Source organism: Variovorax sp. 770b2 (assembly GCF_900115685.1).
Taxonomy (GTDB): domain Bacteria; phylum Pseudomonadota; class Gammaproteobacteria; order Burkholderiales; family Burkholderiaceae_C; genus Variovorax.
In genome coordinates this window covers 193,594-308,659 of record NZ_FOXJ01000005.1, presented here as the reverse complement: position 1 = coordinate 308,659, position 115,066 = coordinate 193,594, and the positions used below count along the sequence as shown (strand labels likewise).

Sequence of the window (115,066 nt, the reverse complement as noted above, 5' to 3'; positions counted from 1 at the left end):
TGCACGTACTCGAGCTCGATCTCGAACGGCGCATCGAGCTTCATCGAGCCCTGGACCCATTCGGTGCCCAGGTGCAGGTAGCGGATGTCGCCCCAGTCGGAAAAATTGACTTCGGGAAGAACGGGGGTGGTGCGCGTTGCCATCAGATGAGTGTGTGGGCGTCGAAGACCTCGCGCCAGGCCGCGAGCTTTCGCTCGAAGCTCCACGACGCATTGGCGGGGCTGGTGGAAGGCAGCTGGTAGACCGGCACGCCGAGGGTGCGCGTGTGGCGCGCATGCTTGAAGCTCTCGCCGCCGTTGTGCGCAATGGCGGCGAGCCTGGGCAGCTTGAGGCCGGCGATGTCGTTCGCGACGGGCGCGCGAATCGCCGAATCGAGGCTGCCTTCGCGTTCGCAGGCCGCGTACACGTCCCACACGCCCAGGCCGCGATCGAGCAGCCACGCCTTCTTTGCCGCGTAGCTGTCTGCGCCGGTCGGCAGCGGGTGGTCGGGCCAGACAGCTTGCAAGATCTTCCAGAACTGGTTTTGGGGATGCGCATAGTACTGCTGCTGCGCGAGCGAACGGACCCCGGGAAAGCTGCCCAGGATCAGCACGACGGTGCCCGGCGAGACGATGGGCGCGAGGCCGGTGAGCACCAGGCTGTCGGCTCCGGATGCGGCGGGTCGGTTCATGGACTGCATCTTGGCACTGTCGCCGTTCCACAAAAAAACCCGCCGAAGCGGGTTCTTTCGAGAGCGCGGACCGAAGCCCAGGCTTACTTCTTGGCGGCTTCGTTCTCGGCGGTGCCGGGGATCTTCTCGCCGATGGCGGCGCCCGTGCTGCGCATGCCGTCGGCCGTCTTGTGGCCGGCGGTTTCAACGGCGTCGCCGGTCTTCGTGGCGGCCTTCTTGGTGGCGTTGGTGGCCTTCTTGGTGGTGTTCTTGGTCGCGCTCCAGGCCTTCTTGGTGCCGCGCTCGGTGGCGTTGGCGGCCTTCTTGGTGGTGCTCTTGGTAGCGTCCCAGGCCTTCTCGGCGCCGTTTTCGGTGGCGTTCACGGCCTTCTTGGTGGTGCGCTTGGTGGCGTCCACCGCGTCGCTGCCGGCTTCCTTCACCTTCTCGGTGGTGGTGGGCTCGGCCGTTGCGGGGGCCGCGGTCTGCGCCACGGCGGACACACCGATGGAGGCGAGCGCCAGAGCGAGCACGACGGGCATGGTGCGAACGAAAGATGTGGTCATGGAAGACTCCTTTTTGAGTGAAGTGTTGGAGTGACGGACTTGCCACTGTGCAAGCAACGCCACTTCGAACTTCAAGGATGACAGCAAAAACTCGCCCCACGCCGCCCCCATCGCAACTCGGGACATTGGCCTACGCGGAGTGCGGCGCGCGTTCCGACAAGGCCATCAGACTTTCGAGCTTCGGCATCGTTTCGACCGCATTCCGGGTGGTGGCTTCGGCCAGCGCATCGATGCCGATGCCGCGCAATCCGGCCACCACTTCGGCGATGCGCGGCAGCTCGCCGGGCTCGTTGCGGCCCTGCGCCTGGCCCGCGTCGCGCTGCGCCTGCGTGCGGTAGAGCCAGTGCGGCTGGATGTCGGGCGCGTCCGTTTCCATCACGATCGCCTCGAGCGGCAACGTGGTGGCGAGCCGCCGCAACTGCAGCGCGCGCTCGAAGGTCACCGCGCCGCCGAAGCCCAGCCGAAGGCCCAATTCGATGCAGGCGTGCGCCTGCTGCTCGCTGCCGTTGAAGGCATGCGCGATGCCCTGCCATGGCCGCCCGCCCGCTGTCTGGCGCAGGTGCTTGAGCACCTTGTCCACCGAACGCCGCACGTGGATGAGCACGGGTAACCCGTGCTTGCGTGCCAGTTGCAACTGAGTGTGAAAAAAACGCTCCTGCCTGGGGCCGTCGAGGCCTTCGACGAAGTAGTCCAGGCCGATCTCGCCGACCGCCACAAGCCGCGGATCGCCCTGCCGCGCGGCCAATTCCGCATCGAGCACTTCGAGGTCGGCGTCCTCTGCCTGGCCCGTGCAAAGTGGGTGGATACCCAGCGCGTAGGCATCGCCCTGCCTGTGGGCGAGCTCCCGCACGGTGGCGAAGTTGAAGACGGCAACCGCCGGAATCACGCACAGGGAAACCCCCTGGGCCGCGGCGCGGGCGCGGATCCGAGGCATCTCCGCACCGAATTCGGGCGCGTCCAGGTGGCAGTGGGTATCGACAAACGAAGCCATCGCGCCATGATGCCCGAAGGGATGCGCAGGCGCGGAAAGCGTGCTACTGTGAACTCCTTCACGCGTCTTTTTTGCCGGAGGTTCTCCGATGCGCAGGCCCGCTTTCTATAGCCGTTCGCCCCGCACGCCGTCGCCGGCCGCAGAACAAGCGGCCGACGAGGCGGATGCCGCGGCATCCCCGGACACGGCAGGCGCAGGTGGCGCCTTACAGCCACCGAGAGCCCGCGCTGGCTGGCAGCCGGGACGCAAGAGCTTCGCCCTCCTCCTCGTGCTGTGCGCGGCGCTGGTCACCGGCGGCGCTGTGTGGTGGCCGCGCCAGGGCAAGGCGATCACGCAGAAAGACATCGATGCGGCCGTGCTGCGCACGATGCAGACCGCCACCCTCCCCTCACCGGCAGCCAGAGCAGCCGACATCATCCGGCCCTCGGTCGTTCGCGTGGTGAGCTACGGCCCCGAGAAGGCCACGCCCGAAGCCAAGACCCAGAAACGCGGCCGCAACATGGCCAAGGGCAAGCCGCCCGAAGCCCCGCTCGACGGCGCGGCGCCAGGCGAGGTCGAGCGCGGCGTGGGCACCGGCGTGGTGATCGTCGACAAGGGCGTGATCCTCACCAACCTGCACGTCGTGGCCGGCTCCGAGAAGATCAAGGTCACCTTCGCCGACGGGCTGGAGGCGGTGGCCGTCATCACCGGCGTGCAGCCCGAGAACGACCTCGCGGTGCTGCAGGCGCAGAAGATTCCCGACGACCTGATCCCCGCCGCGATGCGCTCCACCGCCGACCTGCGCCCCGGCGACCAGGTCGCGGCCGTGGGCTTTCCGTTCGGCATCGGGCCTTCGGTGTCGGCCGGCGTGGTGTCGGGCCTGAAGCGCTCGTTCCGCTCGCCCGAGGGCAAGCAGGAGCTGGGCAACCTCATCCAGTTCGACGCGGCCGCCAACCCCGGCAACTCGGGCGGCCCGCTCATCAACATGGACGGCGAGGTGCTGGGCATCGTCACCGCCATCCTCAACCCCACGCAGCAGCGCACCTTCATCGGCATCGGCTTCGCGGTGCCCATCGAGAACGCGGCCTCTGCGGCAGGTTCGCCGCCGTTCTGATTTCTTCGAAAGCCCTTCGCATGAGCACAGAGACCCCTCCCCTGTCGACCTTCTCCACCGCGCCCGCCACCGCCGAGCTGATGGAGCAGATCCTCTACGAGGTCAAGCGCGTGGTGGTGGGCCAGGACCGCTTTCTGGAGCGCGTGATGGTCGCAATGCTCGCGGGCGGCCACCTGCTGGTCGAAGGCGTGCCGGGGCTGGCGAAGACGCTCACCATCAAGACGCTGGCCGACACCGTGCGCGGCCATTTCAAGCGCATCCAGTTCACGCCCGACCTGGTGCCGGCCGACCTGGTGGGCACGCGCATCTACAACCAGAAGACGGGCGAATTCAGCACCTCGCTGGGCCCGGTGTTCGCCAACCTGCTCCTGGCCGACGAAATCAACCGTGCGCCGGCCAAGGTGCAGAGCGCGCTGCTCGAAGTGATGCAGGAGCGCCAGGTCACCATCGCCGGCGAAACCCACAAGGTGCCGCGGCCCTTCCTCGTGATGGCGACGCAGAACCCCATCGAGACCGAAGGCACCTACCCGCTGCCCGAGGCGCAGGTGGACCGCTTCATGATGAAGGTGCTGGTCGACTACCCGAGCGACGAGGAAGAGTTCGTGATCGTCCAGCGCGTGATCGGCCCGCCGGTGGAGGCCAGCCCGGTCGCCACCACCGAGCAGCTCGCGGCGCTGCAGGCGGAGGCGCGGCGCGTGTACGTCGACCCTTCGTTGATCCAGTACGCGGTGAAGCTCGTCTCGGCCACCCGCACCCCCGAGAAGCACGGCCTGAAGGACATGCGCCGCTTCATCACCTTCGGCGCGAGCCCGCGCGCCAGCATCAGCCTCACCGAGGGCGCGCGTGCGCTCGCGCTGCTGCGCGGGCGCAGCTATGCGCTGCCCGAGGACATGACCGCGCTGGTGCTCGACGTGCTGCGCCATCGCGTGACGCTTTCCTACGAAGGGTTGTCCGAAGGCCTGACGCCCGACAGCCTGATCGAGAAGATCATGCGGGCCATTCCCGCTCCACCCAAACCGCTCGAACATGAAAAGCTGGTGGCCTGAAATGAGCACACCCCCAGTCTTCGCGCACTTCGTGTCGCTGCGCCAACCCCCTTGCAGGGGACAACACCTGCGGCCCGGCAAAGCCGGTTCCGCGGTGTTCCCGAATCCATATGAAAAGCTGGTGGCGTAAGGCCCCTGCGGCCGCGAACGACGAACGGCTTGCAGCGGAAGCCGGCGGCGCCGAGCGCGCGCTGCGCCGGCTCGAATGGACGGTCATCCGTCGCCTCGACGGCCTGCTGCAGGGCGACTACCGCACGCTCATGCGCGGCAGCGGCCTCGATCTGGCGGACCTGCGCGAATACCAGCACCACGACGACGTGCGCCACATCGACTGGAACGTCACCGCCCGCCTGCAGACGCCGCACGTGCGCGTCTTCACCGAAGACCGCGAGATGGCCGCCTGGTTCGTGCTCGACCTGAGCCGCTCGGTGGACTTCGGCTCGGGCCTGAAGGCCAAGCGCGAGATCTCGGCCGGCTTCGTCGGCGTGCTCGCGCGACTGCTCACGCGCCACGGCAACCGGGTCGGCGCGCTGGTCTACGGCAACGACCTGGAAGCCGTGATCCCGCCGCGCAGCGGCCGGCGCCACGTGCTGCACCTGCTGCACGCGATGGAGCGCCGCGCCGACAAGGCGGACGGCCCCGCGCAGAAAGGAATGACCCGCCTGGACGACCTGCTGAAATCCGCCGCCACGCTGATGCCGCGCCGCTCCACCGTCTTCGTGGTGTCCGACTTCCTGAGCGAGCCCGGCTGGGAGCGCCCGCTCGGCCAATTGGTGCAACGGCACGAGGTGATCGCAGTGCGCCTCTTCGATCCGCTCGAGCTCGAACTGCCGGACCTGGGCCTCGTGCCGCTGCGGGATGCAGAGACCGGCGAGCAGCTGTGGGTCGACACCCACGATGCCGGTTTTCGCAAGCGCTTTGCGCGCCTGGCCACCGAGCGCGAGGCGACGCTGCGCGCCTCGCTCGCCAAAGCCGGCGTCGACGCCCTGGAGCTCTCGACCAGTGACGACCTGGTGGAAGCCATCGTTCGTTTTGCCGACCTGCGCAAGCGCCGCACACGCGTCGGTTCGGGCAATGTGAAGGCGGTGGCAGCATGACCTTTCTCTGGCCTCAATTCCTCTGGCTGCTGGCGGCGTTGCCGCTGCTGGTGTTGCTCTATGTTTGGCTGATCCGCCGCAAGAAGAAGCTGGCGGTGCGCTATGCGAGCCTCTCGATCGTTCGGGAGGCGATGGGCGCCGGGCAGAGCTTCAGAAGGCACATTCCGCCCTTGCTGTTCCTGCTGGCCATGGCCGCGATGCTGCTGGCCGCGGCGCGGCCGATGGCGGTGGTGATGCTGCCCTCGAACCAGCAGACCATCATCCTCGCGATGGACGTCTCGGGCAGCATGCGCGCGGCCGACGTGCTGCCCAACCGGCTGGTGGCGGCGCAGGAGGCCGCCAAGAGCTTCATCAAGGATCTTCCGCGCACCGTGAAGGTCGGCATCGTCGCCTTCGCGGGCAGCGCGCAGGTGGCGCAGTTGCCCACCACCAACCACGACGACCTGGTGACCGCCATCGACAGCTTCCAGCTGCAGCGCGCCACCGCCACCGGCAACGCCATCGTGGTGTCGCTCGCCACGCTGTTCCCCGATGCGGGCATCGACGTCGAGCAGTTCAGCGCACCGAGCCGCCAGCGCGGAACGCCGATCGACCAGACCGAGAAGAAGCTCAAGGACTTCACCCCCGTGGCGCCCGGCTCCTTCACCTCGGCCGCGATCATCATGCTGACCGACGGCCAGCGCACCACCGGCGTCGATCCGCTCGACGCGGCCAAGGCCGCGGCCGACCGCGGCGTGCGCATCTACACAGTGGGCGTGGGCACGGTCGATGGCGAGACCATCGGCTTCGAAGGCTGGTCGATGCGCGTGCGGCTGGACGAGGAGACGCTCAAGGCCGTGGCCAACAAGACCAATGCCGAGTACTTCTACGCGGGCACCGCGAACGACCTGAAGAAGGTCTACGAGACGCTCAGCTCCAAGCTCACCGTGGAGAAGAAGGAAACGGAAATCTCGGCGCTGTTCGCGCTCGGCGCGGCGGTGCTCACGCTGCTGTCGGCGGGGCTGTCGCTGCTCTGGTTCAACCGCATCCTCTAGGTCAGGCCTTCGGCGCCGACTGAAGGCCGGCCAGCACCTCGCGCAGGATTTCTTCCGACAGGGCCTCGTCGTCCACGGCGCGGGCCAGCACCACGCCGCCGTACATCGACGCGAGCATGCGGATCGCATCGCCCTTCGCGTTCTTCCTGGAACGCCATGGGAAGTTCCTCGCGAACCGGTCGATGACCGACTTCAGGTACGCCGTCAGCGGCGCGCCCACGCCCTGCTCGCTGCCCGGCTGGCCCGAGTGCGCCGCAAACGCCGCCACCAGACAGCCGTCGGCCCGGCCGTCGCGATGGTCCGGGCTCATGTACTGCCGCACATAGGCGCGCATGCCTTCGGGCGTTTCGCCGGCCGCATCGAGGTCGGCGAGCGCGGCGTCCCCGGAGTGCGTGATGCACTCTGCCATCAGCGCTTCCTTCGAATCGAAGTGGTTGTAGAAGGGCCCGTGCGTGAGGCCGGTGGCTTTCATGATCTCGCTCACGCTCACGCCGTCGAAGCCGCGCTCCTTGAACAGGCGCGAGGCCTCGGCAAGGATCTTCTGGTGCTTTTCGGCGGTTTCCGCTGCTGGGTATCGCATGTGACCTCTTTCTGTTCCGGGGTACTTCAGGACCTCGGTTGACGTTAAGCATGATACCCATCATGCTTCGCCACTTCAAACATGATGGTCATCATGCTTGTAGCCCCAACCACCTTCCAACCCCCTTTGAATGGATTTCCCCATGAGCGAACAAGCAACCCTCGGCACCGCCGTCGTCACAGGCGCCTCGGCCGGCCTCGGCAAGATCTATGCGGACCGCCTGGCCCGCCGCGGCCACGATCTGGTGCTGGTGGCGCGCCGCGCCGACCTGCTGGAAGAAGTCGCGACCGCTCTGCGCGCCGGGTACGGCGTGAAAGTGAAGACGCTCGCGGCCGACCTGGCCGTTGCCGACGACCTCGCGCGCGTGACCCAAGTCATCGCCACCGACGCATCGGTCACGCTGCTGGTCAACAACGCCGGCCTCTCGACGCTCGCGCCCGTCGCGCAGACCACGACCGCGCAGCTGCAAAGCATGCTGGACGTGAACATCAACGCCCTCGCGCACCTGAGCCACGCCGCGCTGGCCGCTTTCAAGGCGCGCGACCGCGGCACGCTGGTGAACATCGGCTCGGTGCTGGGCTTCCACACGCTGCCGATCAGCAGCATCTACAGCGGTACCAAGGCCTTCGTGGTCGCGTTCACGCGCGGGCTGCAGGATGAAGTGGCGGGCACCGGCGTGAAGGTGCAGCTGGTGCTGCCGGCCGCGACGGCCACCGATATCTGGGAGCTCTCGGGCGTGCCGATGTCGGCACTGGCCGAAGGCACGATCATGGCCGCCGAAGACTGCGTGGACGCGGCCCTGGCCGGCCTCGACCTGGGCGAGCCGATCACCCTGCCGTCGGTGAACGATGCAGCCCTGCTCGCGACTTTCGTCGATGCGGGCGCCAAGCTGTTCGGCGCGTCGCAGACCAGCAAGCCGGCGGCGCGCTACTTGAAGGCGGCCTGATCAGTCATCGCGGCCTGCGCGGCCGCGATCGCCGTAGTCCGGCGATTTCACCGCGCCGATGCCGCCGAGGAACAGATCGGCCACGATCGGCGCGATCGCCGCGTGGTCGAGCGTTCCGCCCGGCTTCATCCAGGTGAACATCCAGTTGATCATGCCGAACAGCAGCATGGTCAGCGGCTTGGCCAGGTCGTCGCTCGGAGCCCCTGGCCGCAGCGCCGACACCGCGCGCGCAAAGCCCGCGACCACCTCGCGCTCCTTGTCGAGCACGCGCTCGCGGTCTTCTGCTTCGAGAAAGCGCACGTCGTCGGTGAGCACGCGGTGCGCGTCCTGCGCGCCGGCGTATTCCTCGACGATGCGGTAGATGAAGCGGCGAAGGCGCTGTTCATCGGTGTGCGTGGACGCCTCTTCCTCGGCCACCAGCGCCGCCAGCTTGGAGACGTGCGTCTCTGCGATGCTGATGAGCAGGCTGCTCTTGTCCTTGTAGTAGTGATAGAGCGTGGCCTTCGAGAGGTTGCACGCCTCGGCCACCTGGTTCATCGACGTGGCGGGATAGCCCCGGCGCGCGAACAGCTGGGCGGCCTGCGCGAGGATCAGCTCGCGCTGGTCGTCGTAGGTGGCGGATCTTCCACGCGGCATCGGGTCTGGTTCCTTGGATTCAAGCGGTTGAGGGCAGCGCGCGATCTTGCATGAAGCGGGCGACGGGTTATCCGCGCCGCGTGGCGATGAGCGAACGCACGTCGATGGCCGGCAGACGCGGGCGCTCCGCCTCCATTTCGGCGAGCGGCGCCACCTCGCGCAGGCTCTCCAGGCTGCGCACCGTCAGCGCCTGGTAGACGTGCGTGCCTTCGAGCTTCCAGGCGATCTCCTCGTCGCTGAGCTCGCGTTTCACCTTCGCCGGAATGCCCGACACCAGCGAGCGCGCCGGCACCTTCATGCCGGCCGGCACGAAGGCGCAGGCCGCCACGATGGCCTTCTCGCCGATCTCGGCCTCGTCCATCACCACCGCATTCATGCCCACCAGCGCATCGCGCCGCACGATGCAGCTGTGCAGGATCGCGCCGTGGCCGATGTGGCCGTTGACCTCCACCACCGTGTCGTTGTCGGGAAAGCCGTGGATGCAGCAGTGGTCCTGCACGTTGGAGCCCTCCTGCAGCACGATGCGGCCGAAGTCGCCGCGCAGGCTCGCGCAGGGGCCGACATAACAGTTCGGGCCGACGATCACGTCGCCGATCAGCACCGCGCTGGGGTGCACGTAGGCGCTCGGGTCGACGACGGGAATCACGCCGTCGATGGAATAGCTGGGCATTCGGTCGGTCTCCTTTTTTTGGGGGACTCAGGGTTTGCCCTGAATCAACCCGCTTGTGTCGGGATTGAGCTCGATCCTAAAATCAACCGAACGGTCGGTCAATAGTGTTTGCGAGCCGATTCGTACCCCCACAAGGATGAGAGACACCCCATGTCAGAACCTTTAGTTCTCACCAGCAACGCCGGCGCGGTCCGCACGCTGAGCCTGAACCGCCCCGCGGCGCTCAACAGCTTCACGACGCAGATGCATGCCGAGTTGATGGCCGCGCTGGAACTCGCAGCCGGAGACGACGGCGTTCGATGCGTCGTTCTCACCGGCGCCGGCCGCGCCTTCTGTGCCGGGCAAGACCTCGCCGATCCCGCCGTTGCGCCCGACCCCACGCCCGGCGCCGCGCCCAAGGACCTGGGCCGCATGATCTCCACGTACTACGCCCCGCTCGTCGCGCGCCTGCGCTCGATGCCGGTGCCGGTCGTGGCCGCCGTGAACGGTGTTGCCGCGGGAGCGGGCGCCAACCTCGCGCTGTGCTGCGACCTCGTCGTGGCCGGCCGCTCGGCCAGCTTCATCCAGGCCTTCACCAAGATCGGCCTGGTGCCCGACACCGGCGGCACCTGGCTGCTGCCGCGCCTGGTGGGCTCGGCACGCGCGCTCGGCATCGCATTGCTGGGCGACAAGCTCCCCGCCGAAGAAGCCGCGCGCATCGGCCTCATCTGGCAGTGCGTGGACGACGCGGCACTGCCCGACGCGGCCGCCGCACTCGCCTCGAAACTGGCCGCCATGCCGACCCGCGCCCTCGTTGCGACCCGCCAGGCGATGGCCGCCGCGCAGGACATGGACCTCGAGGCCGCCCTCGCCGAAGAAGCGCGCCTGCAGCGCGAGATGGGCAATGCCGACGACTACCGCGAAGGCGTCGAAGCCTTCCGCGCCAAGCGCGCGCCCGTGTTCAAGGACCGCTGAGCCATGACCCACAGCGCCCCCGAATCCACCCGCACGCCCCAGCAGACGGCCGAGTACGTGCGCGACGGCATGCTCGCCAACGACAACGCCACCAAGGGCCTGGACATGCGCATCGTCGAGGTCGGCCCCGGCCAGGCCACCATCGAGATGCGCGTTCGCCCCGACATGCTCAACGGCCACGCCACCTGCCATGGCGGCTTCATGGCCACGCTGGCCGACTCGACCTTCGCCTTCGCCTGCAACTCGTACAACGAGCTGACCGTGGCCTCGGGCTTCTCGATCGACTTCATCGCCCCCGCGCGCGAGGGCGACATGCTCACCGCGCGCTGCCACGAGGTCTCCAAGGCCGGCCGCACCGGCGTGTACGACACCGAAATCACCAACCAGCGCGGCGAGCGCATCGCGATGTTCCGCGGCCGCTCCTACACCGCCAAGGGCCGACCCGCCGTTGCCGCCTGAAGAGACCGAAGAGACCGAAGAGACGAGACCCACCATGACCGCCCGACACCCCGCCCCCGGCGAATTCGACCCCATCGAAACCGCGAGCCGCGACGAGATCACCGCGCTGCAGCTCACCCGCCTGCGCGCCACGCTGCAGCGCGCCTACGACAACGTGCCGCACTACCGTCGTGCCTTCGATGCGAAGGGCGTGCACCCGAACGATCTGAAGTCGCTCGCCGACCTGTCGAAGTTCCCGTTCACGGTGAAGAGCGACCTGCGCGACAACTACCCCTTCGGCATGTTCGCGGTGCCGCGTGAAAACGTTGCGCGCATCCATGCCTCGTCGGGCACCACCGGCAAGCCGACCGTGGTCGGCTACACGCTCAAGGACATCGACACCTGGGCCGACCTTGTCGCCCGTTCCATCCGCGCGGCGGGCGGGCGGCCCGGCGACATGGTGCACGTGTCGTACGGCTACGGCCTCTTCACCGGCGGCCTCGGCGCGCACTACGGCGCCGAGCGCGCGGGCTGCACCGTCATCCCGATGTCGGGCGGCCAGACCGAGAAGCAGGTGCAGATCATCCAGGACTTCAAGCCGAACATCATCATGGTCACGCCCAGCTACATGCAGGTGATCATCGAGCAGTTCGAACGCCAGGGCCTCGACGCGAAAGACAGCTCGCTGAAGATCGGCATCTTCGGCGCCGAGCCGTGGACCGAGGCGATGCGCCGCGACATCGAGGCCAAGGCCGGCATCGACGCGGTCGACATCTACGGCCTCTCCGAGGTGATGGGCCCGGGCGTTGCGAGCGAATGCGTCGAAAGCAAGGACGGCCCGGTGATCTGGGAAGACCATTTCTACCCCGAGATCATCGACCCCGAGACCGGCGAGCTGAAGGCCGATGGCGAAGAAGGCGAACTGGTCTTCACCTCGCTGAGTAAAGAGGCGATGCCGATCGTTCGCTACCGCACGCGCGACCTCACGCGCCTCCTGCCGCCCACCTCGCGCGCGTTCCGCCGCATGGGCAAGATCGTCGGGCGCAGCGACGACATGATGATCATCCGCGGCGTCAACGTCTTCCCCACGCAGGTGGAGGAGATCGTGCTCGCGCACAAGAGCCTCTCGGGCCTCTACCAGGTGCACGTGAGCCGTGCCGACAAGCTCGACCAGGTCGAGGTGCACTGCGAACTCAACCCCGCCGACGCCGCCTCCGCGGACCGCACCGCCATCGGCGAATGGGTGCAGCACCGCGTGAAGACGCTCATCGGCATTTCCACGCGCGTGGTGGTCCACGCGCCCGACGAGATGGAACGCACCCAGACCGGCAAGGCACGCCGCGTGATCGACACGCGCCCGCGCTGAGCTGCCCCCCACACCCCACCGAAAGGACACGCACATGTACACCCAGGCCATGGACACCATGGGCAAGGACGCAGGCGACGGCAAGAAGGCCGTGCGCTCCGCCGAGGAGATGCAGCTCGAAGAACGCTTCGACGCCCACATCGACGCCGGCGACTTCATCGAGGCGAAAGACTGGATGCCCGAGCACTACCGCAAGACGCTGGTGCGCCAGATCAGCCAGCACGCGCATTCCGAGATCGTCGGCATGCTGCCCGAGGGCAACTGGATCAGCCGCGCGCCCACGTTGAAGCGCAAGGCCATCCTGCTGGCCAAGGTGCAGGACGAAGGCGGCCACGGCCTCTACCTGTATGCGGCCGCAGAAACGCTGGGCACCTCGCGCGACCAGATGTTCGACGCGCTGCACAGCGGCAAGGCCAAGTACAGCTCGATCTTCAACTACCCGACGCTCACCTGGGCCGACATGGGCACCATCGGCTGGCTGGTCGATGGCGCGGCCATCATGAACCAGGTGCCGATCTGCCGCTGCTCGTATGCGCCCTATGCGCGCGCCATGATCCGCATCTGCCGCGAGGAGAGCTTTCACCAGCGCCAGGGCTACGAGGCGCTGCTCACGATGATGACCCACGGCACCGACGCGCAGAAGGCGATGGTGCAGGACGCGGTCGACCGCTGGTGGTGGCCCTCGATCATGATGTTCGGCCCGCCCGACGACCAGTCGCCCAACTCGGCGCAGTCGATGCGCTGGGGCATCAAGCGCTTCAGCAACGACGAGCTGCGCCAGAAGTTCATCGATGCCGCCGTCGAGCAGGCCGCCATCCTCGGCGTGACCCTGCCCGACCCCGATCTCAAGTGGAACGAAGAACGCCAGGCGCACGACTTCGGCACCATCGACTGGAGCGAGTTCTGGCGCGTGGTGGGCGGCGACGGCCCCTGCAACCGCGAGCGCCTGCAGGCCCGCGTCGATGCGTGGGACGACGGCGAATGGGTCCGCGAAGCCGCGATGGCCCATGCCAACAAACAACCATTGAAGGAGGCCGCATGAGCGCCGATACGACCAAGCAAGAGTGGCCCCTGTGGGAAGTGTTCGTGCGCAGCAAGGCGGGCCTGGACCACAAGCACTGCGGCAGCCTTCACGCAGCCGATTCGAAGATGGCGATCCAGATGGCGCGCGACGTGTACACGCGCCGCCAGGAAGGCAGCAGCATCTGGGTGGTGCGCTCCGAGCAGATCGTGGCGAGCGATCCGGCGGACAAGGACATGTACTTCGATCCGGCCGAAGACAAGGTCTACCGCCATCCGACCTTCTACGCGCTGCCCAAGTCCGTGGACCACATGTGAGCGGCCATTGACGGGAACATCATGCAAGCATCGATCGAACTGAACCGCACGCCCGCCGTGCAATACCTGCTGCGCATCGGCGACACGTGTCTCGTGCTCGCGCAGCGCCTGGGCGAATGGTGCGGCCATGCGCCCGTGCTGGAAGAAGACATCGCGATGGCCAACATCGCGCTGGACCTGGTCGGCCAGGCGCGTGGCCTGCTCACGCATGCCGGTCACATCGAGGGCCGCGAACACGACGAAGACCAGCTCGCCTACCTGCGCAACGAGCGCGACTACTTCAACCTCACGCTGGTCGAGCTGCCGCGCGGCGACTTCGCCTTTGCCGTGCTGCGCAACACCATGGTCGCCACGCTGCTCAAGCTGCTGTGGCAACGGCTTGCCGCATCGAGCGATGCCGAAGTGGCCGCCATCGCCGGCAAGGCCGTGAAGGAAGCGCGCTACCACCAGCAGCACTCGGCCGACTGGGTCGTGCGCCTGGGTGACGGCACCGATGAATCGCGCCGCCGCACCGAGAAGGCGTTGAAGCAACTGTGGCTCTACGTGCCCGAGCTGTTCGAGAGCGATGCGGTGGATGCAGAAGCCAGCGCGAGTGGCCTCGGCCCCGCGTGGAGCGAACTGCGCGAACCGTGGCTCGCCGAGATGCAGCAGGTGCTCGACGCCGCCGGCCTCGCGATGCCCAAGGAAGCCGCCTTCCGCAGCACCGGAAAGCAAGGCGTGCACAGCGAGCACATGGGCTATATCCTCACCGAGATGCAGCACCTGCAGCGCAGCTTCCCCGGAGGCGTGTGGTGATGAACGCGCTGGCTTCTCGCGTCGATGCGGCGTGGACCGTGCTGCACACGGTGCTCGACCCCGAGGTGCCCGCTGTGTCGGTGTGCGACCTGGGCATCGTGCGTGAGGTGATCGCGCATGACGACGGCCTGGAGATCGTGCTCACGCCGACCTATTCCGGCTGCCCCGCGACCGAAGCCATCGAGCACGACGTGCTGGCCGCCATCGAAGCGGCGGGCCTCGGCCGCGCACGCGCCACGCTGCGCCGCGCGCCCGCCTGGAGCAGCGACTGGATCAGCGACGAAGGCCGCGCGAAGCTCAAGGCCTACGGCATCGCGCCGCCGGCCCACCTCACGCCCGAAGCCGCCGCCCACACCGCAATGCCGATCAAGCTCTTCGGCCGCATCGCCGGCGAACGCATCGCCTGCCCGCGCTGCGCGAGCGAGCGCACCGAACGCCTCTCCGCTTTCGGCTCCACGGCCTGCAAGGCCCTGTATCGCTGCGTGGCCTGCCGCGAACCCTTCGAACACTTCAAGCCAATCTGAGACGTTCCCCACGATGAGCACCCTTTTCCACCCCCTGCGCGTGAAGGCCATCGAGCCCGACACGCACGAGGCCGTCATCGTCTCGTTCGAGGTGCCCACCGACCTGCAGGAAGTCTTCGGCTTCACGCAGGGCCAGTACCTGACCCTCCGCCACGACATCGACGGCCAGGACCTGCGCCGCTCCTATTCGATCTGCGCGGGCCTGGACGACGGCGAGCTGCGCGTGGGCGTGCGCAAGGTGCGCGGCGGCGTGTTCTCCAACTGGATCAACGCGAACCTGCAGCCGGGCGACACGCTGCAGGTGATGGCGCCGCAGGGCCGCTTCTTCGTGCCGATCGAGCCGGCCTCGGCCCGACACCACGTCGGCATCGCAGGCGGCAGCGGCATCACGCCGATCCTCTCGATCATGAAGACGGTGCTGGCGCGCGAGCCCGCGAGCCGCTTCACGCTGATCTACGGCAACCGGCAATTGCAGTCCACGATGTTCAAGGAAGAGCTCGAGGACCTGAAGAACCGCTACATGACGCGCCTCGTGCTGCTGCACGTGTTCTCCGACGAGCACACCGATTCGCCGCTGGGCTTCGGCGTGATGAACCGCGAGAAGATCGGCGAATTCCTCGCATCGGTGGTGCCGGCCAGGCGCATCGACCACGTGTACGTCTGCGGCCCGTTCCAGATGAACGACGAGGCCGAGGCCGCGCTGCTGGCGGCCGGCGTGCCGGAAGACCGCATCCACATCGAGCGCTTCGGCGTGGCACTGCCCTCGGCCACACAGGTCGGCGCCGTGGTGCACGAGCCGCTGCCGGGCGACGCCAAGCAGGCCCGCATCACCATCGTGCGCGACGGCTTGCAGCGCGAGATCACCTTCACCGAAGGCCAGCCCAGCATCCTCGACGCGGCCTCGGCCGCGGGCCTGGAAGTGCCGTTCTCCTGCACCTCCGGCGTGTGCGGCACCTGCCGCGCCAAGTGCGTGGACGGGGAAGTCCGCATGGAACGCAACTTCGCGCTCGACAAGAATGAAGTGGCCGCAGGATTCGTGCTGACCTGCCAGGCGCACCCCCTCACCGAACGTGTCACCTTGTCCTTCGACGAGCGTTGATACTTCAGGCCTCAACGATTTTTCAACCCGGAGACAAGCCCAAATGAAATTCTTCCAGCCTCTTCTGATCGCAGCGCTGTGCGCCACCGCCGCCGCGGCGTGGGCCGACGTCACCGTCGGCGTGACGGTGTCGGCCACCGGCCCGGCCGCCTCGCTCGGCATTCCAGAGAAGAACACCATCGCGCTGATGCCCAAGACCATCGGCGGCCAGAAGATCAACTACATCGTGCTGGACGATGCCTCCGACACCACCGCCGCCGTGGCCAACACCCGCAAGCTGATCGCCGAGAACAAGGTCGACATCGTGCTGGGCTCCACCACCACGCCCAACTCGCTGGCCATGATCGACGTGGTGAGCGAAGCCAAGACGCCGATGATCTCCATCGCCGCCTCGGCCCGCATCATCGAGCCGATGGACGCCAAGAAGAAGTGGGTCTTCAAGACGCCGCAGAACGACATCATGATGTCGCTGGCCATCGCCGAGCACATGGCCGCCAACGGCGTGAAGACGGTCGCCTACATCGGCTTCTCCGACGCCTACGGCGAAGGCTGGTCGGAAGAATTCGCCAAGGCCGCGGCGCTCAAGAAGATCACCGTGGTCGCCAACGAGCGCTTCTCGCGCAGCGACACCTCGGTGACCGGCCAGGCGCTCAAGATCATGGCCTCCAAGGCCGACGCCGTGCTGGTCGGGGGCTCGGGCACGCCGGCCGCGCTGCCGCAAAAGACGCTCAAGGAGCGCGGCTACACCGGCAAGATGTACCAGACGCACGGCGTGGCGAACGCCGACTTCCTGCGCGTCGGCGGCAAGGACGTGGAAGGCACCTTCCTGCCCGCGGGCCCCGTGCTCGTGGCCGACCAGTTGCCTGCCAGCAACCCGGTGAAGAAGTCTGCGCTGGCTTACGTGTCGGCTTATGAAGCGGCCAATGGCAAGGGCACCGTGTCGACCTTCGGTGCGCACGCGTGGGATGCGGGTCTCCTGATGACGTCGGCCGTTCCGGTCGCGCTGAAGAAGGCACAGCCGGGCACGCCGGAATTCCGTGCGGCGCTGCGCGATGCGCTGGAGCAGGTCAAGGAAGTGTCGGGCGCGCATGGCGTGTTCAGCATGACCGAGAAGGACCACCTGGGCCTGGACCAACGCGCCCGCGTGATGGTCAAGATCGAAAACGGCGCCTGGAAATACCAGCCCTGAAGGATTCCTGCCTTGCTCTCTCCCCCTCCGGGGAGGGCCGGGGCGGGGGCATGACTGCATCGACCTCCGCGCAGCCGTGAAGGCGGCGGCGGCCCCCATCCCAACCTTCCCCAGAGGGGGAAGGCGCAATGCAGCGCTGTGGCCGGCATGTGCGGCAGACACTGATTCGATACACGGGCCGAGCCCAAAGGTTCTTTTATGGATTTGCAGATCGCCCTGTTGTTGGGGCAGGACGGCATCGTCAACGGTGCCGTCTATGGATTGATGGCGCTCGCCCTCGTGCTGGTGTTCTCGGTCACCCGCGTCATCTTCATTCCCCAGGGCGAATTCGTCGCCTTCGGGGCGCTCTCGATGGCGATGCTGCAGGCCGGCCGCGTGCCGGCCACGCTGTGGCTGCTGCTCGCGCTCGCTGTGATGGTGCTGGTGGTCGAACTCTGGCGCTGGAAGCGCGGCGCGGTGGTCGACTGGGCCTCGGCGCTCGCATGGTGCGTGGTGCTGCCGCTGGCCGCTGCCGCGCTGGTGCTGCTGCTCAAGCCGACCTCGATGGCGGGTCAGACGCTCACCACACTCCTGCTCATCATGCCGCTCGGCCCGCTGCTCTATCGCCTGGCCTACCGGCCGCTGGCGGATGCCAACGTGCTGATGCTGCTGATCGTCTCGGTCGCGCTGCATGGCGTGCTCGTCGGCCTGGGCCTGCTGTTCTTCGGCGCCGAAGGCTCGCGCACCACGGCCTTCTCGGACGCGCGCTTCGACATCGGCGGCATCGCGGTCAGCGGGCAATCGCTGGTCGTCGTCGGCGTCACGCTGCTGCTGGTGATCGCGATGTTCCTGTTCTTCGGACGCTCGATGGTCGGCAAGGCGCTGCGCGCCACCGCCATCAACCGTGTCGGGGCACGGCTCTCGGGCATTCCCACCGAACTCTCGGGCGACCTGAGCTTCGCGCTCGCGGCGCTCATCGGCGCGGTGTCGGGCCTGCTCATCGCACCGATCACCACCGTCTACTACGACACCGGCTTCCTGATCGGCCTGAAGGGCTTCGTCGCGGCCATCGTCGGCGGCCTGGCGAGCTATCCGCTGGCGCTCGTGGGCGCGCTGCTGGTCGGGCAGCTCGAAGCCTTCGCCTCTTTCTGGGCCAGCCCGTTCAAGGAAGTGCTGGTCTTCACCCTGATCATTCCCGTGCTGTGGTGGCGGTCGCTCCGCAGCCATCATGTGGAGGACGAGGAATGAACCCGTCTCCGAATTCCGCCGCTCCCGTTGCAGTGAACGCGCCGCCCGCCGGCAAGCCGCTGGTCACGCCGCGCCAGCTCACGCTGGTCTTCGTCGTCGCGCTCGCGCTGGCCTGGGGCTTCCTGCCCGAGTTCACAGTGTCCGTGCTGAGCAACATCGGGCTCTATGCGCTGGTCGCGGCGGGCCTCGTGATGCTCACCGGCGTGGGCGGCATGACCTCCTTCGGCCAGGCCGCGTTCGTCGGCATGGGTGCGTATGCCACCGCGTGGATCTGCACCTCGCCCACCGCCGCTGCGTGGATGGGCAACGCGGTGAGCCCCGCGCTGCTGCCATGGGCCGGCCTCGCGCTGGGCCTGGTCTTCACCTTCGCGCTCGCCTGGGCGCTGGGCGCGGTCACGCTCAAGCTGCAGGGCCACTACCTGCCGCTGTGCACCATCGCCTGGGGCCTTGGCCTTTACTACCTGTTCGGCAACATGGAGTTCCTGGGCGGGCAGACCGGCATCACCGGCGTGCCGCCGCTGGTGGTCGCGGGCTTTTCGCTCGCCACGCCGCGTGCGCTGGGCGTGGTGATCTGGGCCGTGCTGCTGCTCGCGCTGTGGGCCATGCACAACCTGCTCGACTCGCGCGAAGGCCGCGCCATCCGCGCGCTCAAGGGCGGGCGTCTCATGGCCGAGTCGATGGGCGTCGATACGGCGCGCCACCGCATCAAGCTCTTCGTGCTGGCCGCGCTGCTCGCGGCGGTGTCGGGCTGGCTCTATGCGCACCTGCAGCGCTTCGTGAACCCGACGCCCTTCAACCTGAACATCGGCATCGAGCTCCTGTTCATGGCGGTGGTCGGCGGTGCGGGGCACCTGTGGGGCGCGGTGCTCGGCGCGGCGCTCATCACGCTGCTGAAAGAGAAGCTGCAGGACGTGCTGCCCGCGCTGCTGGGCACCAGCGGCAACTTCGAAGTGATCGTGTTCGGTTTGCTCATGCTCTTCGTGCTGCAGCGCTTTGCGGACGGCCTCTGGCCCACGCTGGCACGGCTGGCGAGCCGCTGGGTGCGCGACGACACGCGCAAGGTTGCGCCTGCCGCGGTGCACCCCTCCACGGTGCAGCTCGCGCAGCGCGCGCTGCCCGCATCGGGCGAGCTGCTGCTCGAAGCCAGCGACGTGAGCAAGCGTTTCGGCGGCCTCGTCGCCAACAACGCGATCTCGATGACGTTGAAGGCCGGCGAGATCCACGCGCTGATCGGCCCGAACGGCGCCGGCAAGAGCACCTTCTTCAACATGATCTCGGGCGTGGACGATCCGACCTCGGGCGAGGTGCGGCTCTGCGGCCAATCGATGGCGACCCGGCCTTCGCGCGCCTTCGCCGCCCTGGGCCTGGGCCGCACCTTCCAGCACGTGCGCCTGCTCGGCCAGCGCAGCGTGGTCGAGAACGTCGCGCTCGGCGCCCACCTGCGTGCGAAGCGCGGCTGGCTCGCCGCGATGCTGCGATGGGACCGCGCCGAAGAAGCCGCGCTGATGGCCGAGGCCCGCCGGCAGATCGAACGCTGCGGCCTCGGCGCGCACGCCGACACGCCGGCCGCGTCGCTCTCGCTCGGCCAGCAGCGCGTCGTGGAAATCGCGCGCGCCCTGGCCGGCCAGCCCTCGGTGCTGCTGCTCGACGAGCCCGCCGCGGGCCTGCGCCACCTGGAAAAGCGCGCCCTCTCCGTGCTGCTGAGCCAGCTGCGCGCCGAGGGCCTGGGCATCCTGGTGGTGGAACACGACATGGAATTCGTGATGAACCTGGCCGACCGCATCACGGTGCTGGAGTTCGGCACCGTCATCGCCACCGGCACGCCCGCCGAAGTGCAGGCCAACCCGCGCGTGCTGGAGGCCTACCTCGGCGGCGCCGACGACGAACTGCTGGAAGACGCACGATGACCGCTCCCCTCCTCCAACTCCAGGACTTCTGCGTCGCCTACCGCACCGTGGAAGCGGTGCACAGCGTGCGCCTGCATGTGAACGAAGGCGAGATCGTCACCGTCATCGGCCCCAACGGCGCGGGCAAGACCACGCTCCTGTGCGCGGCGATGGGCCTCTTGCCTTCGACAGGCGCGCTCACGCTCTCGGGCCAACGCATCGCGCGTCCCGGTGTCGAGACCATGGTCGCGCGCGGCGTGGCGCTCGTGCCCGAGCGGCGCGAGCTGTTCGGCGAGATGTCGGTCGAAGACAACCTGCTGCTCGGCGGCTTCTACCAGTGGCGCAAGGGCAAGCGCGACCAGCGCGCGCGCATGGAGGAGGTGTTCGCCATCTTCCCGCGCCTGCGCGAGCGCAAGCCGCAGATGGCCTCCACGCTCTCGGGCGGCGAACGCCAGATGCTGGCCATCGGCCGCGCGCTGATGGCGCGGCCCCGCCTGCTGATGCTCGACGAGCCCTCGCTGGGCCTCGCGCCGCTGGTCGTGCGCGAGGTGCTGCGCGTGGTCTCGCAACTGCGAAGCCATGGCGTCTCGGTGCTGCTCGTGGAGCAGAACGCGCGCGCCGCGCTGCAGGTGGCCGACCGCGCCTACGTGCTGGAGATGGGCGCCGTGGCGCTCGAAGGCAATGCGCGCGAGCTGCTGCACGACCAGCGAATCATCGACACCTACCTGGGCATCGGCAACCGCAACGCGGAACCCGCCGTCGCCTGAACCCCAAGACGTTCAAGGACTTCCATGACCACCCTTCAAAGCTACATCGCCGGCCGCTGGATCGGCAAGGAAAGCGCGCAGCAGCTGCGCAGCGCCGTCAACGGCAAGCCCGTGGCCGCGACGCATGCCGAGGCGATCGACTTCGCCGAAGCGCTGCAGTACGCGCGCCGCACCGGCATCCCCGCGCTCATGAAGCTGGACTTCCAGCAGCGCGCCGAGCGCCTGAAGGCGCTGGCCAAGTACCTCGCCGCGAACAAGGAAACGCTCTACGCCGTCTCGGCCCACACGGGTGCCACGCGCGCCGACAGCTGGATCGACATCGAAGGCGGCGCCGGCACGCTGAGCGCCTATGCCGGCATCGGCTCCAACGAGCTGCCCTCGGGCAACCTCGTGCACGAAGGCCCGGCCTTTTCGCTCGGCAAGAAGGGCGGTTTCGCGGGCACGCACATCCTGGTGCCGCGCGGCGGCGTGGCGGTGCACATCAACGCCTTCAACTTTCCGGTCTGGGGCCTGCTCGAGAAATTCGCGCCCAGCTTCCTCGCCGGCATGCCGTGCATCGGCAAGCCGGCCTCGGCCACCAGCTACCTCACCGAGGCGGCCGTGCGGCTCATCGTGCAGTCGGGCATCCTGCCCGAGGGCAGCCTGCAGCTGGTGATCGGCGGCACGGGCGATTTGCTCGATCGCCTCGAAGGGCCGGACGTGGTCACCTTCACCGGCTCGGCCGACACCGCGGCCAAGCTGCGCGTGCATCCGAACATCGTGCGCCAGTCGATCCCGTTCAACGCCGAGGCCGACTCGCTCAACTGCGCGATCCTCGCGCCCGACGTGACGCCCGACGACGAGGAGTTCGATCTCTTCGTGAAGGAAGTGGCGCGCGAGATGACCACCAAGGCCGGCCAGAAGTGCACCGCGATCCGCCGCGCGATCGTGCCGCGCCAGCACCTGGATGCGGTGGCCGAGCGCCTGCGCGCGCGCCTGGCAAAGACGGTCATCGGCGATCCGTCGCGCGAAGAGGTGCGCATGGGCGCCCTCGCCTCGCACGCGCAGCAGGCCGACGTGGCCGAGCGCGTGGCCACGCTGCTGCAGGGCGCCGAACTGGTCTACGGCGAGCGCGACGGCTTCTCGCCAGTGGGCGATGGCGTGGCCGAAGGCGCCTTCTTCGCGCCCACGCTGCTCCTGAGCCGCAAGCCGCTGGAACACGACGCCGCGCACGACGTCGAGGCCTTCGGCCCCGTCAGCACGCTGATGCCCTATGACGGCATCGACGAAGCGCTGGCCCTGGCCGCACGCGGCCGCGGCAGCCTCGTCGGCACGCTGGTCACGCGCGACCCCGCCATCGCGGCCAAGGCCATTCCGGTGGCCGCCGCATGGCACGGCCGCCTGCTGGTGCTGGACCGCGAGGCCGCCGTCGAATCGACTGGCCACGGCTCGCCGCTGCCGCAGTTGAAGCACGGCGGCCCCGGCCGGGCGGGCGGCGGCGAAGAGCTCGGCGGCCTGCGCGCCGTCAAGCACTACCTGCAGCGCGCCGCGGTGCAGGGCTCGCCGACGATGCTGGCTGCGATCACCGGCGAACACGTGCGCGGCGCGGCCGTGCGCGAGAGCGACGTCCACCCGTTCCGCAGCTACTTCGAGGACCTGCGCATCGGCGACTCGCTGCTCACGCACCGCCGCACCGTCGGCGAGGCCGACATCGTGGCCTTCGGCGGCATCTCGGGCGACTATTTCTACATGCACTTCGACGAGGTCGCGGCCAAGGAATCGCCCTTCGGCAAGCGCATCGCGCACGGCTACTTCGTGCTGTCGGCGGCGGCGGGCCTGTTCGTCTCGCCCGCGCCGGGCCCGGTGCTCGCCAACTACGGCCTGGACACGCTGCGCTTCGTCAAGCCCGTGGGCATCGGCGACACCATCCGCGCGCGCCTCACTTGCAAGCGCAAGATCGACCGCAACAAGAAGGACGCGAGCGGCCAGGGCCAGGGCGTGGTGGCCTGGGATGTCGAGGTGACGAACCAGGAGGGCGAGGTGGTCGCCAGCTACGATATCCTGACCCTCGTCTCCAAGAAACCGGAAGCCACCTGATGTTCGATCTCACAGGCAAAGTCGCGCTCGTCACCGGCGGCAACGGCGGCATAGGCCTGGGCATGGCGCAAGGCCTTGCGAAGGCCGGCGCCCGCGTCATCGTTGCGGCACGCAATGCGCAAAAGTCGGCCGCTGCGGTCGAGGCGCTGAAGGCGTTGGGCAGCGACAGCTTCGCGCTCGAAGTCGATGTGAGCGACGAAGCCTCGGTGCAGAAGGCATTCGACGAAGCGGCCGCGCGCAGCGGCCGGCTCGACATCCTCGTGAACAACGCCGGCACCACGGTACGCAAACCCGTCGACCAGCTGTCCCTGGACGAGTGGAACAAGGTGCTGGGCACCAACCTCACGAGCGCCTTCCTGTGCAGCCGCGCCGCGCACCCGCACCTTCAGCGCGCGGGCGGCGGCAAGATCATCAACATCGGCTCGATGATGTCGATCTTCGGCGCACCCTACGCGCCGGCCTACGCCGCGAGCAAGGCGGGCATCGTGCAGCTGACCAAGTCGACCGCGCTCTCGTGGGCGGCCGACAACATCCAGGTCAACGCGATCCTGCCCGGCTGGTTCGAGACCGAACTGACCGATGGCGCGCGCAGCCAGATTCCGGGCCTGTACGACCGCGTGGTGGCCCGCGCCGCCGCCGGCCGCTGGGGCCAGCCGGCCGACATCGCCGGCACGGCGGTGTTTCTCGCGAGCCCCGCCTCGGACTACGTGACCGGCACCGCGATTCCGGTCGATGGCGGGTTTTCTATCTCTGGCTGAAGGCGGGCGGCGCGTGTAAATTCGGCCGCCATGCTCTTCTGGCTCCAGCTCCTTCTTCTCGTCGCCGGCACCGCCGCCCTGCTGTACGTCTCGCGCGGCCCGCTGCGGCAGCCCGGCTCGCACGGCTTCTACCGCTTCTTCGCGTGGGAATGCATGCTGGTGCTGATCGTGGTGAACCTGCCGGTGTGGCATGTCGATCCGTTCTCGGTGACGCAGATTCTTTCCTGCATATTCCTGGCGCTGTCGATCTGGCTGCCGATCCACGCGGTGCGGCTGCTCAAGGCCAAGGGCAAGCCGAGCGATGCGCGCAATGACGACCCCGCGCTCTACGGCTTCGAGAAGACCTCCTCGCTGGTGACCTCCGGCGCCTTCCGCTACATCCGCCACCCGATGTACACCGCGCTGATGCTGCTGGCCTGGGGCGCCTTCCTCAAGCAGTTCACCTGGCTCACGCTGGCGCTGGTGCTGGCCGCCACGCTGCTGCTGGTGCTCACCGCGCTCAGCGACGAGAAGGAATGCATCTCGCATTTCGGCGACACCTACCGCGACTACATGCGCCGCACGCGGCGCTTCATTCCGTTCGTGCTGTAGTTGGCCATTCGGGCGCGGGATGCGTCCGTTCTATGGCGGGGCGACGGTAATATGCGCGGCCTTCCCCGCCCCCACCCACCGCACACTCCGCGCCCACTTCATGCCCTCCCCGAAAAGCACGGCCTTTCCCTCCGCCGTGCAGGCCGTCCTGCTGTTCGTGGCGCTGTTTCTCTGCGAACTCGTCGTGGGTGCCGCGCTGCGCGACGCCAACGGCTGGCTCGGGCTGAACGGCATGCAGCTGGGCGTGCTCTCCACGGTGCTGGGCAACGGCTGCGTGTTCGCGGTGGTGATGCACTACCAGCAGCTCACGTACCGCCAGCTCTTCCACCCCTCGCCGATTTCCGTGCGAACCACGCTGACGACGGTCGTGCCACCGGCGCTGCTGCTCGTGCCGGCGCTGATGATGACGGTGATCGCGGCGCTCAACCTCCTGGTGCTGGTCGCGCCGCTCTCGCCGTGGGAAGAATCCCTGTTCAGCCGCATGGCCGACGGCAGCGTCGCCGCCACGCTGGCGGTGTGCGTCGTGGCACCGCTGCTCGAGGAGATGCTGTTTCGCGGCATCGTGCTGCGCGGCTTCCTGCAGCGCTATGCGCGCTGGCATGCCATCGTCGGCTCAGCCGTGCTGTTCGGGGCCGCGCACCTGAACATCTACCAGTTCCTCGTCGGGCTGGTGCTGGGCCTGGTGCTCGGCTGGCTCTACGAGCGCACCCGCTCGCTCATCCCGTGCATCGCGCTGCATGCCACCTACAACACCGGCACGTTGTTCGTCGGCGACTGGCCCACGGACGCGTCGAGGGCGGACACGGTGTGGACCGTGCTGCTGGTCGTGGTGGCGGCCGTCGTGGGCACGCTGGCCTTGCGGCGCATGCTGGTGGCGCCCAAGGCGCGCAAGCGCGGGCCCTGAACCGCCAGCGCCAGCGGCAAGGTGTGTTCGAGGCTCGGCGCATCGCGCGGCGCGATGGCGGCGCCGAATCCTGCGCGGCAGCAACGCGTCGAAGCGCTTGCCTTCCGCAACCGCAACGGTCAGGTGGCGCTACTGAAAATCGATGACAGGAAGCCCACACCCGCAAACCAAAGTCCTGGTACCCAGGCCGCCCCGGGAACTCGGTGTGGAACGCGAACGACAAGTCCCTCTGCGCAGCGACTTCATCGACCAGGATTTCACGATCTCGCAGGCCGGTGGGGCATACGCTGGCGCCTGGGGAAGCCATTCGGGGTGCGGAGGGTCCGCCGGCGATACGGGGTGTCGCGACGCATCGATGCGCCGATCCGGACGAAACCAGCGACCTGTCTTTCTTCGACCCGTCCATCCGTCGAAGAGCCCATCGTGGCAATCACAACTTTGGAAAGAAGGAATCCATGCCTCATCCCTTGCTGAAACGACTTTGGATCTCGCTGGCCTGCCTGCCCGGACTGGTCTTTGCGCCGGCCGGGCAGGCGGTGCCGCTCGGAGATCCCGTCATGGTGAACACCGACACGGCCGGCAATCAAACGTCCGGTTTGTTCGCCGCAGGATTCAACGGAGAAAAACTCCTCATCTGGAGAGATGGCGCAGCAAATGCCACGTACGCCCAAAGAATAAAGTCATCGGGATCGCCTTTTCTGACAAAACAGCAAATCCAACTTCCTCCAACATATTCGAAACTCTCCGTCGACCGCACCGGCAATTTCGTTCTGGCGGGTCAAACCGGAATATCCGGAATGGTCATGGCCTATGACAGGAGCGGAAATCTGCTGTCCAATTTCAGCCCGACCCCCGATTCATTGAATGCGGCTGCCAGCATGGATACGGATGGCAATATGACCGTAGCCTATTCGTACCCCAACGTATTCAATGTTCCCCGAAATCTTGCCATCAGGAGATTCAATACCAGCGGAACGCCAATCGGCCCTGAAATCATCGTTGCAACGGGTCCCGTGGATACGCTCTCCGGCCCCAATTCAATTGCCACGGACAGTGCCGGAAATATCGCATTGCTATGGACGAGCCGAGCCGGTTCTTCGGCACCGGCCTATAGCGTGATGCAGCGCTTCAGCCGCGCAGGTGTTGCGCTGACTCCGGTCATTGTCGCCAGCCATGCCTCGACAGGAGTGCATATGGCCGGCAGTATTGCCATGGAACCCGGAGGGAAATCCGTCGTCGTCTGGACCAATGCCTTTCCCAATGGGTCGAATTCCACTTATATCGTTTATGCCCGGGCCTTCGACGCGAATGGCAATCCCACCGGAAACGGAAGTACGCGAGTCAATCAAAGCCTTGTCGATTTTTATTCCGAGCCCACCGCGGCAATTGCGGAGAATGGCGATTTTGTCGTTTCGTGGGTCGCACCAAAAGGCGTGATCGGCGGTGGCCCGGACTCTGCATTGGCGGCCAGACAATTCCACGGCGATGGAACGCCGATCACCAACGAATCGAGAGTCGACCCGCCTCTGATTCAACCAGCATCCAGCCCGCATCTGGCAATGGACCCGGTGGGAAATTTTGCAGTGGCATGGACCAGCGGCTCGCCTGCCGACGGCCCCGGGACTGGATGGGACGCCATGGTGCGCACCTTCAAGATGGACACCCGGCCACCCATTACCCAGCTCGTGGACAACCGGGCCGTCCAAGGCCTGGCAGGCGACACCGGCAGCTGGAGCTACTACAGGCTCACAGTGCCCCCAGGCGTCAGGCAGTTGAACATCGACATGACCGGCCCCGTCGGCGGTGGCGATGGCGACATGTACGTCCGCTTCGGCGGACTCCCGTCGCTGACAGCTTGGGACCAGCGCCCCTACGTCAACGGCAGCAACGAATCCGTCGGGATCAGCAATCCCCCGCCCGGCGATGTCTACATCGGGATCCACGGACGCAGCGCGTACGCATCGATCGGACTGACCGCCGGCTATTACTACCCTTGAGACGGGTCAGGCATGGCCGGCACTTTCGCCACCCGCATGTGCGAACGCGGCCTCCTCTCCTGCCGATCGGCGCCGCCGTCCTGCTCGCCCCTGGGTGCCGGAAGCCACGCTGGCCTTGCCGACGCGCCAGCTAGCGCTGCACCGGCGGCAGTGGCCGCGCATCCACCGCCTCGCCATCGACGATGAAGTGCCCGCCTGCCACGTGGTGCAGCGTGCGCAGGTCGTCATGGCCGGTGAAGTTCCAGCGCCCGTCGGCGAACACGCGCACATCGGCCTGCGCGGCGATCACTTCGCCGAGGAAGAGGTCGTAGCGCTCCTGGATCGGCGGCTCGGGCAACAGACGGCATTCGAGCCAGGCCGCGCAGCCTTCGAGCAGCGGCGCATCGGTTGCCGTGCCGGCGAAAGTCTGAAGGCCATACGCGGCGAACTTGTCGCGCCCCGAGGTTTCGACGATCTCCCGGCCCGAGCTGTTGCCCAGTGCCTCCGTCAGGTCGAGTTGCGCGCGCGTGGGCACCTGCAGCGCGAAGGTGCCCGCGCCTTCGAGCAGCACGCGCGTCCAGGTGCTCTTGTCGAGCACCACGGCCACCTTGGGCGGATCGAAGTCCAGCGGCATCGCCCACGCGGCCGCCATGATGTTGCGCTGCCCGCCATGCGCGGCGCTCACGAGCACGGTGGGGCCGTGGTTCAGGAGGCGATAGGCCTTGGCGAGCGGAACGGGGCGGCGGTGGGAGGCGGTCATGAAGGTCGTCGTCGGAGAATGAAGTAGAACCCGCGGCAAGCGTCGCACAAAGCCCGCTGCCCGTCATCCCCAGCCCGGAGCCTCCCCATGGACCCATCCAAAGCCAGCTACACCGCCCTCGTCACCTCGCTGATGCGCGCGCTTCACACACGCGGCGATCCCGCGCCGCTGCTGGACGACCCGTGGGGCGACCGCCTCGTGCCGGAGTCCGTGCAGGCTGGCCTCCGCGAGCGGGCGATGGCGCGGCTGGACCCCGCGGTGCGCGCCGAGGCCGCGCCGGCCCAGGTGCTGGACGCCGCGATGCGCGCGAACGCGGCCTATCCCGGCGTCATCCTGCGCAGCCGCTACACCGAAGACATGCTGGAGGCCGCGGTCTCGCGCGGCATCACGCAGTACGTGCTCATCGGCGCGGGCTTCGACAGTTTTCTTTGCCGCCGCCCGGCGTGGGCCGAAGGGCTGCAGGTTTATGAAGTGGACCATCCCGCGACGCAGCAGTTGAAGCGCGAGCGCCTGCGGCACTGCGGCATCGCCGAATCCGACGACGTGCATTTCGTGGCGGCGGACCTGTCCGAGGAGACGCTGCAGTCGGCCCTTGCACGCTCTTCCTTCGATCCGGCGCAACCGGCCTTCTTCTCGTGGCTCGGCGTCACCGTGTACCTCACGCGCGAGGCCAATCTTGCGACGCTGCGCGCCATTGCCACGGTTGCGCCGGCGGGGAGCGAACTGGTCTTCACCTACATCGACGAAGCGGCGCTGCAGCCCGGCCATGCGGGCACCGAGGGGTTCCGGAAGCTCCGCAGCGATGTGTCTTCCGTCGGCGAGGCATTCCTTTCGGGCTTCGATCCGGCGACGCTCGATGCGCTGCTGCTGGAGACCGGCCTCGTGCTGACCGAGGACCTGGACGGCGACGAGACCGTGGCCCGGTACGACGCGGCGGGGGTCAACGGCCTGCAGCGGGCCGGCGCGGGGCACATCGCCCACGCGCGCGTGGCTGCGCGCATGGTCAGCACAGCCGCGCCTGCCGCCTGAACTCGCTCGGCTGCGCGGCTACAGCGCCGCGATCTCCTGCGTGACCCGCAGGAATTTCTCCATGTCGGCCATCGAGTGGCAATGCAGCGGCGAGACGCGCACCGTGCCTTCGAGCCCGAAGGACTCCAGCATCCGCTTCGAGTAGATGCTGGTCGCCACGCGCTCGTACACCGTGACGCCGCGCTTGCCGTACTCCACCACCGCCTGCGTGCAGTCGATGCGGTCGAAGCCGATGCCCAGGATCAGGTCGCGCCGGGTGAGGTCTTCGTGGTCGAGGAACACTTCGACGCCCCGCATCTCGCGCAGCCCGGTCGCGTTGCCGATGCCGTCGAGCAGCGCGGCGAGCAGCGCGCGCTCGTGCAGCTCGATGCGGCCGATGCCTTCGACGAACAGCGCGCGGCGCTCGGTGGCATCGGTGAACTGGCCGCCGATCCAGCACACGTAGTCGACGATCTCCGTGAGCGCGGCGAACTGCCACGGCGCCGAACTGCCCAGGTCCCAGAAGTCCGGCTTCTTGCCCGCGAGCTTGTGGTGCGGCAGCACGGCCGCGCGCTCGGACATCCACGAGAGCCCCGAGCCGCGGCAGCCGAAGAACTTGTAGGGCGCGAGGTTGATGCCGTCCACCGGCGTCTTCTGCAAATCGATGAGGCCGTGCGGCGCGTGCTGCACCGCGTCCACCAGGATGTACAGGTCGGGCTTTATTGCGCGCGCGCGGCGCACGATCTCGGCCATGTCTAGCTTGGCGCCCGAGATGTTCGAGGCGTAGATCACGTTCAGGAGGCACGTGTCCTTGTCCACGAGGCGCACGATCTCCTCGACATCGACGCCGCCCGTCACCGGGTTGCTCCTGGCCACGCGCAGCTCGCGGCCGAGCCGGCTCGCGTAGAGGCTCATCGCATCGAAGGCCGAGGGATGCTCCAGCACGGTCGTCACCATGTTCGTGCCCGGCACGTTCTCGGCCACCGCGCGCACCATGTCGAACATGGCGCCCGAGGCGGTGAGCGAGGCATAGACGCTGCCGCCCTGCGCATGGAGGATGGTGCGCAGGTCCTCGCCGGCCTTCGCCTGGATCTGCTGCAGCTCGACGGCGGTCGCGTGGATGCGCTCGGCGTTGTCGGGAATCGCATCGACCGCTGCGAAACGCTCGGCCGCAGCCTTGAGCCGGAACGAGCCGCCGGCGTTGTCGAAGTACAGGCGCTCACGGCCGTGGTGGTCGTGGTCCACGAGCAGGAAGCGCGCCTTCACCTCGCGCATCAGCGCATCGGAAAACGCGAGGCCGCGGGGGTGGTCCAAAAGTGTGGTCGCCATGTGCTCAGACGCCCTTGTTGTTCGGGTTCTTGTAGATGTCGCGCACCGCGTCGGACATCGGGAAATTCAGGTTCGCGTTCTTCGGCGGAATCGGCGACATGAACCACTTCGCGTAGAGCTGGTCGATGGCGCCCGACTTCATGAGGCCGCCGACCGTTTCATCGACCAGCGCCTTGAACTGCGGATCGTCCTTGCGCAGCATGATCCCGTAGGGCTCCTGGCGCAGCGACTCCTTCAGGAGCTTGTAGTCGCCCGGGTTGGTGGCGCTGGCGACCATGCCGGCGAGCTGCACGTCGTCCAGCACGTAGGCGTCGGCGCGGCCGGTCGAGAGCAGCAGGAAGCCGTCGGAGGTGTCCTTGCCCGCGATCTCGTTCACTTCGATCGTGCCGCTCTTGCGCGCGCCGCGCAGCAGCTGGATCGAGGTGCTGCCCGAGACGGTGGCGACGTTCTTGCCGTTGAGGTCGGCGAAGGTGTTGATGCCCGAGCTCTTGCGCACCGCGGCGGTGATGTTGGTCACGAAGTGGCTGGGCGCGAAATCGACCTGCGCCTGGCGCTGCGTGGTGTTGGTGGTGGTCGCGCAATCCAGGTCGACGGTGCCGTTCTGCAGGAGCGGAATGCGGTTGGTCGAGTTGAGCATCGTGTAGCGCACGTCGATCTTCGCGAGACCCAGCTTGGCCTTCACCGCATCGACGATCTTCAGGCAGATGTCGTTGGTGAAGCCGATGGGCGCGCTGTCGGCGCTCAGCTTGTAGGAGAACGGGATCTGGCTGTCGCGCGCGCCGATCTGGATCGTGCCGCTCTCCTTGATCTTCTGCAGGGTGCCGCCGTCCTGGGCGCTGGCGGGGGCGCAGGTGAAGGCGAGGGTGAGTCCCAGGGCGAGAGGCAGCAGTTTGAAGAAGTCCATGGCGTGTATTCCTTGGTTTGCAGTGACGGGTGGGCTGGGCGAATCTTCGGCGTCGCGATGAATTTCTAAAAGCGATTTTTTGTGATCGAATTGCATGAGCAAAAGCGTTCTTTCAGGCCGTTCCCAGAGGAGAGCCGCACCGTGATAACCTTCAAGCAACTCGAAGCCCTCTACTGGATCGGCCAGCTCGGCGGCTTCGCGCAGGCGGCGAACCAGCTGCACACCTCGCAGTCGGCCGTGTCCAAGCGGGTGCATGAACTGGAGCTGCTGTTCGACACCGAGCTCTTCGACCGCAGCCAGCGCACCGCGCGCCTCACCGAAAAGGGCGAGGAGATGTTCGTGCTCGCCAAGAAGCTGCTGGAACAGCGCGATGCCGCGGTCGAGCAGTTCGGCAAGCCCGGCGTGGTGGAGCGGCGCATCCGCATCGGCGTGACCGAGCTCACCGCGATGACGTGGCTGCCGCGCCTGGTCGGGCTGATCCAGCAGCACTACCCCAAGGTGATCCTGGAGCCCGACGTGGACGACAGCCTGCAGCTGCGCGACAAGCTGCTGGTCGATGCGCTCGACGTGGTCATCGTGCCCGACACCTTCGCCGACTCGCGCATGCAGAGCAAGGTCATCGGCAAGGTCAAGAGCGCGTGGATGTGCAAGCCCGGTGTCGTGCAGACGACGGGCACCGTGCGGCTGCACGACCTGGCGCGCCACCGCATGCTGGTGCAAGGCAACAACTCGGGCACCGGGCGCGCCTACGACGCGTGGATGAAGGACCAGGGCGTGCAGCCTTCCAACGTGATCGTGGTGAGCAACCTCGTGGCGCTCACCGGGCTCACCGTGTCGGGGCTGGGCGTGAGCTACCTGCCGCGCGAATGCCTCGCGCCGCTGGTGGCGGCCGGCATGCTCGCGGTGATCGAGGTCACGCCGCCGCTGCCGGTGGTGCGCTACGTGGCGATGCACAAGGGCGAGCACCGCAGCGCGCTCACCTCTTCGATCGTGATGCTGGCGCAGGAGTGCTGCGAATTCACGCGCATGTTCCAGGCGCAGGCGGAAGACGAAGAGGCCGCGGCGCGCTGAGTTCGCGAGCGCCGTCCCCGGCCCTTTGTTGCGCAGCGAACGCCGTGTTCGCTACGGGAAAAGCACATGCCTTGCGGGCGCAGTGCGCCTGAAAATCTATTTCAATATTCCCGGAATTGACGGCAATATGAGCGCCATCTCGCGATATTCAGTTCGATTCGGCAGAAATAAGAAAAAACCTTTCACTTTTCAGCCGAACCGGCAAATGAATACCCGCGCATAGGACGCAACGCAGGCCCCTTCCCTTCTTCGGCTCCCACCGTCGCAAGACGTCCCTCAGAAAGTGCCCATGACCATCACCGTGACACGCCAGGATGCGCGCTACAACACCCTGAAAAAGGGCTTCAACCTGCGATGGCCCTCGGCAGAGTCGGACGCGGCTTCGCGCATCGAACTGGCGGAGAACGCGACCGATGCCGCCGCGGCGTTGCAGCGCATCGTCGATGCGGGCCTGCGCCCCACGCTGCGCAGCGGTGGGCATTGCTACGAAGACTTCGTCTCCAACAACCCCGACGGCGCGATCCTCGACCTGAGCCTGCTCTCCGGCGCGAGCACCCACAAGACCGACGGGCGCTACCGCATCGGCCCCGGCACGCAGAACTGGAACGGCTACCTGGAGCTGTACAAGCAGAGCAACGTCACGCTGCCCGGCGGCTCGTGCTATTCGGTGGGCGCGGGCGGGCACATCTGCGGCGGCGGCTATGGCCTCCTGTCGCGCCTGCAAGGGCTCACGGTCGACTGGCTCTCCGCGGTGGACATCCTCACGGTCGATGCGCGCGGCAAGGTCGTGCCGCGCACGGTGGATGCGGCCCGCGAGCCCGAGCTGTTCCGCGCCTGCCGCGGCGCGGGCGGCGGCAACTTCGGCGCGATCACCAGCTATGTGTTCGATACGCTGCCGACAGCGCCGCGCGAAGTGGCGATCGCGGTGGTCGCGTTCGACTGGGCCACCATGACGCCCGCGCGCTTTGCCGAACTGCTCTCCATCTACGGCGACTACTGGGCCACGCGCGGCAAGGCGCCCGACACCTGGGGCATGTTCTCGCTGCTCAAGCTCACGCACCGCTCGTCGGGCCAGGTCGTGATGCTCACGCAGTTCTGCAACCCCGACGGCACCTGCAACGACCTCTCGGTGCTCAACGATTTTCTCGATCGCTTCCGCGCCTGCGCACCGGTGCCCCTGAAGGGCCGCCCGCCCGGCGTGGGCCCGGCGCCGCAGCGCGATGCGGGGCAACTGCTGTGCGCCAAGCCGCACACCGTGACGCGCTACGACTGGCTCACGGCCACGCAGTACCTCAACGGCTCGGGCGAGAACCAGCGCGGCAAATACAAGTCGGCCTACATGAAGCAGAACTTCAGCGCCCGCGAGGCGCAGCGCATCTACGCGCACCTCACGCGCACGATGCCCGGTGTCGATCTGAGCCAGTCGCTGGTGCAGGTCGATTCCTATGGCGGCGCAGTCAACAAGCCCGAGCGCATCGGCGACACCGCCGTGCCGCAGCGCGCCTCGATCATGAAGCTGCAGTACCAGACCTACTGGCGCAGCGCGGCGGACGATGCGGGTCACCTGCGCTGGATCGGCGACTTCTACCGCGACGTGTACGGCACGCCGGACGTGCCCGAGCGCTACGCCGGCACGCCCTACCCCGGCGAGCGCTACGAAGGCTGCTACATCAACTACCCGGACAACGACATGCTGGCGTACCCGTTCTGGCCGCAGCTCTACTACGGGGACCAGGGGCTCCATGGCTTCCTGCAGAAAGTGAAGCGGCGCTACGACCCGAACAACATCTTTCACCATGCCATGTCGGTGCGGCCGTGAACGAGAGGAAACCCATGACACACAGCCCCAGCCAACCCGGCCAGAACCGCCGCGCCGTCATGCAGTGGATCGGCGGCGCCTCCGCGCTCGGCGCGTTGACGCCCTTGGTCCCCGCCGGCGCGCAGACCCCGGACACCGCGAGCGGCAGCCCGGCCATCGGCAATGCGCCGGCGCCACGCTTCGCCTACGTCGGCACCTACACCTTCGACGCGCCCGGCGGCACCGCGGGCGGGCCGGCCTCCAAGGGCATCTACGTGCTCGCGATGCGGGACGGCGGCTGGACGCCGGTGCAGACCGTGGCGAGCGCGAACCCTTCGTTCCTCGCGGTGCATCCGAGCCGGCGCTTTCTCTACGCGATCAACGAAATCGACACCTACCAGGGCCTGCCCACCGGCACGGCCGAGGCCTATGCGATCGATGCGAACGACGGGCGCCTCACGCTGCTCGACCGCCAGCCGCTCTCGCTCTCGGGCGTGATCCCGGCGCACGTGGCCGTGTCGCCCGATGGCCGCGCGCTGGCCGTGGCGCTGTATGGCGGCGGCGCCTACAACGTGCTGCCCATCGGGGCGGACGGCAGGCTCGGCAAGGTCTCGGGCATCGAGAAGGAAACCGGCGCCGGGCCCGACACCGAACGCCAGGAATCGCCGCATCCGCACATGGTGCTGTTCGACGCCTCGGGTCAGCGCCTGCTCGCCACCGACCTCGGCACCGACCGCATCAACGCCTTCACGCTGGCCGAGGGCAAGCTGGCCTTGCTCGGCCGCACATCCGTCGCGCCCGGCAGCGGCCCGCGCCACCTGGCGCTGCATCCATCGCAGCGCTTCCTGTACCTGGTGAGCGAGCTCGATGCCACGGTCGCCTCCTTCGGCTACGACGCGGCGAGCGGCAAGGTCGGCGAACAGCGCCAACGCGTCTCGACCTTGCCCGAGGGCTACAGCGGCCAGAAGAGCGCGGCGGCGCTGGTGATGCATCCCTCGGGGCAATTCCTCTACGCGACCAACCGCCGCTTGAAGTCGGACCACCCGATGGCCGACAGCATCGCCGCGTTCCGCATCGACGCGGGCAACGGCGCGCTGACGCCGCTGCAGCACTGGAGCGAAGGCCTGCACTTTCCGCGCGCGCTGGCGATGGCGCCGGGGGGCGGCCACCTCTATGCGCTCAGCCAGAAGGGCGACACCCTCCTGCGGCTGCGCATCGACCCCGCGAGCGGCCGGCTCGACCAGCCCGTGCAGGTGGCGCAGGTGCCTACGCCGGTGTGCCTGGTGTTTGCCTAGCCTTCAGCTTCCGCGCGTGAGCATCCGGCCCGCGCGCGCCAGCACCTTCGCTTCGCCCTCGCCGCCGCGATAGGCCAGCACGCCGTTCACGAACACGCGCTCGACGCCCACGCTCACGCCGTGCGGCTTGTCGTAGGTCGCGGTGTCGGCGATGGTCTCGGGGTCGAACACGACCACGTCGGCCATCGTGCCGACACGCAGCAGGCCGCGGTCCGCGATGCGCAGGTTGCGCGCGGTCATGCCGGTCATCTTGTGCACGGCCTGCTCCAGCGTGAACAGGCGGCGCTGGCGCCAGTAGCGCGCGAACACCCGAGGGAACGCGCCCCACAGCCGCGGATGCGGATGCCGGTCGTGCGGCAGGCCGTCGCTGCCGATCATGGTGAGCGGGTGCGCGATGACGCGCTCCACGTCCTCTTCCTGCATCTGGAAATAGCACGCGCCGCCGGGCTTCAGGCGGAGGCACGCCTCCTGCTCGGTGGTGCCCCATTCACGCGCGATGTCGGAGACCAGGCGCCCGGTCATCTCGGGATGCGGGTCGGACCAGGTCAGCAGCACGTCGATGACGCCGTCCACCAGGTCTTCGCGCAGCACGGTGGAGCCGGCCACGTAGGGGTACACGTCCATCGCGATCTGCTGGCGCTGTGCGAGCGATTCGATCAGCGGCAGCGTCTCTTTCGTGCGGCCCCAGTTCGCGGGACCGGCGCACTTGTGGTGCGAGATGACCAGCGGCACGCCGGCGTCGAAGGCCGAGTCGCCGGCCTCGTGCAGCGCCTCGATGATCTGCTGCATCTCGCTGCGCAGGTGCGTGGCGTACACGCCGCCGTGGCGCGCCACGACGCGCGCGAGCGCGGTCACTTCTTCTGCCGGCGCGGCGAAGGCTTCTTCGTAGAACAGGCCCGACGACATGCCGTGCGCGCCATCGGCCATGCAGCTGTCCAGGAGCGCCTCCATGCGCGCGAGTTCGTCGCCGCTCGCGGGCCGGTCCAGTGCCTGCATCGTCGCGAAGCGCAGCGTGGTGTGGCCCACGAGCGCGGCCACGTTGAGCGCGGGCTGCGTCGCATCGACGGCGGCGCGGTACTCGGCCATGGTTGCGTGCCTGAACGAATCGGCGCCCAGCAGCGTGAGCGGCGGCTTCGACTGGGGCGTGCGGTACGGCGCGAGCGAGATGCCGCAGTTGCCCGTCACCACGGTGGTGATGCCCTGCGACACCTTGGGCAGGCACAGCGGGTCGCGCAGCACGATCGCGTCGTCGTGCGTGTGCGCGTCGATGAAGCCGGGCGCGATCACCTTGGCGCGGCAATCGACGATGTCGAGGTCGGCAACGCTCAAGCCCTCGGGCAGCCGGCCGCGGAGGCCCTCGCCGAGCGCGAGGATGCGGTCGCCCTGCAGCAGCACGTCGCCGGGCCACGAGGGTCCGCCCGAACCGTCGACCACGAGGCCGGCTTCGAGCAGTATGGCTTTCACGGCTTTCGGCTCGCTCACGATGCGCGCCCTCCTTTTTCGTTGATGCCGCCGCCGTCCCAGCTTTGCAGCGGGTGCGTGGTGGCGTCGATGCCGTGGCGCTGGAAGGCTTCGCGTGCGCGCTGCAGGCGCTGCACGGCCGGTTCGCCGCGTCGCTGCGCGACCAGCACCGTGAGGATCTCGATGGCGGTGAGGTGCGTGAGGTAGGCGTCGATGCCCACGTGCATCACCGCGTCGTCGGGCACCGAAAGGCCCAGCAAAAAGTCGGCCTTCGCCGCGAGCGCCGTGCCGGGCCGCGTGAGCGCGACCACCTTGGCGCCCTGCCCGCGCGCGATGTCCACCGCGTCCAGCAGCGAGGGCATGCCGCCCACGTGCGAGATGGCGATGACCACGCCGCCCGGCCGCTGCGCCGCGCCGGCCACCTGCTGCAGGTGATAGTCGGCCCAGGCATTGGCCGAGAGGCCGAGGCGGAACAGCCGCGCCTGCAGGTCGTTGGCCATGAACCACGAGGTGGCGCCCGCGCCGTACAGGTCCACGTGCGGCGCCGCCGCGATGGCCGCCACGGCGCCGTCGAGCACCTGCATGTCGAGCTGGCCGCGCACGCCCGAGACCGAGGCCGCCGCGCTGCGCGCGATCTTGCCGACCACTTCGTCGGCCGCGTCCTCGATGTTGACGCGGCGGTGCAGCGGCGAACCGCCGAGCGCCAGCTCCTGCGCGAGCGCGAGCTTGAACTCGCGCAGGCCCGCAAAGCCCAGGTCGCGGCAGGTGCGCATGATGGTGGGCACCGAGCTGCGCGAGCGCTCGGCCAGTTGCTCGAAGCTCTCTTCGAGCGCGCGGTCGGGGTCTTCGAGGATCAGGTCGAGAATCGCGCGCCGCGTGGCTGGCGCGCTGCTGCGAAGCTCGGCGATTTTCTGAAGCAGGGAGGGCGTCATCGGTGCGGTGTCAGAAGTGCATGGCGACGGCGTCGCTCACGCGGTAGTCGTTCTCGACCACGGGCATCCAGTGCCATTTGTCGAAGGTGGTGCAGGGGTGCGAGATGCCCAGGCCCACGCGGTCGCCGACCGCCGGCGCCTCGGCCTCTTCGCTCGCGTCCCAGCGCAGGTAGGCGTGCTGGTCGTTGAGCGCGGTGATCTTCCAGCCGGCGGGCACGGCCTCTGCCTCCCGCGCGCCGCGTGCCGCGCGCGCGATGGGCACGGGCATCGAGAGGTCGAAGGAGATGTCGCGCTTGCCCACCGCAAGAATCGCCAGGCCCGGCTCGGGGTGCGATTGCACCGTGGCCCAGACTTCCATCGCGGGACGCAGGCCTTCGCCGCATTCGCAGCCCAGGCGCTCGTCGACTGCACTCACCATGCGCTTGTAGAAGCCGTGGTCGTGCGTGACGTAGCAGCCCGAGCGCAACAGGCCCCGCACCGGCGAGCCCAGCGCGGGCTTCAGGCGCCCGGCCACGAGGTCGAAGATGGCCGAGCCGCCGGCCGAGACCAGCACCTCGTCGGTCTCGAAGAGCTTCTGCGTATCGCAGTGGCGGGCGATGGCTTCCACGCGGTCCATCAACGTGTTCGCATAGGCCGTGTCGGGCTCGCTCACGCCGGTGGCGCCCTGCCCTTCATAGGTCTCGATGCCGACGAGCTTGACCGCATCGCTCGCACGCAATCGCGTGGCGAGCGTCACGGCCTCTTCATGCGTGCGGCAACCGGTGCGCGCGCCTTCGACGCCGATCTCGATCATCACTTCGAACGGCACGCTCGCGGGATGGCGCTTTGCCCAGTCGTCGATGAGCGCGAGCTGCGCGAGCGAATCGACCAGGAACACGATGCGCAGGCCCGCCGTCGCGCTCAGCAGCAACTGGATGCCCGCCAGGTCTTCATCGCTCACCACCTGGTTGGCGATGAGCGTGCGGCGCGCGCCGGCGGCCACGCCCACGGCCAGCTGGGTGACGGTGGCGAAGGTCAGGCCCCACGCACCCGCGTTCAACTGGCGCTGGAAGAGCTGCGGCGACATGCTGGTCTTGCCATGCGGCGCGAGGTCGATGCCCCATTCGCGCACACGCGATTGCATCCATGCGAGGTTGTGTTCGAGTGCCTCGCGCTTGAGCATCGCGAGCGGCAGCGGCAGGTCACCGGCCAGCACGTTCCAGCCGGCGGCGCCGACTTCGCTGCGCAGGCGCGGTGCCTGCGTCCGCGGATAGCCCTTGAAGTTGCTGCCCAGCAGCGGGTCGTTGAAGTCTTTGGTGGCGGCGGTGTCTGTCATGGTCATGATCATGCGGCGATGTTGGAGAGCAGTTCCTTGCGGATGCAGGCGCTGTAGTGTCCGGGAGATATCTCGTCGAGCGATGGCACGGTCTGCGCGCAGGCCTCGATGGCGTGCGGGCAGCGCGTGCGGAACACGCAGCCCGAGGGCGGCGAGATGGGGCTGGGAATGTCGCCCTTGAGCGCGATGCGCTCGGTGGCCATTTCGGGATCGGGCTTGGGGCTCGCGGCCAGCAGCGCCTGCGTGTAGGGGTGCGCGGGGCGCGCGAACAACTCGTCGGTGGTGGCCACTTCCATCACCTTGCCCAGGTACAGCACGACCACGCGGTCGCACAGGTACTCGACCACATCGAGGTCGTGCGAGATGAAGAGCATCGTGAGGCCGAGGCGCTCGCGCAGGTCGGCCAGGAGGTTGATGACCTGCGATTGAATGGACACGTCGAGCGCCGACAGCGGCTCGTCCGCCACGATGAATTCGGGCTCCACCGCGAGCGCGCGCGCCACGCCGATGCGCTGGCGTTGCCCGCCCGAGAACTCGTGCGGAAAACGGCTCGCATGCTCGGCGCGCAGGCCCACGGTTTCCAGCAGTTCGGCGATGCGCTTGTCGCGTGCGGCGGCGCCCTTGTGCAGGCCGTGCGTGGAGAGCGCCTCACCGAGGATCGCGCTGATGCGCATCTTCGGGTTCAGGCTCGCATACGGGTCCTGGAAAATGATCTGCAACTTGCTGCGCAGCTTGCGCATGCGCTCGCCCGAGAGCGCGCCGATGTCTTCGCCGCGGTAGAGCACCTGGCCCTCCGTGCGCTCGACCAGCCGCAGCACGGTGCGCCCGATGGTGCTCTTGCCCGAGCCCGATTCGCCGACCAGGCCCAGCGTCTCGCCGGGCTGGATGGCGAAGGACACGTCATCGACCGCGCGCACCGGACGGTCGCTGCTGCCGAAGTATTTCTTCAGGCCACGGACTTCGATGAGGGGAGAAGAAGAGGAAGAAACGGAAACGGCGGTCATGCGACCCTCGCGAGTGGGGCATCGGGTTGCACGCGAATGCAGCGGGCCTGGCGGCCCTGGCGGATGTCGATGAGCGGCGGGATCGCGGCGCTGCAACCGGCCAGCGCCAGGTCGCAGCGCGGCTCGAAGGCACAGCCGGGCGGCGGCGCGAGCGGGCTGGACACCTGCCCGCGGATCGCGAACAGGCGCTTGGGCTTCGGTTGCCCGGGAACGCGCGCCTTGCCCGGCAGGCACGCCAGCAGGCCCTGCGTGTACGGGTGCTCGGGCTGCGCGAACAGCGGCCGCACAGGCGCGCTCTCGACCACGCGGCCCGCGTACAGCACGACCACGTCGTCCGCATGGTGAGCGACCACGCCCAGGTTGTGGGTGATGAAGAGGATGCTCATGCCCGTCTCGGCCTGCAGCCGGCGCATGAGTTCCAGGATCTGCGCCTGGATGGTCACGTCCAGCGCCGTGGTGGGCTCGTCGGCGATCAGCAGCGTCGGGTCGCAGGCCATGGCCAGCGCGATCATCACGCGCTGGCGCATGCCGCCAGAGAGCTGGTGCGGGTACTCGTGGATGCGCTGCGCCGCGGCCGGAATCTCGACCAGTTCCAGCATGCGCAGCGCATGCGCGAGCGCGGCCTTGCGGTCCAGCCCCTTGTGCAGCCGCACGCTCTCGGCGATCTGCTCGCCGATGGTGAAGACCGGGTTCAGGCTGGTCATCGGCTCCTGGAAGATCATCGACAGCTGGTTGCCGCGCAGCGACCGCATCTCGCGCTCGCCGATCTGCAGCAGGTCGACCGTCTTGCCTTCGCGCGTGACGAAAGAGGCCGAGCCGCTGACCTGCGCGTTCGCGGTCTTGGGCAAGAGGCGCATCAGCGTGAGGCTGGTGACCGACTTGCCCGAGCCCGATTCGCCGACCAGCGCCGTGGTCTTGCCAGGCTGGATCGAGAAGCTCACATCGGCCACCGAGCGGATCAGGCCGTCTTCGGTGGGGAAGCTCGTGCTCAGGTTGCTGACCGTGAGCCTTGGTGTGTTCGTGGGATTCGTCATCACGAGGTCTTCTTCAGCTTGGGGTCGAGCAGGTCGCGCACGCCATCGCCCAACAGTTGCAGCGAGAGCGCCGTGAAGATAATCGCGAGCCCCGGGAACAGCACCACCCAGAAGGCCTGGTGCGCGTACTGCTGGCTGCCCGCGACCATGGTGCCCCAGGTCGGGATCTCGGGCGGCACGCCGACGCCGAGGAACGAGAGCCCCGCCTCGGCCAGGATGGCGTAGGCGAAGATGAACGACACCTGCACGAGGATCGGCGACATCAGGTTCGGCAGGATGTGCCGCCACAGGATGCGCGAGGTGCGCACGCCCAGCGCGCGCACCGCTTCCACGAACAGCAGCTCACGCACCACCAGCGTCGATGCGCGCACCACCCGCGCCACGCGCGGCGTGTACACCAGCACCAGCGCGAGCACGGTGTTCATGAGCGAAGGCCCGAGGATGGCCACGAGCGCGATGGCCAGGAGGATGTCGGGGAACGACATCATCGCGTCGACCACGCGCATCAGCGGCGTGTCGAGACGGCGAAAGAACCCGGCCATCAGGCCCAGCACCGTGCCGGCGATGACCGAGCCCAGCGCGGTGAGCGCCGCGATGGCCAGCGAGTAGCGCGCGCCGTGCACGATGCGCGAATACATGTCGCGGCCCAGCTCGTCGGTGCCCAGCAGGTGCTCGGCGCTCGGCGCCTTCAGTCGGTCGAGCACGGCGGTGTCGTTGGGGTCGATGGAAGCGAACAGCGGCGCGCCGATCGCCATGATCGCGATCACCAGCAGCACCAGCGCGGAGACCATCACGATGCGGCGGTGCATCAGCTGGCGGAGCATTCGTGGCATTTGCATTTTTTTCTTCCCTCAGACCTTCACGCGCGGATCGACGACGGCGTACAGCAGGTCGATGGAGAAATTGATGAGCACGTAGATCGCCGCAATCACGAGCAGCGCACCCTGGATCACCGGATAGTCGCGCCGCAGCACCGCGCTCACCACGAGGTTGCCGACGCCCGGCAACCCGAACACGGTCTCGGTGATGACGGCGCCGCCGATCATCAGCGCGACCGTGAGGCCGATCACCGTGACGATGGGCACCAGTGCATTGCGCAGCGCGTGTTTGAGCACGACCTTGCTTTCGGAGAGGCCCTTGGAGCGCGCGGTGCGCACGTAGTCTTCGCCGAGCACGTCGAGCATGGAGGCGCGCGTGAAGCGGATGATGAGCGCCGAGTTCAACAGGCCCAGCACCGTGGCCGGCAGCACCAGCGAATGCAGCCGCTCGGCCAGCGCCGCGTCGGGCGCGCCGTAGCCCGACACCGGGAACCATCCGAACGACACCGCGAAGATCTGGATGAGCACGATGCCCAGCCAGAAGCTCGGAATGCTGGCGCCTAGCATCGCGACGCCGGTGAACAGCTGGTCGACCACGCGGCCGCGGAACACCGCCGAGACGATGCCGCAGGGCACGCCGATCAGCGCCGCGATGGCCACGGCCATGAGCGCGAGCAGCGTGGTGGGCTCGGCGCGCTCCCACAGCGCCTGCGTCACCGGGCGCTGCAGGAAGATCGAGGTGCCCAGGTTGCCCTGCAGCACTTCGCGCAGCCAGTAGCCGAACTGCACGGGCAGCGGTTTGTCCAGGCCGTATTCCTTCTGCACGCGCGCGATGTCGGCGGCCGTGGCCTGGTCGCCCAGCAGCACCGAGACCGGATCGCCCGAGGCGGCGCGCGTGAGCACGAAGACGATCACCGCCACGAGGGCGAGCACCACCAGCATGCCCAGGGCGCGCGAGGCGATGTAGCGAAGCGAAGCACTTTTCATCACGACGAGAACTCGATGGCGGCGGCACTGCCGACGGCCGCGTACTGACCGGTGAACTGGATGTCGCCCTTCCTCACGCGGAAGACCGTGACGTTGTCGCCCTGCTTGTTGTGGCACACGTAGAGAAAGCGGCCGCTCGGGTCGAGCGTGCAGCTGCGCGGGTAGTTGCCGCGCGTCCACTCCTCGCGCACGAGCGTGGGGGCGCCGGTGCGGGCGTCGATCCTGAAGAGCGAGATCGAATCGTGCAGGCGGTTGAGCGACACGAAGTGCTGGCCGTCCGGCAGCATGCGGATGCCCGAGGCGTAGCTGGTGCCCTTGAAGCCCTGCGGCAGCGCCGAGGTTTCGCTCACCAATGCGAGCACGCCAGTGGCGCCGTCGTAGCGCATGAAGGCGATGGTCGAGGCCTCTTCGTTCACGAGGTAGAACCACTTGCCGTTCGGGTGAAAGATGAAGTGGCGTGCGCCCGAGCTTTCGGAAACCGCGACGGTGCCGGGCTGGCTCAGCACGCCGGTGATGCGGTCGAAGCGGTACGAGATGACGCGATCCAGCCCAAGGTCTGCGACCAGCACGAAGTTGCCGGTCGGGTCGCTGTGCACCATGTGCGCATGCGGACCGTCGTGGTCGCTGGTGGCAAAGCCTTCGTGCGAGCGGGCCGCGGCCGGCACCACGTCGGCGCCCGGCTTGCAGGGCGTGGCGCCGCAGGCCGCGGCGTCCTTGTAGACGACGGCGGCGACGTCCGAATCGAAGCCGCCATCGCTGCGCAGGGCGATCACGCTGACATCGCCGCTCGCGTAGTTCGCGGTGAAGAGAAAGCGGCCATCCGGATGCACGCTGATGTACGCCGGGTCCTTGCCGCCGCACGCCATCTCGGCCACGAACGTCAGCGCGCCGTTCGCACCGATGCGAAAGGCCGAGACCGAACCGGCCTCGAACTCGTTGGCCGCATAGAGCATCGGCAGCTTCGGGTGCCGCGCGAGCGATGCGGGGTTGCGCAGCTTGGCATCGCTGCCCGTGCTGGCAACCGCGGGCGGCGCGCCGGGGATGGGCTTGAGCGCGCCGGTCGCGCCGTCCACCACGAACTGGTGGACGCCCAGGCCGCGCCCGCCGCGCCACGGCTTGCCGCCGTCGCTGTAAGTGCCGACGTAGGCGTACACGGGACCCGTGTTGGCGGCCTGTGCGGTGGAGGCCGTGAGGCCCAAGGCTCCGAGGCCGGAGGCCAGTGCGCTGGCTTGCAGAAGTTGGCGACGCGATGGCATGGCTGTGTCCCCCGGCTTACTTGATCTTCGCGTTCCAGAAGAACGGCCAGGTCGCGGGCGTGTAGTTGTCCAGCGCGGGGCTCTTGGCCGAGAGGCCGTTGAACTTGCCCACGTTGATGTACGGCACCTCGTCGTAGACGACCTGCTGCACCTTGCCCCACAGCGCGCCGCGCTTGGCCGGGTCGCTCTCGACATTGAAGGCCTGCAGCGCCGCCTTCTTGGCGGGCGTGTCCCACCAGCCGGGCGCGCCGTCGCCCAGTTGCGGCGGCGAGAGCATCGGCTCGGGGAACTGGCCCGAGTGGGTCACGTAGATGTCCCAGAGCTTGGCGTCGTTGCGGCGCTGCACCAGCGTGGCCCAGTCGACCACGTTCAGGTCGACCTTGAAGCCGGCGCGCTTCAACTGCTCGGCCATCAACAGCGACATGTTGTAGTGGAAGTCGTACTGGCGGCTGGTGAGCACGCGGATCGGCTCGCCCTTGTAGCCAGCCTTGGCCGCGGCTTCCTTGGCCTTGGGTGCGTTGCGCTCGTTGTAGAGCGTGACGCCGGCCGTGGAGTAGAACGGCGAGCCCTTGGGGAAGTGGTTGCCTTCGGCCACGAAGAAGCGCGTGTCGCCGAAGCCGGCCGCGAGCATTTCGCCTTCGCCGAGCGCGGACTGGATCGCCTGGCGCACGGCCTGGTTGGAAGCCACGCCTTCCTTGGTGTTGAGCACGAGGTACGGGAAGCCGAACGACGGCGTCAGGATCGGCACGGTCTTGCCGCCGGACTTCTCCAGGCGCGGCAGGGCTTCGACCGGCAGCAGGTCGGCAAAGTCGTACTGGCCGGCCAGCGCGCCTTCGACGCGCGTGCTGGCGTTGGGCACGGGCACGAAGCGCAGCTCTTCGATGACCGCTTCGCGCTTGCCGCCGTAGCCGCTCGCGGGCTCCTTGCGCGCCGCGTATTTGTCGAAGCGGGTGAGCAGCACGAACTGGTCGGGGCGGCGCTCCTTGAACTTGTAGGGGCCGGTGCCGACGAAGTCCTTCAGCGGCGAGGCGATGGAGTCCTTGGCCATGATCGCGGCCATGCCGCTGGGGAGCGCGAGCTGCGAGAGCAGCGGCGCATACGGCGCCTTCAGCACGATCTCCACGCCCAGCGGGCCCTTGGCCTTGAGCGTCTCGATTTCCTTGCCCACGGCCTTGCCGCGCGGCGACTGGTCCATCCAGCGCTGCAGGCTCGCCACCACATCGTCGGCGTTGAGTTCGCGGCCGTTGTGCAGCATCACGCCCTTGCGCAGGGTGATGGCGTAGGTCTTGCCGTCGGCGGAGATCTTGGGCATGGTCTCGGCCAGCATCGGCACCACGTTCCACTTGGCGTCGAAGGTGTAGAGCGTCTCGTACACGTGCTGCATGATGGTTCCGACCAGATCGGCCGTGGAGGCCATCGGGTCGAGCGTCTGCGGCTCGGCCACCATCGCGAGCGTGGCGAAGTTGCGCGGGCCCTGCGCATGCGCTTGCTGATGCGGCAGTGCGGCGCACAGCATCGCGAGCAGGGAGGCACCCAGCAGGCTGCGCTTCGACAGCTTGGGCAGGCGCTGGACAAGACCGACGTGAGCGGCGTGGGGCATGGGGAACTCCTTCATGGGGCGGGCGAGGTTTGTGAAAGAAATTTTCTTTTCGGCCCGGACTTTGAAGCAGTATTCATGCCAAATCATCCGTGTTAACCCTTGTTCGAGGGTTATTCTGAAATAGATTTTCAGATTGGATCGATACTTGCGATCCGTTTCCCTTTCATTTCTCTCATTTCAGGAGTCCTCCCATGCCCCTCGAATACCTCGGCGCCCCGCCCGTCGCCTCGGACCGCCAGGCCCGCCCCTTCTCCCCGGCCGTGCGCGCGGGCGATTTCATCTACGTGTCGGGCCAGGTGCCCGCCAATGCCGACGGCGAGATCGTGGTGGGCGGCATCGAGGCGCAGACGCGCCAGGTGATGGAAAACCTGAAGAAGGTGCTCGCGCTGGCCGGCGCCACGCTGGACGACGTGTGCAAGAGCACCGTGTGGCTGCACGACGCGCGCGACTTTGGTGCCTTCAACCGCATCTACATGGGCTACTTCGGCGAGAACAAGCCGGCGCGCTCGACCACCGAGGCACGCCTCATGGTCGATGCCAAGGTCGAGATCGACGTCGTCGCCTACAAGCCGAAGTAACTACTTCAGCTCGGTCTTGCGCTGGATGATGCGCGAGACCAGCCCGTACTCCACCGCCTCCTCGGCCGAGAGCCAGCGGTCGCGCTCGATGTCGGCCAGCACCACGTCGATGTGCTTGCCGGTCTCGCGCGCGATCTCGTGCGCGATGCGCTGGCGGGCCTTGATGATTTCCTGCGCTTGAATGGCGATGTCGGTCGCCTGCCCGCCCGCGCCGCCGCTGGGCTGGTGGATCAAGAAGCGCGTGTTCGGCAGGCACACGCGCCGCTCGCGCGGGGCCGCCAGGAACAGGTGCGTCGCGGCGCTGCCCACCCAGCCGGTGCCGATCATGTTCACCGGCGCGCCGATGAAACGCACGATGTCGTGGATCGCATCGCCCGACTCCAGGTGCCCGCCGGGCGAGCTCACCAGGATGTCGATGGGTTGCTGGTTGTCCGCGTCCAGCGCGATGAGCCGGCGCGTGACGTCGGCGGCCACCGCGTCGGTGATGCTGCCGAAGATCAGCAGCGTGCGCGATTTGAACGCCTTCTCCTCCAGGTAGGAGTTGCGCGGCTCGGCCGTGGCCGCGGGCTTGGTGTCGTCGTCGGTTTCCATGATCAAGAAAAACTCCTGTGGTTGAACTGTCTTGACGAACAAGCCCACAGTTTCGTGACATTGCAGGGGCTGTGGCAAGCTGTGCCGATGCTCGATGAACGCTACCTGTCGCAGTTTCCGGCACATCGCAGCCGGCTCGTGCGTGCCGCGGCACGCCTCCTGGGCAACACGGCCGAGGCCGAGGACGTGGTGCAGGACACCTACCTGCGCGCGCTCGAAGAGGGCGACAGGCCCGCACTCGACGCCGCGCAGGCCTGGCTCACCACCGTGATGCAGCACCTGGCCATCGACCGGCTGCGACGGCGCCACTGGATGCAGCGTTGGCTTCAGGATGCGCAGGCGCTCGCGCCCACACCCGACACTTTCTCCATCGAATCCCACGCAGCGCTGGCGCAAGAGGTCGGACAGGCATTGCGGCTGCTGTCCACGCGGCTGAGTCCCGCCGATGGCGCCGCGGTGCTGCTGCGCGAAGTGTTCGAGGCCAGTTTCAAGGAAATTGCAGAGGCCAGTGGCAAGACAGAGGCGGCTTGCCGTCAGCAGCTGCATCGCGCATTGCTGCGGCTGCGGCAGGACAACAAGGACGCGGGAGACGGCGGCTCTGAAGCGGTCTTCCATGTGTACCGTCAGGCGCTGCACGACTGCGATGCGCGCACGCTGTTCGCGATGCTGCGGCAGCCACCGGCGCGCGTGCTCTCGATGTCGGCTTCGATCGCACCCAGGTCCGATGCACCGCGCGCGATGTGCCAGGTGATGCAGATCGGCGGCCGTCTCGGCCTCGTGCTGACGCTTGGCGGCAAAGTACTGTGCGTGCTGCCGCTGGATGCGCGTCAAGCCGAAGAGGTGTTGCATTAGCGCCTTCCCCCTCTGGGGGAAGGTTGGGATGGGGGCACGCGCGGCCTCCAAGGCTGCATGGCGTCGAACGCCGCTGTGCCCCCACCCCGGCCCTCCCCCGGAGGGGAGGGAGAAAGACAAAGGTCAGCCCGCCAACCGCCCCGCCACCAGCTGCAGCACGCGGTCGCAGCGCTTGGCCAGTTCCTGGTCGTGCGTGACCATCACGAAGGCCGTGCCATGGCGGTGCGCCAGGTCGAGCATCAGCTCGAACACCGTATCGGCCGTGCTGCGGTCCAGGTTGCCCGTGGGCTCGTCGGCCAGCACGCACGCGGGCTGCGTGACCAAGGCGCGCGCGATCGCCACGCGCTGGCGCTCGCCGCCCGAGAGTTCCGCCGGGCGATGGTGAAGACGCTCCCCCAGGCCGACACTGCCGAGGATCTTCGCGGCGGCCTGCGCGGCTTGCGACGATTCGACGCGGCGGATCTTCAGCGGCATCGCCACGTTGTCGAGCGCGCTGAATTCGGGCAGCAGGTGATGGAACTGGTAGACGAAACCCAGGTGCTGGTTGCGCAGCCGCCCCTGCTCCGCGGCATCCGCATGCGCGATGTCTTTGCCGAGCAGTTCGACCTTGCCCGCCGTGGGCGCATCGAGCCCGCCCATCAGGTGCAGCAGCGTGCTCTTGCCGGAGCCCGAGGCGCCGACGATGGCCAGCGTTTCGCCGGCATGCACGTCCAGGTCCACGCCGTGCAGCACGGTGAGGTCGATGCGTCCTTCCTGGAAGCGCTTGGTGAGGCCGCGGGCCTTCAGGACAACTTCACTCATAGCGCAGCGCCTCGGCAGGGTTGACGCGGCTGGCGCGCCAGCTCGGGTACAGCGTGGCCAGGAAGGACAGGATGAGGGAAATGATCGCGATGGGCATGATGTCGCTTTGCTGCGGGTCGCTCGGCATCTTGCTGATCAGGTAGATGTCCTTGGGCAAGAAGCTCGCGTGAAAGAGCTGTTCGAGAAACGGCACGATCACGTCGATGTTGTAGGCGATGCCCAGGCCCAGCAGCAGGCCGGCCACGGTGCCGATCACGCCTACCATCGCGCCCTGCACCACGAAGATGCCCATGATGCTGCGCGGCGAACTGCCCAGCGTGCGCAGGATGGCGATGTCGGCGCGCTTGTCGGTCACCGTCATCACCAGCGTGGAAACCAGGTTGAACGCCGCCACCGCCACGATCAGCGTGAGGATGATGAACATCATGCGTTTCTCGACCTGCACGGCCGCGAACCAGGTCTTGTTCTGGCGCGTCCAGTCGCGGATCAGGAATTCGCCCGGCAGGCTCACGGCCAGCTGGTCGGCCACGTCGCGGGCCTCGTTCAGGTCCTTGAGCTTCAGGCGAATGCCCGTGGGGCCTTCCAGGCGGAACACCTTGGCCGCGTCCTGCTCGTGAACCATGGCCAGCGCCGAGTCGTACTCGTAGTGGCCCGAATCGAAGGTGCCCACCACGGTGAACTGCTTCAGGCGCGGCACCACGCCGGCCGGCGTGACCTGGCCGCCCGGCGCCACCAGCGTGATCTTGTCGCCCGGCTGCACGAAGAGCGATCGCGCGAGCTCGATGCCCAGCACGATGCCGAATTCGCCCGGCACCAGCTTGTCGAAGGTGCCCTTGCTCGCGATGCCGCCGGTGTCAGTCACTTCGGGTTCGAGCTTGGGATCGATGCCGCGCACGATCGCGCCCTTCATGTCCTCGCCGCGCGCGATCAGCGCCTGCGTGTTGATGAAGGGGGCCGCGCCGATGACCTCGGGGTTCTTGCGCGCGGCGGCCATGATGTCGTCCAGGCTCTGCAGCGCCTGGCCGTCGCGCGAGAAAATCTCGATGTGCGACACCACCCCGAGCATGCGGTCGCGCACCTCTTTCTGGAAGCCGTTCATCACACTGAGCACAATGATCAGCGCCGCCACGCCCAGCGCGATGCCGAGCATCGAGACACCGGAGATGAAGGAGATGAAGCCGTTGCGCCGCGTCGCCCGGCCTGCGCGCGTGTAGCGCCAGCCGAGCTGCAGTTCATAAGGGAGTCGCATCAAATTTCCTGCCGGGCCGCCTCAAAGGAAATTTGCCCGCCCTTGGGGGGCAGCGAATACACGAGGTGAGGAGCGAGGGGGTAGGTCATATACGGCGGAATTGTGGCATCACGGAAAGTCGAGGGGCTTCCGGGACAATAGAGGGATGGCCGAACACCCCCCACGTCACTTGTTGATCCCCTTCGCCGGCCGCGGTTCCCCGGCGTGCCGGGCGGCATTGCCGGCTCTGAAGCTCCCGAACCTCGAATCCCTGCTCTCCCGCCTCAGCCTCGCGGACACCGACACGCAAGACGAAAGCACGCGCTCGCCTCCGCACGAGAGAGCGCTCGCCAAGGCGCTGGGCATCGCCGCCGCCGATGGCTGCATCCCCTGGGCCGCGCTCGAAGCCCGCCAGGCCGGCCTCGCCACCCCCGACGACACCGAAGGCTGGGGCGTCGTCACGCTGTGCAACTGGCAGGTCGGCATCGACGACGTGGCGCTGGGCGATCCGGCCGCCATCGAGATCGATGGTGCCGAATCGGCTGCGCTGCTCGATGTGGCGCGGCCGTTCTTCGAAGAAGACGGCATCGCGCTGCATGCCTCCCCCACGCCCGGCCGCTGGCTCGCCCGCGCGCGCATCTTCGATGGCCTCGCCACCGCCTCCATCGACCGCGCGGTGGGCTACCCGATCTCGCAGTGGTCGCCGCTGGGCGATTCGGCGCGGCCGCTGCGCCGGCTGCAGAACGAGATGCAGATGCTGCTCTACACGCAGCGCGTGAACGACGACCGCGCCGCGCGCGGCGTGCCGCCGATCAACTCCTTCTGGCTCAGCGGCACCGGCGCGTTGAAAGGCGCCACGCCCGCAGCGGCAGCGCCCGCGCCAGCCGTGAGCGACGCGCTGCGCGTGTCGGCCCTGCGCGACGACGGCGCCGGCTGGGCCGAGGCCTGGCAGGCGCTCGACGCGGGCGACATCGCCTCGCTGCTGGCCGACTACACGCGCGGCGCCGAAGTCGCGCTCACCCTCTGCGGCGACCGCGCCGCGCAGCGCTACACCGTGCAGCAACGCGGCCTCGCGCGCTGGGCGAGCAGCCTGTTCAACCGCACGCGCGCCGCCACGGTGCTGGGGGCGCTGTGAAGATCATCGCCCGCGACATTCCCCCGCGCACCGTCTGGGCGCTCGAGCAGGCCGGCGTGCACCCGCTGCTCGCGCGCCTGTTTGCCGCGCGCGGCGTCATGGCCAAGGACGAGCTGGACGACGGCCTCGCCCGCCTGCTGCTCCCCGACACCCTGCGCGGCACGCGCGAAGCCGCCGTGCTGCTGGCCGACGCGATGGCGCAGGACAAGCGCCTGTGCATCGTCGCCGACTACGACTGCGACGGCGCCACCGCGTGCGCGGTCGGCGTGCGCGGCCTGCGCCTCCTGGGCGCCAAGCACGTGAGCTACCTCGTGCCCGATCGCGTGGTCGACGGCTACGGCCTCACGCCGCCCATCGCCGAACGCGTGGCCGACAGCGGCGCCGACATGCTGATCACCGTGGACAACGGCATCGCCAGCGTCGAGGGCGTGGCGGCTGCGAAAGCGCGCGGCCTGCAGGTGCTGGTGACCGATCACCACCTGCCCGGCCCCGAACTGCCGGTGGCCGATGTGCTGGTGAATCCGAACCAGCCGGGCTGCGAGTTCGAGAGCAAGAGCATCGCGGGCGTCGGTGTCATGTTCTACGTGTTGCTCGCGCTGCGCTCCGAGTTGCGCACGCGCGGCGTGTTCGACGTGGCCACGCAGCCCAAGCTCGATGCGCTGCTGCCGCTGGTCGCGCTGGGCACCGTCGCCGACGTGGTGAAGCTGGACGCCAACAACCGCCGCCTGGTCGCGCAGGGCCTGCGCCGCATCCGCGCGGGCGCGATGCCCGCGGGCGTGGCCGCGCTCTTCAAGGCCGCGGGCCGCACGGCGTCGGCGGCCACCACCTTCGACTTCGGCTTTGCGCTCGGCCCGCGCATCAACGCGGCGGGGCGCCTGGCCGACATGACGCTGGGCATCGAGTGCCTGCTGACCGACGATGCGGGCCGCGCCGACGAACTCGCGCGCATGCTCGACGGCATCAACCGCGAGCGGCGCGACATCGAGGGCGGCATGCGCGACCAGGCGCTGCTGCTGGCCGAATCGCTCTTCGCCGCCGACGACAGCGGCAACGGCATCGCAGCCCCGCCGGCCGCCATCAGCGTGTTCGATGCGAACTTCCACGAAGGCGTGGTCGGCATCGTGGCCTCGCGCATCAAGGATCGATTTCATCGCCCGACATTCGTGTTCGCCGCGAGCGGCGCGCCGGGCAAGGAGCAGGAGCTCAAGGGCTCGGGCCGGTCGATTCCGGGCTTTCATTTGCGCGATGCGCTGGACCTGGTGGCCAAGCGCCATCCGGGCGTGCTGCTGCGTTTCGGCGGGCATGCGATGGCGGCGGGCTGCACCGTGGCACGCGAGCATTTCAAGACCTTCGAGCAGGCGCTCGCGCAGGTGGCCGGCGAGTGGCTGGCCGTGGCCGCGCTCACGCGCCAGATCGAGACCGACGGGCCGATCGCGCGCGAGTACATGCGCATCGACTTGGTGGACACGCTGCACCGCGAGGTGTGGGGCCAGGGCTTTGCGCCGCCGACCTTCAGCGAGGACGTGGAAGTGGTGTCGCAGCGCCTCGTCGGCGAGAAGCACCTGGCGCTCAAGCTGCGCCACCAGGGCCAGCCCATCGATGCGATCTGGTTCAGCCACACCGAGCCGTTGCCGCCGAAAGTGAAGCTCGCGTTCCGCCTGGATGCGGACGAATGGCAGGGCGTGCGGCGCCTGCGCTTCCTGGTCGAGGGGGCGGAGTTCTAGAGGCGTTTCTAGAGGCGTTCTTGCGAACCGGGCCTACCTGGTCGGAGGGGGGAGACTGCGTTTCGCCGCGTCGGCGGTCTCATTTCATGCACGCGCACGCCGGCGGACTCCAACCCATCGCGTGCTCGATCAGCGCACCGGGCGACCGGCTGCACCCGCACTCCACCGGGTCGTCGCACATGCAGATCATCGACACCACGAACGCACAGCTGTAGACGGCGACCACGCACACGCCGATGAGAAAACCCGCCGCCCTGCGGCTGGCTTCCGTCGCACGCCAATGCGCCTGCCGGGCCTCGGAATTCCGGATCAGCAGCCGATCGATGTCCATCACGTCCACCCCCCTCCTCACAGCACCTCCCTGTCCCGCAAGCCAGCCGCACCGAGGCGATCGCTCTCCCGCCCGTGGACGGAAACAGTCGTCACGCTCCCTCCCAGGATCATTGCCCTCGATGCGGCCTGCATTGCTTTCACTCCCGCGCCATCCGATGAGGCGCACCCAGGGACTTTAGTGAAAACTAAATTTCAAACAACTAATGACTAATACCAGTCGCAGCGCGCCAATGACGCAATTGCCGGAGGCTGAAAGTTCGATGTTTGACCGATCGGTAAAACTTCCGTGTACGCGACTTCCCGCAACACCAGTGAATTCTGCGTATTCCCTCCGGCGGACTGCGATGCTGCAATGGACACATGTCAAAAGCGTTGTCCGCGCCCGCTTTTGCGTTTTCAACGATGGCGCGAGTCCCAGGGATGAATGGCAAAGAGCCCGCAACAATCGAAAGCCCCGTATCTGTCGCCGCTGGCCGCGGACATCGAAGCCGAGTTCGGCTCGCTGCGGCACGTCAAGGGCGAAGGGGGACCGTTGTCGGCCGCCAGGCTCGATGCATTGCGCATTGCATTGGAGCAGGCTGCAGGGAATTTACCGAAGGCGCTGCACCGGGGTTTCCACAGCAATTGCACGGAAAGATTGAAGGCGCATTTCGGTTGCGATTACCGCGAAATAGCCGAAAGCCAATTCCAGGAAGCCGTGGCGGTGATCGGCCAGCAGATTGCCGAGGCACGCCATCGCGTCGACAAATTGGCCATTGAATTGCCGCGCACCGAAAATCGCCGCTGGCGCGTGACGTTTTTCGACCTGGCCGGTTAATCGCCGGAAACCGTACCGATCACGAATTCCCGGGGAATGAGAATCCTGAAAAGCGTACCCCGGCCCATGATGGATTTGACTTCGATGCGGTAATTCAGGCGCGCAGCAAAACGCTTGACGATGGCCAGGCCCAATCCAACGCCCTTGGCGCGGCCCTGGTCGCTGGAATCTTCCTGGTGGAAGGCATCGAATATCCGCTGCTGCGCTTCGGGCTTGATGCCGTTGCCCTGGTCCCAGACTTCGATGGACACGCCCCTTGACGTCTTGCGGGCACACACCAATACGCCGCCCTTGGTGTATTTGAGCGCATTGGACACCAGGTTCTCCAGCATCCGCAACAGCATGGAGGCATCGGTTCCTATGGTGATGCGGGCCATGTGAAAGCGCAATTGCACGCCGTTCTGCTCCGCGATTTTCTCGAAATGAAGATCCAGCTTCTGGAACAGCGATTGAATCTCCGTCGCCCGGATCTTCACGCCCGCATCGAGCGATTCGATCCGCGCGAATTCCAGGATATTGTTGATATAGACCTGCAGCGCATCGACTTCCTGGCCCAGCCGGTCGAGCGTGGATTCCGCTGATTGATTCGCCTTGGTGGCCGCCATGGCGGACAGCACCCACAATTTGGCGGCATGCAGCCGCTGCTGGAAATCGTGGCTCGCGCCGGCAAAGAATTCGGAGCGCGTGTCCAGGGTCTTGTAGGCCGTGTCCTTCAGGCGTTCCAGCTTGCTGTTGGCGGTTTCGAGCGCAACCACCAATTGGCTGGTTTCGCGGGTGCGCTCGAGCTGGTCGTTGAGCTGGCGGATGGCAATGAAGATATTGAGCCAGAGCACGGCCAGCACACCCACATCGAGCGCCACGATCACCGGAAAGCTCGCCACCCCGTTCGAATACAGGCTGATGGAAAAAGCGCCCCACAGCACGCTGTTGTAGATGACCACCGCCAGCGGCGTGACCGGCCACATGCCGGTCATCGACACGCTGATGCTGAGCAGGCCGATGCACATGATCAATTCGCGCACGGTGAGCACCGGTCCCGCGAACAATTTGATGGTCCAGATCCAATACAGGCACGCAATGACGCTGATGGTGAGCGGAATCAATTTCAGCCAGAGCGATTTCTTGACAATGGCCGGCGGCAATTGCGTCAATGGCCAGAAGAGGCTGACGCGCACAATCCACGTCACGACCGAAACCGCCAGCCATATCCACATGGAGGTCGAGGTGAGAACGGGAGCGCTCGCTTCGGCCACCAGCAAACCGAGCACGGTGATCCAATAAGCGATTTGCTGGACGACGAATTGCCGCTCCGCCAGATGCCGGTGCGCCAGCGTCACATTGATCAGGGAGCGCGAAACCTTGCCCTGGTTTTCCATGAGCGATTCGTCGATCGCCCCGGCATTGTTTGCGATATTGCGGCGAAAATTTTCAAGCATTTCCATCGCTGCTCCTTGCGGCAAAGCCTGCGAGGAGACCCAGTTGCAATGCCTTCTGGACGGCATGCGCGCGCGATTTGACGCCCAATGCCTCCATGGCGGAGTCGATGTGGTAATTGACCGTTCCGGGATGCAATGACAGCAATCGCGCAATTTCCTTGGTGGAATGCCCGGCGCCGACGAATTCAAGGCATTGGCATTGGCGGTTGGTCAGCCGGATGGCGCCCGAATCCCCGCCGAGGTCGGGAATATCGGGAAATACCTTTTCGCCCGCAATGGCTTTTTCGAGGCTGGCCTCGAGCTCCTTGATTTCAATGGCCTTGAGAATGTAGCCCTGGAATCCGCTGGCCTTGGTTTGCGCGATGTAATCGGCCCGGTACGTTCCGGTCAGGATGCAGGTGGAGCCCTCCTTGCCCATTTTCTTGATTTCCATGGCCAGGGAAAGGCCGACGGCACCGGGCACATCCAGATCCAGAAGAATAAGGCCCCAGCGGTCGGGCGTCGCCTTCAATGCGAGCAGCGCCTTTTCGGCGCTGTTGCAGATCTCGATATTGGCGACGTGGGGGCTGCGCGCAATTTTTTCCGCAGTCGCCTCCGACACCAGAGGCTGGTCTTCTACAAATAACACGTTGATCATTGACATTTCCGACGGGTATTTCTTGTTTTTTTAGGGAGATTTGAAAATCGGGAAATTCATGAATTCCAGTTCCTGTTGCCCGGCCCACTGTCCAGCAGCGTGACCAGCGCCGTGCCCAATTCCGGCAGCGGCTTGCGCGCGAACGCGCCGATGACCGAGGCGATGACTTCGCGCTGGTCCGAGGGCACGGCCTGCAGGAACTGCGCGAGCCGGTCGATCACGGTCTGCAGGGACACCGCGGCGGCGCCGCCCTGCGGGTCCAGCGGCGGATGGAGGATCGGGTCGCCCTCGATCTTCAGGCGCTCCTGCCAGTTGCGGGCGCTTCGCTCGCCCAGCGGGGCGCTGGAGCCCTTGGCAATCAATTGGGAGAGGTAGCTCATGTGGGACGGCGTGAGGCCGTACTTGGCGGCGACCTTGCCATAACCGCCCTCGCCGTCAATAAAGCGGCGCAGCGCTGCACGACGGGCTTCGGTCAGTTCATCCATTGCAATACTTTACTAAAGATCACTAAGTCAACTGGGAAAAATAACTGATGACCTATGGCTCAAAAGCCGCGCCGTGGCGGCGCTGAATTGACTACTTTTTATTTATAAAAAACTTGCTTCGCGGCAAGCCGGTGCTTGGTTTGGGGGGCGCTTGCAGGGGGCAAGCGCCTGTCGTGGCGGGCGCAGGTTCGGGACACATTCCTACGCACGCCGGGCTGCGGCGTTCTACGGTGGTTTCTCCAAGGCACCAATCCGACAGACAACCCCACCGACAACAGGAGCACCGTCCATGGCATCCACCCGCACCACCCCGAAGCCGAAGGCGCACAAGACCACCGAGGTCGCCGGCCGGCACCGCGCCGTGCAGCGCGCGCAGGATGCGAAGGACCGCGCGAAGCCTGCCGCCGATTCATCCAAGAAGAAGGAACAACCCGTGCAGGCCGGCCCGCGGCCGCAGCCGGCCAACCCGGTTCCCGCGCAGCACCTGCCCAAGCCGGGCCACGAGGCCGACATGGCGCTGCGCCCGCGCTTCGAGGCGCCCGACTACCAGGGCAGCAACAAGCTCAAGGGGATGAGCGCGCTCATCACGGGGGCCGACTCGGGCATCGGGCGCGCGGTGGCGGTGCTCTATGCGCGCGAAGGCGCGGACGTGGCCATCGTCTACCTGGAGGAAGACGCCGATGCCGAGGAGACCCGGCGCCACGTGGAGGCCGAAGGCGCGCGCTGCGTGCTGATCCGGGGCGACGTGCGCGATCCGGCCTTCTGCCGCGAGTCCGTGGCGCGCACGGTGAAGGCGTTCGGCAAGCTGGACATCCTGGTGAACAACGCGGCGTTCCAGTTGCATGCCGCGTCCATCGAGGACATCACCGACGAGCGGCTGGACCTCACGCTGCGCACCAACGTTTTCGGCTATTTCCAGATGGCGCGCGCGGCCGTGCCGCACCTGGGCAAGGGCAGCTCGATCATCAACACCGGCTCGGTCACGGGCCTGGAAGGCAGCGCGCAGCTGCTGGACTATTCGACCACCAAGGGCGCGATCCACGCCTTCACCAAGTCGCTGGCGAGCAACCTCATCGCCAAGGGCATCCGCGTGAACGCCATCGCGCCCGGCCCGGTGTGGACGCCGCTGAACCCGGCCGACCGCTCCGCCGAGGAGGTGCAGGATTTCGGCAAGGACACCGACATGAAGCGCCCCGCGCAGCCCGAAGAGCTGTCGCCCGCCTACGTGTTCCTCGCCGCGCCGAGCTGCGCCGGCTACATCACCGGCATCGTGCTGCCCGTGACGGGGAGCGTGGGCGCGGTGTGAGCGCCGCTCGTTTCAATCAACCCCTGCAGGAGACCCACATGGAAACCACAGACCTTCGCCCGCTCGCCGTGGTGACGGGCGCCTCGTCCGGCATCGGATTTCAACTGGCGCTGCTCGCGGCGCGCAACGGCCATGACCTCTTGATCGGCGCCGACGAGCCGCTGGAGCAGGCCGAAACGGAGCTGCGCGTGCTGGGCGCGAACGTGACCTCGGTGCGCGCCGACTTCGCCACGCGCGACGGCGTGGACGCGCTCCTGGCCGCCGCAGAGGGCCGGCCCATCGACGCGCTGTTCGCCAATGCGGGCCACGGCCTCGGGCACGGCTTTCTCGACCAGGACTTTCATGACGTGCAGCACGTGATCAACACCAACATCACCGGCACCATCTACCTCGTGCAGTGCGTGGGGCGCCAGATGCGCGAGGCGGGCCAGGGCCGCATCCTGATCACCGGCTCGATCGCGGGCTTCCAGCCGGGGAGCTTCCAGGCGGTCTACAACGGCAGCAAGGCCTTCATCGATTCCTTCGCGATGGCGCTGCGCAACGAGTTGAAGGGCACGGGCGTGTCGGTGAGCTGCCTCATGCCTGGTGTGACCGACACCCACTTCTTCGCGCGCGCCGACATGCTGGATACGCGCGTCGGCCAGCAGAGCGACAAGGCCGATCCGGCGGACGTGGCCAGGGCCGGCTTCGAGGCGATGATGAAGGGCGAGAGCGGCGTGATCGCGGGGTGGCGCAACAAGATGCAGGTGGCGCTGTCGCGGGTGATGCCAGGGCCCAAGCTGGCGGAGCAGCACCGGAAACTGGCGGAGCCGGGGAGTGCGGAGCGGAAGACGGCGTTGTCGTAGCCGTGGCCGGTCGATTTGGGAGGGCATTTTCATAGAATGAAATTCGCCCCATCGATTTTTGCGACGCACGGGAGCTCGCTCAAAGCGCGCTAAACAAATCCGCATCCAGGCGGATATGTTGCCTAAGCACAAGCAAAACCCTTGGCTTCACAGCGGGACGCCTGTCGCCGACGAATCAGATTCGCACTGAGTCGCTGGTGGCACGAGGCGTTCCCTGTGCTTTCATCGTCAATTCACTTCTGGAGCATCCATGAGCACCACGGTCCAAAACCCAGCCGGCATCACCCAGTCGAGCAAGGGCTCGATGTCTCAGGCAGCAAAAGCCGCCTGGACGGTCAACTTCACCACGCCGGCCCCCAAGGCCATGCCGGCTGACCGCCTGAAGGCCCGCGCCGAATTGGTGCGCAACGCCTTGTCCACCGGAACGTATTGAGTTGAGAGCGCACGGCTCGGCAGCCCGAGGCTGCCGAGCAGCCATCGCCAAGACAATGGCCAAGCCAGGAATCGATGTATCTCCACAATCGCCTCTACCAGCCGCTCGCCCAGATCGATGACGCCGCATGGCAGACGCTGCTCGAGCGCCACGGCTTCTGGGAAGAATTTGGCGTGATGCTGGACGCCGACCATCAGGACATCGCCTTCCACATCCTGATGCACGAAGGCGAAATCGCTCACTCCAAGACCATGGCGGATGCCAACTTCGAGTTCGACGCGGTCGCCATCTCATCCGAGGTTTTCAAGGATCCGGTCCTCTGCGAGCAGATCGATCGCTGGTCCGCCATGCACGCGGCCAACTACGGCTGCGGCGTCACCACCAAGATGGGGCTGTACGTCGTCCGGGCCGGCGGAACGCTCGGCTTTCATGTCGATGGACCGGTCTTCCTTCGCGGTGCCAGGGTCGACCTGTCGCTGGAGCCCATACAGCGCGGCCTGATGGAAGCCCAGGCATCGCACCGCACGATCCTGCCGCTGCGCTTCAATCCGGAAGACGACTTCATGCTGTGCGGCTATCGCGCACCGCTCAAGCGCGGCGAGCTGTTCGAGTTCAGCAACGTGCTGCCGCATGCCTACTTCAACAAGGGCACGGAACACACGGTGCTGCTGGTAACGACCTATCTGCAGGAAGACCTGCTGCCGGCGGAAGCGACCTATGCCGGTGCCGCGGCGATCCCGCAGGCAGTCACTGAACCGATTCAATGACCTACAGATTCCTCCCTCCTCGCCTGAGCAAGGCGACCATCGAAGACTGCAGCGCGCCCGCATGGCGGCTGAGCCCCGAGGTCCCGCTCGTCACGCAGCTGAATGCCGAAACCTGCCGAAGCCTGGCCGAGGTGGTGATAAAGGCGCACGAAGCGGGGCAAAGCTGGGAATCGAGAACGCGCTACGCCGGCCTCACGCCATGGAATGTCAACAACAAGTTCCGGAGCTCGAAGAATCTCCCGACTTCGTTGCCATCGCTGTCGGCGGGCTATGACGCACTGCATGCATATGCCCACGACGCAGTTGCCGGCATGGGCCTGGGTGCCGAAACCCATGAATTGACCGCCGTGGACGAGCAGTGCCTGGTCTACCAGACGGGCGACCACATCGGCGACCATGCCGACGACAGCGCGCTCGCCGCCAATGAAGCAGGCGACGCCGAATGGAGTGTCATCAAGCCCGACAGGCATCTGGTGGGCATCCTCTGGCTCACCACGCAAACCCCGCAAGGCACCGGGAGGCACGAGTTCGCGGGCGGCACGTTCCGCTTCAACTCGCTGGTTCATCAGGAAACAGGCGAGCCGCTGGACATCCGGCCCACGGCCGGCAGCATGATCGTCTTTCCGGCCAACCCCTGGTTCAGGCACGAGGTGCTGACCGTGACCGCGGGCACGCGCGTCGCGCTCACACGATGGTGGAAGGCATCGCCGATCCGTGGCGCGTCCCGATAAAAGCGCCGCGATGACCGTGGCGCCGCGGACGGCGCTTCTTCATGGAGAACGCTGGCCAACGGCGGACTTCGAAGGCATGCAGCCCGGCATCTTCAATGCGGCGACGGTCGTGTTCGCGGACATGGCCGCTTTCCGCGCCCGCGACTGGACCCGCAAGGACAGGTTCATCTACGGCCCCCACGGGACGCCGACCACCTTCGAACTCGAAGCGCGGATCGCACGGCTCGAAGGCGGAAACAACAGCCTCCTGTGCCCCAGCGGACTGAGCGCGATCACGCTGGTCTACATGGCGTTGCTCAAGCCCGGCGACGAGTTGCTCGTCCCGATCAACGTCTACTCGGCCAACCGGGCCTTCATCGCCCGCGAACTGGTGGAATGGGGCGTGCAGGTACGGCTGTACGACCCGACGGACCTGGAGAGCCTGGCGTTCTCCGACGCCACGAAGCTGGTGTGGATCGAAGCGCCATGCGCGATCACCTTCGAATTCCCGGACATCCCGGCCATCACCGCCCGCACCCGCGATGCGGGGGTGCTGAGCGCCATCGACAACACCTGGGGCGCCGGCATCGCGCTGCGGCCGTTCGATTTCCAGGTCGACATCTCGGTCCAGTCGCTGAGCAAATTCGCCAACGGCAGCGGCGACGTGGTGATGGGGGCGGTCACCTGCGCGCAGCAGGAGGTCTACGACATCCTGAAGCTCTGCGCGATGCGGCTGGGCCTCGCCGTGTCCGGCAACGATGCCGCATCGGTTCTCAAGGGGCTCGATACGCTCGCGCTTCGCTACCACGCGCAGGACGCCACGACCCGCCAGCTCGTCAACGCTCTTCGAGGCAACGACACCTTCGAAGAAGTCTTGCATCCCAGCCTCGAAAGTGCGACCGGCCATGCGTTCTGGCAGCGCGACTGCAGCGCCGCCGCGGGCATCTTCAGCCTCGTGTTCGGCGACGCCTTCGCCCAGTCCGACGTCGATCGCTTCATTGATGCGCTGCAGCTGTTCAAGATCGGCTTCGGCTGGGGAGGACCGCGTAGCCTCGTGCTCTCTCATGGGCGCTCCGTGGCCAGCATCAAGCCGCTGCACGGCGAACTCGTGCGCTTCAGTGTCGGGCTGGAGGCGGCCGAAGACCTGCTGGCCGATATCACCCAGGCGCTTCGGATGCTCCCGAAGACCGCCTCCTGACTTCGAACCCGTCGATGAATCCTCCGCAGTGGTTTTTCAAGGCGCTTCGCTCCATCGAGAAGGCAGCCGCGTATGGGCAAGGCAAGGGATACGGCTCGGGCACGGTTCGCCACGAAGTGGCGTTGGTCGCAACACTGCTCGAGTCCGCGCCCCGCCTTGCCGTCGACATCGGCGGCCACTCGGGCAGCTACACGCGCGCGTTGAAGGCGCGCTTCCCGGATCTGGAGATCCACGTCTTCGAGCCGTCGTCCACCAACATCGCACGCCTGCGCGAGCGGCACGGCAACGACACGTCCGTGACCATCAATTCCAGTGCGGTGTCCGATCGCACGGGCGAGGCGGTGCTCTTCTCGGACAAGCCCGGCTCGGGGCTTGCAAGCCTTCATTGCCGCAAGCTGGACCACTACGGCATGGCCTTCGACGTCCGGGAGAAGGTACCGACCATCCGGTTCGGCGACTACTGGAGCGGTCCGCTCGAACGGCGGAGCATCGACATCCTGAAGATGGACATCGAGGGCCATGAACTGAACGCGCTGGGCGCCTTCGACGACGCGCTGGCGGCCACCCAGGTCGTGCAGTTCGAGTTCGGCGGAACGAACATCGACAGCCGCACCTACTTCCAGGATTTCTACTACCTCTTCACCGACGCAGGGTTCGACCTGCACCGGATCACGCCACTGGGCCTGGAGCGCATCGACCACTACCGCGAGGCGGACGAGTTCTTCTTCACGATCAACTATCTCGCGACGAACCGGCGGTTCGCGGCAGGGCCGCACCGCTAGGCACTCGCGGCCAGCGCTCGGTCGATGTCCTCGATCAGGTCATCGATGTGCTCGATGCCGACCGACAGGCGGATCAGGTCGGTGGTCACGCCGCTGCTGACCAGGTCGTCGCCGGACAACTGGCGGTGCGTGGTGGAGGCCGGATGGCAGGCCAGGGTCTTGCAGTCGCCAAGGTTGACCGAGCGCCGGACCAGGCGCAGGGCATCCTGGAACCGGTTGCCGGCTTTTTCATCGCCGCCGATGCCGAAGCTCAGCACGCCCGCTCCTTGCCCGCCGAGGTACTTTTCGACCAGCGCCGCATCGGCATGGTCCGCAAGACCGGGATAGCGCACCCACGAGACGGCATCGTGCTGCTGCAGGAACTGCGCGATCAACTGCGCGTTGAAACAGATGCGCTCCATCCGCAGCGCGAGCGTCTCGATGCCCTGCATGATCGCCACGGCTGTCGCGGGCGCCATGATGGCGCCCAGGTTGCGCAAAGGCACCGAGGCGCAGCGCGCGATGAACGCGCGTTGCCCGTACTTCTCGCTGAAGTTCGTCAGGTGGTGGCTGTCGTCCGGCGTGGTCAGACGGCGGAACTTGTCCTGGTGATCCTTCCATGGAAAGCGGCCGGAATCCACCACCGCGCCACCCAGGTGGGTGCCGTGTCCGCCCATGTACTTGGTGAGCGAGTGCACGACGATGTCGGCCCCATGGAGGAAGGGCCGGCACAGGTAGGGCGTGGCGACCGTGTTGTCGACGATCAGCGGCACACCGGCTTCATGTGCCAGTTGGGCCAGTGCTTCCAGGTCGGCGACGCTGCCCGCCGGGTTGGCGATCGTCTCGCAGAACACGGCCCGCGTGCGGTCGTCGATGAGGCGCCGCAACTGCGCCACGTCGTGCTGCAGCGCGAATCGCGTCTCGATCCCGTATTGGGGAAGCACATGCCCGAGCAGGTTGTAGGTCGTGCCATACAGCGACGAGGACGCGACGATGTTGTCGCCCGCGCCAGCGATGGTGAGAAACGCGCAGCTCAGCGCGGCCTGCCCCGAGGCCATCGCGACGGCACCGATCCCCTGCTCCAGGGTGGCCACGCGCCCTTCGAGCATCTGGACGCTCGGGTTCGCGATGCGGCTGTAGACCAGCCCCGCCTTCTTGCCATCGAACAGGTCGATGGCGTGCTGCGCATCGTCGAATGCAAACGCCGCGGTTTCATAGATCGGCGGCGCCACCGAGCGTTGGGAATCTTCTGCGTTGTAGCCCGCGTGCACCGCGGAGGTTTCGAATCGCCAGTAGTTGTCCATGGTTGCGCAGCAAAAGAAGGGTCAGGTGAAGGGATGCAGGTCGAAGCGCCCCGTGCGGCGCCATTCGTCCATGCCGAGCGGCAGGCGGCCGTGGCCGAACACCATGGGAATCAATCCCGGCGCCACGGCGCGGACGGTGTAGATCGTTTTTCCGTCGATGGCATCGCGCGCCTCCTCGGCACTCAGGTCCACCCAGTATGGCGTGTGGCCACGCTGCGCGAGCCGCGTGTACAGCACATGAGGCGACGCCTCGAATGCCGCCAGTGCCTCATCGAAGGGAAGCGGTGCGGCCGTCGCGTGCAAGACAGCGTCGGCGCGCCGGAAGTACTGCTCTGTCGCATAAAGGGCTGCATGGTCGGCGGGCGTTGCCACGTCCTGCGGCGCCATGGCCTGCAGGGGTACGCCGGACGCGCGGGCCAGCGCCGTGGTTTCCAGTTCGTTGAGCGCGGCATCCAGTGCGGCAATGCCCGAAAGCGCCGTCGCGCTGCCGATGCATGTGAAGTGGCGCTCCGCATGCTGCGCCCACGCGAGCCATGTGGGGTGAGTCCCCATGTGCAGCCATTGCAATCCGACCTCGCATCCGGCTTGCGCCATCGCGTCCAGGCGCGTCCGTGCCTCTTGCGGCAGCGTGCGGGGATCGATCCGGTGGCCGGGGGATTGCGAGAACCAGTGCCGCATGAAGGCGTCGCGCTCGATGAGTTCCAGCGTCGCGCGCAGGACTGCCACCTCGAGCGCATCCGCGCTGGCGCAGCCCGATGTGGAGGCATGAACGACCAATTGCGCACGGTACCCGACGGCGAACGCGCGCGGACTGCACACGAAATCGGCCAGTACATGGAGGGCCTCGCCGCCCAGTGCAGGCCGCGCGAGGGTCCAGAGCCGGTGTTGCGACGGGCTGAATGGCGCCAGCCCGGAAACCGCCGAATCCACCTGTTCCGGCAGATACCGGATCAACTGGTCCGCATGGAGATAGCCGGGCAGCTCATCTGCCCGCGCATGCACCACCTCGGGCAGGGTCACGAAGCAATGGCGCTCGATGGCCTCTCCGATGGCCTTCCAGGTCGCCGTGCCGAGATCGGCATCCCGCCCCCATCCGGTGCTTCGGTTCTGGTCATCCCAATGGATGCTGGCTTCGACAAGACGGAACGACGCCCCCCCCAGCGCATCGTTGCAGGTGATATCGAGATGCGGCACGGGGAACGGCGCGGCCTAGTAGAACAAGTCCGAGAACATGGCGGCATACGCCTCGGGCGGCACGATCGAATTGGTGTTCATCTCGAGCCACCAGATGTTGCCCTTCTCGTCCAGCATGCCATCCACCGAGATCATCACCGGCACCGGAATGGTTTGCCTGAGAAGGGCGGCGAGCGCCGTGCCCATGCGGTCCGTCTGATCGCCGCTCTTTGCCACGAGATCGGGCAGCGCGTTGTCGGTGTGGGGCGTGACGCCGAGGTTTCTTTCGTAGCGCTGGGAATAGCGATAGTCGATCCAGCGCGCCTGGCCGGCCGGCAGCACGGCATGCCAGTCGACACCCTGAAAGCGCAGGCACGCCATGACGATGTCTCGGTCGACGTCCTTGTCCCAATCCTGGCCGCCGCTCGTGGCCTTGTCCCGCACGAGGCGCTCCGCGGTGCGAACGCCGTCTCCGGTGATCAGGGGATAGTCGTGCGCATGGGCGAAGAACGGCTTGCCGCCCCAGAACCAGACCTTCAGGATCCGGCCGTGGATGTACGCCTCGACGAAAACTTTCTCGCGATCTGCGCCCTCCTTGCCGATGTCATCGGGGATCGGCGACCCCGCGCGAAAAGGCCCCGCGATCTCTTTGCCGAACGAGCCAATGGCGCCCTTCAGGATGTAGTCGAAATCGGGCGCCGCCACGGCTGTGGCCGATGGCACCGACGCCGGGGTCGAAAGGCCGGACTCCCGCAGGAAGGCCTTGAACAGGCGCTTGTCGGTGGAATACGCATGCCGGATCGACGGATACGGCCGCCAGCCGCCGAAGCCGATCGTGCTTTGGGTCAGCACGCTCGAATGCACGGCCCGCCCGTCGGAGCGGGCCTGGAACATCGGGTGCATCGTGTAGTAGCGCCCGCGAAACTTGACCTCGATCTCGAAGGTCTTGACGTCGAGCGCCAGCTTGGCGTCCTTGTCCGCCGCCCAGGCCTGCAGCGCCCGGAAGTGATTGAAGATCGCGTTGAGATAAATTTGCATGGACAGGAAAAAGAGAGGTCAGCGGGCGCAAGGGGCATCGGCCAGGAAAGGATCGCGGGGGTTCAAAGGCGCTTTGCTCCGACGACGCTGAAGAACGCATCGCCCGGCCATTGGACACGATCGACCTCCACGATTCCGTTGCGTTGCCAGTAGGCGCGCTTCCATGCGTGGCCTTCGGCGGTATACCCGACGATCTCGTCGAAATAGAGTTCACGCGCCCACCGTTCGGACTCCAGCATCAGGGCATGGCCGATGCCGCGGCCCCGGGCCTCTGGCGCCACTGCATGCTGATAGCGGCAAACGATGTCGGGCCGCGCCAGGTAGGCGCAGACGGGGTTCTCAAAGCCGGCGCGCACGGTCAGCGTGCCAACGAGTGCGTCGTTCAGCACAGCCACCAGGCAGGCACCTTGGTCAATTTTCTGCCGGGTCCGCTCCACCGACTGGTCGGCGCCCTCGAGCCTGAAGCCGCCGCCGTCCAGGGTCGCATAAGCCCTGTTGATGAGCGAAGTGAGTGCTTCTAACGAGTCCGACGCGCCGAACATCCGGATCACGACGTCTTCTTTTTTCATGGGCTCCACGGCTTCCGGCTGTAATTCGCGCACTGGCTCCAATTCGAAGTCCCCCATTGGTTTGACCCGATCCTTTTCAAGCATATCCAGCCGTCCGGCCATTTGTTTAGCGGCGCCCGCACAACAAAGCAAAGACCGCGCGACGCCTCCCCGCTAAACAAATTTCTCCTCGCCCGGACATATTGCCTAGAACCGCACGTCAACCCTCGATCGCGAGCGAGGTTGACGGCCACCAGGGACGGCCCTGGGCTTTGAAAGTCCGACCTGGTGCAGGCGGGCAGAAAGCAGGCTCAACGATGGCGGTTCGTTTCAACACAAGAGACGGGCACAAAAATGGTAGCGATCGTCAGCGGCAACAGTCTGGGTCTGAGTTTGACGTCATTGGCCACGCTCGGGCAGCGCGGCACACTGGGCGCCGCCGGCCAGGGCAGGAACGGCGAACAGGCGTTCGTCAACATCGCCACCGGCAACCTCGTGCTGCAGGACTTCGACGACCGGCTCGAAGGCCGCGGCCTCGACATCGGCGCGGTGCGCACCTATAACAGCCAGGGCCTGCTGAACGACGACAACGGCGACAACTGGCGCGTCGGCGCGTTCGGCCAGCAGATCCTGCTGACCGGCACCGTGGCCACGGCCGGCAGCACGCTCACACGCACCGACCGCGACGGCGCGCAGTCCGTCTATAGCTGGGACAGCGCCCGCAGCCTCTATGTCAGCACGACGGGTTCGGGCGCCTTCGACACCATCGCCCACGACGCAACCGCCGGCCGCTTCGTCTGGACCGACGGCACCACCGGGCTGGTGGAGCGCTACGAATCGACCGGACAAGGCCATCTCGTTTCCGTTTCGGACCCGCGCGGCAACACCGTCAGCTACGCCTACAACGCCAACGGCACGGTACAGAGCCTGACCAATGCCAATGGCGAAGTCACGTACTTCGACTACACCGGCACCAACCTCACGCAGATCCGCACCGTCGCCGCCGGTGGCGCGACGCTCACGCGCGTGCACTACACGTACGACGCATCCAATCGGCTCGCCAGCGTCACGGTCGATCTGAGCCCCGAGGACAACTCGGTCGCGGACAACCTCAAGTACGTCACCACCTACACCTACGACGGTACCAGCAAGCGCATTGCATCGGTCACCCAGACCGACGGCACCAGCCTGCAGTTCACGTACGTGCAGGTCGGCGCGGACTACAAGGTCGCGACTGTCAAGGACGGCGCGGGCAACACCACCAACTACAGCTACGACACCGCCAACCGCCGCACCTCGGTGGTCGATCCGCAGGGCCGGGTGAGCGTCTACAGCTACGACGCGAGCGGCCAGCTGCTGCAGATCAAGGGCCCCACGGCCAATGGCGTGGCGCAGACGACCGACTTCGCCTACAACGCCAACGGCGACGTGATCCGGATCGTCGATGGCGAGGGCCATGCCGTCGACATGGAGTACGACGCCAACGGCAACCAGGTGCTGCAACGCGACGCCGCGGGCAACACCATCACGCGCACCTACGACGTGCGCAACCAGTTGTTGACCGAGACCGCCTACCTCACGCCCGACCTGGACGGCGCGGGCTCCTTCCCTTTCCTTCAGCCTACGCAACCGCTGACCACGCGCTACGTCTACGAAGGCACGGGCCGGAACCTGCTTCGCTTCGTGCTGAGCCCCGAGGGGCGCGTCACCGAATACCGCTACGACAGCTACGGCCAGCGCACCAGCAGCCTCGAATATGCCGCCGGCACCTACAACACCGCCGCACTGGGGCTGACCGCCACGCCGACCGAGACCCAGATGGTCAACTGGGTCGGCGGCCAGGACCGCACGCTGTCCAGCCGCTCCGATTTCGTCTACGACGCGCGCGGCCAGGTCCAGCAGCTCACCGTCTTCAGCAAGGTCGATGCCAGCGGCAATGGCGTTGCCGACGGCAGCCAGTCGGTCACGCACTATGTGTATGACCGCGCCGGGCAACTGATCAGCACGGTCAGCGCCACCGACGGCAGCACGCAGTACACCTATGACGGCCTCGGCCGCCGGCTGTCAGCGCAGGACGCGCTGAACAACACCACCGTCACGAGCTACGACGACGCGGGCAACAAGACCACGGTCACGATGGCCAACGGCCTCGTCACCACCAGCGCCTACGACCACAACGGCCGGCTGGTCAGTGTGCGGCAGGGCAGCACGGCCGCGCCGCTGCTCGGACAGACGACCTACGTCTACTACGCCGATGAGAGCAAGCCCTACCTGAAGATCGACGCCACCGGGGTCGCGACCGGGATGCTCTACGACCACGAGGGCCGCTTGAGCGTGGAGGTGTCGGCCTCGGGGCAGATGGTCGAGTACATCTACAACAAGAGCAACCAGGTCACGCAGACGATCGTTCACGCCAATCCGGCCGTGGGCCTCATCCAGGCGCTGCAGGACTTCGCCACGAACGGCACCCCCATGGAGCTGGACGATTTCCGTCCCGCTGCCAGCGCGCTGGACCAGCGCTCCTGGCGCATCTACGACAACGCGGGCCGCCTGGTCCGCACGGTCGATGCGGGCGGTGCCGTCACCGACATCCAGTACGACGCCGCTTCCCGGGTCACGGCCACCACCCGGTACAGCCAGCCGATCTCCATCGCTTCGCTGGACACCGCACCGACGCTCGCCGCCACTGCGCCCACGGCCAATGCCACGAGCGACCGCGTCACGCGCAGCTTCTACGACGGCGACGGCCTGCTGCGCGCCACGCTCGATGCCGAGGGCTACCTGAGCGAGCTGCGCTACGACGGCGAAGGCCGCCTGATCAGCCAGACCACCTATGCCACGGCCACCGGCGCGGCCCTGCGCGCCACCGGAACGCTGGCCCAGCTCATTCCCGCGGCCAGCAGCAACGACCAGACCTCCTACTGGCTGCGCGATGCGCAGGACCGCACCGTCGCCGAGATCGACGCGGAGGGCTACCTCGCCGAGCGAGTCTTCGATGCCAACGGCAACGTCACGCAAACCGTGCGCTACGCCACCCGCGTCAACGCCGCGCAGCTCGCGCAGATCTCCGTCGCCACCACGGTGGCCAGCCTGCGCCCGTCCTCCACGCCCGAGGACCGCACCACCACCGTCGTCTACGACAAGCTCAACCGCATCTCGCAGCAGACCAACTACGAAGGCACCGTCACGCAGTATGCGTACGACAGCGCCGGCAACCTGGTCGGCACCACCTCCGCCGTCGGCACCTCGGAAGTGCGGACCCTCAATGCCCGCTACGACATCCAGGGCCGGTTGGTCGGCGAGCTGAGCGGCGTGGGCAGCGCGTTGCTCACCGGCGGCCAGACCCAGGCGCAGATCGATGCCATCTGGGCGCAGTACGGCCTGACCCATGCCTACGACGCCGCGGGACGGCGCACCAGCACCACCGACGCATACGGCAACAAGACGCTGTTCTTCTACGACACCTCGGGGCACCTGACGCACACCGTCAATGCGCTGGGCGAGGTGACCGAGCAGCAATACAACACGCTCGGCCAGCTCTCGGCCACCATCCAGTACGGCACCCGCATCGGCCTGGCCGGCCTCGCCGGCGGCCTGGTCGGCTCTGCGCTGACGAACGCGATCAACGCCGTCAGGAACAGCGCGCTGGACAGCAGGCAGACCTTCACCTACGCCGCCACGGGCGCGCTCTCCACGAGCACGGACGCGCTGGGCAACACGACGCAGCGCACCTACAACGCCTTCGGCGAGGAAATCGGCCGCGACCAGGCGATCGGCGATGGCCGGCACCTGGTGCAGACGCAAACCGTGGACCGCCGCGGCCTGGTCACCGGCACCGTGGCCGATGCTTCCGGCGTCAACGCGATCACCAGCGCCGTCTACGACGCCTTCGGCCGCGCGACGCGCACCGTCGACGCCAACGGCAACGTCCGCACGCAGAGCTACGACCGGCTCGGCCGCACCGTGGTCGCCGTCGATCCGCTCAACGCACAGCGTTCGTCCAGCTACGACGCCTTCGGCCGCGTGCTCACGCAGACCGATGCACTGGGCAACACCAGCACCTACACCTACAACAAGGCACTGCGCAGCGTCTCGGTGACCACGCCAGAGAACATCACCATCACCACGGTGCACACGCGCCAGGGCCAGACGCAGCAGGTGGTGGACGGCAACGGCAACACCACCAGCTTCAGCTACGACAAGAACGGCAACCTGCTGTCGAGCACTACGCCGCTGACGACCACCAGCAGCGCCTACGACCGCTCCAACCGCCTCATCCAGACGACGGACGCCAGCGGCAACGTCGTCGCCTACACCTACGACGCGGCCAACCGGCTGCTCCTGCGCATCGTCGATCCGAACGGCCTGAACCTGGTGACCCAGTACGCCTACGACGCCAAGGGCCAGCAGATCACCGTGACCGACGCCAACGGCTCGATCACGCAGATGGTGTATGACCTCAAGGGCCAGCTGCTGCGGCAGGTGATCGACCCGAGCGGGCTCAACCTTGTCACCGAATACACCTACGACGCACGCGGCAAGACGCTCTCGGTGCTCAGCCCCGGCGGCACGCTGATCCGCTATGCCTACGACAACCTTGGCCGTCGGGCCGAGGAGCGCGTCGACCCCAACGGGTTGAACATCACGCGCACCTATGCCTACGACGCGAACGGCAATGTGGTGCGCGACACCGATGCCAACGGCAACGTCCGCCGCTATGCCTATGACGCCGACGACCGCCTGGTCTTCACGGTCGATGCGCTGGGCAACGTGAGCCGCAGCAGCTACGACGCCGAAGGCCGCATCGTCAAGACGGAAGCCTTCGCGACGCCGATCAGCCTGACGGGCTTGCCGGCCGCACCGACCGTCGCCCAGATCCTGTCGCGCATCGTCGCCACCCCGGGCCAGGACGGCACCGAACATCGCGTTCTGGACAAGGACGGCCGCCTCACCGCCACGGTCAACGGCCTGGGCGAAGTGGTCAAGTACGTCTACGACGCCAATGGCAAGATCGTGGAGCGGGTCGCCTATGCGAACCGCATCGCCCTGGCCGGCTGGACGCCAGGCAGCACGCCCAATCCCGTGGGCGACGCAGCGCACGACCAGCGTGTGCGCTTCGTCTACGACCAGCTCGGCCGTGCGACCTACACGGTCGACGGAACGGGCGCCGTGGTCCAGCAGAGCTACGACGGCAACGGCAACGTGGTGGACCGCATTGCCTATGCCACCGCGATCCCTGTGACCACGAGTGCGACCACGGCAGCCATCGCGGCCGCGGTGGCTGCCATTGCGAATCCGGCACGCGACGCGCACGAGCGCTTTGTCTACGACCATGCCAACCGCCTGAGCTGGCATGCCGACGGCGCCGGCGCCGTGACGCAGCAGGTCTACGACAACAACGGCAACCTGATCAAGCAGATCCAGTACGCCACGGCGATCGCAGCCTCCGCATCGCCCAGCACGGTGGCCGCGAACAGCGGCGACCGGATCACCGACCGCGTCTACGACAAGGCCAACCGCCAGGTCTTCGTGATCGACGGGCTCGGTGGCCTCACATGGACCGGCTACGACAAGAACGGCAACGTGACGACGCAATGGACTCTCGCGGTCCACATTGCGGCGCCCACCGCCACGAGCAAGCTGACGGAAGCCCAGGTCAACGCCGCCGCGCCGGTCGACTACCTGGGCGCCGACCGGGTGGAAAGATTTGCCTTCGACGCCGCCAACCGCATGGTCATCCGCGTCGATTCGACCGGTGCCGTCACCGAGATGCAGTACGACGGCGTGGGCAACAACACGCGCACGACGCAGTATGCCAACCGCATCGATTTCAACGGGCTCAACGGCAACTGGGATGCGAGCTATGGAGACATCCGTCTTCTCTTCGGCACCGACGCCGCCGACCGCACCACGACGCGCACCTTCGACGCCGGAAACCGCGCGATCTACAGCGTGGATGCACTGGGCCACGTCAGCAAGAACAGCTACGACGGCCTGGGCAGGCTGACGCAGACCACCGCCTACGCGCTGTCGATTCCGGCGAGCGCGCTGGGCTCTTCGGCCACGATCGGCGCGGCCCTCGTGGTCCATCCGGACGATCGCACCAACGGTTTCGTCTACGACGCCGCCGGTCGTCTGAGCAGCAGCACCGATGCGCTGGGCTTCAGCGAAAGCTACAGCTACAACGCGCTGGGCGAGAAGACCTCCTTCACCAACAAGAAGGGCTCGGTCTGGACCTACGACTACGACGCGGCCGGTCGCCTGACGCAGGAAACCGCGCCCGCGGTCGAAATGACGGCCGCCACCACCGACGGCGCAGGCAACCTGGTCGTCGATGCAGCCCACAGCGGCAGCGCCAACCTGGTCACCCGCCTGGCCTACGACGCGCTGGGCAACCTCGTGGCACGCACCGAGGCGCTGGGCCGTCCGGAGCAGCGCACCACGCGCTACGAATACGACACGCTCGGCCACCAGGTCAAGGTCATCTATCCGGAAGTCGGCGTCTACAACCCGGGCGCGGACAACCTCGCGGTCAATGGGGCGAACGGCCCGGCCAACCGCTCGGACGTGCTGAAGTCGCTCTTCACCGAAACCCGCTACGACGTCTTCGGCAATGCCGTCAGCAACCTCGATGTCGCGGGCAACCTGAGCTACAAGACCTACGACGTGCTCGGGCGCGTGCGCTACGAAGTCGATGCGCTCGGCTTCGTCACGGGCTACCAGCACAACGTCTGGGGCCAAGTGACGCAGCTCTCGCGTTTTGCCAACGTCACGACGCTCACGAACGGAAACCCGGCGAGCCTCACCACCGCGCAGGTCAGTGCCGCGATCAATGCCGCGGGCCTGGACCACGGCGCCGACCGCACGCTGACCACCGAGTACGACCGGGTGGGACGTGTAGCGAAGGTCATCGAACCCCAGACCTTCGTCTATGACGCGGGCGCCCCCGACACCATCAAGTACTTCACGGCCGGCAAGACGACCGCGAACGTCTACAACGCGTTCGGCGACCTGACGCAGGTCGCCGAGCTCAAGAACGCGCAGACGCAGGACTGGATCCGTACCAATAATTACTACGACAAGCGGGGACAGCTGATCGCATCGGTCGATGCCATGGGTTACCTCACCACCCAGGCCTACGACGGTGCCGGCAACATGGCCGTGCACAAGGAATACGCCACGGCCATCGCCGGATGGAGCGCAAGCACGCCCAGCGCCACCATTCCGGGCGCGCCCAACAGCGGCGACGACCGGACCACGGTCTATACCTTCGACCGCGGCGGGCGCAAGACCGCAGAGACGCGCCTGTCGGTCGAGTACAGCGCCAGCGCGAACGGCACATCCGGCCGTGCCGACCTCGTCACGGGCTACGAGTACGACGCCGTCGGCAACCTGACGCGCACCATCGACGCCGCCGGTGGCAGCACGATCAGCCTGTACGACGCACTGGGCCGCGTGACCTACACAGCAGCGCCGTCGACAGGCAACGCGTTGCTCACGGCGGTCACCAAGTTCCAGCGCGATGCCTACGGCAATGTGGTGGTCAAGACGGACACCCACGTCTACAAGGTATCGCCCGATGCCCTGACCGCACCCCGCACCGACATGACGCCCGGCCAGAGCCTCACGCCGGGACAAAGCATCTACTCGCCCAACGGGCGCTACACCTTCACCTTCCAGACCGACGGCAACCTGGTGGTCTACGACCGCGTCGACAACCTGCAGGCCGTGTGGAACTCCGCCACGAGCGGCAGCGGCGCGGACAGGTTCACCTTCCAGGCCGACGGCAACCTGGTGCTCTACAAGGGCTCCCAGGCGGTATGGAATTCGGGCACCTTCGGGCAAGGCGGCACGCACCTGGTGCTGCAGGACGATGGCAATCTCGCGCTCTACACGGCCGGCGGCACCTCGCCGTGGTATGCCGGTCCGGACAACAACTGGCAAGAAATCGCCGACCGCTCGACGTACACGCAATACGACCGCCTGGGCCACGCCACCCAGAGCACGGACGCCAACCGCGTGAGCCGCTACAGCTCGTACGATGCGCAGGGCCATGTCGCCAAGGAATGGCAGACGGTGACCAACGGCGACGCCTCCAGCACGCTGTTCCGCGCCTACCAGTACGACAAGCTCGGCCAGCAGACGCACATCATCGATCCGGCGTCCACGAGCCAGGTGAGCGGGTCTTCCGTGGTCACCGTCGGCCAGGCGCAGGCCGGCCTGACCGACACCGCCATCGCCTACAACGCCTTCGGCGAAGTCACGCGCAAGAGCGTCAACGGCGTGGCCGGTGAATATTTCGACTACGACAACGCAGGCCACGTGTGGCGCACCAACGCCGGCGACGGCGTGGACAAGGTCGCCTTCTACAACCTGCAAGGCAAGCAGACGGCGCAGATCCTCAGCTACGGTTCGACCTACGAGAACGTCGACCTGAAGTCCTTCCAGCACGCGGACGAGCTGGCCTGGCGCGACCTGCGCCGCACTGACACGGTCTACGACGCGCTCGGCCATGTGGTCCAGACCGTCGGCGCCGAGCGCGAGGAATGGGACACGGGCCCGCGCAACAGCCGCCTCTACACGCACGCCGCGCTGGGCAGCTCGAGCCAGAAGGTCTCGGACGAGTCGGGCACTGTCTCCTGGCAGGGCACCAACTCCGTGAACGTCTCCTGGGCGCCGCTGCACAACCTGGGAAGCGGCGACGTCAAGGTCGTCATGGAATACGCCACGCAGACCTGGACCGTCGGCGGCGGAACCGACGAATCCGGCAATCCCACGGGGACGCCGGTGACCGTGGCGGGCGGCGAGATTCGCTCCCGCACGCAGATCCTGACCAACACCGCGCAAGGCGTCGACAACGTGACGCTCACGTGGGCCGACGACGCCGCGCCCAACGGCGGCATCAGCAAGGTCACGCGCCTGACGATCTACAAGAAGGACCTGTACGGCAACTGGCAGCAGATCTCCGATCAGACCTCGCTCGGGTACGGCGGGCAAGTGATCGACATCGACACGCCGGACGATCCGACCGCCACGGTGCAACTGCAGCTGCGGCCCGCCGGCAGCAGCGGCGATTCGGGCTGGGCCTCGTTCGGCCTCACCAACTTCGGCGATGCGCAGCGCTTCAATGCGAGCGGCCTGCCCGCGGGCAACTACGAGTACCGCGCGCTGATGACGACGGCCGCGGGCGTGACCACGGTGATCGGCTCGGGCCGGATCGACCTCACCTCGCCGCCGTTGGCCTCGATCGGCACGCCGATGGGCTTCTACCAGCCGGGCGTGACCGGGCTGGGCCTCTTCACATGGCAGTCGCCGGGCAACGACGTCGAGCAGGTCTTTCGCATCCGTCCGGCCGGCAGCAACGGCGCCTGGGACACGCGCACGGTCTCCGCGCGCGGCGAAGGCAAGGACGGTGTCGATGTCTCGATCATCGCCGCCGGAACCTACGAGTACGAGCTGCTCTGGATCCACGCGGGCGATGGCGTGCCGTATGCGCACGCTACCGGCCAGATCGTGAGCACGGGCTTCAAGCCGCCCTACTGGGTGCCGCCGGTGAACCTGCCCGTGATTCCGGGCGTGTCCATCGCATCGGTCACGGTCGGCAACATCACGGGCTACGACGAATCGGGCAACCCGATCTACAGCGGTCCCACCACGACCAAGCCGGTCATCCGCTGGCCCGCCGCATCGAACACCGTACCCGCCATACCGTCGGGCGACACCACCTTCCGCTACCGCCTGCAGGGCAGCAGCGAGTGGCACACCCTCGCGATCGGCGGCAACGTCGGTACCGACGAATCGGGCAACCCCACGGGCAACCACGAGGTGGACATCAGCGGCCTGCCGCCGGGGAACTACGAGTACCAGGTGCTCGTCACCCAGACCGTCCTGGGCGTTGCCGTGCCGGCAGCGCAGGCGACCGGCAACCTGGTCGTGAGCCCCACGGGCGAAGGACACAACGTCCCGACGCTGATGCCGTTCCCGGTGCCCGTCACCATCACGCCCGACGACCCGGCCAACCACATCATCGGCTGGACCGGCTCCGGCCCGGCCTACGGTCCGCCGGTGGTGATCGGCACCGATGCGAACGGCCAGCCGATCTTCGGCCAGGGCTACGGGCGCGACATCATCGGCAACGACGAGTCTTCCGGCCCGATCTACGGCCCGGTGAAGGCCATCCCGTACTACACCTACCAACTCCAGCAGGTCACGCAGACCGTGCCGGTGCAGGTGGCCGTGGGCCAGGACCCGGTGCCGGCTCGCGACGAGTCGGGCAACATCATCACCACGCCCGTCTACGAAACCCGCACGGGCACGCAGACTGTCGCGGTGCAGGTGCAGGTGGGCACCGATCCGGTCTATGCCCGCGACGAAGCCGGCAACATCGTCTACGAAACCATCTACGAGACGCAGTACCGCACGCGCGACGTGCCGGTCTACGGCTGGGTGCAGGTGCCTCGCACGGAGGCCTACCAGGTGCCCGTGCAAGGGGCGCCCATCATCCTGGGCTACGACGAGGCCGGCAATCCGCAGTACCAGCGAGACATGTGGGGGAACGTCCTCTACTACACGAACTACGAGACGCACTACCGCACCGTCTATGACAACGTGCTCGTGCAGACCGGCTGGACGCAGGAGACCTATGCGGTCCAGGTGCCGGTCCAGCGCCCGGTGATCACGGGCTACCAGCCGCGCTACGAAACCCAGTACGTGCAGGTGCCCTACACCTACCAGGTGCAGGTCGGCACCACGCCGGTCTACCAGCGCGACGGCGCCGGCAACATCATTTACGAGACGCGCTACGAGACCCAGTACCAGACCCAGACCACATGGGTGCAGGTGCCCACGCTCGTCACGCCGGCGGACCCATCGCAGTACATCGTGAGCTCGCACTCGGGCAGCCCGATCTACGGCCCGCCGGTCATGGTGGTCACGGGCCACGACGAATCCGGCAACGCGATCACCGGCCTGGGCAAGGGCTACCAACTGGTGAACGGCGTGGTCACGGCGGTTCCGTACACCGAGATCCACACCGAATGGCGCATGGTCGACGTGTGGGTGCCCGGCACCACGCCGGCACCGACGGTGACCGACACCACGCCCCCCTACACCCCAGGCTTCATCGTTCCGGCCATGCCGCCGCTCTTTGCCGCAAGCGTGACCACGGTCCAGGGCAGCTCCACGGTGAGCGAGACCGGCACCTCCGGCGCGCCCGGCAGCCAGGCCATCTGGCTGTCCGGCAACGGCGGCTCGCCGCGCCCGGTCGTCAACCAGAACACCGACCGCTGGGGCAATGTGCTCTCGATCAGCGATCCGCGCTCGGCGGGCTGGGTCACCACCTACCGCTACAACGCCAACAACCAGCTGGTCGAGCAGAAGCAGCCTGACGCCGACGGCAATTCGAACACCGCCGGCGCACCGGTCACCCAGCTGTTCTACGACAAGCTGGGACGCCAGGTCGCCGTCAAGGACGCCAACGGCAACATTCTGGGCAAGGTCTACGACGCAGTCGGCAACCTGGTGCAGGAGCTCAATGCGGACGGCGGCACGATCCGCCACGCCTACAACGTCTTCGGCGAGAAGGTGAGCACCATCGACGCGATGGACCGCGCCACCAGCTTCACCTACGACAACGTGAGCCGGCTGCTCACCACGACCCACGGCGTGGTCAACGTCTACGGCGTCAACACCACGTTCAACGTGGCGCAGCTGGTGGACACCCGCGCCATCGTCGAGACCAACACCTGGGACCAGGCCGGGCGCAAGCTCAGCCAGACCAATGGCAACGGCGAGACCATCCGCTACGTCTACGACCTGCAGGGCCGCGTGGTCAACACGATCCAGCCCATGGGCCAGAGCACCAAGGTGGCCTACGACGCGCGCGGCAACAAGATCGCGGAAGTCGACGGCAACGGCTACATCGCCACCTGGAGCTACGACTACTTCGGCAAGGTCCAGGCGCACACCGACTTCGGCGGCCGGGCCTATGCCTACACCTACGACAACGCCAGGCAGCTCACCTTCGACAGCGGCGCCAACCGCGAGTACCACTACAACAGCGAAGGCCTGCTGGAGCGCGTGTACGACCGCACCACGACGCAAGACGAGAAGTACGAGTACGACATGGCCGGCAACCGCGTGCGCGAGTGGTTCGCCAAGGGCAACGTGGTCTACAAGGACAACCACATCGCCTACGACGCGCTCGGCCGCATGCGCTGGGTGGCCGATGGCCGCGCCTACGTGAACATCGAGTACGACAAGGTCGGCAACCGCACCAACATCCGCACGCACGTGCTGAACCAGGACACCAGCCTGGACAGCAACCTGTTCTTCCAGTACGACCAGATGAACCGCCAGACCGTGGCGAACGCGGCCGACGCCCAAGGCAACCTGGGCGCCGAGGGGCACCGCATCACGTACGACAAGAATGGCAACCGCGTGACCGACACCTGGAACGGCACGCGCGTGATGACGGTCAACGGCCAGAGCCAGATCGTCGGCTTCGACGAGAACGGCTCGGCCATCTACAGCACCACGCCCACGAGCTACGTGGCCACGCTCGGCGAGACCACCGAGCAGTACCGCTACGACGCGCTCAACCGCATGACCAGCGTGGTGCGCGACGGCGTGCAGACCGACGCGCGCCTGTACGACGGCGCGAGCCGCGTCATCCAGACCGGCCCCGCGGGCTCCCTGCCGCAGGCGTACATCAACGCCCTGAACGGCACCAACCTGAGCGGCCAGACGCTGGCGGGCACCGGCAGCGAGACGCACATCAACCGCTACAACGCCAACGGCCAGATCGTGCGCCAGGACGTCTACAAGAGCGACAACACGCCGAAATACGCGGTCGTCTACGACGCCCTGCCCGCACCGTTGAAGCCCGGCATGGGCACCGCGGGCGGCTACGACAGCGCGGGCAACCTGCTGGGATACACCGTGTTCGACTGGGCCGGCGGCAACGTCACCAACTACGCCAACACCTACGGGCGCGCAGAGGGCTATCGCCAGCTCACCACCCTGGGCACCAGCACAGTGACCAACCCGGGCGGCACGGTGTGGGAGTACGGCAACGGCGGCGAACTGACCGCCGTGAACGACGTGACCAAGCCCCTGGACAACCGCAGCTTCGTGAGCGACATCAGCGGCACCATCGTCTATGCCGAACAGGCGGGCCAGGGCCAGCACCAGCTGGTGGTGAACGGCCAGGTGCTGGGACGCTACGGTTCGATTCGCGACGAGAACAACCCGACGCTCCCCAACGGCACGCCGTTCTTCCTGCCGAAGGCGGAGTTCAACTTCGGCTACCAGCCGATCAACGGCAACTACCCGTCGGCGAGCCCCGGCACGTATGCGGTGAGCGCCGGCGACACGCTGCAGGGCATTGCGCGCGGCGCCTATGGCGACGAGAGCCTGTGGTACCTGATTGCCGACGCGAACGGACTGGGCAGCAATGCCGACCTGAAGGCGGGGCAGGTGCTGACGATTCCCACGAAGGTGGGCGGGGCGAACAACGCGAACAGCTTCAAGCCGTATGACCCGAGCCGGACGATTGGGGATACCAATCCGAACATGGCGATGCCGCAAGCGGACAAGGGCGGCGGATGCGGGGGAATTGGGCAGATTCTCGTGATCGTTGTGGCTGTGGTTGCCGCCGTGTTTACAGCGGGGGCGGCGGCGGTTGCGATGGCGGGCGTGGAAGCCGGCGTCGGTGCCGGCGTAGCGCTCGCAGATGCGGGTCTCGCCGGGATCATGTCTGCCGGGGGCGCGGCAATGGCAGGCGGTGTGGCCGCCGGAGCAGCGGGCATGGGCGGCGCCGTAGCGTTGAGCGGTATCGGCGCAGGTGCGGCCATGGGAGCGGCCGTGATTGGCGGCGCTGTCGGCTCCATCGTCAGTCAGGGCGTCGGTATTGCCATCGGCGCACAGGATGAATTCAGCTGGAAGGGTGTGGCGTTGGGCGCGCTTGGTGCCGGTGTCTCTGCTGGCGTGGGAGGCTACTTCGGCCCTGTCGGCCCGAGCGTTCAGGGCATGGACAGAGTAGCGGCCTTCGCGGGGAGGGCAGCCTTGTCAAGCGCCATCACGCAGGGCATCTCCGTGGCAACTGGACTGCAGAGCAGCTTCAGTTGGAGAGGTGTAGCCGCATCCGCTGTTGGAGCCGGCGTGGCTCAAGGAGTGACTGCAGGCGTCAACGAATTGACAGGGTACGACCCGCAGGCTGGCTTCAACTTTGGGAAAGGCCTTTTGGCTGGGTCCTTGGCAGGCTTGGCGGGTGGCTTGACCACCGCCGCCATGCGAGGAGGCCGGGTCAGCGCCGCTCAGGTGGCTACAGACGCCTTTGGCAATGCGCTGGGTTCATCCGTTGCAGAAGCCTTTGGGCAGTACGTCCCGCCTGCAAACGGAGCAAGCGGCGCTTCGAGTGCGACCGCTTCCTCAGACGACATCGTCGTTTCGCAGGCCGTGGCTTACGGCGAAGACATGGATGCAGGCCAGATGCAGAAAGTAGGATGGATCGACGACGTTTTGGGCGTGCCACGCCCATCCAAAGATATGTTCCTGAAGTCCTCGGATTCTTTTGCTGAATGGGCGAATTTCAACAAGGGATTGGCCGGCCTATTGCAAGGAGAGGAATCCAATGGCCTGCTTCTCGATATCGCCCAAGATATTCGAGCAAACAAAGAAAATTCGCCGTTCGTCAAGCTTTTCTCCGGCAGTCATGTTTATGACATGTCTGACGAACAGTGGATTGGCGCAAGAGACTCACTGCTTGGAAGATTGCAACAGAATGCCGACATTTCAAATGCGATTTCCTATGGACTTCAGCGAAATGCAGGAATTCAATCTGACTCCATCTCAGATCAAACCATCAGCACTTTCAATCGGCTGAAAATCAGCGATCCAGAGTTGGCATACATTGCGGACTGGGCTACATCAGACGGGCAATCTTTGCGACAAATCACCGTCGATCCGAGGCGATCGAGAGTGCCGTCGTTGCTTATAGGTGCTGGAGCAATATCCGAAATTGGCGCCTTTCAGGGCGAGTCAGCAGGTAATTTTGCTCACGCGCCGGTCTGGGAACTAGCCGCTTCAAGAAATCCACTGGGTGCAGCGATGCTTGGAATTGTTGGGACATTGCCCACAATGAGCAGTATTAGCGACACAGCAAAGCAGGTAAGCACCATAAAGGAACTAATCAAGGCAGGATCTGGATTGGAAAATCCTTTGATTCAAAAAGCCTTGGACCTTGGACTTGAAGCCACCTACAAAGGCATCAACAAAACTCTCAGCATCAGTTTTCTAAGCAAGACCGTTAAAAACTTCTTTGGAAACGTTGGAGAGTATGGTGAATTGGTTGCTTATGGATTTCTTAAGTCATCTCAATTGTTCAGTGACTTGGCCATCCTGCAAAACAACAGCAAACAAGGGTTGGATGCCATCGGCAAGGCGGCCACAGGGATCCATGCTGGCCAGTGGACGCCTTTGGAAATAAAAACATCTGCAGACGGCACGGCACCCAAGCTCTCGATCGATCAAAGCAAAGGATCTGCCGTCTATACTGCGCTGCAACTCGTAAAGCTTACCAGTGGCTTGGCCCGATACAGGCCTGGAATCAGCATTGACCAAGTCACTTACACTAAGGCACTCAGCATTCAGAACGACATCAGTGTGAATCGTCTAGCGCCGGGCTATCTGATCAGCGGAAGTCGCGTTCTAACTGCAAAGCCGGATGTCACTATTCGAAGGTGGTAGTCATGGAAGAAAAATTGAAACTCGATTCTATCGATCAGGAAAGAATTACGAAAATCATCTTCAGTGATTTAGTTGAATTCACAAAAACAGAGGAATTCACCGCTGTATTTCATGATGAATGCCTAAAAGGTGTTGCCGCAAATGCTGGGAAGCGAATGTTTGGTGCACGCTATATTGAAGGGATTGCCCTTCACCACATAGTTAATGGCTACCTACAGACAACCACGGAAAGCCCTCAAGCGCCCATTACTCGTTCAAGAGGGCTGGCGCATTTGCTGTTGGCATTTGAAATCCAGCTCTCGGATATGAAATATGTGCTGGAGAATAAAATCAATCATGGCGCATACGACTCTCAAATTTCCCTGACAGGGCTTACACGCTCTATCGCGCATGGAAATTACAAATTGTCCAATTGGTGGGCGGCACAAATACAAGTCATTCACCAACTTAAAGAGGACGATCTGCGCGCCTCCATGCTCTTTGACACGGCCCTGTTCGAGCACATTTATCTACTGAGCAAGTGCTGGAATGAAAAACGATGGGCATTTGAGTCCGAAGCGAATTCTTCGCTTGAAACTTATCTACCTTTGTGGAAAACAACCGGCAGCGAGGCAGAAATGCAAGCGGCGATTTTTGATGCTGCCTGTATTCATTTAGAGCGATATGCCGCGCCCGATTTGATGTCTCCTTTGGGGCTTCCAATCAACGCCGCTTACCCTCAAGAAATTCTGGCTTGGCACCATTTGCGCGAGATTGTTTTTTCTTCTCGCTTCTCGCTGCCAGCGCATCCGATTCTTGACACTACGGTTGTCAATCATCAACTACCTCTTCCCAAATACGATGACGAATGGTTAGCGCACGTACGTCTGGAAGCCGGCAAGTTTTATGGAAAGCACTGGAGTGAATTCACCGGCGACTGGGCATAGCCAGTGCCGCTTCACGCCCGAGGCCTGCGCCGATCTTCGAGCGACCCAGGATCGGTTCGACTGCGAAGCGCATTCGCCTCGATTTCCATGGAAAAAGTGCTAATCCAACCCCGCGAGCACTTCCGCAAGATCCAGTGCAACCTCGGAGTGACGGACTAGCAGACGCTCGGCATATGCCCCAGATCGACTCTCGGCATCGAGGTTTTGGCACATCGATAGGCAATCCCGAGCCTCGGCTTCCCGCCGCTGCATCAACAGCGACACAGCCAATCCACCATGGCTTTCTGGATGTCGATCATCCAACTTCAGGGCTGACAGAAAGCTATGTTCCGCGACCGCGGGCTCGCCCAAAAGTATCTGCGCCCAACCAATCCCCCGCCAAGCCAGCGCATAGTGAGGCGCGGTGGCAATCGCACGCTCCAGATCGGAATTGGCGCTCTCGGCATCTCCCGCCAGGAGCTTGGCCAACCCTCGCACAGCCCACCCTCGCCCATCAGCAGGCCACCGCGCACAAGCCTCCTCAGCCAACTTTCCAATTTCGACATGAGAGCCACGATCTGCAATGGAAAGAAACACCGCCGCCACCAGACACTCCGCCGACACAGCCTCGCCCCGACTGCGCCCCGTCGCAACCCAGCGCCTCGCCGAAGCAACGTCGCCCCGCTCCCAACTCGCCAGGCTCGCTATACCGGCCACTGCCGGATCGAGTTGCCCCGATGCATCGAGCTGCGCCACCCACCGAAGAAGCCGATCGACCGCATGCGACCGATGCAGCGCCCTCACCCACAACATCTGCGCAGCCAGAAATCCCGAAGGCAGCGACCTCGCAACGCCATCGACCTCGAGCAAGGGAGACAACCAGGCCACGCACCCGGCATCGTCGCGCCGCATGAATGCGATCGAGGCGAGGTTGTGACGCACAGCCATCTGGAATGGATCGTCCGCCGGCTCATCGGCCGCGAGCAATCCTTTGAGATGGCTTTCCGCGTCATCCCAGCGTTGCTGCGCCAGGAACCAGTCGCCTCTGCGCAGAGCCCACGCAGCGGCGTCCTCTTCCTCCCGATCCGCCGCTGCATGCAGGCACCGTTGCGCCTCGCTCCAATCGCTCCGCCGCAGCGCAGCGGCAAACGCCTCGCCCAGATCGTCGAGCTCTGCCGAGGAGTCTCCGCCTTGCGACAAGGCAGCGTAGGTGTATGCGGTGCTGGTGGTGTTCATCAAGCAAGTCATCCAGCGTTCTGGCGATTTGTTTAGCGAAAGCGCCGATGACCCCTCGCAGGAGTCCGCCTCGTCGTTTCAAGCAGCGCTCCGCGCGACAATGCCCCACGCGAGCGGCAGCGCCGTTTTTTCCTGGCACGCGATGCCTCTATCGCACCGGAGGATGTTTGTGATGAAAAGCCCTGACCCGACTTCATTTGATGCCCTCATGTCCAGCGGCATGGCGGCCAGCCAGGCCAACGACGGCCCGCAAGCCATCGAATGGTTCCAGAAGGCCAGTGCGGCCGAGCCCAGCGCGGGTCTGCCGCAGTTCCTGATGGGCGCCGAGTTCGCCGCACTCGGCGACATGAATGCCGCCGAGGCCGCCTTTGCCAACGCCACGCTCCTGGAGCCGGGCTTTCCGATGGCGCGCTATCAACTGGGGCTGCTGCAGTTCAGCTCCGGACGTGCGGCGATCGCGCTGCTCACCTGGCAGCCGCTGCTGGACCTGCCCGAAGCCGATCCACTGCCGCACTTCGTTCGCGGCTTCGCAGCCCTCGCGCAAGACAGCTTCGACGAAGCGCTGCGGCACTACCGGCAAGGCCTCACGCTCAACACCACCAACAGCGCGCTGTCGGGCGACATCGAAAAGGTCATCGCGGGCATCAACGCCTTGACGAGCAAGCCGGCGAGCACCGAAGAAGAAACAGCCACCGAAGAAGCCGAATCCAGCAACCACGTGCTGCTGGCCAACTACCAGCAGCAAGGCCGCTCGCATTGATTCTTCGGCCACGGCTCCAACCGCTTTTCTTTTTATTCACCGCCGCTCGCGCACCTGTCCATGATTGATCCGTCGACGCAATTGGCCGCGATGATTCGCGCCCAGTTCGCCGCGCAGTTTCGGGCGCAGGCCAAAGACCGCCCGGTGGCCGGCCGCGATGCGCATGCGACGCGAGGCGAGAGCGGCCACGCATCCCGCGCCAGCGGCGAGGCAGCGCCGAGCGCACCGGCGAACGAGGATGCGCAAATCCAGCAGATGGTGGCGCTGCGCGTGCGCTCCCTTTCACCAGACGATCCGCAGCGGCAACGCAAGGCGTTCCGGCTTTTCCTGGAGTCGGTGCTGATGCAGGCGTTCGGCCGCGAGCGTCTCGATGACCGCGGCTTCGACCAGATGGTCGACGCGGTGCTGCAGCGCATGGAGGGCGATCCCCAGTTGAGCGCAGCGTTGCGCGAGGCAGGAGACTTGCTGCTCGCCGATGCAGGCCCGGGCTCTCCTGCGATCGTCCCGCGTTAAGCGTTGTCGTTGCCGGGGCCTGCCCCGGTGGCAGCATCGGGCGACGGGAACATGTCGCCCATGTCGCCCCCGAGCGGCCCCGCCCTTCCGCCGAGCAGGCGCCGCGCAAAGCGCTGCACGTCCTTGGCATCCTTCACTTCCCCGCTGAGCAAGGCCTGCGCATAGCGGCCCGAGAGGTTGCTCTTGTCCAGCCGCAATGCCAGCTCGGCGTGCTCCTCGGCTTCCTGCCGCTGCGATTGCATGGCGAGCACGACGGCCAATCCGCCATGGCTTTCCGCGAAGTTCCGGTCCAGCGCGAGCGCGGTGTCGAAGCTCGCGCGCGCACCGGCGAGGTCGCCTTGCAGGATCTGCGTCCACCCCATGCCGTGCCAGGTGCCGATGTGCTGCGACATGGCCGACAGTGCCTGCACGAAGGCGCCGTGCGCCGCGGGCAGGTCACTGGCCAGCAGCGCCGCAAAGCCGCGCGTCGACCATGCGCGGCCATCGCCCGGCTGGCGCTGCAGCGCGGCATCGGCGAAGTGGATCGCGCGTGCCGCATCGCGGGCGGCCAGGGCGAGCGAGGCCTGGGTCACGAGGCTTTCCACGGGATGGTCCGCGGGAGAACCTTCGCCAAGGCTGGCTGCCGACCAGCGCTGTGCCGCGGCGAAGTCGCCCGCATCGATGGCAATCAGGCTGGCAATGCCGGCTGCCTGCACGTCGAGGCTTTTCTGCTGCTCGGCCTGCAGCGCCCAGGCCATGGCCCGGGTGAGCTGGCTGTCGTGGTGCAGGGCCCGCAACCAGAGTTGCTGCAAGGCGCGGGTTGCAACCGGCGGATGCGCGTCCGCGCCCTGCCCGCTCGCGGTAGGCGATTCGAGCACCGGCGCCAGCCGGGCCGCGCAGTCCGCATAGCGGCCGCGCTTGAGCTCGATGAAAGCCAGGTTGTGAAGCAGCACTTCGGTAAAGCCGAGGGGCGGCTGCGGCGTGTTCGCCAGGGCCTGCAGCACCTCGAGCGCCTCGTCGTAGCGCTGCTGCGCCAGCCAGAAGTCGCCCTCGCGCAGGCGCCACGCCAGGGGTTCGGTGTGCAGCGTCTGGCCGTGCTGCAGATGGAAGCGCGCGCGCTCCCATTCGCCGCACGAGAGCGCCGTTTCGAACGCATCGATCAGCAGCGCGTTGTTGGACGGGTCATCCCGCAGGAAGCCGTCTAGCCGGTCGAGGCGCTGGCGCGCGGCGGACAAGGAGGATGCGTTCGGATCGGTCATGGAAGAAGGAATGTAGGTTGTCCGGCCAGGAATGGAACGTCACAAGGAGACGTCGCAGCGCGCATCTTTTGCCAGCAGCTCGCGCAGCCGCAACAACCCCTGGCGGTGCAGTTGCGAGACGCGCCCGCGCGTGACGCCCATCATCGTCGCGATGTCGTCGAAGGGAACCTCCTGCAGATAGTGCTGGCGGATCACGCTCTTCTGCTGGTCGCTCAGTTGGTTCACCAGGTCGCGCAGCACGGTGCGCAGCTGAAGGATCTCGGTCTTGCGGAAATAGCTCACCTCCGGCGATGGTGCGTGGGCATTGCCGTCGAATGCCTCGCCATCGACCATGCCCGTGTCTTCGAGCAGCACGCCCAACGCCAGTCCGATGCCCACTTCGGCCAGGTACTTGAAGAGCTTGTCGGCGCTGCGCGGCCCGGCCGAGGCGGTGGCGCCGGCCTGGCCATCCCCGGCGTCTTCGGCGGCCGCAGCAGCATCCTTGACGGCTTCGAGCCGCTCCTGGCGCAGGCGCATGGCGACGCTGATCTGCTGGTTCTTCTCGGTGAGGCGCGTGAGGCCGTTGAGCACGGAGCCCTGCACGCGCTTGGCCGCGAAGGTCTTGAACTGCGCTCCCTGGCCCGGCTCGAAGCGGTCCACCGCCTCGAGGAGGCCCACGCGGGCCAGCTGCAGGTAGTCCGCAAACTCCACGTCGTTGTGGGTGCGCCGGCCGTAGACCGTGGCGGCCACCATCTTGGCGTAGGGCAGGTAGTGGCAGATCAACTGCTCGCGCGCCGCCTCGTCGTGTTCCTTGCGCCATCGAGTCCAGAGTGCCGCCGTCACGTCCGGCGCCTCGGGCACCACGTCGTCGAGCCTGACCGGCTCCACCGCCGGGTCGAAGAACGGCTGTGGCGATGGTTGAAGCGCTGAGCTCAGGCGTGGCATGGCGTTCGGAGCGTCAATGGAAACTGCCGACCAGGGCTTTGAGTACCAGGCTCCAGCCATCGACAAGAATGAACATGAGCACCTTGAGCGGCAGCGCAATGGTGGTGGGCGGCATCATCATCATGCCCAGCGCCATGAGGATGCTGGAGACGATCAGGTCGATCAACAGGAACGGCAGGAAGATCACGAAGCCGATCTGGAACGCCGCGCGCAGCTCCGACAGCATGAACGACGGAATGAGCTGCACGTTGCTGATGTCGTCCATCGACTTGGGGCTGGGCGCCTTCGACAGCTCCACCATCAGTGCCAGGTCGGCCTCGCGCGTCTGCCGCACCATGAACTCTCGCAGCGGCGTGATGCCTTTGCCGTAGCCCTCCTCCATCGACAGCTTGCCGGCCATGAAGGGCTCGAACGCGTCGTGGTTGACCTTCTGCAGCACCGGCGACATGGTGAACAGCGTGAGGAACAGCGCCAGGCCGATCAGCACGGTGTTGGGGGGCGTCTCGTTCATGCCGATCGCATGGCGAAGCATGGAAAGCACCACGATGATCCGCAGGAAGCTGGTGAGGCAGACCAGCAGCGCCGGAAGAATAGCCAGCACCGTGAGGCCGAGCACGACACGCAGCGCCTGCGCGGTCTCGGTCGCCGGGGTGGTGGACGGGGTCGGTGTCGGGGTCGCTGCTGCGGCTGGTGTCGCCCTGGAGCGAACCGGATTGGCCGCGGCAGTTGGCGCGGCCTTGGGCTCGGAGGTGGAAACCGATGGCGCAGCCGCCGGAGGCGCCGCTGCCGCAGGCGTTGCCGCCAGAGGCGCTGCGCCCGGCGCAACGATGGCGGGAGACGACGGTGGTGTTGCGACTGGTGGCGCGGGTGGCGCAGGTGGCGCTTCCAGCGTCGGACTGCCGGGCACCACCTCCGATGCGGCATCGTCCTGCGACTGCGAGCGGGCGTCGTCCACCGGCAGGCCGAACAATGCAAAGGCCAGCAGCATGGGTGCCAGGATCGTGCGCCAGGACCGCTTCATCGCGTCTCCCCCCGCACGATGGAAGTCGACTCCGCCGGCTCGGTGGCCGCGGTTTCGGCGAGCAGCTGGATGGACTGCTCCGTGCACCCCAGCAACAACCGCCGGCCGTTCCACACCACGACATGCAGGCTGTGGCGGGGCGACAGCGGCATGCTCGACACCCTCTGGATCTCGTGCGAAGGCACCGTGTCCAGCAAGCCGCCGAATCGCGTCCACCACGCGCCCGAGGCCTTGGCCGGACCCGCACGCCGGCGGGCGATGACGAACGCGAGCGCGAGAAGGCCGCCTGCCATGACGGCGCCGATCCACCAGCGATCGCTCGCGGGCCCGGTCATTTCGCTCGGCTGTTCGCGCTTGACCGGAATGCTGTCGGGCAGGCTGGTGGCCGGCTGCGATTGGGCGCCGCCGGTGCGCGTCTCCTGCGCTTGACCAGGCAACGCCAGCAGCAGCCCCGCCGCCATGGCGAAGCCCGTCAGGCCCCTTCGAACAGCGGCCCCTGTCTGCATCCACCGCAACACAGCGTGCATCCGTCAGGATCCCGAAGCCAGGCCCAGGGCAACAGGCAGTTCGGTGATGCGAACCGCAAAGTGGCCATCGACCGCCACCAGCTGGCCGCGTGCCACCACCTTGCCTTCGATGGTGAGGTCGACCGGCTGGTCGAATCCGCGGTCCAGGCGCAGCACCTGGTGCTCCCTGGCGCTCAGCAGCTCGCCGACTGAAATCGTGGCTTCGCCGACGCACACCTGCAGCTTGGCCTTGATCTGGTGCAGCGGGTTCCAGTCTTTCAGGATCGGCGCATCGGCCGCACGGTTCGCGGTGCCGCCATCGGCGTCGGCATGCAGGTCGGGCAACGCGATGATCTGCGCGGTGGGCAGGCCGCTGGCCTGCTGGGGGCGCGCTCGAAGCTCGCCGCGCCCCTCGGCTGCGGTGTTGGCCGCGCCGGTACGGTTGTCGGCAACGATTCCTTCCAGGGCTTTCGTCATGGCGTTTTTTCCTTCAATGGGTGAGTGTTCGGGTTGGGGGTTGCCTGCACGGCCAGTTCGATGGCAATGCGGCCATCGCTTTGCCCCAACCAGCCGCGGCACACGGGCGTGCCGTCCGTGCCGATGACCAGCGCCGGTGCATCGAGCAGGTGTTGCAGTGGAATCACGTCGTCCAGGCGCAGCTCCTGGAGCTGGCCCAGGTTCAGTTCGACGCCGTCGAGCATGACGCGCAGCGCCACGCGCTCGCCGGCCAGGGCTTGGTCCAGCCGCGCCTTCGGCAGCCTCTGCGCGGGTGCGGCTGGAACGGCTTTTTTCGTCGCCTGGCTGCCCAGAAGGGCCGTCACCACGGCATGCGGCAGCCCGAGGCTCCAGACGCCGCCGCACCAGTTCCAGCGCACGCAGAGAACGCCGGACCAGGGGTCCGAAGGAACGCTCGTTCCCGGCGCGCCTTTCGGCGGCTGCATCTGGAGCGCGAAGCCTCCGAGCAATTTGCCAAGGCGCTGCAGCCAATCTGCCCATGCGGCGCGCACCACGGCAGGCGCGACCGCCGGTGCGACAGGCGCGGTGGCGGAGGTGGCCAGGTCGAAGGCGAACATGCGGTCCGCCAGCGCCTGAAGGGCCGCCTGGGAAGCGTCCCGGGCGCTGCGCGGCAGCGAATCCGGCAGCGACGCGCCGGCACGCCGCGGCGCTTCGGCAAAGGACCAGCTGGCGACTTCGTCCCCCGCCAGCACCAGGGTGCCTTCGGGCTCGACGACTTCGACATCGGCCAGCATGGATACCGTTTCACGCACGGGAACCCATTCCGCGCTCCAGTCGCGGTGCAGGCCGGCGAAGAGCACGCGCACGGCCTCTTTCTGCGCGGCTTCCCAGCTGCGCAAGGGTCGAGCCTTGAGCACCGATTCGGCGGGATCGAGCAGCGCAGAGGACGCGGCACCGCGGGCAGACAAGGCGTTCATTTGCTCTTCATCGAGAACAGTTCCTGCAGCATGTCGTTGGCGGTGGAGATCACCTGCGAGCTGGCCTGGTAGCCGCGCTGCATGATCACCAGGTCGCTGAACTCCTGCGACAGGTCGACATTGGAAATCTCGATCTGGCCCGCGCGCACGGTGCCGAACGCGCCTTCGCCGGCCGAGCCGAAGTGCCATGCGTTCTTGTTCAGGATCTCGAACTGGTTGTTGCCCACCGCGCCCACGGCGTCGGGCGAGTCGAAACGCGCGAGCGCGAGGCGCGCACCCTTGGTGGTCTGGCCGTTCGAGTAGGTTATGCGGAGCACGCCGTTGCCGTCGAAGGCCGTGCCGCTGAGGGTGCCTGGGCCCACGCCGTCCTGGCTGTCCATCTTGAGGGTTGTAGGACCAGCGAAAAGCCTCACGTCGGCGCTGAAATCCAGCGTCAACGCCATGGGCGGCTGGCCGGCGGGCACGTATGTCATGTTCACCAGGCTGGTCTGTGGCGTCGGCTTGCCATCGATGAAGACCATCACTCCGCTTCCAACGACGGCGGTGCCGTCCATCAATTCGACCTTGACCGTGGTCCCGGCGGTCGTCGCACTGGTGACGGTGAACTTCACGCTCAACGTATGCGCAATCCCTCCCGCGTCGACCACCTGAACATTGCCCACGGCCGGGATGACGGTGTCCGTGTTCGACAGGTTGCCCGAAAACTTGAGCTTCGACGTAGGCTTGCCTTCGTTCTGCATCTGCCCGGCAAGGGTGATCTCGACCAAGTTCCCGCTGTCGTCCATGCCCATGACCTTCTCGCCGCCGCTGCGGCTCACCAGCACGCCGTTGTCGTCGAACTTGAACTGGCCGGCGCGGGTGTAGGTGGTCTTGCCTTCCGCGTCCTGCAGCACGAACAGGCCCTGTCCGTCGACCGCCATGTCCAGGTCGTTGCCGGTCTGGCGCAGTTCGCCCTGCTTGAACGACATCGCGGTGCCGGTGGTGTTGAGGCCGAAGCCGACCTGATCGTAGTTCTGGCTTGCGTTGCCGCCGCTCAGGTTGCCGCCGGTGTAGAACATGTCCGCGAACTGCAGGCTCGAGCTCTTGAAGCCCGGCGTGTTGATGTTGGCGGTGTTGTTGGCAATCACGCGCAGGCCGCGCGAGTAGCCGAGCAACCCGGTCATGCCGACGTAGATGGACTCAAGCATGGGACATCCTTTCTTGCGATTTCAGGGCGGGCCGCGCGGCAGTCATCGCACCGACACCAGTTGGCTGAGCGAGATGTTGGTCAGCGTGGCGCCCGCCGTGGTGCGCACCGTGAGGAGCGGCGAATCGCCCGAAAGCGAAAGCGCGCTCACAGTGCCGGTAACGGCGCCGCTCGCGGTCGTGATGTCGACCGTCTTGCCGATGAGGCCCACCGATTGCAGCGCGGCCTGGTTGGTGATCAGCGTGGCGATCTTGTTGTTCAGCTGCTGGGTCTGCTCCAGGCTCGTGAACTGGGCCATCTGCGCCATGAACTGCTGGTTGTCCATGGGCTTGAGCGGGTCCTGGTAGGTCAGCTGGGTCAAGAGGATCTTGAGGAAGTCCTCCATGCCCAGGCTGTTGGCCTGCAGGTTGGTGGTACCCGCACTGCCTATTGCATCAATTGCCATCACGCCCCCTTTGAATGAAATGAATCGACCGTGGTTGGGCGGCGCTCGCGCCGCCCGGAATGGATATGTCGCCGGCCGCAGGCGCCCCGGCATCCGCGCGCCACACGAGGCGCCCGTTGCACACGACTTGATGCAGGCGCTGGCCGCGGTCCTGCACGCCGCGCTGAAGGTCCGCCACGATGCGGGGCAGCATGGCCGCTAGCGCATCGTCATCCGCGCGCATGGCGATCCACACGGCCTGGCCTTCGGGCATGGACTCCTCGTGCAACCGCACGGGTGCCTGGGCATCGGGCGTGGACGACGACTGTGTCCGCGATTCAGCAACGGCTTCGGCTTGTGCGTCCGGCGCGCTGTCGTCCACGGACTTGTCCGATGTCGGGAGCACGCTTGCGCCGCGGTGCAGTTGCACATCGGCCAGCGGCCTGGTTTCCGCAGGCGCTTCTGCGGCGACCGCGGGGCGCATCTCCGCGAAGAACCGTACGGCTGCGTGCGGCGCTCGCGCGGCACCTCCGAAGACATCGGCCACGCCGATTCGCGGGCTTGCCACGAGCGGCTCCAAAGGCATGGCCAGTTCGGAGGCGGCGGCGGCCGGATTGCTGCCCGTGATCGCAGCCGGGACTTGCGCCAGCGCCGCACCGAGCCGTTCGGTGCGGGCCGGGGCTTCGGGCGCGCGACCCGACGACGCGGCAGCGCTGCTCTTGTCCGCGGCGAGCGGGGGCTTGAACCAGTTCGCCATTTGCGCCCGCTCCATCTCGCGCTGCCAGGCAGCCTGCTGCTGCACGGTGTCGCCCTGGCTCGCAGGCGAGCCCTGCCGCGCAGACACGGCGGCTGCATGGCGCGCGGCGGCCGATGCGTGGCTGGTGCTCATTGCGACGGCCCCACGTTGCGGCCGCGCGCGCCGGCTGAGCGCGCGAGCCAGTCGCGGTCCTGCTCGTTGCTGTTGCGCTGGCGGACTTCGTCGGCGTATTGCGTCAAGGCGTCCTCCTTGTGCTGGGTCATTCCGTCCAGGCGCAGTTGCAGCGCCATGCAGTCCTTGCGCAGCTGGTCTCTGTCGGCCAGTTGTTCCTTGCGCTTCGCATCCAGCGCCCGCCATTGATCGCGCAGATGCGTCAGAAAACCGAGCGCAGCCCTGTGGGCGCCGGGGTCCATGCGCTGCACCAGTGCCTGTCCGGCCTTGCTTGCCTGTTCGTCGTGCATCGCCTGCACTTCGTTCATGCGGGCTTGCGTTTCGGCGAGGGCCTGTTGCGCACGCGCGAGCGACGCCATGAGCTTGTCCATGCGCCACTGCTGCCGCTGGCGCACCGGCTCGAGCGCGTAGACGAAGCCGCGCACATCGACATCTCGCGTGGGCGCGGGAGCCTTGGTGGACGTGGTGTTCATGGCTTGCGTCCGGTGGATGCGGTGGCGGGTGCGGGTGCCGGCGCGAGCACGTCGCGCAGCCCCTGAATGGCCTCTGCGCGCGAGACGCCCCCCGTGTTCTGCCGAAGCCACGCCTGCAGCCCGGGCTCGAGCTCGATGGCCCGGTCCAGCTCGGGACTCGCGCCCTTCTCGTAGGCGCCGATGTCGATCATCTGCCGGTTGCGTTCCAGCACGGCCAGCTGCTGCACCGCCGACACCGCCAGCGCACGCTGCTCCTTGTCGGCCAGTTCGGGCATCAGCCGGCTCACGCTCTTGAGCACGTCGATGGCCGGGTAGTGTCCCCGGTGCGCCAGGTGCCGCGACAGCACGACGTGCCCGTCGAGGATGGCGCGCAATGCGTCCGACACGGGCTCGTTGAGGTCGTCGCCTTCGACCAGCACGGTGAGCAGTGCGGTGATCGAGCCGCCGCCCGGTGCCGTACCGCAGCGCTCGCAAAGCTCGGGCAACTCGGCAAAGACCGACGGCGTATAGCCGCGCGCCGTCGGCGGCTCTCCGGCGGAGAGCCCGACCTCGCGCCGCGCCATCGCAAAGCGGGTGATCGAATCCATCGTGAGCAGCACGTTGTGGCCGTCGTCGCGAAAGAACTCCGCGATGGCGAGCGCGGCATAGGCTGCGCGCAGGCGGGCCAGCGCGGGCTGGTCGGAGGTGGCGACCACCACGACCGAGCGCGCCAGCCCTTCGGGCCCGAGCTGCTTTTCGATGAACTCGCGCACCTCGCGGCCGCGCTCGCCGATGAGCGCGATCACGTTGATGTTGGCCTGCGCGGCGGAATCGGCATGCGTCTTGACGTGCCGCGCGAGCAACCCGAGCAGGGTGCTTTTTCCGACGCCGCTGCCCGCGAAAATGCCGATGCGCTGGCCCTGCCCGAGCGTGAGCAGGCCGTCGATCGCGCGGATGCCGGTCTCCAGAACACGCTCGATGGGCGGACGCTGCATCGGGTTGATGGGCACGGCCTTCAGGGGCCTGCGCACCTGCGTCAGTGGCCGGGGCCTGCCGTCCAGCGGATCGCCGAACCCGTCGACCACGCGGCCCAGCAGGCTGTGGCCCACGCCGATCTGCGACTCCGCGCCGAGTGCCCGCACTTCGCAGCCGACGGCGATGCCTTCGACCGATCCGTAGGGCATCAGCGTGACGCGGCCGGGCTTGAGGCCCACCACTTCGGCGAGCACGCCGGGCTGGCTCTTCAGGTCGCCATCCCTTGCCGCGCCGTCGAAACGGTCCTGCGTCCTGACCATGATGCGGCAGAGTTCGCCCACGGCGGCATCGGGGCCGAGCGCATCGATGGCGAGGCCCTGCATTTCCTTCACCCAGCCGATACGGCGGTGCAGTTCGGCGCCTTTCACGGCCTCGCGGTAGACGTCGAGCGTGCCCAACTCATGCCTCCACGGTGCGGGCTGCGGCCCGGGTTTGCAGCAGCAACTCGCGCAACGCGGCCAACTGGGTCTCGAAGCGGGCGTCGAGTCCGCCTTCGGGTGATTGCAGGATGCAGCCACCCAGCGCCACGTCGGCGCTGGCAACCCATTGAATGTCGGCCCCGCCCAGGAGGCCTTGCGACAGGCTCTGGCCGTTCTGGAGCATCGCGAGGTCGTCGGGGTGCATGTGGATCGCCACCAGCTTGCGGCTGCGCAGCCTGTCCATCGCTTGCGCCAACTGCGCGCGCACTGCCTCGGGCCGCGCGACGCTGTCGCCCAGCGTGCGGCAGACGACCTCGAAACACAGCGCGAGCATGTCGTCTTCCGCGGCGGCCAGCCGCGCATCGACCTTCTGCGGCAGGGTCGCAATCAGACCATCCAGCACCTGGACACGCGCCTGGTAGCCGGCCTGGGCCTGCTGCTTGAGCTCCCGCGTCATGCGTTCGGCGTGATCCTCGAGTTCGCGGGCCGCCTTTTCGGCGGCCTGCGCGGCCAGTTGCCTGGCCTCTTCGTCGCCACGCGCACGCCCTTCGATGCTGCCTTTGGCAAACCCCTCTTCGTGGCCTCGCTGGCGGGCTTCTTCTTCCACGCGGGCCAGGTCGGCCCAGGCATCGGGTGCGCTCCCGGTCGAGTCGGCCGGCGCGGGCGCTTGCATGCCCTGCAGCGACGCGCCGGGCCCCGGATTCCGGCTCGATGGCACCGACACCAGGCCGGGCGAAGAAGACTGCGCCGGCACTTGCTGGCCATCCCGTCCGCGGGGACGCGCCAGCGCCACCTGCCCCTGCATGACGACATCGCGCAGCACGACCACCTGCGCGCGCGCCTCGGCGTCCGGCGCCGAGGCGTCGCCCTGGTGTGGCAAGCCGGAACTCATCGGCTCCAGCTCCGGCGCGACGATGCGCCTTGGAAGACCTGCTTGAACGAGCGTGTCAGGCGGTGCCACGGCGCCGCGGCAGGTGCTTCTGCGACAGGCTGCTCCCGCAGCCGCGCCGCTACCGCCGCGATCAGCGCCGCGCGCATGCCGGGCGGCGTCTCCAATCCAGGCGCCGTGGTGGACAGGCTGGCTTCGATGCGCCGCCGCTGGCCAAGCTCCAGCGCGGCGAGGAAGTCCTCGCGCCACGGCCAATCGGCAAGGCGCAGCCACTCGGCGATCAAGCCCACCGGCTCGGTCCGCATGCACGCGACGAGTTCACGCACCTGGCTGTCGCCGAGCGCGTGAAGCATGGCTTCGTCCGATACGGGGGGCAGGGGGTGCGGGGAGCGCGGTTGCAAAGCCACCGCCGCAAAGTCCTGCTCCGGCATTGCAGCGGAGGACGCACCGGCGGTCGCGTCGTCGATCAGCGCGGGATCTCTTTCGATGCCCAGGGCCTCCAGCTCTGCCAGAAGCGGCACCAGGCCCGCACGCTCCGCCGCAGGCAGCGACTCGAGCATCCATGAACGGTCCTGAGGGGACATCGCGTGCAACAGCAGCGCCGCATGGCGGGCGCCGCGCGACTCGGGCACGCCGGTGCCGGCGTTCGATGCCTGGGAAGGACGAGGCACCGGCGTCATCCGTTGCGCCCCCTCGCGCCCACGGGGCCGGCGGCAGCGGGGCCGGCACCGGGTTCGCGCATCCAGTCGCGCACCCTTTGCAGGGCCGCGGCGCGCTCTGCTTCCGAGAGCGACGCCCGACCGGAATCCCCGCCATTCGGCGGCGTCCCTCGACGCCCAGCCCTGATGAGCAGCATGGCCAGGACGGCGATCAGGAGTCCGCCGACCAGGAGCTGCAACAGGGAAGGAACGCCCTTGTCGGACAGCGCTGCGCCGACCGGATGGGTGGCAACGCTCTCTTCGGCCGCCGTGGCCTCGGCATTGCCCCCGGCGCCGGTCGACGCATCGGGCGCCTGAATCGCCGCCCCCACGAGCGACTGCACGACCACCGCGTCGCCGCGGTCGATCGAGGCACCCACCGCTGCGGCGATGACCTTGCGCAGCTGTTCCTCTTGCGCTGCATCCAGTGCCTTGCGCACCACCGCCACCACCTGGATGCGACGGATCGAGCCGGGCTGGCTGACCACCTGTTCGACCCGACGGCCGACGGCGTATTCGACATCGCGCTGCGCACTGCCATTGCGCGAGCTGCCGGCATCGCTCACCTTGGTGTCGAGCGACGAGCCGCTGTCGCGCAGGACTTCGCGCTCGCGCACCACCACGCCCGTGGCCTGCAGGCCGGAGCGCGATGCGGCGGGCAGCACGTCTTCGGTCGTGGTGCGGATCTGGTCCATGTTCAGCGTCACGTCGACGCTGGCAAGGGCCTGCCCCGCGCCGAAGCTGCGGTCCAGGACCGCAGCGACCTTGCGCGAGAGATAGGCTTCGGTATCGCGCTTGAGTTCAAGCCGCGCGCCGTTCATTTCGGCTTCGCCGTTGCCGCCCTCCGGGCGCGTCAGCGCGACGCCGTGGCCGTCGACGATCGTGACGTCCTGTGTCGCCATGCCGGGCACGGCGGCCGCCACCAGCCGCTGGACGCCGACCACCTGCTCCGCGCGCAAGGCCTGGCCCTGGCGCATCGTGAGGGTGATCGATGCCTTGGCCTTCGAGGTCGCCTGCTTGAACAGCCCCTGCTCGGGCAGCGCCAGCAGCACGCGGACTTCGCGCACTTCCGACAGCGACTGGATTGTGCGGGTGAGTTCGCCCTGCAGCGCGCGCTGGTAGTTGATCTTCTGCGCGAACTCGGTCATGCCGAAGTCGGTGTTGTTGAACAGCTCCAGGCCGACCGCGCCCTGCAGCGGCAGTTCCTTGCCCATCAGCTTGATGCGGGTGGCGTGCACCGTCGCCTTGTCGACCAGGATCGAGGTGCCGCTGTCGCCCAGGCGGTACGGAATCTTCAGGCGCTCCAGCTCCGTCGTCATGGCCTGGGCGTCCTGCGGCTTCAGGTCGGTGAACAGCGCCTGGTACTCGGTGTGGAATACCCACCATGCGACCCCGGCGGTGGCCAGCAGAATGAACAGCGCCCCGCCGATGAATCCGGCGCGAGCGCGCTGCGTGAGTCCTTGCCAGAAATTCATATCGGCATCTTCATGATGTCTTGGTAGGCCTCAAGCAGGCGGTTGCGCACCTGCATCATCAACTGGAAGGAAACGCGGCTTTCCTCCAGGTTGATCATGATCTGGTGCAGGTTCTGCGCGTCGCCCATCGCGAGCTTCTGCAGGTCGACCTGGCTGCCGATCAGCTGGCCGTTGACCTGCGAGAGGCCATCGGACACCAGCTGGCCGAACGAGCCGGCAACTGGCGCGGCCGAAGCCTCCGGCGCCATGGCCGATGCAGGGCCCTGGAGCGATTGCGCATTGACCGCCGCCACCATGGACTGCGCCTGCTGCGAGAGCGCGGACAGCGCCTCGACGGGGAGAAAGGAACTCATGCCCCACCCCCGATATCGAGAGCCCTGAGCGCCAGCGTGCGCGCCGTGTTCATGGCCGACACGTTCGCCTCGTAGGCGCGGGTGGCGCTCATCATGCTGACCATCTCGGTCGCGGTGTCGACGGCCGCGTAGGCCACGAAGCCGCGCTCGTTGGCCAGTGGATGTCCGGGCTCGTATACCAGCCGGGGGGCGACATTGGCAGGAACGATGCGTGCCGTGGGCGCGGCCTGCGACGCGATATCGCCGCCCTCCAGCCCCTGGCTCACCAGCGCGCCGAAACCACCGGCATCCGCAGCCGGCAGGCCGCCCGCGGACGACTGGGCTTCGGCGAGCACGCGCAGCGGCTGGTAGCTGCTGCCGCCCACGCCCTGCACCGTGTTGGCATTGGCCAGGTTGAGCGCCGCGACGTCGACGCGCAGGCGCTCGACATTCATGCCGGCCGCGCTGATGGCAAAAGATTGCATGTAGTCCATGGCTTATTTCCTGCCGTCGCCGGCAGCCATTGAAAGAATTGCGAGATGACGCGAGAGGCCCTTGACCAGCGCCTGGTACTGCACCGCGTTGCGGGCCATGTCGGCCGCCTCCATGTCCAGCTGCACCTGCGCGGGCACGCCCTGGCTGTCCACGATGGCTTCCATGCGCGGACGCACGTCGCCCAGGGCGAATGCATCGACGCGTCCTGTCTGCGCCATGCTGCGGCGCGCGTCCACGAGCTGGTCCTCGAAGCTCACGCGCTGCGGTACATAGCCCACCGCATTGGCATTGGCGATGTTGGCCGAGATGGCCTGCTGGCGCAGGCTGGCCGCGTCGAGCGCCAGCGCGAGCACCGATCGGGTCACGGCTTCGATTCCATCTGTCATGTCTGTCTCCGGAGGCTTCCTGGGGATGGTGGGTGGTGAATCGCGTGGTGCGGCACGGTCACTGGACGACCAGTTCGCCGTGCAGTGCGCCCGCAGCCTTGACGGCGCGCAGGATCGAGATCACGTCGCGCGTGCTGGTCTTCAGGCGCGCGAGCGACTGCACGAGATCGGACACGGTGTTGGACCCCGTCACGAAGCCGGTGCCGCCCTGCTCGTCGACATCGATGCGCGTGTTGGTCACGATCGCGGTGCGCACGTCCGGTCCGCCGTTCCAGACGTTGAACGGCTGCGAGGCCGTGTTCTGGCTGGAAATCGCGATCTTGATGTCGCCGTGCGAGATGGCCACCTTCGAGATACGTACATCCCCTCCCGACACCACCGTGCCGGTGCGCTCGTTGATGACCACCTTGGCACGCCGGTCGGGCTCGACCATCACGTTCTCGATGCGGGTGAACAGGCTCACCAGTTCGCCGCGCTGCGCCGGCGGCACCGCGATCTCGATGCCGGAGGCGTCCTTGGCCTTCGCCATGCTGCCGCCCAACTGGCTGTTGATGGCGGTCGCGACCCGGCTGGCCGTGGTGTAGTCGGGCTCGGAGAGCACGAAGGTCACGCTCTGCTGGTCGTCGAGCATGGAGGCGTTGACGCCCACTTCGACCGTTGCACCGTTCGGCACGGACCCGGACGTCGGGTGGTTCTTCTGGACCACATTGCCGTTCGCGTCGTAGCGGTAGCCTCCGACCGACAGGCCGCCCTGGGCCAGCGCATAGACCCTGCCGTTCGCGCCCTTCAGGGGCGTGATCAGGAGCGTTCCGCCCACCAGGCTGCGCGCATCGCCGGCCGAACTGACGGTCACGTCGAGCGTGTCGCCTTCGCGCGCGAAGGTCGGCAGGCTGGCGCTGACCATGACGACGGCGACGTTGCGGCTCTGCACGGCTTCCGGCGCGATCGTCAGGTTGAACTGCGACAGCACGTTGGCGAGCGACTGGCGCGTGGTGCGGTTCGCCGGCGAATCGCCGGTGCCGGCCAGACCGGTGACGATGCCCGTGCCGAACAATGCGTTGTCGCGCCAGCCCTTGAGCTTGCCCAGGTCCTTGACGCGTATGGCATCGGCCGCATGCGCGACGGAAAGGCCGATGCACAGCATGGCGACGGCGAGCGCACAGCGCAGCGACAGGGTTGAAGTGATCCGGCGCATCAGAATCCCAGCCAATCAAAAACTTTTCGCCATCCGCTGCGGCGCGAGCGGTCGGTCACGTCGCCTTCGCCCACATAGGTGATGCGGGCATCGGCCAGACGGGTCGAGAGAACCACGTTGCCGTCGGAGATGTCCTGCGGACGCACGCGTCCTTCCAGGTTGACCTTCTGCAACTCCTCGTTGACCGTGAGCAGTTGTTCGCCGGCCACGCGCAGTTCGCCGCTCGCGAGCACCTCCTGCACCGTCACGGTCAGCGTGGCGAGCAGCTTGTTGGCACGCTGGGTGCGGCCTCCGCCGTCGAACCCGCCTGCCACACCGATACCGAGCTGCCCCACCACCCGGTTACCGGTTTGCGTGACCGAGCCGGAGATGTCGTTGTTGCGCCGCGTGCCGGTGTCGGCGCTGGTCGAGGCCGACGAGTTCTCGAAGACCTGGACGGTGAGCGAATCCCCGACGCGGAAGGCCTTGTTGTCCGCGGTGAGCGGACGGAAGCTACCCTCCTGGTAAAGGCTCTCGGCCGCCACCGGCAGGGAAGCGGACAACACCAGGGCGAGTGCCGCAAGGGACAGACCCGCGCGTGCGTTCTTCAGCGACAAGGCTCTCACGGTTGCACCTCCACCTGCCCCGGCCCCGTCACGCGAGCCAGCACTTCGCCGCCCGAGCCGGGCACCTTGACGCGCACGACCTGGCCCTGGCGTCCATCCTGGAGAACCTCCACACGGCTTTCGACCGACACATCGCCGCTGCGCGCCAGAAGATGTGCCCAATTGCCGCGCATGACCGCGGGCGTGGCCTCCAGGTGCGCGCTGGTGAGCACCTCGCCCGGGCGCAGCGGGCGCCGCAGGCGCTCGCTGCCGTCCGCCGATTCGCTGCCCGCCTTGATGGCAATGGGCGTTCCATGCCTGACCGTGGTCAGGTCGACTTCACGCGTTTCCATCGCACCGCGCAGCATGACCGGGTCGACGGTCGCACCGCGACCGATCCCCGTGGAGGCCACGGAGACAGGCGCCCATGCACCGACTTCGAAAGTCACGGCCGTCGTTCGCACGAAGCGGTCGTCGACCCAGGCGTCGACCCATACCAGCATGCGCCGCGTGGGCTGCGACTGGTTGGCCAGGGGCCGCACCCGCAACGTAGTCACGCCGGGCGGCAGGAACAGGTCGCGGGCGGTGGACACGGGCTCGACCTCGGCACGGACGCTGCGCTGGGACAACCAGTTCAGAAGCGCCGAACGCGCCGCGTTCACCACGGTTTCTCCGGGCAGCTGTTGCGCAGCGCTTTCGATTTCGGTCTCGCTGGCACCGGTCCACCGGATGGCAGGCGACTGCGCGCGCAGCGCGCCTTCCACGGTTTGCACGCGCAGGCCGCTGTCCACGGTCTGCAGGCCGCTGCGTGCCTCGACCCATCGCACGATGGTGTCGCGGTCCAGCACGGCCGGCGAACCGGGCCGCGGTGCGGGGCCGAGCGCAAGCGCCATCAACCGGCGCAGCGTCGGCAGATCGCGCGTGGTCAGGTAGGCGATGTCGCCCAGGCGAACGCTGGCCTGGTCGAGCTTGACCTGCGGACGCAGCTCGATCGAGACCAGGGGCTCGACCGGGGCCTGCCCGGCCGCGAACGTTGGCAGCGCCAGGGCAGCGAGCGCCGGAACGGCTGTGCACACGGCCCGCAACGCGGCCCGCGCGCTGCTATTTGCGCAGGCCATTGATCATTCCCAGCATCTCGTCCGATGCCTGCATGACCTTCACGTTGGCCTCGTACACGCGCTGGGCCACCATGAGGCTCACCATTTCTTCGGTCAGCTTGACGTTCGATCCTTCCAGGAAGCCCTGGGCCATGCTGCCCATGCCGTCCTCGGCCGCCTTGCCGGAGATGGCCTCGCCGGAGTTGGGGCTGGAGCGGTAGAGGTTGTCGCCCTGCGCCATCAAGCCCGAGGGGCTCGTGAATCGCACCAGTTCCAGCTGACCGATCTCGACCGGCGTCGTCTGGCCCGCGACCTGGATGCGCACACGCCCGTCGCTGTCGATCTGCATGTTCTGGGCGTTGTCCGGAATGGCGAGGTTGGGCTTGAGCGGAAAGCCTCCCGAGGTGGCCAGCAGGCCATCTCGGTTGACCTTGAACGTGCCGCCGCGCGTGTAGGCGCTCGAACCGTCGGGCATCGTGACCTCGAGGAAGCCCTCGCCCTGGATGGCGATGTCGAAGGCCGACTCGGTTTTCTTGAGATCGCCCATGTCGAACAGCTTGGAGGTCGAGGCGATGCCGACGCCCGCCCCCAGGCGACTCCCGCCACCGAGGATGCCCGCTTCTTCCAGCGAAGGGGCCGTGCGCCCGGCTTCGCGAACCATCAGGTCGGTGAAGCTGATCTTGCTTTTCTTGAACCCGGTGGTGTTGACGTTGGCCAGGTTGTTGGCAATGGTGTCGACATTCAGCTGCTGTGCCTGCATGCCGGTGGCGCTGATGTAGAGGGCATCGAACATGGTGTGTGTCCCTGTTGAAAAATAAGTTGGGGAAGCCGTGCGCGGTGCTGGCTACGAAAGCTCGCCGAGCTTGCGCACCGCGCCGCCGATCATTTCGTCGTAGCCGAGCGCGACCCGCTGCATCGATTCGAAGTGCCGCATCGACTGGATCAGCTGCACCATCTCCTGCATCGAGCTCACGTTCGAGTTCTCCAGAAAGCCCTGGCGCAGTTGCACGTCGCCGTCCGCGAGCTGGGTGGGGGCCTGGTCGGTATTCAGGAGGCCGTCGCCGACGCGCCTGAAGTCCTTGGCGTTGTCGAACTGCACGACCTTCAGCTGCGCAACAGGCGTCGCTTCCGCGCCGCCACCGGGCTTGGACTCGAACACCTGCCCCGCGGCGTCGATCACGGGATTGGGTCGGGTGAGCACGATCTCTCCGCCCTGCCCCATGACCGGATTGCCTTGCGCGGTGACCAGGCGGCCGCGCGCGTCCAGCTGCCAGCTGCCCTGGCGCGTGTAGGCAAGGCCAGCTTCGGTGGAGATTTCGAAGAAGCCCGGCATGGTCAATGCAACGTCCAGGCTCTGGCCGGTCGACTTGAGGGTGCCGGGGCGGGCGTCCGTCTGGACCAGGAGCGTTCCCGCGGCTGCGGGGGTGCCCGACACGTCGGCCCGCGCAGCAACCGCCCCCACGCTGCGCATCGCATCAGAAAAGGTTCCCGTGTTCATCGGCAAGGACGAGGCGACCTCCCGCTTGTAGCCGGGCGTGGTGGCGTTCGCCATGTTCATGCTGATGCGTTCGAGGCGCGCCATGTCCTGCTGCATGCTCTGCAGGCTGATGGCAAGTACGTCGGTCATGGGGGTTCCTGAGATTTCAGAGCTGGACCACGCTGAAGGATTTCAGCTCGATGGTGTGCGGCACTTCGGACATGGACAGCACGCGCAGATGCGGCATCACCCGCTCGGACAGCGCACGCACATGGCGTCGCAATTCGGGCGCGCAGAGCAGCACCGGCAGGAGATTGCTTTTCATCATGCGTTCGGCTTGCTGCACCAGGCGCTTCATCAACTGCTCGGTCAGGCGCGGGTCGAGCACGAAGGGCTGCGCGCCCCCGGCCTCGGTGGCCACGTGAACGCTTTGCAGGAACTGGCTTTCGATCGCAGGATCGAGCGTCAGGACCTGCAACGAAGTCGCTTCGCCGAGAAGGCCCTGGCAGATCGCGTGCCCCAGCCGCTGGCGAACGATCTCGGTCAGCTGGTTGGCGTCGCGTGTCGTGCGCCCTGCGTCGGCCAGCGTTTCGAGGATCGCTTCGACGTGGCGGATCGAGACCTTCTCCCTCAGCAGGTTCTGCAGCACCTTCTGCACGTCGCTGGACGAAAGAACCGTGGGTATCAGCTCCTCGACCAGGCCGGGCTGGCTCTGACGGACGCGTGCCAGCAGCCGGTCGACCTCGGCACGCGTGAGCAGCGTCGCGGACTCGCGTCGCAGCATCTCGGTCAGGTGCGTCATGAAGACGGTGGGCGCGTCGACCAGCGTGTACTTCGCCTGGCTGGCCACTTCGCGCTGGCTCTCTTCGATCCAGAGGGCGGGCAGGCCGTAGGTCGGATCGCGGGTCGGCTCGCCCGGAACGGACTTGGTGTCACCGGCCGGATGGATCGCGAGCAACCTGTCGGCGCGCGCCTCGCCCTTGCCGACCAGCACGCCGTCCAGATGAATCTCGTAGCGATCCGCCGACAGGCGCGCCGAATCCTTGAAGCGCACGCGCGGCAGCACCAAGCCGAACTCCTGCGCATGCTGCTTCCTGAACGTGGCGATCCGCTCCATAAAGACGCTGCCCGGCTGGTTGATCACCGGCACCCAGTTGGTTCCGAGATGAACCTCGATGGGCTCCACCTGCAGCAGCGAGTAGGGGTCGTCGCTCTGCGAAGCCGGCGTTCCGTCGGCCGCTGCCGGAGTCACGTCGCCGGTTGCTGCGGTACCGGACGCCTGGGCTGCACCGGCATCGGCCGCCTTGGCCTTCGCCGCGCGATAGAGCAGCGTTGCGGCCAGCAGGAAGCACAGCGTGAGCGCCAGCGTCGGCAGCGCTGGAATGCCAGGCAGGAGCAACAAGCCGCCGAGCGCCATGGACACGAGCAGGAGCGTCTTCGGAAACGAGCTCACCTGGCGCAATGCTTCGCGGCTCAGGTTGGCATCGGAGGCCGACCGGGTCACGATGATGCCGGTGCCCACGGCAATGACGAGTGCGGGCACCTGCGTCACGATGCCGTCGCCGATGGTCAAGAGGGTGTAGGTCTGCAGGGCCTGGCCCCACGGCATGCCATGCTGCATCACCCCGATCACCAGCCCGCCGATGATGTTGATCAGCAGGATGATGATGCCCGCGATGGCATCGCCCTTGACGAACTTGCTGGCACCGTCCATGGCGCCGTAGAAGCCGGCTTCCTTTTCGATGTTCTTGCGCCGGCGCTGGGCTTCGGCCTGGTCGATGAAGCCCATGTTGAGGTCGGCATCGATGCTCATCTGCTGGCCCGGCATGCTGTCGAGCGTGAAGCGCGCAGCCACCTCCGAGACGCGCTGTGCACCGCTCGTCACCACGACGTACTGCACCACGATGAGGATCAGGAAGACGATGAGGCCGATGACATAGTTGCCGCCCACCACGAACGCACCGATGGCGCCGATCACCCGACCCGCATCGCCGTCGGAAAGAATCAGCCGCGTGGCCGCCACGTTGAGCGACAGGCGGAACAGCGTGGCGATCAGCAGCAGCGAGGGGAAGGTCGAGAACTCCACCGGCCTGGCCATGTAGAAGGTCAGGAGCAGGACCAGGAATGCGAAGCTGAAATTGCTCAGGATCAGGAAGTCGAGCAGGCCGCTGGGAATGGGTGCGAACAGCACCACCAGCACGCCGAGCACGAGCAGCACCAGCGCGATGTCGCTGTGCTTGCCGAGAACACGCCCGAACGCATTCACGATGCGCCTCCCGTGGCGGCGCGGCCGCGTTGCTGCTGCTGCTCCCGCATGGCAAAGACCCAGACGATGATGCGCGCGACCTGTGCGTAGAGCTCCGGCGGCACCGGATGGTCCACCGGCAACTCCTTGTAGATGCGCCGCGCCAGCGCCGGGTTCTGGACCACCGGGATGCGGTGGCGCGCCGCGATCTCGCGCATCGCGGAAGCCATGTGCCCAGCGCCCTTGGCCAGCAGTTGCGGCGAGGCCATGCGGCCGTGCTCGTACTTCAGCGCCACGGCGATATGGGTCGGGTTGGTGATCACCACATCGGCATTGCGCGTCTGGCGCAATGCCAGGCTTCGCTTGAGCATGTCGCGGCGCAATTCGCGCAAGCGGGCGCGGATGCGGGGGTCGCCTTCGCGATGCTTGGCTTCGTCCTTGAGCTCGCGCTGGCTCATTCGCATCTTCTTTGCGAATTCGCGCCGCGTGTACATGAGGTCGAGCAGCGCAATGAGGCCCAGCACCAGCGCCATCTTCAAGCCGACGCTTGCCAGGTCGTCGAGCAGGATGTGCAGATAGCCGATGGCCGACAGCGAGGCCAGTGCGTAGAACTGGCTGGTCAGCGCCTTGAGCCCCAGGACGGCCACCAGGGTCAGCAGCGTCAGCTTGATCAGCGCCCGCGCGGTATCGAAGAGCACGCGCATCGAGAACAGCTTCTTCAAACCATTGACAGGGTTGATGCGGTCGAAGTCCATCTTCACCGGCTCGAAGGAGAGGATCGGTCCGGTCTGCATCATGTTGCCGATGACCGCGGCCAGCATGACGGTGGCGAAGAAGGGAGCGGACAGCATCAGCGCGGCACGCAGCGCGCGGTCGATCATCGGCCAGAGGCCCACGCCGGAAACATCCATCCGGCCGGCATGGATCAGCAAGGCCTGATCGAAGCGGAACTGAGTCGACACGGCACCGAACCCACGCCAGTTCAGGTAGACGACGGCGACGGCGAACACGACGGCGGCCACGACGTCCGTGCTCTTCGCCGTCTGCCCGCGCTCGCGCGCCTTCTGCAGCTTGTAAGGCGTGGCCGCCTCGTTGCGATCAAGGTCCTGCTCGGCCATCAGCGCCCCCGTCCTTGCGGTGCCGGCGCGGCCGCGAAGATGCCGTCCCACGTGGTGGCAATGCTCGCGTAGGTCCTGGTCATGACAGCGCCGATGCCCATGAACCAGAGCGAGAGCGCCACGAGGCCGACAAGGATCTTCACGGGAATGCCCATCGTGAACATGTTCATCTGCGGCAGGTTGCGGCCAACGACGCCCAGGGCGAACTCGACCAGCAGGATGCAGAACACGACCGGTGCGGCCAGGGCGAACCCAAGACTGAAGAGCCCGGCTGTCTGCTTCAATATCGGCGCCGCGGCACCTGCAACGGACCACGGCGCACCGACCGGAAATCGCTCCAGGCTGTAGCTGATGCCTCTGAGCAGGGCGTGATGTCCGTTGACGAGAAAGAACATCAGGACTGCGAGATAACCGAAGGCGGAGGTAAGAATCGGAACCGGGCGCTTGGTGACCGGATCGACGACCTGCGCGATACCGAATCCGAGCTGGACATCGAGCAGTTGCCCGGCAACGGCAAATGCCCCGAAGGCCAGCAAGATGCCAAGGCCCAATACGGCTCCGAGGGCGAGTTCGGACATTGCGGCGAAAATCAGGGCATCCCAGCCCATCCAGGGCCCCGTAATAACGGGCAGGCCCGCCGCCAATGCCACGGAGATACTGACGATCACCAGCATCCGGACAGAAGCGGGCAGTGGCACCGCATAGAAAACCGGGGTCATCAGCAAGGTCGCGGCAACGCGCAAGGCAAGCAGCCCAACGAGAGACAGCCACGATGAATTCAGCTGGAAGGCATTCACTTCAGGCGCCCGGTTCAGAACATCGACGGAATGCCGCTCCAGAGCTGAACGGTGAACTGGGTGAGCTTGCGAAGCATCCAGGGACCGGCCAGGATCATGACGGCGCCCGCCGTGAAGAGCTTCGGAACGAATGTCAGCGACATTTCCTGAACCTGGGTGACCACCTGCAGGACGCTGATCACGACTCCCACCAACATGGTCAGGCCAAGCAGCGGAAGGCACACGAGCAAACCTGTCCAGAACAGGTCGGACATCATCTTGAGTGCTAAGTCTGCATGCATGCTCCCCCCTCTTTCTCACATCGGCCCATTCTTCTCGTGGAGTGGAAGAAATGACAGTGGGCCGACAACCAGTTGATGTAATTCTAACGTAATGGTAACTAATTAAATTGAACCATAAACCATTAGAACCTATTGATTACACTCAATAGAAAACGGATAAAAGGAATAAAAAAAGCCCCTGGATGAACATCTTCATCCAAGGGCTTTAATTGATTACTTTTTATTTAAATTTTTGGTGCCGCTTGTCGGAATCGAACTGACGACCTTCCGCTTACAAGGCGGGTGCTCTACCAATTGAGCTAAAGCGGCTGAATTTCTTCGGTGCGTGATTCTAAAGGCGCCGTTTCCGGCACCTGCTTACTTGACGCGCTTGAGCGATGGCCGCGAACCGCCACCGGCCGGCGGGCGCGGCGGCTCGTCGACAGGGTCGGTGGCCGAGTCGGCGGGCGCTGCATCGATCGTTTCGCCGCCGTCCTCGCCCGTGACCAGGTGGACGATCTTGCCGGCATCGCCTTCGGTGCCGCGCGAAGCGTCGCGCAAAGGCATGCGCGCGGGACCCGTGGGCGAAGCCGGCGCATCGCCGCTGTCGACCGCGGGCGCCGGCGCGGGAAACGCCATGCCCTGCCCGTTCTCGCGCGCATAGATCGCGATCACGCGCCCCACGGGCACGCTGATTTCGCGCGCACTGCCTGCGAAGCGGGCCTTGAACTCGATGAAATCGTTGCCCAGCTTGAGCGAGCTGGTCGCGTCGAAGCTGATGTTGAGCACGATCTCGCCGTTCTTCACGTACTCGCGCGGCACCTGGACGGTGTCGTCGACCTGCACGGCGACATAGGGGGTGAACCCGTTGTCGGTGCACCATTCATACAGCGCCCGGATGAGGTACGGGCGGGTGGAGGACGACTCGAGCGCGTTGATCATGAAAAAGACAGCGGAGAACGGTACGGTGGACGCAGTCTTACTTGCGCATGACCTTTTCGGAGGGCGTCAGCGCTTCGATGTAGGCAGGGCGCGAGAAGATGCGCTCGGCGTACTTCAGCAGCGGCGCGGCGTTCTTGCTGAGATCGATGCCGTAGTAGTCCAGGCGCCAGAGCAGCGGCGCAATGGCCACGTCGAGCATCGAGAAGTTGTCGCCCAGCATGTACTTGTTCTTGAGGAACACGGGTGCCAGTTGCGTCAGGCGGTCGCGGATGTGCGAGCGGGCCTTCTCGATGGCCTTCTCGTTGCCCTTGGTGGTGCGGTTCTCCAGCGTGGAGACGTGCACGAAGAGTTCCTTCTCGAAGTTGAGCAGGAACAGGCGCACGCGGGCGCGATCGACCGGGTCGCCGGGCATCAGTTGCGGATGCGGGAAGCGCTCGTCGATGTACTCGTTGATGATGTTCGACTCGTACAGGATCAGGTCGCGCTCGACCAGGATCGGCACCTGGCCGTACGGGTTCATCACGCTGATGTCTTCGGGCTTGTTGTAGAGATCGACGTCGCGGATCTCGAAGTCCATGCCCTTTTCGAACAGAACGAATCGGCAGCGGTGGGAAAAGGGGCAGGTCGTTCCTGAATACAAGACCATCATGGCGAGAGACTCCTAAAAATCAAAAAGAGTGGGTCGCGTTGGCAACCCACTCTGTGGGACCGGATGCACGAGGCATGACCGGTCGGCGTGGACGGAACTACTTGACGTCTTTCCAGTACGAGGCGTTCAGTCGCCACACAAAAACCACCGACATGGCCAGGAACAGCAGGACCCAGACGCCGATGCGGATGCGGGTGTTCTGCGCGGGCTCGGCCATCCACTGCAGGTAGCTCACCAGGTCGCCGACGGCATTGTCGTACTGCACGGGCGTCAGGGTGCCGGGAGTGACTTGTTCCCACTTGCCCGTCAACACTTCGGTCTCGTGGCCGTGCTGCTCGACCTTGGTGTAGATCGGCCGGCGCTCGCCCTGCAGTTCCCACAGGGGGTTGGGCATGGCGACGGCCGGGAACGCGAGGTTGTTCCAGCCGGTGGCCTTGGTGTCGTCGCGGTAGAAGGTGCGAAGGAAGGTGTAGAGATAGTCGCCGCCGGTGCCGCCGTGGCCCGCGCGCGAACGCGCGACCAGCGTGAGGTCGGGCGGCGTGGTGCCGAACCATTCCTTGGCCTGGCGGGGGTCGATGTTGGCCTTCATGGTTTCGCCGACCTTGTCGGTCGTGAACAGAAGGTTGTCCTTGATCTGCTGCTCGGTGATGCCGATGTCCTGCAGGCGGTTGTAGCGCATGAAGGCGGCCGAGTGGCAGCTGAGGCAATAGTTGACGAACAGCTTGGCGCCGTTCTGCAGCGACTGCATGTCGGTCGTCTTGTTGGGCGACTTGTCCCACGCAATGCCTTCGGACTCGGCCGATGCGGTGGCGGAGAAAGCCAGGCCCAGCGCCAGACCCATGACCGCGAGCCAGCCGGAAATTCTTTTCTTCATCGTGTTTCTCTCAAGCTCTTGCACTTCTCGTGTCTCAATGCGCGGCGAAGACCACGCGCTCGGGCACGGGCTTGAATTCGCCCTTGCGGCTCCACCAAGGCATCAAGAGGAAGAAGCCGAAGTAGAAGAGCGTGCCGATCTGCGAGATGGTCTGGGCGATGTCGAGGGCGAAGGAGCCGATGACCAGGTTGCCCCAGACGCCGGGCGGCTGGATGCCCAGGTAGCCCAGGATCAGGAAGAAGAAGACGAACACGCCATACACATACTTGTGCCAGCTCGGCCGGTAGCGGATCGACTTGACTTCGCTGTGGTCCAGCCACGGCAGGAAGAACAGGATGATGACCGAGCCGCCCATCACGACCACGCCCCAGAACTTGGCGTCGAAGGCCTTGAGCAGGAAGATGGCCACGGCCGCCACGACGACGATCGCGATCTTCAGCGCCGTGCCCGACTTGCCCTTGACGAAGTTCAGGATGGCAGCGGCGCCGATGATCAGCGCGAACACGTTGACCATGTCGTCGGTGGTCGCACGCAGCATCGAATAGAACGGCGTGAAGTACCAGACCGGGGCGATGTGGTTGGGCGTCTTGAGCGAATCGGCCGGGATGAAGTTGTTGTACTCCAGGAAGTACCCACCGGCTTCGGGCGCGAAGAAGATCACCGCCGAAAAGATCGTGAGGAACACCACCACGCCGAAGATGTCGTGCACCGTGTAGTACGGATGCGACGGAATGCCATCCAGCGGGTGGCCGTCGGGGCCGCGGTTGGCCTTGATCTCGATGCCGTCGGGGTTGTTGGAACCCACTTCGTGCAGCGCGATCAGGTGGGCCACCACGAGGCCCAGCAGCACCAGTGGCACGGCGATCACGTGGAAACTGAAGAAGCGGTTCAGCGTGGCGTCGCTCACCACGTAGTCGCCGCGGATCAGGAGGGCCAGGTCAGGACCGATGAACGGGATGGCGGCGAACAGGTTCACGATGACCTGGGCGCCCCAGTAGCTCATCTGGCCCCAGGGCAGCAGGTAGCCCATGAAGGCTTCGGCCATGAGGCAAAGGAAGATCGCGCAGCCGAACACCCAGATCAGCTCGCGCGGCTTGCGGTAGCTCCCGTACATGAGGCCGCGGAACATGTGCAGGTACACCACGATGAAGAACGCGGAGGCGCCCGTCGAGTGGATGTAGCGGATGAGCCAGCCCCAGGGCACGTCGCGCATGATGTATTCGACCGATGCGAACGCCTGGTTCGCGTCGGGCTTGTAGTGCATCACGAGAAAGATGCCGGTGACGATCTGGATCACCAGGACCAGCATCGCCAGCGAGCCGAAGATGTACCAGAAGTTGAAGTTCTTCGGCGCGTAGTACTTGCCCCACTGGTCGTTCCAGAGCTTGGTCAGCGGGAAGCGGTTGTCGACCCAGTTGAGCAGCTTCGCGCCGGCGGGCGCGTTGGGGGAAATTTCGTGGAATTCAGCCATGTTCTTCTTCTGCCTCAGGCCTTCTTGGAGTCTTCACCGATCAGGAGCTTGGTCTCCGACAGGTACATGTGCGGGGGCACAGGCAGGTTGTCGGGTGCGGGCTTGTTCTTGAAGACGCGGCCGGCCAGGTCGAACGTGGAACCATGGCAAGGGCAGAGGAAGCCGCCTTCCCAGTCGGCCGGCAGCGAAGGCTGGGGGCCGGCCTGGAAGCGGTCGGTCGGCGAGCAACCCAGGTGGGTGCAGATGCCGACCACGACCAGCACGTCGGGCTTGATCGAACGGTGCTCGTTCTGCGCGTACTTGGGGGTGAACTCGTCGGGGTGGCGCTTGGAAAGCGGGTCGGCCAGCTGGCCGTCCAGCTTGGGCAGTTCGGCGATCTGCGCCGGGGTGCGCTTGAGGATCCAGACCGGCTTGCCGCGCCATTCGACGGTCATTTTCTCGCCGACCTTCAGGCCCGAGATGTCGACTTCGACAGCGGCGCCGGCGGCCTTGGCCTTCTCGGAAGGCTGGAAAGTGCTCACAAATGGAACTACGGTGGCCACGCCACCCGCTACGCCGGCACAGCTGGATGCGATCAACCACGTCCGCTTGCTTGTGTCGATCCGGGGCGAGCCGGAGGTCATGTCACTCATGGGGATCCTCTTGTCTTCTTCGCTGGAGCAGGGGTCAACCCGCGATTGTAGCGGGCCGCTGGAGGGATATTCAATGGGCGCCATGCGCGTGGCCGGCGGCCGATGGTCGGCGCGACGCGTCCGAAGAGCGCGCGCCGTATGGCGGCAGGGCAGCGAAGGCCCTCGCCGGCCGGACTTCAGTTCAGAAGACCGTGCTGCGTCGCCTCGTGGACCGCCTGGGTCCGCGACTTGACCGCCAGCTTGCGATAGATGCTCTTGGCGTGGAACTCGATCGTGTTGACCGAGAGGTACACCGCCTCCGCGATCTGACGGTTGCTCCAGCCCTGCGCGATGAGGCGCAGCACCTTGAGTTCGCGCGGGGACAGCAACGCAGGCGCGGACCGCGGCGGCGACGAAGGTTCGATGTGCGGCTCCGTGCGGATGGGCTCGATCGTGCGGGTCTTGGCCGAAGCGGCGATCAGGCCGAGGATGCGCCGCGCGACGCGCGAGTCCATCGGCGCGCCGCCGCGCTCGATCGAGCGCAGCAGGAACGACAGCTCGACATCGTCCGCTTCCGTCAGCAGGTAGCCGATGGCGCCCGCGGAGATCGCGGCGTTCACCAGTTCGTGGTCGTCCGACGGCGACATGGCGATGGTCTCGATGTGCAGGTAGGTCCGGCGGATGTGAGCAATGAGCGAGACGCCTTCGCTGCGCGGCAGGCGCATGCCGACCAGCACGAGGTCGTAGGGCAGCGAAGCCAGCAGGTTGCACGCCTCGGCGCGCGTGGAGGCCACCACGACGCGGCGGCCCGGCGCGAGGTTACCCAGTATGCGACGCATGCGATCGGCCACTGCGGGGTCGTCTTCGACGATCAGCGCGCCATGAAAGATGCTCACGTACGACAGCTGCGACGCCGATGGCATCGGTGCTGTTCTCACAGGGTGACAGGAAAGATTGATGGCCACGCGCTCGCCCCTCTTCGCTACGCAAGGTAGCTTCCAAATGTTGACTTTCGTTTCAGATGTCGCAGGAACGATGCCCGCGCGAAAACACGTCAACCGGAACACCGGCGTCAAGGCGAGTAGTACTTTGATTTCATTGGGAAATTCGCCGGAAAAGGGCCGCTGAACGGCTTCCCGGGATGGCTTTTTCGAGGCCGTTTTTGCGCTGTTGTTACGCGCTTGTGACGGCGCGTGTTACGTAGCACCGGGCCACGCGGAACACGCCGGAAAACGTCGCGCGAACGGCCCATCCCATATTCACGTGATGCCCGCCAAGCCGCATGGGCGCTGGCTTTGCGGGCCATCGGCCACCTCGCCGATGACGTATCTGCCAAACCACATAGGCCGAGAACTACGGATACCGGTGATGTTCACCAAAGCACCCGATTCCTAGCATTCGTTGCATTGGGTAACTCAATGAAACCCAACCCTGCTTCGAGGCTGCGAGGGACATGTCGGGGCTCGCGAAGTTGTCACTTATCCATCAAGGAAAACAGTCCAAATGACTACACCCAAGCGCTCCTCTTCCAACCGCGGCTCCCGCGGTGTTCGCCATGCAGGCATCAGCCGTATTCTTGCCTCTGTATTGGTAGGAGCCGGGTATGTGATGACGCTGCCGGTTGCATACGCTCAAGTCGCCATCGGTGGCGTCGACGTCGTTGTCGATCCTCCTGGCGCCGGCCTCCTCAACATCACGGGCGCCAACAACGGCGTTCTGACTTCGGCAGACGGAATTTCCACGCCCAACCTGACAGCGACCAGCTTGACCTCCTCGAGTGTCAGCGCCGGCACCGTGACCGCGACCAGCATCACCTCCGGCATCGTCAGCGCAGGCAACGTGACCACCGGCAACCTGTCGTCGGGCAATGGCACGATCCAGTCGCTCACCTCGACCAACATCCTGGCGACGGGCCTGACCTCCACGAATATCCTCGGCACGAACATCGATGCCACCAACATCAACACGGCGAACATCACGTCGGGCACCGGCAGCATTTCGACGCTCACGTCCACCAACGTCAGCACGACCAACCTGACGGCCTCGAACGGCACGATCAACACGCTGAGCGCAACCAACGTCAGCACGACCAACTTGTCGGCTTCCAACGGCACGGTCAACACGCTGAGCGCAACCAACGTCAGCACGACCAACCTGTCGGCTTCCAACGGCACGGTCAACACGCTGAGCGCTACCGATGTCAGCACCACGAACCTGACCGCCAACGCCGGCACGGTCAACACGCTGAGCGCCACCGATGTCAGCACCACGAACCTGAC

105 protein-coding genes, 1 tRNA gene and 1 pseudogene (1 of these 107 cut by a window edge) are annotated in these 115,066 nt (G+C 66.5%); 43 read left to right on the top strand and 64 right to left on the bottom strand.

The window, feature by feature from the left end:
- From BM133_RS25375 to BM133_RS25360, 4 genes are all read right to left on the bottom strand, one after another.
- Positions 1-143 carry the start of a class I SAM-dependent methyltransferase gene (locus BM133_RS25375; RefSeq protein ID WP_093440043.1) on the bottom strand. The gene continues 640 nt to the left of window position 1, outside the view, so only the first 143 of its 783 coding nucleotides appear in the window; the start codon lies at positions 141-143; its stop codon lies off the left edge, out of view.
- Positions 143-670 carry a DNA-deoxyinosine glycosylase gene (locus BM133_RS25370; protein ID WP_093440401.1) on the bottom strand — a complete coding sequence of 176 codons (528 nt, stop codon included), beginning with the start codon at positions 668-670 and terminating at the stop codon, positions 143-145. The genes BM133_RS25375 and BM133_RS25370 overlap by 1 nt, the downstream gene beginning before the upstream one ends.
- Before the next feature lie 83 nt (positions 671-753).
- Positions 754-1,212, bottom strand: a complete 459-nt coding sequence (locus tag BM133_RS25365) for a hypothetical protein (RefSeq protein ID WP_093440040.1) — start codon at positions 1,210-1,212, stop codon at positions 754-756.
- A 130-nt stretch (positions 1,213-1,342) separates the two neighbouring features.
- A complete protein-coding gene (locus tag BM133_RS25360) occupies positions 1,343-2,203 on the bottom strand; it encodes a TatD family hydrolase (protein ID WP_093440037.1) in 861 nt (286 codons plus the stop codon).
- Positions 2,204-2,291: 88 nt separating this feature from the next.
- Between BM133_RS25360 and BM133_RS25355 the strand changes: the two genes are divergently transcribed.
- The 4 genes from BM133_RS25355 (at position 2,292) to BM133_RS25340 (ending at position 6,473) form a co-directional block, all read left to right on the top strand.
- Entirely contained in the window at positions 2,292-3,296 is a 1,005-nt protein-coding gene (locus BM133_RS25355; RefSeq protein WP_093440035.1) for a S1C family serine protease, read from the top strand.
- Between the two features lie 20 nt (positions 3,297-3,316).
- The gene (locus BM133_RS25350) at positions 3,317-4,342 is read left to right on the top strand and encodes an AAA family ATPase (RefSeq protein WP_093440032.1); all 1,026 of its coding nucleotides are present in this window, start codon (positions 3,317-3,319) and stop codon (positions 4,340-4,342) included.
- 110 nt (positions 4,343-4,452) lie between these two features.
- Entirely contained in the window at positions 4,453-5,439 is a 987-nt protein-coding gene (locus tag BM133_RS25345; protein WP_093440030.1) for a DUF58 domain-containing protein, read from the top strand.
- On the top strand, positions 5,436-6,473 hold the full coding sequence (locus BM133_RS25340) for a VWA domain-containing protein (RefSeq protein WP_093440027.1): 1,038 nt from the start codon (positions 5,436-5,438) through the stop codon (positions 6,471-6,473). The genes BM133_RS25345 and BM133_RS25340 overlap by 4 nt, the downstream gene beginning before the upstream one ends.
- Before the next feature lies 1 nt (position 6,474).
- Here the strand turns inward: BM133_RS25340 and BM133_RS25335 are convergent, their stop codons facing one another.
- The gene (locus BM133_RS25335) at positions 6,475-7,053 is read right to left on the bottom strand and encodes a TetR/AcrR family transcriptional regulator (RefSeq protein WP_093440024.1); all 579 of its coding nucleotides are present in this window, start codon (positions 7,051-7,053) and stop codon (positions 6,475-6,477) included.
- A 142-nt stretch (positions 7,054-7,195) separates the two neighbouring features.
- On the opposite strand from BM133_RS25335, the gene BM133_RS25330 reads away from it, so the two are divergent.
- Positions 7,196-7,999, top strand: coding sequence for an SDR family NAD(P)-dependent oxidoreductase (locus BM133_RS25330; RefSeq protein WP_093440399.1), 804 nt, complete (start codon positions 7,196-7,198; stop codon positions 7,997-7,999).
- On the opposite strand, the gene BM133_RS25325 is transcribed toward BM133_RS25330, so the two are convergent.
- Both BM133_RS25325 and BM133_RS25320 read right to left on the bottom strand, forming a co-directional pair.
- Complete coding sequence (locus BM133_RS25325) at positions 8,000-8,635, bottom strand: TetR/AcrR family transcriptional regulator (protein ID WP_093440022.1); 636 nt, start codon at positions 8,633-8,635, stop codon at positions 8,000-8,002.
- Positions 8,636-8,702: 67 nt separating this feature from the next.
- Positions 8,703-9,305 (bottom strand): phenylacetic acid degradation protein PaaY, encoded by a 603-nt coding sequence (locus tag BM133_RS25320; protein WP_093440019.1) that lies wholly within the window; start codon positions 9,303-9,305, stop codon positions 8,703-8,705.
- A gap of 150 nt (positions 9,306-9,455) precedes the next feature.
- Between BM133_RS25320 and BM133_RS25315 the strand changes: the two genes are divergently transcribed.
- From BM133_RS25315 to BM133_RS34815, 17 genes are all read left to right on the top strand, one after another.
- On the top strand, positions 9,456-10,259 hold the full coding sequence (locus tag BM133_RS25315) for an enoyl-CoA hydratase-related protein (RefSeq protein WP_093440016.1): 804 nt from the start codon (positions 9,456-9,458) through the stop codon (positions 10,257-10,259).
- A gap of 3 nt (positions 10,260-10,262) precedes the next feature.
- Positions 10,263-10,718 (top strand): hydroxyphenylacetyl-CoA thioesterase PaaI, encoded by a 456-nt coding sequence (gene paaI / locus BM133_RS25310; protein ID WP_093440014.1) that lies wholly within the window; start codon positions 10,263-10,265, stop codon positions 10,716-10,718.
- 34 nt (positions 10,719-10,752) lie between these two features.
- On the top strand, positions 10,753-12,063 hold the full coding sequence (gene paaK, locus BM133_RS25305) for a phenylacetate--CoA ligase PaaK (protein WP_093440396.1): 1,311 nt from the start codon (positions 10,753-10,755) through the stop codon (positions 12,061-12,063).
- A gap of 34 nt (positions 12,064-12,097) precedes the next feature.
- Positions 12,098-13,105, top strand: coding sequence for a 1,2-phenylacetyl-CoA epoxidase subunit PaaA (gene paaA / locus BM133_RS25300; protein ID WP_093440011.1), 1,008 nt, complete (start codon positions 12,098-12,100; stop codon positions 13,103-13,105).
- Entirely contained in the window at positions 13,102-13,401 is a 300-nt protein-coding gene (gene paaB / locus BM133_RS25295) for a 1,2-phenylacetyl-CoA epoxidase subunit PaaB (RefSeq protein WP_093440009.1), read from the top strand. The genes paaA and paaB overlap by 4 nt, the downstream gene beginning before the upstream one ends.
- Before the next feature lie 21 nt (positions 13,402-13,422).
- On the top strand, positions 13,423-14,196 hold the full coding sequence (paaC, locus tag BM133_RS25290; RefSeq protein WP_093440006.1) for a 1,2-phenylacetyl-CoA epoxidase subunit PaaC: 774 nt from the start codon (positions 13,423-13,425) through the stop codon (positions 14,194-14,196).
- Positions 14,196-14,720 (top strand): 1,2-phenylacetyl-CoA epoxidase subunit PaaD, encoded by a 525-nt coding sequence (paaD, locus tag BM133_RS25285; protein ID WP_093440005.1) that lies wholly within the window; start codon positions 14,196-14,198, stop codon positions 14,718-14,720. The genes paaC and paaD overlap by 1 nt, the downstream gene beginning before the upstream one ends.
- Positions 14,721-14,733: 13 nt before the next feature.
- Complete coding sequence (paaE, locus tag BM133_RS25280) at positions 14,734-15,819, top strand: 1,2-phenylacetyl-CoA epoxidase subunit PaaE (protein WP_093440002.1); 1,086 nt, start codon at positions 14,734-14,736, stop codon at positions 15,817-15,819.
- Positions 15,820-15,862: 43 nt separating this feature from the next.
- On the top strand, positions 15,863-17,008 hold the full coding sequence (locus tag BM133_RS25275) for an ABC transporter substrate-binding protein (protein ID WP_093440000.1): 1,146 nt from the start codon (positions 15,863-15,865) through the stop codon (positions 17,006-17,008).
- Between the two features lie 198 nt (positions 17,009-17,206).
- On the top strand, positions 17,207-18,235 hold the full coding sequence (locus BM133_RS25270) for a branched-chain amino acid ABC transporter permease (RefSeq protein ID WP_093439997.1): 1,029 nt from the start codon (positions 17,207-17,209) through the stop codon (positions 18,233-18,235).
- A complete protein-coding gene (locus BM133_RS25265; protein WP_093439995.1) occupies positions 18,232-20,142 on the top strand; it encodes a branched-chain amino acid ABC transporter ATP-binding protein/permease in 1,911 nt (636 codons plus the stop codon). The genes BM133_RS25270 and BM133_RS25265 overlap by 4 nt, the downstream gene beginning before the upstream one ends.
- A complete protein-coding gene (locus BM133_RS25260; protein ID WP_093439993.1) occupies positions 20,139-20,888 on the top strand; it encodes an ABC transporter ATP-binding protein in 750 nt (249 codons plus the stop codon). The genes BM133_RS25265 and BM133_RS25260 overlap by 4 nt, the downstream gene beginning before the upstream one ends.
- 24 nt (positions 20,889-20,912) lie before the next feature.
- Positions 20,913-22,964 (top strand): phenylacetic acid degradation bifunctional protein PaaZ, encoded by a 2,052-nt coding sequence (paaZ, locus tag BM133_RS25255; RefSeq protein ID WP_093439990.1) that lies wholly within the window; start codon positions 20,913-20,915, stop codon positions 22,962-22,964.
- Positions 22,964-23,722 carry an SDR family NAD(P)-dependent oxidoreductase gene (locus tag BM133_RS25250; RefSeq protein WP_093439987.1) on the top strand — a complete coding sequence of 253 codons (759 nt, stop codon included), beginning with the start codon at positions 22,964-22,966 and terminating at the stop codon, positions 23,720-23,722. Before paaZ ends, BM133_RS25250 begins: the two co-directional genes overlap by 1 nt.
- Before the next feature lie 30 nt (positions 23,723-23,752).
- Positions 23,753-24,313 carry a methyltransferase family protein gene (locus tag BM133_RS25245; protein ID WP_093439985.1) on the top strand — a complete coding sequence of 187 codons (561 nt, stop codon included), beginning with the start codon at positions 23,753-23,755 and terminating at the stop codon, positions 24,311-24,313.
- 100 nt (positions 24,314-24,413) lie between these two features.
- Positions 24,414-25,217, top strand: coding sequence for a CPBP family intramembrane glutamic endopeptidase (locus tag BM133_RS25240; RefSeq protein ID WP_093439982.1), 804 nt, complete (start codon positions 24,414-24,416; stop codon positions 25,215-25,217).
- A gap of 455 nt (positions 25,218-25,672) precedes the next feature.
- Positions 25,673-27,214 (top strand): PPC domain-containing protein, encoded by a 1,542-nt coding sequence (locus tag BM133_RS34815; RefSeq protein WP_143100216.1) that lies wholly within the window; start codon positions 25,673-25,675, stop codon positions 27,212-27,214.
- A gap of 130 nt (positions 27,215-27,344) precedes the next feature.
- Here BM133_RS34815 and BM133_RS25230 read toward each other — a convergent pair whose 3' ends face one another.
- Positions 27,345-27,953 (bottom strand): flavin reductase family protein, encoded by a 609-nt coding sequence (locus tag BM133_RS25230; RefSeq protein ID WP_093439977.1) that lies wholly within the window; start codon positions 27,951-27,953, stop codon positions 27,345-27,347.
- 87 nt (positions 27,954-28,040) lie between these two features.
- Between BM133_RS25230 and BM133_RS25225 the strand changes: the two genes are divergently transcribed.
- On the top strand, positions 28,041-28,982 hold the full coding sequence (locus BM133_RS25225; protein ID WP_093439975.1) for a class I SAM-dependent methyltransferase: 942 nt from the start codon (positions 28,041-28,043) through the stop codon (positions 28,980-28,982).
- 18 nt (positions 28,983-29,000) lie between these two features.
- Here BM133_RS25225 and BM133_RS25220 read toward each other — a convergent pair whose 3' ends face one another.
- Complete coding sequence (locus BM133_RS25220) at positions 29,001-30,290, bottom strand: aminotransferase class V-fold PLP-dependent enzyme (protein ID WP_093439972.1); 1,290 nt, start codon at positions 30,288-30,290, stop codon at positions 29,001-29,003.
- A 4-nt stretch (positions 30,291-30,294) separates the two neighbouring features.
- Entirely contained in the window at positions 30,295-31,194 is a 900-nt protein-coding gene (locus BM133_RS25215; protein WP_093439970.1) for an amino acid ABC transporter substrate-binding protein, read from the bottom strand.
- 144 nt (positions 31,195-31,338) lie between these two features.
- Here BM133_RS25215 and BM133_RS25210 point away from each other — a divergent pair, with 144 nt between their 5' ends.
- The 3 genes from BM133_RS25210 (at position 31,339) to BM133_RS25200 (ending at position 35,358) form a co-directional block, all read left to right on the top strand.
- The gene (locus tag BM133_RS25210; RefSeq protein WP_093440394.1) at positions 31,339-32,265 is read left to right on the top strand and encodes a LysR family transcriptional regulator; all 927 of its coding nucleotides are present in this window, start codon (positions 31,339-31,341) and stop codon (positions 32,263-32,265) included.
- Positions 32,266-32,554: 289 nt separating this feature from the next.
- Positions 32,555-34,084 (top strand): FAD-binding oxidoreductase, encoded by a 1,530-nt coding sequence (locus BM133_RS25205; protein ID WP_093440391.1) that lies wholly within the window; start codon positions 32,555-32,557, stop codon positions 34,082-34,084.
- 14 nt (positions 34,085-34,098) lie between these two features.
- Entirely contained in the window at positions 34,099-35,358 is a 1,260-nt protein-coding gene (locus tag BM133_RS25200) for a lactonase family protein (protein ID WP_093439967.1), read from the top strand.
- A 3-nt stretch (positions 35,359-35,361) separates the two neighbouring features.
- Here the strand turns inward: BM133_RS25200 and BM133_RS25195 are convergent, their stop codons facing one another.
- The 9 genes from BM133_RS25195 to BM133_RS25155 are packed head-to-tail and all read right to left on the bottom strand — an operon-like array spanning position 35,362 to position 45,765.
- Positions 35,362-36,840 (bottom strand): N-acyl-D-amino-acid deacylase family protein, encoded by a 1,479-nt coding sequence (locus BM133_RS25195; RefSeq protein ID WP_093439965.1) that lies wholly within the window; start codon positions 36,838-36,840, stop codon positions 35,362-35,364.
- On the bottom strand, positions 36,837-37,751 hold the full coding sequence (locus BM133_RS25190) for a MurR/RpiR family transcriptional regulator (protein WP_093439963.1): 915 nt from the start codon (positions 37,749-37,751) through the stop codon (positions 36,837-36,839). Before BM133_RS25190 ends, BM133_RS25195 begins: the two co-directional genes overlap by 4 nt.
- A gap of 10 nt (positions 37,752-37,761) precedes the next feature.
- On the bottom strand, positions 37,762-39,075 hold the full coding sequence (locus BM133_RS25185; protein ID WP_093440389.1) for an amino acid deaminase: 1,314 nt from the start codon (positions 39,073-39,075) through the stop codon (positions 37,762-37,764).
- The gene (locus tag BM133_RS25180; protein ID WP_093439961.1) at positions 39,075-40,070 is read right to left on the bottom strand and encodes an ABC transporter ATP-binding protein; all 996 of its coding nucleotides are present in this window, start codon (positions 40,068-40,070) and stop codon (positions 39,075-39,077) included. The genes BM133_RS25185 and BM133_RS25180 overlap by 1 nt, the downstream gene beginning before the upstream one ends.
- Positions 40,067-41,104, bottom strand: coding sequence for an ABC transporter ATP-binding protein (locus BM133_RS25175; RefSeq protein ID WP_093439959.1), 1,038 nt, complete (start codon positions 41,102-41,104; stop codon positions 40,067-40,069). The genes BM133_RS25180 and BM133_RS25175 overlap by 4 nt, the downstream gene beginning before the upstream one ends.
- The gene (locus BM133_RS25170; protein ID WP_093439957.1) at positions 41,104-41,943 is read right to left on the bottom strand and encodes an ABC transporter permease; all 840 of its coding nucleotides are present in this window, start codon (positions 41,941-41,943) and stop codon (positions 41,104-41,106) included. Before BM133_RS25170 ends, BM133_RS25175 begins: the two co-directional genes overlap by 1 nt.
- A gap of 12 nt (positions 41,944-41,955) precedes the next feature.
- Positions 41,956-42,909, bottom strand: coding sequence for an ABC transporter permease (locus BM133_RS25165; RefSeq protein WP_093439955.1), 954 nt, complete (start codon positions 42,907-42,909; stop codon positions 41,956-41,958).
- Positions 42,909-44,165, bottom strand: a complete 1,257-nt coding sequence (locus BM133_RS25160; protein ID WP_093439952.1) for a lactonase family protein — start codon at positions 44,163-44,165, stop codon at positions 42,909-42,911. Before BM133_RS25160 ends, BM133_RS25165 begins: the two co-directional genes overlap by 1 nt.
- Positions 44,166-44,181: 16 nt before the next feature.
- The gene (locus BM133_RS25155; RefSeq protein WP_093440386.1) at positions 44,182-45,765 is read right to left on the bottom strand and encodes an ABC transporter substrate-binding protein; all 1,584 of its coding nucleotides are present in this window, start codon (positions 45,763-45,765) and stop codon (positions 44,182-44,184) included.
- Positions 45,766-45,956: 191 nt separating this feature from the next.
- Here BM133_RS25155 and BM133_RS25150 point away from each other — a divergent pair, with 191 nt between their 5' ends.
- Entirely contained in the window at positions 45,957-46,343 is a 387-nt protein-coding gene (locus BM133_RS25150; RefSeq protein WP_093439950.1) for a RidA family protein, read from the top strand.
- Here the strand turns inward: BM133_RS25150 and BM133_RS25145 are convergent, their stop codons facing one another.
- Positions 46,344-46,934 carry an ATP-dependent Clp protease proteolytic subunit gene (locus BM133_RS25145; RefSeq protein ID WP_093439947.1) on the bottom strand — a complete coding sequence of 197 codons (591 nt, stop codon included), beginning with the start codon at positions 46,932-46,934 and terminating at the stop codon, positions 46,344-46,346. It lies immediately after the preceding gene.
- Positions 46,935-47,021: 87 nt separating this feature from the next.
- Between BM133_RS25145 and BM133_RS25140 the strand changes: the two genes are divergently transcribed.
- Positions 47,022-47,786, top strand: a complete 765-nt coding sequence (locus BM133_RS25140) for a sigma-70 family RNA polymerase sigma factor (protein WP_177224937.1) — start codon at positions 47,022-47,024, stop codon at positions 47,784-47,786.
- A gap of 123 nt (positions 47,787-47,909) precedes the next feature.
- On the opposite strand, the gene lolD is transcribed toward BM133_RS25140, so the two are convergent.
- Positions 47,910-48,587, bottom strand: a complete 678-nt coding sequence (lolD, locus tag BM133_RS25135) for a lipoprotein-releasing ABC transporter ATP-binding protein LolD (RefSeq protein ID WP_093439943.1) — start codon at positions 48,585-48,587, stop codon at positions 47,910-47,912.
- The gene (locus tag BM133_RS25130; RefSeq protein WP_093439941.1) at positions 48,580-49,836 is read right to left on the bottom strand and encodes a lipoprotein-releasing ABC transporter permease subunit; all 1,257 of its coding nucleotides are present in this window, start codon (positions 49,834-49,836) and stop codon (positions 48,580-48,582) included. Before BM133_RS25130 ends, lolD begins: the two co-directional genes overlap by 8 nt.
- Before the next feature lie 169 nt (positions 49,837-50,005).
- Between BM133_RS25130 and BM133_RS25125 the strand changes: the two genes are divergently transcribed.
- Positions 50,006-50,950 (top strand): hypothetical protein, encoded by a 945-nt coding sequence (locus tag BM133_RS25125; RefSeq protein ID WP_256219353.1) that lies wholly within the window; start codon positions 50,006-50,008, stop codon positions 50,948-50,950.
- Positions 50,947-52,674, top strand: coding sequence for a single-stranded-DNA-specific exonuclease RecJ (gene recJ, locus BM133_RS25120; protein WP_093439936.1), 1,728 nt, complete (start codon positions 50,947-50,949; stop codon positions 52,672-52,674). The genes BM133_RS25125 and recJ overlap by 4 nt, the downstream gene beginning before the upstream one ends.
- A gap of 79 nt (positions 52,675-52,753) precedes the next feature.
- Here the strand turns inward: recJ and BM133_RS25115 are convergent, their stop codons facing one another.
- On the bottom strand, positions 52,754-53,008 hold the full coding sequence (locus BM133_RS25115; RefSeq protein ID WP_143100215.1) for a hypothetical protein: 255 nt from the start codon (positions 53,006-53,008) through the stop codon (positions 52,754-52,756).
- Between the two features lie 423 nt (positions 53,009-53,431).
- Between BM133_RS25115 and BM133_RS25110 the strand changes: the two genes are divergently transcribed.
- Positions 53,432-53,824 carry a hypothetical protein gene (locus BM133_RS25110; protein WP_093439930.1) on the top strand — a complete coding sequence of 131 codons (393 nt, stop codon included), beginning with the start codon at positions 53,432-53,434 and terminating at the stop codon, positions 53,822-53,824.
- Here BM133_RS25110 and BM133_RS25105 read toward each other — a convergent pair.
- From BM133_RS25105 to BM133_RS25095, 3 genes are read right to left on the bottom strand one after another with little or no spacing between them, the layout of a single operon-like run.
- Positions 53,821-55,266, bottom strand: coding sequence for a sensor histidine kinase (locus BM133_RS25105; RefSeq protein WP_177224936.1), 1,446 nt, complete (start codon positions 55,264-55,266; stop codon positions 53,821-53,823). The two genes, BM133_RS25110 and BM133_RS25105, sit on opposite strands and share 4 nt — an antisense overlap.
- Complete coding sequence (locus tag BM133_RS25100; protein ID WP_177224935.1) at positions 55,253-55,897, bottom strand: response regulator transcription factor; 645 nt, start codon at positions 55,895-55,897, stop codon at positions 55,253-55,255. The genes BM133_RS25105 and BM133_RS25100 overlap by 14 nt, the downstream gene beginning before the upstream one ends.
- 56 nt (positions 55,898-55,953) lie before the next feature.
- Complete coding sequence (locus tag BM133_RS25095; protein WP_093439923.1) at positions 55,954-56,382, bottom strand: hypothetical protein; 429 nt, start codon at positions 56,380-56,382, stop codon at positions 55,954-55,956.
- A gap of 289 nt (positions 56,383-56,671) precedes the next feature.
- Between BM133_RS25095 and BM133_RS25090 the strand changes: the two genes are divergently transcribed.
- The 7 genes from BM133_RS25090 to BM133_RS25060 all read left to right on the top strand — a co-directional run bounded on the left by BM133_RS25090 (position 56,672) and on the right by BM133_RS25060 (position 62,423).
- A complete protein-coding gene (locus BM133_RS25090; protein ID WP_093439920.1) occupies positions 56,672-57,688 on the top strand; it encodes an SDR family oxidoreductase in 1,017 nt (338 codons plus the stop codon).
- Between the two features lie 38 nt (positions 57,689-57,726).
- Positions 57,727-58,533, top strand: a complete 807-nt coding sequence (locus BM133_RS25085) for an SDR family NAD(P)-dependent oxidoreductase (protein ID WP_093439918.1) — start codon at positions 57,727-57,729, stop codon at positions 58,531-58,533.
- Between the two features lie 250 nt (positions 58,534-58,783).
- Positions 58,784-58,966, top strand: coding sequence for a hypothetical protein (locus BM133_RS25080; protein ID WP_093439915.1), 183 nt, complete (start codon positions 58,784-58,786; stop codon positions 58,964-58,966).
- 74 nt (positions 58,967-59,040) lie between these two features.
- Complete coding sequence (locus BM133_RS25075) at positions 59,041-59,733, top strand: hypothetical protein (protein WP_093439912.1); 693 nt, start codon at positions 59,041-59,043, stop codon at positions 59,731-59,733.
- Positions 59,730-60,464: a 2OG-Fe(II) oxygenase gene (locus BM133_RS25070; RefSeq protein WP_093439910.1), complete on the top strand. Its 735-nt coding sequence runs from the start codon at positions 59,730-59,732 to the stop codon at positions 60,462-60,464. Before BM133_RS25075 ends, BM133_RS25070 begins: the two co-directional genes overlap by 4 nt.
- 10 nt (positions 60,465-60,474) lie before the next feature.
- Positions 60,475-61,641 carry a PLP-dependent transferase gene (locus tag BM133_RS25065; protein ID WP_093439907.1) on the top strand — a complete coding sequence of 389 codons (1,167 nt, stop codon included), beginning with the start codon at positions 60,475-60,477 and terminating at the stop codon, positions 61,639-61,641.
- Positions 61,642-61,655: 14 nt separating this feature from the next.
- Positions 61,656-62,423, top strand: coding sequence for an FkbM family methyltransferase (locus BM133_RS25060; protein ID WP_093439904.1), 768 nt, complete (start codon positions 61,656-61,658; stop codon positions 62,421-62,423).
- On the opposite strand, the gene BM133_RS25055 is transcribed toward BM133_RS25060, so the two are convergent.
- From BM133_RS25055 to BM133_RS25040, 4 genes are all read right to left on the bottom strand, one after another.
- Positions 62,420-63,706, bottom strand: coding sequence for an O-acetylhomoserine aminocarboxypropyltransferase/cysteine synthase family protein (locus BM133_RS25055; RefSeq protein WP_093439902.1), 1,287 nt, complete (start codon positions 63,704-63,706; stop codon positions 62,420-62,422). The two genes, BM133_RS25060 and BM133_RS25055, sit on opposite strands and share 4 nt — an antisense overlap.
- 21 nt (positions 63,707-63,727) lie before the next feature.
- Positions 63,728-64,900 (bottom strand): YcaO-like family protein, encoded by a 1,173-nt coding sequence (locus BM133_RS25050; protein WP_093439899.1) that lies wholly within the window; start codon positions 64,898-64,900, stop codon positions 63,728-63,730.
- Positions 64,901-64,915: 15 nt separating this feature from the next.
- Positions 64,916-65,917, bottom strand: a complete 1,002-nt coding sequence (locus tag BM133_RS25045) for an ATP-grasp domain-containing protein (RefSeq protein WP_093439896.1) — start codon at positions 65,915-65,917, stop codon at positions 64,916-64,918.
- A gap of 62 nt (positions 65,918-65,979) precedes the next feature.
- Positions 65,980-66,588, bottom strand: a complete 609-nt coding sequence (locus BM133_RS25040) for a GNAT family N-acetyltransferase (RefSeq protein ID WP_093439894.1) — start codon at positions 66,586-66,588, stop codon at positions 65,980-65,982.
- A gap of 231 nt (positions 66,589-66,819) precedes the next feature.
- On the opposite strand from BM133_RS25040, the gene BM133_RS25035 reads away from it, so the two are divergent.
- Together BM133_RS25035 and BM133_RS34810 are read left to right on the top strand one after the other, a co-directional pair.
- A complete protein-coding gene (locus tag BM133_RS25035) occupies positions 66,820-82,212 on the top strand; it encodes a LysM peptidoglycan-binding domain-containing protein (RefSeq protein ID WP_093439891.1) in 15,393 nt (5,130 codons plus the stop codon).
- A 2-nt stretch (positions 82,213-82,214) separates the two neighbouring features.
- Entirely contained in the window at positions 82,215-83,138 is a 924-nt protein-coding gene (locus BM133_RS34810) for a hypothetical protein (RefSeq protein ID WP_143100214.1), read from the top strand.
- A gap of 99 nt (positions 83,139-83,237) precedes the next feature.
- Here BM133_RS34810 and BM133_RS25030 read toward each other — a convergent pair whose 3' ends face one another.
- A complete protein-coding gene (locus BM133_RS25030) occupies positions 83,238-84,353 on the bottom strand; it encodes a tetratricopeptide repeat protein (RefSeq protein ID WP_177224934.1) in 1,116 nt (371 codons plus the stop codon).
- A 172-nt stretch (positions 84,354-84,525) separates the two neighbouring features.
- Between BM133_RS25030 and BM133_RS25025 the strand changes: the two genes are divergently transcribed.
- On the top strand, positions 84,526-85,113 hold the full coding sequence (locus BM133_RS25025) for a tetratricopeptide repeat protein (RefSeq protein ID WP_093440382.1): 588 nt from the start codon (positions 84,526-84,528) through the stop codon (positions 85,111-85,113).
- Positions 85,114-85,173: 60 nt separating this feature from the next.
- Positions 85,174-85,626 carry a hypothetical protein gene (locus BM133_RS25020; protein WP_093439886.1) on the top strand — a complete coding sequence of 151 codons (453 nt, stop codon included), beginning with the start codon at positions 85,174-85,176 and terminating at the stop codon, positions 85,624-85,626.
- Here the strand turns inward: BM133_RS25020 and BM133_RS25015 are convergent.
- The 33 genes from BM133_RS25015 to BM133_RS24855 form a co-directional block, all read right to left on the bottom strand.
- Positions 85,623-86,864 carry a tetratricopeptide repeat protein gene (locus BM133_RS25015; protein WP_093439883.1) on the bottom strand — a complete coding sequence of 414 codons (1,242 nt, stop codon included), beginning with the start codon at positions 86,862-86,864 and terminating at the stop codon, positions 85,623-85,625. The genes BM133_RS25020 and BM133_RS25015 overlap by 4 nt on opposite strands.
- Before the next feature lie 39 nt (positions 86,865-86,903).
- A complete protein-coding gene (locus tag BM133_RS25010; RefSeq protein WP_093439881.1) occupies positions 86,904-87,788 on the bottom strand; it encodes a sigma-70 family RNA polymerase sigma factor in 885 nt (294 codons plus the stop codon).
- A 13-nt stretch (positions 87,789-87,801) separates the two neighbouring features.
- Complete coding sequence (fliP, locus tag BM133_RS35595; RefSeq protein WP_256219352.1) at positions 87,802-88,809, bottom strand: flagellar type III secretion system pore protein FliP; 1,008 nt, start codon at positions 88,807-88,809, stop codon at positions 87,802-87,804.
- Positions 88,806-89,336, bottom strand: coding sequence for a flagellar biosynthetic protein FliO (locus tag BM133_RS25000; RefSeq protein ID WP_093439878.1), 531 nt, complete (start codon positions 89,334-89,336; stop codon positions 88,806-88,808). The genes fliP and BM133_RS25000 overlap by 4 nt, the downstream gene beginning before the upstream one ends.
- Positions 89,337-89,339: 3 nt before the next feature.
- Complete coding sequence (locus BM133_RS24995; protein ID WP_093439876.1) at positions 89,340-89,792, bottom strand: FliM/FliN family flagellar motor switch protein; 453 nt, start codon at positions 89,790-89,792, stop codon at positions 89,340-89,342.
- Complete coding sequence (locus tag BM133_RS24990; protein ID WP_093439873.1) at positions 89,789-90,748, bottom strand: FliM/FliN family flagellar motor switch protein; 960 nt, start codon at positions 90,746-90,748, stop codon at positions 89,789-89,791. Before BM133_RS24990 ends, BM133_RS24995 begins: the two co-directional genes overlap by 4 nt.
- Positions 90,745-91,935 (bottom strand): flagellar hook protein FlgE, encoded by a 1,191-nt coding sequence (locus BM133_RS24985; protein WP_093439871.1) that lies wholly within the window; start codon positions 91,933-91,935, stop codon positions 90,745-90,747. Before BM133_RS24985 ends, BM133_RS24990 begins: the two co-directional genes overlap by 4 nt.
- Positions 91,936-91,977: 42 nt before the next feature.
- On the bottom strand, positions 91,978-92,379 hold the full coding sequence (locus BM133_RS24980) for a flagellar hook capping FlgD N-terminal domain-containing protein (protein WP_093439868.1): 402 nt from the start codon (positions 92,377-92,379) through the stop codon (positions 91,978-91,980).
- The gene (locus tag BM133_RS24975; protein ID WP_093439866.1) at positions 92,369-93,247 is read right to left on the bottom strand and encodes a hypothetical protein; all 879 of its coding nucleotides are present in this window, start codon (positions 93,245-93,247) and stop codon (positions 92,369-92,371) included. Before BM133_RS24975 ends, BM133_RS24980 begins: the two co-directional genes overlap by 11 nt.
- Entirely contained in the window at positions 93,244-93,759 is a 516-nt protein-coding gene (locus tag BM133_RS24970; protein WP_093439863.1) for a hypothetical protein, read from the bottom strand. The genes BM133_RS24975 and BM133_RS24970 overlap by 4 nt, the downstream gene beginning before the upstream one ends.
- Positions 93,756-95,171, bottom strand: a complete 1,416-nt coding sequence (locus BM133_RS24965) for a FliI/YscN family ATPase (protein ID WP_093439860.1) — start codon at positions 95,169-95,171, stop codon at positions 93,756-93,758. Before BM133_RS24965 ends, BM133_RS24970 begins: the two co-directional genes overlap by 4 nt.
- A gap of 1 nt (position 95,172) precedes the next feature.
- Complete coding sequence (locus BM133_RS24960) at positions 95,173-96,084, bottom strand: FliH/SctL family protein (protein WP_093439858.1); 912 nt, start codon at positions 96,082-96,084, stop codon at positions 95,173-95,175.
- Positions 96,081-96,752: a hypothetical protein gene (locus BM133_RS24955; RefSeq protein WP_143100213.1), complete on the bottom strand. Its 672-nt coding sequence runs from the start codon at positions 96,750-96,752 to the stop codon at positions 96,081-96,083. Before BM133_RS24955 ends, BM133_RS24960 begins: the two co-directional genes overlap by 4 nt.
- Positions 96,753-96,757: 5 nt before the next feature.
- Entirely contained in the window at positions 96,758-98,254 is a 1,497-nt protein-coding gene (fliF, locus tag BM133_RS24950) for a flagellar basal-body MS-ring/collar protein FliF (protein WP_093439852.1), read from the bottom strand.
- Entirely contained in the window at positions 98,251-98,607 is a 357-nt protein-coding gene (gene fliE / locus BM133_RS24945) for a flagellar hook-basal body complex protein FliE (protein WP_093439850.1), read from the bottom strand. The genes fliF and fliE overlap by 4 nt, the downstream gene beginning before the upstream one ends.
- The gene (gene flgC / locus BM133_RS24940) at positions 98,604-99,080 is read right to left on the bottom strand and encodes a flagellar basal body rod protein FlgC (protein WP_093439847.1); all 477 of its coding nucleotides are present in this window, start codon (positions 99,078-99,080) and stop codon (positions 98,604-98,606) included. The genes fliE and flgC overlap by 4 nt, the downstream gene beginning before the upstream one ends.
- A 3-nt stretch (positions 99,081-99,083) precedes the next feature.
- A complete protein-coding gene (locus BM133_RS24935; RefSeq protein WP_093439845.1) occupies positions 99,084-99,467 on the bottom strand; it encodes a flagellar basal body rod protein FlgB in 384 nt (127 codons plus the stop codon).
- A 58-nt stretch (positions 99,468-99,525) separates the two neighbouring features.
- Complete coding sequence (locus tag BM133_RS24930) at positions 99,526-100,677, bottom strand: flagellar basal body P-ring protein FlgI (RefSeq protein WP_256219351.1); 1,152 nt, start codon at positions 100,675-100,677, stop codon at positions 99,526-99,528.
- Entirely contained in the window at positions 100,662-101,267 is a 606-nt protein-coding gene (locus BM133_RS24925) for a flagellar basal body L-ring protein FlgH (RefSeq protein ID WP_256219350.1), read from the bottom strand. The genes BM133_RS24930 and BM133_RS24925 overlap by 16 nt, the downstream gene beginning before the upstream one ends.
- Positions 101,264-102,364, bottom strand: coding sequence for a flagellar basal body P-ring formation chaperone FlgA (flgA, locus tag BM133_RS24920; protein ID WP_093439841.1), 1,101 nt, complete (start codon positions 102,362-102,364; stop codon positions 101,264-101,266). Before flgA ends, BM133_RS24925 begins: the two co-directional genes overlap by 4 nt.
- A complete protein-coding gene (flgG, locus tag BM133_RS24915) occupies positions 102,348-103,136 on the bottom strand; it encodes a flagellar basal-body rod protein FlgG (protein ID WP_093439838.1) in 789 nt (262 codons plus the stop codon). Before flgG ends, flgA begins: the two co-directional genes overlap by 17 nt.
- A gap of 51 nt (positions 103,137-103,187) precedes the next feature.
- On the bottom strand, positions 103,188-103,970 hold the full coding sequence (locus tag BM133_RS24910; RefSeq protein WP_093439836.1) for a flagellar hook-basal body protein: 783 nt from the start codon (positions 103,968-103,970) through the stop codon (positions 103,188-103,190).
- A 16-nt stretch (positions 103,971-103,986) separates the two neighbouring features.
- A complete protein-coding gene (flhA, locus tag BM133_RS24905) occupies positions 103,987-106,086 on the bottom strand; it encodes a flagellar biosynthesis protein FlhA (protein ID WP_093439833.1) in 2,100 nt (699 codons plus the stop codon).
- Complete coding sequence (locus BM133_RS24900) at positions 106,083-107,183, bottom strand: EscU/YscU/HrcU family type III secretion system export apparatus switch protein (protein WP_093439830.1); 1,101 nt, start codon at positions 107,181-107,183, stop codon at positions 106,083-106,085. The genes flhA and BM133_RS24900 overlap by 4 nt, the downstream gene beginning before the upstream one ends.
- Positions 107,183-107,980: a flagellar biosynthetic protein FliR gene (locus BM133_RS24895; protein ID WP_093439828.1), complete on the bottom strand. Its 798-nt coding sequence runs from the start codon at positions 107,978-107,980 to the stop codon at positions 107,183-107,185. Before BM133_RS24895 ends, BM133_RS24900 begins: the two co-directional genes overlap by 1 nt.
- A gap of 14 nt (positions 107,981-107,994) precedes the next feature.
- Entirely contained in the window at positions 107,995-108,234 is a 240-nt protein-coding gene (locus tag BM133_RS24890; protein ID WP_256219349.1) for a flagellar biosynthetic protein FliQ, read from the bottom strand.
- 260 nt (positions 108,235-108,494) lie between these two features.
- Positions 108,495-108,570 (bottom strand) — tRNA-Thr (locus BM133_RS24885).
- 48 nt (positions 108,571-108,618) lie between these two features.
- Positions 108,619-109,182, bottom strand: a complete 564-nt coding sequence (locus tag BM133_RS24880; protein WP_093439823.1) for a ClpXP protease specificity-enhancing factor — start codon at positions 109,180-109,182, stop codon at positions 108,619-108,621.
- A gap of 37 nt (positions 109,183-109,219) precedes the next feature.
- Positions 109,220-109,831 carry a glutathione S-transferase N-terminal domain-containing protein gene (locus BM133_RS24875; protein ID WP_042579119.1) on the bottom strand — a complete coding sequence of 204 codons (612 nt, stop codon included), beginning with the start codon at positions 109,829-109,831 and terminating at the stop codon, positions 109,220-109,222.
- A 97-nt stretch (positions 109,832-109,928) separates the two neighbouring features.
- Complete coding sequence (locus tag BM133_RS24870) at positions 109,929-110,705, bottom strand: cytochrome c1 (RefSeq protein ID WP_093439821.1); 777 nt, start codon at positions 110,703-110,705, stop codon at positions 109,929-109,931.
- Positions 110,706-110,739: 34 nt separating this feature from the next.
- Positions 110,740-112,176 carry a cytochrome b gene (locus BM133_RS24865; RefSeq protein WP_093439818.1) on the bottom strand — a complete coding sequence of 479 codons (1,437 nt, stop codon included), beginning with the start codon at positions 112,174-112,176 and terminating at the stop codon, positions 110,740-110,742.
- Positions 112,177-112,190: 14 nt separating this feature from the next.
- Positions 112,191-112,808 (bottom strand): ubiquinol-cytochrome c reductase iron-sulfur subunit, encoded by a 618-nt coding sequence (petA, locus tag BM133_RS24860; protein ID WP_093439816.1) that lies wholly within the window; start codon positions 112,806-112,808, stop codon positions 112,191-112,193.
- A 176-nt stretch (positions 112,809-112,984) separates the two neighbouring features.
- On the bottom strand, positions 112,985-113,710 hold the full coding sequence (locus BM133_RS24855; protein WP_093439813.1) for a response regulator transcription factor: 726 nt from the start codon (positions 113,708-113,710) through the stop codon (positions 112,985-112,987).
- Between the two features lie 580 nt (positions 113,711-114,290).
- Between BM133_RS24855 and BM133_RS24850 the strand changes: the two are divergent.
- Positions 114,291-115,066: pseudogene (locus tag BM133_RS24850) on the top strand (hypothetical protein); the annotation flags it as partial.

Coding starts and splice junctions, on each gene's coding strand:
- BM133_RS25315 (WP_093440016.1), top strand. CDS start 9,456: ATGTCAGAACCTTTAGTTCTCACCAGCAACGCCGGCGCGGTCCGCACG.
- BM133_RS25230 (WP_093439977.1), bottom strand. CDS start 27,953: ATGACCGCCTCCCACCGCCGCCCCGTTCCGCTCGCCAAGGCCTATCGC.
- BM133_RS25325 (WP_093440022.1), bottom strand. CDS start 8,635: ATGCCGCGTGGAAGATCCGCCACCTACGACGACCAGCGCGAGCTGATC.
- BM133_RS25150 (WP_093439950.1), top strand. CDS start 45,957: ATGCCCCTCGAATACCTCGGCGCCCCGCCCGTCGCCTCGGACCGCCAG.
- BM133_RS25365 (WP_093440040.1), bottom strand. CDS start 1,212: ATGACCACATCTTTCGTTCGCACCATGCCCGTCGTGCTCGCTCTGGCG.
- BM133_RS24975 (WP_093439866.1), bottom strand. CDS start 93,247: ATGAGCACCAGCCACGCATCGGCCGCCGCGCGCCATGCAGCCGCCGTG.
- BM133_RS24980 (WP_093439868.1), bottom strand. CDS start 92,379: ATGGCAATTGATGCAATAGGCAGTGCGGGTACCACCAACCTGCAGGCC.
- BM133_RS25060 (WP_093439904.1), top strand. CDS start 61,656: ATGAATCCTCCGCAGTGGTTTTTCAAGGCGCTTCGCTCCATCGAGAAG.
- BM133_RS25350 (WP_093440032.1), top strand. CDS start 3,317: ATGAGCACAGAGACCCCTCCCCTGTCGACCTTCTCCACCGCGCCCGCC.
- fliE (WP_093439850.1), bottom strand. CDS start 98,607: ATGAGTTCCTTTCTCCCCGTCGAGGCGCTGTCCGCGCTCTCGCAGCAG.
- BM133_RS25355 (WP_093440035.1), top strand. CDS start 2,292: ATGCGCAGGCCCGCTTTCTATAGCCGTTCGCCCCGCACGCCGTCGCCG.
- BM133_RS24890 (WP_256219349.1), bottom strand. CDS start 108,234: ATGTCCGACCTGTTCTGGACAGGTTTGCTCGTGTGCCTTCCGCTGCTT.
- paaC (WP_093440006.1), top strand. CDS start 13,423: ATGCAAGCATCGATCGAACTGAACCGCACGCCCGCCGTGCAATACCTG.
- BM133_RS25260 (WP_093439993.1), top strand. CDS start 20,139: ATGACCGCTCCCCTCCTCCAACTCCAGGACTTCTGCGTCGCCTACCGC.
- BM133_RS25010 (WP_093439881.1), bottom strand. CDS start 87,788: ATGCCACGCCTGAGCTCAGCGCTTCAACCATCGCCACAGCCGTTCTTC.
- BM133_RS25110 (WP_093439930.1), top strand. CDS start 53,432: ATGGCAAAGAGCCCGCAACAATCGAAAGCCCCGTATCTGTCGCCGCTG.
- BM133_RS25215 (WP_093439970.1), bottom strand. CDS start 31,194: ATGGACTTCTTCAAACTGCTGCCTCTCGCCCTGGGACTCACCCTCGCC.
- BM133_RS25245 (WP_093439985.1), top strand. CDS start 23,753: ATGCTCTTCTGGCTCCAGCTCCTTCTTCTCGTCGCCGGCACCGCCGCC.
- BM133_RS25265 (WP_093439995.1), top strand. CDS start 18,232: ATGAACCCGTCTCCGAATTCCGCCGCTCCCGTTGCAGTGAACGCGCCG.
- BM133_RS24865 (WP_093439818.1), bottom strand. CDS start 112,176: ATGGCTGAATTCCACGAAATTTCCCCCAACGCGCCCGCCGGCGCGAAG.
- BM133_RS34815 (WP_143100216.1), top strand. CDS start 25,673: ATGCCTCATCCCTTGCTGAAACGACTTTGGATCTCGCTGGCCTGCCTG.
- BM133_RS25205 (WP_093440391.1), top strand. CDS start 32,555: ATGACCATCACCGTGACACGCCAGGATGCGCGCTACAACACCCTGAAA.
- BM133_RS25095 (WP_093439923.1), bottom strand. CDS start 56,382: ATGGATGAACTGACCGAAGCCCGTCGTGCAGCGCTGCGCCGCTTTATT.
- BM133_RS25330 (WP_093440399.1), top strand. CDS start 7,196: ATGAGCGAACAAGCAACCCTCGGCACCGCCGTCGTCACAGGCGCCTCG.
- BM133_RS25270 (WP_093439997.1), top strand. CDS start 17,207: ATGGATTTGCAGATCGCCCTGTTGTTGGGGCAGGACGGCATCGTCAAC.
- BM133_RS24960 (WP_093439858.1), bottom strand. CDS start 96,084: ATGAGTTCCGGCTTGCCACACCAGGGCGACGCCTCGGCGCCGGACGCC.
- BM133_RS25140 (WP_177224937.1), top strand. CDS start 47,022: ATGCTCGATGAACGCTACCTGTCGCAGTTTCCGGCACATCGCAGCCGG.
- BM133_RS24935 (WP_093439845.1), bottom strand. CDS start 99,467: ATGACAGATGGAATCGAAGCCGTGACCCGATCGGTGCTCGCGCTGGCG.
- BM133_RS25335 (WP_093440024.1), bottom strand. CDS start 7,053: ATGCGATACCCAGCAGCGGAAACCGCCGAAAAGCACCAGAAGATCCTT.
- BM133_RS25175 (WP_093439959.1), bottom strand. CDS start 41,104: ATGACGAATCCCACGAACACACCAAGGCTCACGGTCAGCAACCTGAGC.
- BM133_RS25065 (WP_093439907.1), top strand. CDS start 60,475: ATGACCGTGGCGCCGCGGACGGCGCTTCTTCATGGAGAACGCTGGCCA.
- BM133_RS25200 (WP_093439967.1), top strand. CDS start 34,099: ATGACACACAGCCCCAGCCAACCCGGCCAGAACCGCCGCGCCGTCATG.
- BM133_RS25240 (WP_093439982.1), top strand. CDS start 24,414: ATGCCCTCCCCGAAAAGCACGGCCTTTCCCTCCGCCGTGCAGGCCGTC.
- BM133_RS25340 (WP_093440027.1), top strand. CDS start 5,436: ATGACCTTTCTCTGGCCTCAATTCCTCTGGCTGCTGGCGGCGTTGCCG.
- paaZ (WP_093439990.1), top strand. CDS start 20,913: ATGACCACCCTTCAAAGCTACATCGCCGGCCGCTGGATCGGCAAGGAA.
- BM133_RS25160 (WP_093439952.1), bottom strand. CDS start 44,165: ATGCCATCGCGTCGCCAACTTCTGCAAGCCAGCGCACTGGCCTCCGGC.
- BM133_RS25080 (WP_093439915.1), top strand. CDS start 58,784: ATGAGCACCACGGTCCAAAACCCAGCCGGCATCACCCAGTCGAGCAAG.
- paaE (WP_093440002.1), top strand. CDS start 14,734: ATGAGCACCCTTTTCCACCCCCTGCGCGTGAAGGCCATCGAGCCCGAC.
- BM133_RS24870 (WP_093439821.1), bottom strand. CDS start 110,705: ATGAAGAAAAGAATTTCCGGCTGGCTCGCGGTCATGGGTCTGGCGCTG.
- BM133_RS25360 (WP_093440037.1), bottom strand. CDS start 2,203: ATGGCTTCGTTTGTCGATACCCACTGCCACCTGGACGCGCCCGAATTC.
- flgA (WP_093439841.1), bottom strand. CDS start 102,364: ATGGCCTGCGCAAATAGCAGCGCGCGGGCCGCGTTGCGGGCCGTGTGC.
- BM133_RS25025 (WP_093440382.1), top strand. CDS start 84,526: ATGAAAAGCCCTGACCCGACTTCATTTGATGCCCTCATGTCCAGCGGC.
- BM133_RS25220 (WP_093439972.1), bottom strand. CDS start 30,290: ATGGCGACCACACTTTTGGACCACCCCCGCGGCCTCGCGTTTTCCGAT.
- BM133_RS24855 (WP_093439813.1), bottom strand. CDS start 113,710: ATGCCATCGGCGTCGCAGCTGTCGTACGTGAGCATCTTTCATGGCGCG.
- fliF (WP_093439852.1), bottom strand. CDS start 98,254: ATGAATTTCTGGCAAGGACTCACGCAGCGCGCTCGCGCCGGATTCATC.
- flgG (WP_093439838.1), bottom strand. CDS start 103,136: ATGTTCGATGCCCTCTACATCAGCGCCACCGGCATGCAGGCACAGCAG.
- BM133_RS25015 (WP_093439883.1), bottom strand. CDS start 86,864: ATGACCGATCCGAACGCATCCTCCTTGTCCGCCGCGCGCCAGCGCCTC.
- BM133_RS25180 (WP_093439961.1), bottom strand. CDS start 40,070: ATGACCGCCGTTTCCGTTTCTTCCTCTTCTTCTCCCCTCATCGAAGTC.
- BM133_RS34810 (WP_143100214.1), top strand. CDS start 82,215: ATGGAAGAAAAATTGAAACTCGATTCTATCGATCAGGAAAGAATTACG.
- BM133_RS24910 (WP_093439836.1), bottom strand. CDS start 103,970: ATGACCGACGTACTTGCCATCAGCCTGCAGAGCATGCAGCAGGACATG.
- BM133_RS25105 (WP_177224936.1), bottom strand. CDS start 55,266: ATGGAAATGCTTGAAAATTTTCGCCGCAATATCGCAAACAATGCCGGG.
- BM133_RS25040 (WP_093439894.1), bottom strand. CDS start 66,588: ATGGCCGGACGGCTGGATATGCTTGAAAAGGATCGGGTCAAACCAATG.
- BM133_RS24995 (WP_093439876.1), bottom strand. CDS start 89,792: ATGACGAAAGCCCTGGAAGGAATCGTTGCCGACAACCGTACCGGCGCG.
- BM133_RS25145 (WP_093439947.1), bottom strand. CDS start 46,934: ATGGAAACCGACGACGACACCAAGCCCGCGGCCACGGCCGAGCCGCGC.
- paaA (WP_093440011.1), top strand. CDS start 12,098: ATGTACACCCAGGCCATGGACACCATGGGCAAGGACGCAGGCGACGGC.
- BM133_RS25225 (WP_093439975.1), top strand. CDS start 28,041: ATGGACCCATCCAAAGCCAGCTACACCGCCCTCGTCACCTCGCTGATG.
- BM133_RS25320 (WP_093440019.1), bottom strand. CDS start 9,305: ATGCCCAGCTATTCCATCGACGGCGTGATTCCCGTCGTCGACCCGAGC.
- petA (WP_093439816.1), bottom strand. CDS start 112,808: ATGAGTGACATGACCTCCGGCTCGCCCCGGATCGACACAAGCAAGCGG.
- fliP (WP_256219352.1), bottom strand. CDS start 88,809: ATGAAGCGGTCCTGGCGCACGATCCTGGCACCCATGCTGCTGGCCTTT.
- BM133_RS25045 (WP_093439896.1), bottom strand. CDS start 65,917: ATGCAAATTTATCTCAACGCGATCTTCAATCACTTCCGGGCGCTGCAG.
- BM133_RS25130 (WP_093439941.1), bottom strand. CDS start 49,836: ATGCGACTCCCTTATGAACTGCAGCTCGGCTGGCGCTACACGCGCGCA.
- paaI (WP_093440014.1), top strand. CDS start 10,263: ATGACCCACAGCGCCCCCGAATCCACCCGCACGCCCCAGCAGACGGCC.
- BM133_RS25250 (WP_093439987.1), top strand. CDS start 22,964: ATGTTCGATCTCACAGGCAAAGTCGCGCTCGTCACCGGCGGCAACGGC.
- BM133_RS25035 (WP_093439891.1), top strand. CDS start 66,820: ATGGTAGCGATCGTCAGCGGCAACAGTCTGGGTCTGAGTTTGACGTCA.
- BM133_RS25075 (WP_093439912.1), top strand. CDS start 59,041: ATGTATCTCCACAATCGCCTCTACCAGCCGCTCGCCCAGATCGATGAC.
- BM133_RS24900 (WP_093439830.1), bottom strand. CDS start 107,183: ATGGCCGAGCAGGACCTTGATCGCAACGAGGCGGCCACGCCTTACAAG.
- BM133_RS25345 (WP_093440030.1), top strand. CDS start 4,453: ATGAAAAGCTGGTGGCGTAAGGCCCCTGCGGCCGCGAACGACGAACGG.
- BM133_RS24985 (WP_093439871.1), bottom strand. CDS start 91,935: ATGCTTGAGTCCATCTACGTCGGCATGACCGGGTTGCTCGGCTACTCG.
- paaK (WP_093440396.1), top strand. CDS start 10,753: ATGACCGCCCGACACCCCGCCCCCGGCGAATTCGACCCCATCGAAACC.
- BM133_RS25055 (WP_093439902.1), bottom strand. CDS start 63,706: ATGGACAACTACTGGCGATTCGAAACCTCCGCGGTGCACGCGGGCTAC.
- BM133_RS25190 (WP_093439963.1), bottom strand. CDS start 37,751: ATGACGCCCTCCCTGCTTCAGAAAATCGCCGAGCTTCGCAGCAGCGCG.
- BM133_RS24970 (WP_093439863.1), bottom strand. CDS start 93,759: ATGAACACCACGTCCACCAAGGCTCCCGCGCCCACGCGAGATGTCGAT.
- BM133_RS25030 (WP_177224934.1), bottom strand. CDS start 84,353: ATGAACACCACCAGCACCGCATACACCTACGCTGCCTTGTCGCAAGGC.
- BM133_RS25170 (WP_093439957.1), bottom strand. CDS start 41,943: ATGCAAATGCCACGAATGCTCCGCCAGCTGATGCACCGCCGCATCGTG.
- BM133_RS25090 (WP_093439920.1), top strand. CDS start 56,672: ATGGCATCCACCCGCACCACCCCGAAGCCGAAGGCGCACAAGACCACC.
- BM133_RS25100 (WP_177224935.1), bottom strand. CDS start 55,897: ATGATCAACGTGTTATTTGTAGAAGACCAGCCTCTGGTGTCGGAGGCG.
- BM133_RS25020 (WP_093439886.1), top strand. CDS start 85,174: ATGATTGATCCGTCGACGCAATTGGCCGCGATGATTCGCGCCCAGTTC.
- BM133_RS24990 (WP_093439873.1), bottom strand. CDS start 90,748: ATGAACGCCTTGTCTGCCCGCGGTGCCGCGTCCTCTGCGCTGCTCGAT.
- BM133_RS25000 (WP_093439878.1), bottom strand. CDS start 89,336: ATGCACGCTGTGTTGCGGTGGATGCAGACAGGGGCCGCTGTTCGAAGG.
- BM133_RS25155 (WP_093440386.1), bottom strand. CDS start 45,765: ATGCCCCACGCCGCTCACGTCGGTCTTGTCCAGCGCCTGCCCAAGCTG.
- paaD (WP_093440005.1), top strand. CDS start 14,196: ATGAACGCGCTGGCTTCTCGCGTCGATGCGGCGTGGACCGTGCTGCAC.
- paaB (WP_093440009.1), top strand. CDS start 13,102: ATGAGCGCCGATACGACCAAGCAAGAGTGGCCCCTGTGGGAAGTGTTC.
- BM133_RS24880 (WP_093439823.1), bottom strand. CDS start 109,182: ATGATCAACGCGCTCGAGTCGTCCTCCACCCGCCCGTACCTCATCCGG.
- flgC (WP_093439847.1), bottom strand. CDS start 99,080: ATGGACTACATGCAATCTTTTGCCATCAGCGCGGCCGGCATGAATGTC.
- BM133_RS25275 (WP_093440000.1), top strand. CDS start 15,863: ATGAAATTCTTCCAGCCTCTTCTGATCGCAGCGCTGTGCGCCACCGCC.
- BM133_RS25370 (WP_093440401.1), bottom strand. CDS start 670: ATGAACCGACCCGCCGCATCCGGAGCCGACAGCCTGGTGCTCACCGGC.
- lolD (WP_093439943.1), bottom strand. CDS start 48,587: ATGAGTGAAGTTGTCCTGAAGGCCCGCGGCCTCACCAAGCGCTTCCAG.
- BM133_RS25070 (WP_093439910.1), top strand. CDS start 59,730: ATGACCTACAGATTCCTCCCTCCTCGCCTGAGCAAGGCGACCATCGAA.
- BM133_RS24875 (WP_042579119.1), bottom strand. CDS start 109,831: ATGATGGTCTTGTATTCAGGAACGACCTGCCCCTTTTCCCACCGCTGC.
- BM133_RS25085 (WP_093439918.1), top strand. CDS start 57,727: ATGGAAACCACAGACCTTCGCCCGCTCGCCGTGGTGACGGGCGCCTCG.
- BM133_RS25165 (WP_093439955.1), bottom strand. CDS start 42,909: ATGAAAAGTGCTTCGCTTCGCTACATCGCCTCGCGCGCCCTGGGCATG.